The organism is Flagellimonas sp. (genome assembly GCF_965233845.1).
Taxonomy (GTDB): domain Bacteria; phylum Bacteroidota; class Bacteroidia; order Flavobacteriales; family Flavobacteriaceae; genus Flagellimonas.
Genome location: NZ_OZ247584.1, coordinates 2540345 through 2655687 on the forward strand (window position 1 = coordinate 2540345; position 115343 = coordinate 2655687).

107 protein-coding genes, 1 tRNA gene and 1 other RNA gene (2 of these 109 running past the window's edge) are annotated in these 115343 nt (G+C 42.1%); 76 read left to right on the forward strand and 33 right to left on the reverse strand.

Features of this window, described 5'->3' with window-relative positions:
• The 5 genes from ACO6S0_RS11140 to ACO6S0_RS11160 all read right to left on the reverse strand — a co-directional run.
• Positions 1-1899: the 5' portion of a TonB-dependent receptor gene (locus tag ACO6S0_RS11140; protein WP_422348456.1), read on the reverse strand. 327 nt of this gene lie to the left of the window's left edge; the window shows 1899 of its 2226 coding nt (coding positions 1-1899); it begins with the start codon at positions 1897-1899; the stop codon falls past the left edge of the window.
• A gap of 51 nt (positions 1900-1950) precedes the next feature.
• Positions 1951-3228, reverse strand: coding sequence for a tetratricopeptide repeat protein (locus ACO6S0_RS11145; RefSeq protein ID WP_422348457.1), 1278 nt, complete (start codon positions 3226-3228; stop codon positions 1951-1953).
• 91 nt (positions 3229-3319) lie between these two features.
• Positions 3320-4096, reverse strand: coding sequence for a hypothetical protein (locus tag ACO6S0_RS11150; RefSeq protein WP_422348458.1), 777 nt, complete (start codon positions 4094-4096; stop codon positions 3320-3322).
• 21 nt (positions 4097-4117) lie between these two features.
• Positions 4118-4810, reverse strand: coding sequence for a DUF4331 family protein (locus tag ACO6S0_RS11155; protein WP_422348459.1), 693 nt, complete (start codon positions 4808-4810; stop codon positions 4118-4120).
• Positions 4811-5008: 198 nt separating this feature from the next.
• Positions 5009-5977: a DUF4382 domain-containing protein gene (locus ACO6S0_RS11160; protein WP_422348460.1), complete on the reverse strand. Its 969-nt coding sequence runs from the start codon at positions 5975-5977 to the stop codon at positions 5009-5011.
• A gap of 243 nt (positions 5978-6220) precedes the next feature.
• On the opposite strand from ACO6S0_RS11160, the gene ACO6S0_RS11165 reads away from it, so the two are divergent.
• Positions 6221-6661: a hypothetical protein gene (locus ACO6S0_RS11165; RefSeq protein ID WP_422348461.1), complete on the forward strand. Its 441-nt coding sequence runs from the start codon at positions 6221-6223 to the stop codon at positions 6659-6661.
• Between the two features lie 409 nt (positions 6662-7070).
• Here the strand turns inward: ACO6S0_RS11165 and ACO6S0_RS11170 are convergent.
• Positions 7071-7144 (reverse strand) — tRNA-Pro (locus tag ACO6S0_RS11170).
• A gap of 244 nt (positions 7145-7388) precedes the next feature.
• On the opposite strand from ACO6S0_RS11170, the gene ACO6S0_RS11175 reads away from it, so the two are divergent.
• Both ACO6S0_RS11175 and ACO6S0_RS11180 read left to right on the forward strand, forming a co-directional pair.
• On the forward strand, positions 7389-10133 hold the full coding sequence (locus ACO6S0_RS11175; RefSeq protein ID WP_422348462.1) for a T9SS type B sorting domain-containing protein: 2745 nt from the start codon (positions 7389-7391) through the stop codon (positions 10131-10133).
• 207 nt (positions 10134-10340) lie between these two features.
• Entirely contained in the window at positions 10341-13085 is a 2745-nt protein-coding gene (locus tag ACO6S0_RS11180) for a T9SS type B sorting domain-containing protein (protein ID WP_422348463.1), read from the forward strand.
• An 11-nt stretch (positions 13086-13096) separates the two neighbouring features.
• On the opposite strand, the gene ACO6S0_RS11185 is transcribed toward ACO6S0_RS11180, so the two are convergent.
• Together ACO6S0_RS11185 and ACO6S0_RS11190 are read right to left on the reverse strand one after the other, a co-directional pair.
• Positions 13097-13396 carry a hypothetical protein gene (locus ACO6S0_RS11185; RefSeq protein WP_422348464.1) on the reverse strand — a complete coding sequence of 100 codons (300 nt, stop codon included), beginning with the start codon at positions 13394-13396 and terminating at the stop codon, positions 13097-13099.
• Positions 13397-13584: 188 nt separating this feature from the next.
• Positions 13585-21903 carry a T9SS type B sorting domain-containing protein gene (locus ACO6S0_RS11190; RefSeq protein ID WP_422348465.1) on the reverse strand — a complete coding sequence of 2773 codons (8319 nt, stop codon included), beginning with the start codon at positions 21901-21903 and terminating at the stop codon, positions 13585-13587.
• A 146-nt stretch (positions 21904-22049) separates the two neighbouring features.
• Here ACO6S0_RS11190 and ACO6S0_RS11195 point away from each other — a divergent pair, with 146 nt between their 5' ends.
• Positions 22050-23168: a PQQ-dependent sugar dehydrogenase gene (locus ACO6S0_RS11195; RefSeq protein WP_422348466.1), complete on the forward strand. Its 1119-nt coding sequence runs from the start codon at positions 22050-22052 to the stop codon at positions 23166-23168.
• A gap of 6 nt (positions 23169-23174) precedes the next feature.
• Here the strand turns inward: ACO6S0_RS11195 and murQ are convergent, their stop codons facing one another.
• A complete protein-coding gene (murQ, locus tag ACO6S0_RS11200; RefSeq protein WP_422348467.1) occupies positions 23175-23987 on the reverse strand; it encodes an N-acetylmuramic acid 6-phosphate etherase in 813 nt (270 codons plus the stop codon).
• A 1-nt stretch (position 23988) separates the two neighbouring features.
• Entirely contained in the window at positions 23989-24738 is a 750-nt protein-coding gene (locus ACO6S0_RS11205; RefSeq protein ID WP_422348468.1) for a DeoR/GlpR family DNA-binding transcription regulator, read from the reverse strand.
• A gap of 204 nt (positions 24739-24942) precedes the next feature.
• On the opposite strand from ACO6S0_RS11205, the gene nagB reads away from it, so the two are divergent.
• The 5 genes from nagB to ACO6S0_RS11230 are packed head-to-tail and all read left to right on the forward strand — an operon-like array spanning position 24943 to position 32434.
• Positions 24943-26877, forward strand: coding sequence for a glucosamine-6-phosphate deaminase (gene nagB / locus ACO6S0_RS11210; RefSeq protein ID WP_422348469.1), 1935 nt, complete (start codon positions 24943-24945; stop codon positions 26875-26877).
• 51 nt (positions 26878-26928) lie between these two features.
• Positions 26929-28425, forward strand: a complete 1497-nt coding sequence (locus ACO6S0_RS11215; protein WP_422348470.1) for a glycoside hydrolase family 10 protein — start codon at positions 26929-26931, stop codon at positions 28423-28425.
• Between the two features lie 27 nt (positions 28426-28452).
• On the forward strand, positions 28453-29733 hold the full coding sequence (locus ACO6S0_RS11220) for an MFS transporter (protein WP_422348471.1): 1281 nt from the start codon (positions 28453-28455) through the stop codon (positions 29731-29733).
• Positions 29726-31339, forward strand: coding sequence for a glycoside hydrolase family 3 protein (locus ACO6S0_RS11225; RefSeq protein ID WP_422348472.1), 1614 nt, complete (start codon positions 29726-29728; stop codon positions 31337-31339). Before ACO6S0_RS11220 ends, ACO6S0_RS11225 begins: the two co-directional genes overlap by 8 nt.
• Positions 31340-31354: 15 nt before the next feature.
• Positions 31355-32434 (forward strand): anhydro-N-acetylmuramic acid kinase, encoded by a 1080-nt coding sequence (locus tag ACO6S0_RS11230; protein ID WP_422348473.1) that lies wholly within the window; start codon positions 31355-31357, stop codon positions 32432-32434.
• Here the strand turns inward: ACO6S0_RS11230 and ACO6S0_RS11235 are convergent.
• Positions 32431-33642, reverse strand: coding sequence for a multidrug effflux MFS transporter (locus ACO6S0_RS11235; protein WP_422348474.1), 1212 nt, complete (start codon positions 33640-33642; stop codon positions 32431-32433). The genes ACO6S0_RS11230 and ACO6S0_RS11235 overlap by 4 nt on opposite strands.
• A gap of 212 nt (positions 33643-33854) precedes the next feature.
• Between ACO6S0_RS11235 and ACO6S0_RS11240 the strand changes: the two genes are divergently transcribed.
• From ACO6S0_RS11240 to ACO6S0_RS11250, 3 genes are all read left to right on the forward strand, one after another.
• A complete protein-coding gene (locus ACO6S0_RS11240) occupies positions 33855-34175 on the forward strand; it encodes a GIY-YIG nuclease family protein (protein WP_422348475.1) in 321 nt (106 codons plus the stop codon).
• A gap of 79 nt (positions 34176-34254) precedes the next feature.
• Positions 34255-35316, forward strand: coding sequence for a Gfo/Idh/MocA family protein (locus tag ACO6S0_RS11245; RefSeq protein ID WP_422348476.1), 1062 nt, complete (start codon positions 34255-34257; stop codon positions 35314-35316).
• Between the two features lie 52 nt (positions 35317-35368).
• On the forward strand, positions 35369-35689 hold the full coding sequence (locus ACO6S0_RS11250; protein WP_422348477.1) for a GIY-YIG nuclease family protein: 321 nt from the start codon (positions 35369-35371) through the stop codon (positions 35687-35689).
• Between the two features lie 91 nt (positions 35690-35780).
• Here the strand turns inward: ACO6S0_RS11250 and ACO6S0_RS11255 are convergent, their stop codons facing one another.
• Genes ACO6S0_RS11255 through ACO6S0_RS11265 form a run of 3 tightly spaced genes read right to left on the reverse strand, consistent with a single transcriptional unit; the run spans position 35781 to position 39279 of the window.
• A complete protein-coding gene (locus ACO6S0_RS11255) occupies positions 35781-37322 on the reverse strand; it encodes an acyl-CoA carboxylase subunit beta (RefSeq protein WP_422348478.1) in 1542 nt (513 codons plus the stop codon).
• A 5-nt stretch (positions 37323-37327) separates the two neighbouring features.
• The gene (gene accC, locus ACO6S0_RS11260; protein WP_422348479.1) at positions 37328-38770 is read right to left on the reverse strand and encodes an acetyl-CoA carboxylase biotin carboxylase subunit; all 1443 of its coding nucleotides are present in this window, start codon (positions 38768-38770) and stop codon (positions 37328-37330) included.
• Between the two features lie 8 nt (positions 38771-38778).
• Positions 38779-39279 (reverse strand): acetyl-CoA carboxylase biotin carboxyl carrier protein subunit, encoded by a 501-nt coding sequence (locus tag ACO6S0_RS11265; RefSeq protein WP_422348480.1) that lies wholly within the window; start codon positions 39277-39279, stop codon positions 38779-38781.
• A 178-nt stretch (positions 39280-39457) separates the two neighbouring features.
• On the opposite strand from ACO6S0_RS11265, the gene udk reads away from it, so the two are divergent.
• The 11 genes from udk (at position 39458) to ACO6S0_RS11320 (ending at position 49828) form a co-directional block, all read left to right on the forward strand.
• Positions 39458-40066 (forward strand): uridine kinase, encoded by a 609-nt coding sequence (gene udk / locus ACO6S0_RS11270; protein WP_420400230.1) that lies wholly within the window; start codon positions 39458-39460, stop codon positions 40064-40066.
• Positions 40050-40400 carry an FtsB family cell division protein gene (locus tag ACO6S0_RS11275; RefSeq protein ID WP_422348481.1) on the forward strand — a complete coding sequence of 117 codons (351 nt, stop codon included), beginning with the start codon at positions 40050-40052 and terminating at the stop codon, positions 40398-40400. The genes udk and ACO6S0_RS11275 overlap by 17 nt, the downstream gene beginning before the upstream one ends.
• The gene (locus tag ACO6S0_RS11280) at positions 40393-41790 is read left to right on the forward strand and encodes a methylmalonyl-CoA mutase subunit beta (RefSeq protein ID WP_422348482.1); all 1398 of its coding nucleotides are present in this window, start codon (positions 40393-40395) and stop codon (positions 41788-41790) included. The genes ACO6S0_RS11275 and ACO6S0_RS11280 overlap by 8 nt, the downstream gene beginning before the upstream one ends.
• Entirely contained in the window at positions 41783-43858 is a 2076-nt protein-coding gene (gene scpA / locus ACO6S0_RS11285) for a methylmalonyl-CoA mutase (RefSeq protein WP_422348483.1), read from the forward strand. Before ACO6S0_RS11280 ends, scpA begins: the two co-directional genes overlap by 8 nt.
• Before the next feature lie 135 nt (positions 43859-43993).
• A complete protein-coding gene (locus ACO6S0_RS11290) occupies positions 43994-44767 on the forward strand; it encodes a ParA family protein (RefSeq protein ID WP_422348484.1) in 774 nt (257 codons plus the stop codon).
• Positions 44768-45679: a ParB/RepB/Spo0J family partition protein gene (locus tag ACO6S0_RS11295; RefSeq protein WP_422348485.1), complete on the forward strand. Its 912-nt coding sequence runs from the start codon at positions 44768-44770 to the stop codon at positions 45677-45679.
• On the forward strand, positions 45672-46310 hold the full coding sequence (locus tag ACO6S0_RS11300) for a DUF5683 domain-containing protein (protein WP_422348486.1): 639 nt from the start codon (positions 45672-45674) through the stop codon (positions 46308-46310). The genes ACO6S0_RS11295 and ACO6S0_RS11300 overlap by 8 nt, the downstream gene beginning before the upstream one ends.
• A 3-nt stretch (positions 46311-46313) precedes the next feature.
• The gene (dapB, locus tag ACO6S0_RS11305) at positions 46314-47015 is read left to right on the forward strand and encodes a 4-hydroxy-tetrahydrodipicolinate reductase (RefSeq protein ID WP_422348487.1); all 702 of its coding nucleotides are present in this window, start codon (positions 46314-46316) and stop codon (positions 47013-47015) included.
• A 47-nt stretch (positions 47016-47062) separates the two neighbouring features.
• Complete coding sequence (lepB, locus tag ACO6S0_RS11310; RefSeq protein WP_422348488.1) at positions 47063-48805, forward strand: signal peptidase I; 1743 nt, start codon at positions 47063-47065, stop codon at positions 48803-48805.
• Between the two features lie 71 nt (positions 48806-48876).
• A complete protein-coding gene (locus ACO6S0_RS11315; protein WP_422348489.1) occupies positions 48877-49515 on the forward strand; it encodes a WbqC family protein in 639 nt (212 codons plus the stop codon).
• Positions 49508-49828: a DUF6122 family protein gene (locus tag ACO6S0_RS11320; RefSeq protein ID WP_422348490.1), complete on the forward strand. Its 321-nt coding sequence runs from the start codon at positions 49508-49510 to the stop codon at positions 49826-49828. Before ACO6S0_RS11315 ends, ACO6S0_RS11320 begins: the two co-directional genes overlap by 8 nt.
• Here ACO6S0_RS11320 and ACO6S0_RS11325 read toward each other — a convergent pair.
• The 7 genes from ACO6S0_RS11325 to ACO6S0_RS11355 all read right to left on the reverse strand — a co-directional run bounded on the left by ACO6S0_RS11325 (position 49805) and on the right by ACO6S0_RS11355 (position 56282).
• Positions 49805-50839 carry an endonuclease/exonuclease/phosphatase family protein gene (locus ACO6S0_RS11325; RefSeq protein WP_422348491.1) on the reverse strand — a complete coding sequence of 345 codons (1035 nt, stop codon included), beginning with the start codon at positions 50837-50839 and terminating at the stop codon, positions 49805-49807. The genes ACO6S0_RS11320 and ACO6S0_RS11325 overlap by 24 nt on opposite strands.
• 6 nt (positions 50840-50845) lie before the next feature.
• A complete protein-coding gene (locus ACO6S0_RS11330) occupies positions 50846-51721 on the reverse strand; it encodes a rhomboid family intramembrane serine protease (protein ID WP_422348492.1) in 876 nt (291 codons plus the stop codon).
• 3 nt (positions 51722-51724) lie between these two features.
• Positions 51725-52480 carry a rhomboid family intramembrane serine protease gene (locus ACO6S0_RS11335; protein WP_422348493.1) on the reverse strand — a complete coding sequence of 252 codons (756 nt, stop codon included), beginning with the start codon at positions 52478-52480 and terminating at the stop codon, positions 51725-51727.
• On the reverse strand, positions 52481-54325 hold the full coding sequence (mutL, locus tag ACO6S0_RS11340) for a DNA mismatch repair endonuclease MutL (protein WP_422348494.1): 1845 nt from the start codon (positions 54323-54325) through the stop codon (positions 52481-52483).
• The gene (locus ACO6S0_RS11345) at positions 54325-54609 is read right to left on the reverse strand and encodes a riboflavin synthase subunit beta (protein WP_422348495.1); all 285 of its coding nucleotides are present in this window, start codon (positions 54607-54609) and stop codon (positions 54325-54327) included. Before ACO6S0_RS11345 ends, mutL begins: the two co-directional genes overlap by 1 nt.
• 427 nt (positions 54610-55036) lie before the next feature.
• Positions 55037-55519: a 6,7-dimethyl-8-ribityllumazine synthase gene (gene ribH / locus ACO6S0_RS11350; protein WP_422348496.1), complete on the reverse strand. Its 483-nt coding sequence runs from the start codon at positions 55517-55519 to the stop codon at positions 55037-55039.
• Between the two features lie 4 nt (positions 55520-55523).
• Positions 55524-56282, reverse strand: coding sequence for a tetratricopeptide repeat protein (locus tag ACO6S0_RS11355; protein ID WP_422348497.1), 759 nt, complete (start codon positions 56280-56282; stop codon positions 55524-55526).
• A 126-nt stretch (positions 56283-56408) separates the two neighbouring features.
• Between ACO6S0_RS11355 and recF the strand changes: the two genes are divergently transcribed.
• From recF to ACO6S0_RS11375, 4 genes are read left to right on the forward strand one after another with little or no spacing between them, the layout of a single operon-like run.
• A complete protein-coding gene (gene recF / locus ACO6S0_RS11360; protein WP_422348498.1) occupies positions 56409-57488 on the forward strand; it encodes a DNA replication/repair protein RecF in 1080 nt (359 codons plus the stop codon).
• A 1-nt stretch (position 57489) separates the two neighbouring features.
• Positions 57490-57912: a hypothetical protein gene (locus tag ACO6S0_RS11365; RefSeq protein WP_422348499.1), complete on the forward strand. Its 423-nt coding sequence runs from the start codon at positions 57490-57492 to the stop codon at positions 57910-57912.
• Entirely contained in the window at positions 57912-58208 is a 297-nt protein-coding gene (locus ACO6S0_RS11370) for a DUF721 domain-containing protein (RefSeq protein ID WP_422348500.1), read from the forward strand. The genes ACO6S0_RS11365 and ACO6S0_RS11370 overlap by 1 nt, the downstream gene beginning before the upstream one ends.
• A 21-nt stretch (positions 58209-58229) precedes the next feature.
• Positions 58230-58736: a GNAT family N-acetyltransferase gene (locus ACO6S0_RS11375; RefSeq protein WP_422348501.1), complete on the forward strand. Its 507-nt coding sequence runs from the start codon at positions 58230-58232 to the stop codon at positions 58734-58736.
• A gap of 48 nt (positions 58737-58784) precedes the next feature.
• On the opposite strand, the gene ACO6S0_RS11380 is transcribed toward ACO6S0_RS11375, so the two are convergent.
• Entirely contained in the window at positions 58785-59204 is a 420-nt protein-coding gene (locus ACO6S0_RS11380; RefSeq protein ID WP_420402240.1) for a nucleoside-diphosphate kinase, read from the reverse strand.
• A 49-nt stretch (positions 59205-59253) separates the two neighbouring features.
• Entirely contained in the window at positions 59254-60297 is a 1044-nt protein-coding gene (locus ACO6S0_RS11385) for an alkaline phosphatase D family protein (protein WP_422348502.1), read from the reverse strand.
• Positions 60298-60372: 75 nt separating this feature from the next.
• On the opposite strand from ACO6S0_RS11385, the gene ACO6S0_RS11390 reads away from it, so the two are divergent.
• The 4 genes from ACO6S0_RS11390 to ACO6S0_RS11405 all read left to right on the forward strand — a co-directional run bounded on the left by ACO6S0_RS11390 (position 60373) and on the right by ACO6S0_RS11405 (position 64269).
• Positions 60373-61389 (forward strand): DHH family phosphoesterase, encoded by a 1017-nt coding sequence (locus ACO6S0_RS11390; RefSeq protein ID WP_422348503.1) that lies wholly within the window; start codon positions 60373-60375, stop codon positions 61387-61389.
• Complete coding sequence (gene gldI / locus ACO6S0_RS11395) at positions 61386-61943, forward strand: gliding motility-associated peptidyl-prolyl isomerase GldI (protein WP_422348504.1); 558 nt, start codon at positions 61386-61388, stop codon at positions 61941-61943. Before ACO6S0_RS11390 ends, gldI begins: the two co-directional genes overlap by 4 nt.
• Before the next feature lie 4 nt (positions 61944-61947).
• Positions 61948-63057 (forward strand): peptidylprolyl isomerase, encoded by a 1110-nt coding sequence (locus tag ACO6S0_RS11400; RefSeq protein ID WP_422348505.1) that lies wholly within the window; start codon positions 61948-61950, stop codon positions 63055-63057.
• Positions 63058-63201: 144 nt separating this feature from the next.
• The gene (locus ACO6S0_RS11405) at positions 63202-64269 is read left to right on the forward strand and encodes a DUF3810 domain-containing protein (RefSeq protein ID WP_422348506.1); all 1068 of its coding nucleotides are present in this window, start codon (positions 63202-63204) and stop codon (positions 64267-64269) included.
• An 11-nt stretch (positions 64270-64280) separates the two neighbouring features.
• Here the strand turns inward: ACO6S0_RS11405 and ACO6S0_RS11410 are convergent, their stop codons facing one another.
• A complete protein-coding gene (locus ACO6S0_RS11410; protein WP_422348507.1) occupies positions 64281-65087 on the reverse strand; it encodes a DUF6503 family protein in 807 nt (268 codons plus the stop codon).
• Between the two features lie 59 nt (positions 65088-65146).
• On the opposite strand from ACO6S0_RS11410, the gene ACO6S0_RS11415 reads away from it, so the two are divergent.
• From ACO6S0_RS11415 to ACO6S0_RS11445, 7 genes are all read left to right on the forward strand, one after another.
• A complete protein-coding gene (locus ACO6S0_RS11415; RefSeq protein WP_422348508.1) occupies positions 65147-65965 on the forward strand; it encodes a TrmH family RNA methyltransferase in 819 nt (272 codons plus the stop codon).
• 3 nt (positions 65966-65968) lie between these two features.
• The gene (locus ACO6S0_RS11420) at positions 65969-67201 is read left to right on the forward strand and encodes a M48 family metallopeptidase (RefSeq protein WP_422348509.1); all 1233 of its coding nucleotides are present in this window, start codon (positions 65969-65971) and stop codon (positions 67199-67201) included.
• A gap of 44 nt (positions 67202-67245) precedes the next feature.
• Complete coding sequence (locus ACO6S0_RS11425; RefSeq protein ID WP_422348510.1) at positions 67246-69450, forward strand: RelA/SpoT family protein; 2205 nt, start codon at positions 67246-67248, stop codon at positions 69448-69450.
• Positions 69451-69491: 41 nt separating this feature from the next.
• Positions 69492-69947 carry a Fur family transcriptional regulator gene (locus tag ACO6S0_RS11430; RefSeq protein WP_420400260.1) on the forward strand — a complete coding sequence of 152 codons (456 nt, stop codon included), beginning with the start codon at positions 69492-69494 and terminating at the stop codon, positions 69945-69947.
• 12 nt (positions 69948-69959) lie between these two features.
• Entirely contained in the window at positions 69960-71228 is a 1269-nt protein-coding gene (locus ACO6S0_RS11435) for an adenylosuccinate synthase (RefSeq protein WP_422348511.1), read from the forward strand.
• A gap of 226 nt (positions 71229-71454) precedes the next feature.
• Entirely contained in the window at positions 71455-71775 is a 321-nt protein-coding gene (locus tag ACO6S0_RS11440; protein WP_422348512.1) for a helix-turn-helix domain-containing protein, read from the forward strand.
• A complete protein-coding gene (locus ACO6S0_RS11445; RefSeq protein ID WP_422348513.1) occupies positions 71769-73070 on the forward strand; it encodes a type II toxin-antitoxin system HipA family toxin in 1302 nt (433 codons plus the stop codon). The genes ACO6S0_RS11440 and ACO6S0_RS11445 overlap by 7 nt, the downstream gene beginning before the upstream one ends.
• Before the next feature lie 114 nt (positions 73071-73184).
• Here ACO6S0_RS11445 and ACO6S0_RS11450 read toward each other — a convergent pair whose 3' ends face one another.
• On the reverse strand, positions 73185-73406 hold the full coding sequence (locus ACO6S0_RS11450) for a hypothetical protein (RefSeq protein ID WP_422348514.1): 222 nt from the start codon (positions 73404-73406) through the stop codon (positions 73185-73187).
• Positions 73407-73476: 70 nt separating this feature from the next.
• On the opposite strand from ACO6S0_RS11450, the gene ACO6S0_RS11455 reads away from it, so the two are divergent.
• Complete coding sequence (locus ACO6S0_RS11455; RefSeq protein WP_422348515.1) at positions 73477-73716, forward strand: helix-turn-helix domain-containing protein; 240 nt, start codon at positions 73477-73479, stop codon at positions 73714-73716.
• Here the strand turns inward: ACO6S0_RS11455 and ACO6S0_RS11460 are convergent.
• On the reverse strand, positions 73706-74548 hold the full coding sequence (locus ACO6S0_RS11460; protein ID WP_422348516.1) for a tyrosine-type recombinase/integrase: 843 nt from the start codon (positions 74546-74548) through the stop codon (positions 73706-73708). The two genes, ACO6S0_RS11455 and ACO6S0_RS11460, sit on opposite strands and share 11 nt — an antisense overlap.
• A gap of 133 nt (positions 74549-74681) precedes the next feature.
• Between ACO6S0_RS11460 and ACO6S0_RS11465 the strand changes: the two genes are divergently transcribed.
• The 6 genes from ACO6S0_RS11465 to ACO6S0_RS11490 all read left to right on the forward strand — a co-directional run bounded on the left by ACO6S0_RS11465 (position 74682) and on the right by ACO6S0_RS11490 (position 78333).
• A complete protein-coding gene (locus tag ACO6S0_RS11465) occupies positions 74682-75122 on the forward strand; it encodes a hypothetical protein (protein ID WP_422348517.1) in 441 nt (146 codons plus the stop codon).
• Positions 75123-75151: 29 nt separating this feature from the next.
• Positions 75152-75667: a hypothetical protein gene (locus ACO6S0_RS11470; protein WP_422348518.1), complete on the forward strand. Its 516-nt coding sequence runs from the start codon at positions 75152-75154 to the stop codon at positions 75665-75667.
• Positions 75668-75991 carry a hypothetical protein gene (locus ACO6S0_RS11475; RefSeq protein ID WP_422348519.1) on the forward strand — a complete coding sequence of 108 codons (324 nt, stop codon included), beginning with the start codon at positions 75668-75670 and terminating at the stop codon, positions 75989-75991.
• A 163-nt stretch (positions 75992-76154) separates the two neighbouring features.
• A complete protein-coding gene (locus ACO6S0_RS11480) occupies positions 76155-76799 on the forward strand; it encodes a hypothetical protein (RefSeq protein ID WP_422348520.1) in 645 nt (214 codons plus the stop codon).
• 139 nt (positions 76800-76938) lie between these two features.
• Positions 76939-77451 (forward strand): hypothetical protein, encoded by a 513-nt coding sequence (locus tag ACO6S0_RS11485; RefSeq protein WP_422348521.1) that lies wholly within the window; start codon positions 76939-76941, stop codon positions 77449-77451.
• Between the two features lie 312 nt (positions 77452-77763).
• A complete protein-coding gene (locus ACO6S0_RS11490) occupies positions 77764-78333 on the forward strand; it encodes a Crp/Fnr family transcriptional regulator (RefSeq protein WP_422348522.1) in 570 nt (189 codons plus the stop codon).
• Between the two features lie 32 nt (positions 78334-78365).
• Here ACO6S0_RS11490 and ACO6S0_RS11495 read toward each other — a convergent pair whose 3' ends face one another.
• Positions 78366-78614, reverse strand: a complete 249-nt coding sequence (locus ACO6S0_RS11495; RefSeq protein WP_422348523.1) for a hypothetical protein — start codon at positions 78612-78614, stop codon at positions 78366-78368.
• A 687-nt stretch (positions 78615-79301) separates the two neighbouring features.
• Between ACO6S0_RS11495 and ACO6S0_RS11500 the strand changes: the two genes are divergently transcribed.
• From ACO6S0_RS11500 to ACO6S0_RS11625, 26 genes are all read left to right on the forward strand, one after another.
• On the forward strand, positions 79302-79718 hold the full coding sequence (locus tag ACO6S0_RS11500) for a hypothetical protein (RefSeq protein WP_422348524.1): 417 nt from the start codon (positions 79302-79304) through the stop codon (positions 79716-79718).
• Positions 79719-79791: 73 nt separating this feature from the next.
• A complete protein-coding gene (locus tag ACO6S0_RS11505; RefSeq protein ID WP_422348525.1) occupies positions 79792-80472 on the forward strand; it encodes a type 1 glutamine amidotransferase domain-containing protein in 681 nt (226 codons plus the stop codon).
• A 235-nt stretch (positions 80473-80707) separates the two neighbouring features.
• A complete protein-coding gene (locus ACO6S0_RS11510) occupies positions 80708-81940 on the forward strand; it encodes a S41 family peptidase (protein ID WP_422348526.1) in 1233 nt (410 codons plus the stop codon).
• Between the two features lie 579 nt (positions 81941-82519).
• A complete protein-coding gene (locus ACO6S0_RS11515; RefSeq protein WP_422348527.1) occupies positions 82520-83008 on the forward strand; it encodes a pyridoxamine 5'-phosphate oxidase family protein in 489 nt (162 codons plus the stop codon).
• A 96-nt stretch (positions 83009-83104) separates the two neighbouring features.
• Positions 83105-83917: an AraC family transcriptional regulator gene (locus ACO6S0_RS11520; protein WP_422348528.1), complete on the forward strand. Its 813-nt coding sequence runs from the start codon at positions 83105-83107 to the stop codon at positions 83915-83917.
• A gap of 137 nt (positions 83918-84054) precedes the next feature.
• Positions 84055-84435 carry a VOC family protein gene (locus ACO6S0_RS11525; RefSeq protein WP_422351820.1) on the forward strand — a complete coding sequence of 127 codons (381 nt, stop codon included), beginning with the start codon at positions 84055-84057 and terminating at the stop codon, positions 84433-84435.
• Between the two features lie 173 nt (positions 84436-84608).
• Positions 84609-85181 (forward strand): cupin domain-containing protein, encoded by a 573-nt coding sequence (locus ACO6S0_RS11530; protein ID WP_422348529.1) that lies wholly within the window; start codon positions 84609-84611, stop codon positions 85179-85181.
• A 175-nt stretch (positions 85182-85356) separates the two neighbouring features.
• Positions 85357-85989, forward strand: coding sequence for a hypothetical protein (locus tag ACO6S0_RS11535; protein WP_422348530.1), 633 nt, complete (start codon positions 85357-85359; stop codon positions 85987-85989).
• 306 nt (positions 85990-86295) lie between these two features.
• Positions 86296-86814, forward strand: a complete 519-nt coding sequence (locus tag ACO6S0_RS11540; RefSeq protein WP_422348531.1) for a hypothetical protein — start codon at positions 86296-86298, stop codon at positions 86812-86814.
• Positions 86815-86860: 46 nt separating this feature from the next.
• The gene (locus ACO6S0_RS11545; protein WP_422348532.1) at positions 86861-87157 is read left to right on the forward strand and encodes an antibiotic biosynthesis monooxygenase family protein; all 297 of its coding nucleotides are present in this window, start codon (positions 86861-86863) and stop codon (positions 87155-87157) included.
• Between the two features lie 108 nt (positions 87158-87265).
• The gene (locus ACO6S0_RS11550; RefSeq protein ID WP_422348533.1) at positions 87266-87859 is read left to right on the forward strand and encodes a hypothetical protein; all 594 of its coding nucleotides are present in this window, start codon (positions 87266-87268) and stop codon (positions 87857-87859) included.
• 39 nt (positions 87860-87898) lie between these two features.
• Positions 87899-88450 (forward strand): GNAT family N-acetyltransferase, encoded by a 552-nt coding sequence (locus ACO6S0_RS11555; RefSeq protein ID WP_422348534.1) that lies wholly within the window; start codon positions 87899-87901, stop codon positions 88448-88450.
• 17 nt (positions 88451-88467) lie between these two features.
• A complete protein-coding gene (locus tag ACO6S0_RS11560; protein WP_422348535.1) occupies positions 88468-89283 on the forward strand; it encodes an AraC family transcriptional regulator in 816 nt (271 codons plus the stop codon).
• A gap of 75 nt (positions 89284-89358) precedes the next feature.
• Positions 89359-89856, forward strand: coding sequence for a VOC family protein (locus ACO6S0_RS11565; protein ID WP_422348536.1), 498 nt, complete (start codon positions 89359-89361; stop codon positions 89854-89856).
• 194 nt (positions 89857-90050) lie between these two features.
• Positions 90051-90623, forward strand: coding sequence for a sugar O-acetyltransferase (locus ACO6S0_RS11570; protein WP_422348537.1), 573 nt, complete (start codon positions 90051-90053; stop codon positions 90621-90623).
• A 186-nt stretch (positions 90624-90809) separates the two neighbouring features.
• On the forward strand, positions 90810-91295 hold the full coding sequence (locus ACO6S0_RS11575; protein ID WP_422348538.1) for a DUF7000 family protein: 486 nt from the start codon (positions 90810-90812) through the stop codon (positions 91293-91295).
• 79 nt (positions 91296-91374) lie between these two features.
• On the forward strand, positions 91375-92823 hold the full coding sequence (locus tag ACO6S0_RS11580; RefSeq protein WP_422348539.1) for a sulfatase: 1449 nt from the start codon (positions 91375-91377) through the stop codon (positions 92821-92823).
• A gap of 64 nt (positions 92824-92887) precedes the next feature.
• The gene (locus ACO6S0_RS11585) at positions 92888-94393 is read left to right on the forward strand and encodes a sulfatase (protein ID WP_422348540.1); all 1506 of its coding nucleotides are present in this window, start codon (positions 92888-92890) and stop codon (positions 94391-94393) included.
• A gap of 72 nt (positions 94394-94465) precedes the next feature.
• A complete protein-coding gene (locus ACO6S0_RS11590; protein WP_422348541.1) occupies positions 94466-94960 on the forward strand; it encodes a GNAT family N-acetyltransferase in 495 nt (164 codons plus the stop codon).
• A 144-nt stretch (positions 94961-95104) separates the two neighbouring features.
• Positions 95105-96766: an OstA-like protein gene (locus ACO6S0_RS11595; protein WP_422351821.1), complete on the forward strand. Its 1662-nt coding sequence runs from the start codon at positions 95105-95107 to the stop codon at positions 96764-96766.
• A gap of 55 nt (positions 96767-96821) precedes the next feature.
• Positions 96822-98015 carry an aspartate aminotransferase family protein gene (locus ACO6S0_RS11600; protein ID WP_422351822.1) on the forward strand — a complete coding sequence of 398 codons (1194 nt, stop codon included), beginning with the start codon at positions 96822-96824 and terminating at the stop codon, positions 98013-98015.
• Between the two features lie 86 nt (positions 98016-98101).
• Complete coding sequence (locus ACO6S0_RS11605) at positions 98102-99502, forward strand: tetratricopeptide repeat protein (protein ID WP_422348542.1); 1401 nt, start codon at positions 98102-98104, stop codon at positions 99500-99502.
• A 29-nt stretch (positions 99503-99531) separates the two neighbouring features.
• Positions 99532-100449, forward strand: coding sequence for a DUF368 domain-containing protein (locus ACO6S0_RS11610; RefSeq protein WP_422348543.1), 918 nt, complete (start codon positions 99532-99534; stop codon positions 100447-100449).
• Between the two features lie 17 nt (positions 100450-100466).
• Positions 100467-101504 (forward strand): DUF368 domain-containing protein, encoded by a 1038-nt coding sequence (locus tag ACO6S0_RS11615; protein WP_422348544.1) that lies wholly within the window; start codon positions 100467-100469, stop codon positions 101502-101504.
• On the forward strand, positions 101458-102210 hold the full coding sequence (locus ACO6S0_RS11620) for a shikimate dehydrogenase family protein (protein WP_422348545.1): 753 nt from the start codon (positions 101458-101460) through the stop codon (positions 102208-102210). Before ACO6S0_RS11615 ends, ACO6S0_RS11620 begins: the two co-directional genes overlap by 47 nt.
• 141 nt (positions 102211-102351) lie before the next feature.
• Positions 102352-104412, forward strand: a complete 2061-nt coding sequence (locus ACO6S0_RS11625) for a DUF349 domain-containing protein (RefSeq protein WP_422348546.1) — start codon at positions 102352-102354, stop codon at positions 104410-104412.
• Between the two features lie 15 nt (positions 104413-104427).
• Here ACO6S0_RS11625 and ACO6S0_RS11630 read toward each other — a convergent pair whose 3' ends face one another.
• A complete protein-coding gene (locus ACO6S0_RS11630; protein ID WP_422348547.1) occupies positions 104428-104847 on the reverse strand; it encodes a CBS domain-containing protein in 420 nt (139 codons plus the stop codon).
• 127 nt (positions 104848-104974) lie between these two features.
• On the opposite strand from ACO6S0_RS11630, the gene ACO6S0_RS11635 reads away from it, so the two are divergent.
• Positions 104975-106450 (forward strand): arylsulfatase, encoded by a 1476-nt coding sequence (locus ACO6S0_RS11635; RefSeq protein ID WP_422348548.1) that lies wholly within the window; start codon positions 104975-104977, stop codon positions 106448-106450.
• Between the two features lie 178 nt (positions 106451-106628).
• Here ACO6S0_RS11635 and rny read toward each other — a convergent pair whose 3' ends face one another.
• From rny to ACO6S0_RS11655, 4 genes are all read right to left on the reverse strand, one after another.
• Positions 106629-108200, reverse strand: a complete 1572-nt coding sequence (gene rny, locus ACO6S0_RS11640) for a ribonuclease Y (protein WP_422348549.1) — start codon at positions 108198-108200, stop codon at positions 106629-106631.
• Between the two features lie 51 nt (positions 108201-108251).
• Positions 108252-108361, reverse strand: a non-coding RNA gene (ssrS, locus tag ACO6S0_RS11645) — 6S RNA.
• A 61-nt stretch (positions 108362-108422) separates the two neighbouring features.
• Positions 108423-108716 (reverse strand): cell division protein ZapA, encoded by a 294-nt coding sequence (locus ACO6S0_RS11650; RefSeq protein WP_422348550.1) that lies wholly within the window; start codon positions 108714-108716, stop codon positions 108423-108425.
• A 14-nt stretch (positions 108717-108730) separates the two neighbouring features.
• Positions 108731-109021 (reverse strand): hypothetical protein, encoded by a 291-nt coding sequence (locus tag ACO6S0_RS11655; protein WP_138834334.1) that lies wholly within the window; start codon positions 109019-109021, stop codon positions 108731-108733.
• A gap of 168 nt (positions 109022-109189) precedes the next feature.
• Here ACO6S0_RS11655 and ACO6S0_RS11660 point away from each other — a divergent pair, with 168 nt between their 5' ends.
• From ACO6S0_RS11660 to ACO6S0_RS11670, 3 genes are all read left to right on the forward strand, one after another.
• Positions 109190-110881, forward strand: coding sequence for a M23 family metallopeptidase (locus ACO6S0_RS11660; RefSeq protein ID WP_422348551.1), 1692 nt, complete (start codon positions 109190-109192; stop codon positions 110879-110881).
• A gap of 77 nt (positions 110882-110958) precedes the next feature.
• Positions 110959-113352 (forward strand): TonB-dependent receptor, encoded by a 2394-nt coding sequence (locus ACO6S0_RS11665; protein WP_422348552.1) that lies wholly within the window; start codon positions 110959-110961, stop codon positions 113350-113352.
• Between the two features lie 9 nt (positions 113353-113361).
• On the forward strand, positions 113362-114015 hold the full coding sequence (locus tag ACO6S0_RS11670) for a hypothetical protein (RefSeq protein ID WP_420400309.1): 654 nt from the start codon (positions 113362-113364) through the stop codon (positions 114013-114015).
• On the opposite strand, the gene ACO6S0_RS11675 is transcribed toward ACO6S0_RS11670, so the two are convergent.
• Positions 114012-115160 (reverse strand): cysteine desulfurase family protein, encoded by a 1149-nt coding sequence (locus ACO6S0_RS11675; RefSeq protein ID WP_422348553.1) that lies wholly within the window; start codon positions 115158-115160, stop codon positions 114012-114014. The genes ACO6S0_RS11670 and ACO6S0_RS11675 overlap by 4 nt on opposite strands.
• Before the next feature lie 111 nt (positions 115161-115271).
• Here ACO6S0_RS11675 and ACO6S0_RS11680 point away from each other — a divergent pair, with 111 nt between their 5' ends.
• Positions 115272-115343: the 5' portion of a hypothetical protein gene (locus ACO6S0_RS11680; protein WP_422348554.1), read on the forward strand. Its footprint extends 447 nt past the window's final position; the window shows 72 of its 519 coding nt (coding positions 1-72); its start codon is at positions 115272-115274; its stop codon lies beyond the right edge, outside the window.

Here is a 115343-nt window from a genome sequence, read left to right on the forward strand (position 1 = left end):
ATCGGGTGCAAGGGGAATATAATCACTTCCGCTGGGCTCGTCCACACTTCTAGCTTTAGTATAGGTAAGATCGGAATTTAGGTAAAGCCAATTGTTAATTTGATAGCGAAGGCCAAAATCCATACCGTAGCGTTCCGTACGTCCGCTGGGCTCCACAATCCCAGCATCGCCGACATAAACAAATTCCTGATCTAGGTAGAGGTACCAAAGTGCCATATTGGCAAACCATTTTGGGCTGGGCCTAAAAATAGTACCTAAATCCAGTCCATAAGCGGCGGGAAGTACTTCTTTTCCATTTTGGGCCACCGAAACCCTACTGTCATTGGAATGAAAGCCAATACCGGATTTTAAAAAGAACTGTAGATTATCATTATGATCAAAAAGTAGGTTCAATTTTGGGGAGAGTCTTGTTTTTTTGACCCGTTGGTTCAGGTAATTCTCCTGAAGAGCATCAACATAGCCAAACTCAAAACGGTCCAACCGAACTCCTGGAACCAATGTAAACTTGCCAAACTCATAATTTGCTTCAAAAAAACTATATAGGTTGGTTTCCGTTACATCTCCCAATTGGATGTTTTCCAGCACTGTTCTTCTGTTGAGTGTATGCGAAAGTTCGTTTCCTTCAACAAAATCATAACGAAACCCTGCCCCGATCCGCAATGCCAAATTGGTGTTGCCCAATTCCATATTTCTGTTGATTACTGTGTTGAGGCCAAACAAGTTCCGGGATTCCTTTTGCTCAATCTGGTCACCATTTTCCCCATCCTCCAGAAAAAAGGTAAAGTTGGAAAATAGATTGAAATCATACTTGCCCAGGTAAGCGTTTGCCTTAAAAAAGCTATCCTTGTCCAACTGTTTTTGAAATTCAACATTGATATTGGCCCGGGAAGTGGTGCCTCCCTCGGTATCATCAATGGCACCGAACCTTGTAATAAGTCCGGCATCGACAGCGCGTTGGGGAATTTGACCTGATGCGTCCCAGGTACTTGTAAAATAGGAAATGGAAGTGGAGAGCGTGGTATTTTCCTTAAAACGGGCCGTATATTTTCCAAATAGGTTGATGCGGGAAAAGTTTTGGCTGCTTTCAAAAGGGCCATCAAAGCGCAAAAGCTCTGCCGCCACATAGGCATTCTCTTTTTTCTCCGAAATCAAATTGAACATGCCCAGACTGCGGTTCCACCCAAAATCACCATATTCAAAACGCACTGTATTTTTCTCCAATAGATTTTTTGTTTTAAAATCGACATGGCCCGCCGTGGCAAAATTTCCCTTTCCCGTATTGTATGGTCCTTTGTCAAAATCTATATGTTCAACGGTCTCAGGAATCACAAAATGGAGGTCGGAATAGCCTTGTCCATGTGCATGAGATACCATGTTCACGGGCATGCCGTCCACTGTGAGTGCAATATCGGTTCCATGATCTATATCGAACCCGCGTAAAAATAACTGCTCCGCCTTGCCTCCCCCCGCGTGTTGCCCAATGATGAGGCCAGGTACTTTTTGAAGGATTTCCTGGGAAGATCCCACGGGCTGCACCATCAAATCTATCTTGCTCAAGACGGACAGGGCATTGGTTTTTGGACTAATGACAACTTCACCAAGTTCCAAAGCGGTTTCTTGAAGCACAAGGTTCAGGCTTTTTCCAAAATCCTGTTCCCTTAAGGGAACACTTATCTTTTTAAAGCCCAATGCACCTATTTTTAAACTATCCCCTGGGCTTGTTTCTTTTATCTTGAACATACCCATTTCATTGGTATGGGCATGGGATTCAGAGTTCATGTTAAAAATGTAAGCACCTTCAATGGGCCTGTTGTACTCATCTATCAATTTTCCATAAATCTCTTGAGCCGTCATTTTGCCAAAAAGCAAAAAACAGCATAGCATACCAACATATTTCATCTTATAAGTTGTTTTGCATTTTACATTTGGGTGATTGCGGACAGGTTGGGGTTAAAGTGCGGCAATCCTGTCTTTGGATAGTGGCCCCAATTCGAATATGGCTCCCGTCAATTCTTCCTTTAGCGCGGCAACTTGGTCCACCATTCCCGAAGCTTTGTAAATCTCTGAAGCACGAAGAAGTACTGCGGGTTCAAAGGTTTTTCCCGTTACATATTCCTGAACAATTAGTAGGGCTTTTTTGGTATTGCCGATTTTCAAATGGGCGTAGGCCAATAAACTATAGGTTTCGGGTGTTGCCCTATTTTCCACTTCTTTTTGTGCCAAGTCAAGGGCCTTTTTGTAGGTTTTCATTTGCTCAATGTAGAATTCAATATTATGGGCATTGTACATGTCGCCATAGGATTCATTTTGTATCATTTTGTAATAGCTGTCAAAATTACGGGAAACGGCATAGGTGTCATTCATGAATTGGGCAATTTCAGCCTTCAACAAATAATAATCGGGAGAAATATGGTATTTGTTCACTGCATCCAGAATACGTAGTGCTTCCTCACCATTTTTTTCATGGGAAAACACGATCCATGCGATGCCCTTTTTTGCATAGGCATTGTCCGGATCCAACTCCAAAGTTTTTAGATAATATTTATAGGAATCTTCTATTCTTCCCGCGTGTCCATAATAATCTGCAAGGTTTGAATAGGTCCAAATCAGTAAGGGTTTGTTTTTTGCAGATGCTGCTTTTTGCATTGCCTTTTGCATAAAGGTGATGGTTGTGTCCAAATCCCCCCTATGATCGTTCCACTTGGCCACACGTATCAGATAACCAAAATCTGACATGTTTTTAATACTATCCAAATATTTGTGGGCCGTTTTATAATTGCCCAGCTCCATATGCACATCGAACAGCAAGCTTTGCGATTCGTTTAGACCACTTCCCAATTTTCTCGCAGATTTGGCCATTTTAAGAGCTTCCTTGAATCGGTGTTGGGAAATATAATTTCTGGCCAGGGCCCTGTAATACCCTGATTTATTGATTGCGGCAATTTCAACGGCTTTAGTTAGCGCCTTTTCCGCCTTTTTTAAAAATTTAATATCCCCCGTGTTTTTAAAGTATCTGTTGTACTCACTGGCCACATTACCAAAACTTAATAGCTGGGTGCTATCCGGGGTAATTTTGGAATTCCAAAGTTCAAAGTATTTGGATGTGGTCTTTGGCGCTTCCGTAATCAAATATTTTTTGTAGTCGTTTGGGTTGGTAGCAAATTCCTGCTCTTTGGTAGTGCATGAAATCACCATAAAAATTGTAACTAAAGTCAATACTAGTCTCATCTCCCTATTTTAATTATTTTGAACATTCCTTTTTACAAAAGGGAGAGAACATTAAGCTCTCTCCCTTTCTCCTCTTCATAGCCCCCATAAGCTATTCAGGGTTGCTTATATATGGGAAATCCGTTAGGACTTCCCCAGTAAATCCAACTCCGTCCGAAGTTAAACGGGGTAGATCTGCAGTCCCGTCCATGTTGGTGTCTTGACCGCTAAAGCGATCACCTTCGGCTCCTCCAAAAAAGAGGATCAAGGAAACATCAATGACATCATCCGTAAGTTTTCTTCCTGTCAACGCTATTTCATCTCCATCTGGCACTAGTATGCTACCATCATTGTCGTTATCGGTTCCGGGATCAAAATATGTAGTGGGCAAATCCGGGGCCACTTCCAAAATATCCGCAGCCAAAACCGTGGTCAAGGTTGCGGCATCCAACCCTAAAATATTGGCTTCATAATCCACATCTGCTGGATCAAGACCCAATTTTCCTGCGTAGACATCATGGTATTGTTCCAATCTTGCCTGAAAACCAGTTTGAAATGCAGCTACCATTTCAGATGGTATAGCCACATTATGGGCATCTTTGACACTCGGCTGCCCATCCATATCAAAGCTCAAAGTAGTGTTGATTCCAGGTCGTCCCATAAAATCCACTTGGGTATAAGTTCCGCTAAAATCTGGATCCATTGACATGGTCTCGCACGGTGTACAAGAGCCTCCGCAATCAATACCTGTCTCGTCGCCGTTGATAATGCCATCATCGCAAGTCGCATTAGGCACCATAGCCTGCATATCGTCATCGTTACTGCAGGAAGAAAAAGCGGCAACCAATACCAATGACCAAATCAGTTGTTTTATATTATCGTATTTCATTTTTGTCTTTTTTGGAATTAATTATTGTTTTCTATTTGATGTTACCCAAGTGTTGTACACTGTAAGTCCCAAAGCATTTGTAGCTGTTGGTGTGCCCAAAAGACTATTGGGGACTTCCACTACAATGGACATGGTGTTGGCACCGTCAAAAGTGTCTGCTGCATCTTCGGGAGCGGAAAACCCTCCCGGTGCTGAATCTGTGGCTGGATCAATGACGGCGTTGAACTGGAAAAAATCGAAAAAGAAAGGGTCTTGTCGTGGGCCGGCAAACAATGAAACTCCGTTTGAAGTAGTTTCCACAATTGCTGTTGTTCCGGAGATTTCAACATCTCCCAATGGCGAATCCGTTAATACCCCACTGTTCAGACCAGTCTGGTTTGGAGCTGCAGGTCCAAAAAAGTACATTCTTCCATCTCGTGGTATGGCTTGGACGACCATATCTTCCACTAAATCATCATCCAAATCAATGTTGATTTCCAATAGGACATCTTCATCAAAGGTGCCATAAGCAAGTTCTGGCAGGACGTTAGACTGTACGTCTACCACAAAAACTGTGTTGTCGGAACCTTCGGAAGGTTCAAAAGCATAGAAATCTGCTATGTCTGCCGTAGTACCCATAGATGAGGGCGCATCGATATGATCTGCAGCGAGAAGAATTAATCCGGTCACTACCAGCGTTCCCATCCCGATCAATAGCTTAGTTGTTTTTTTCATTTTGATTTTGTTTAAATTTTTACTCTTTGCCTTACCTACGGAGTATGGATGGGGAGGTTCTGTTTTATATGTTAAAATTTTGTTAATAAGAAATGAGGTCGTTACTTATCTTTATGAAATAAAAAAACCGCTGACAATGTCAGCGGTTTGGAGAATAACTACATCAAAATCATTGATGTGAGAACACTTTCTTCCGTATTATAGACTTCCTGTAATCAATATATTGGCTGTAAGTTCCACATTTGCATCTACCTGAAGGTTCAATAGGTTCAAGGATGCCACTGATTCAGCTGAGAGCATTGATGTGAACTCAAGTTTTCCATCGTCATCCTCATCATTGTAAGAAGCAAAATGCAGTTCATATTCGCCTTCTTCCAAAAAGCTTAACTGGTAGGACCCATTTGTTGAATTGACCACTGTACTGGTCACTGCATTTGCAAAACGTACATTGGACGAACCTTGTCCGTTGGCTTCTGTTTCCGCATTAAAAGATCCACGTTCATAAGCATAGACCACAATTTTTTCTGAAGTATTTTGGGAATCTGTTGCCGTACCCGAAATTGTTCCCGTTTTAAGGCGGTTTACAAGTCGTAGACTATTTTTAAGCTCGGCATTGGTCACAAAATCGAACTGATCCGATGAAGAACCTTCGCTAGCTATTATACTTTTTCTAAGGTCAAAATCAATTACCAATTGATTGGATATTCCTTGGACCACTTCAAAGGAATCATTGATATTGATTTCCTCCGAACTTGAAACCAATGCATGTTTTACATCATCAGCGGTTAGAATATAACATCCAGGGGAGTTGCCATCCACATCATTGGCGTAATCCAACACCAAACTGACGTTGGAATAGGTTCTGCTCTCCAAGTCAATGTTCCCCAAAATGGTAGTGTTACCGTTCTGAAGCGCTGAAACGTCTAATGTAGTTGCATTGAATCCTTCCACAGATTGACCATCCACACGTACATCGGTAATGGTCACAAATGCACCACTAACGTTGGCATTATCTATTGGGGCATCAGTAATTGACACCTGTGTACTATAGGTATCCTGTGAACTTCCATCATTATCCTTGGAGCAAGAACTTAATGCGATTAGGGAAAATACTCCTAATAGTAAACTGAGTTGATTCTTTTTCTTAAACAAATTAAAAGTTTTCATTATTACCAATTTTATGGGGTTTAAATCAGAAATATCTACGTAAGGATTTTCAAAAGGGTTCATTTTTTTTGATTTTTTTTCTCAAAAATTAACTCGATATATGTAGGTTGCCAACCATTAGTCTGTTATGGATTTTTGGATAATATTATTGGAGCAAAACTGTTATCAGAGCCCACCAATTCACACATTTACCTAACTATTACCCAATACGTGAAGGCTCTACGATTCTTATTTCGTGTTTTATTGTTCCTTGTAATTTTTGCTTGTTCCAGTGATTCTGATTCATCGGACACCGCTATCACAGAGGATAAAAATGTAGAGCCCGCTACTGTGGATATATCGGCTAACAGAAAATCTACTGGCGAATCTGCCAATGAACTACGATCCAGTGCGGTTTTTGATAAGCTTGCCGTGGAAATTATTTATGCAGCGGGTCTGGCTCTAAGCAATGATGCCCTGGACAACCTGAAAACCTTTCTTGAAGAACTTTTAAACAAGCCCGAAGGGATAGAAATAGTTCAAAAGCAAATTGATTCGCACGGTAAATCTGAATATTCCATTGCTAAAATCAGAAGTTTGGAAGACGACGTGCGAAAAGCGTATAATGTCGGTAAGAACATAGCTGTGAGTGGAATCTTTTTGGATGGTGAATACAATAAGAACACAGACAATGGAGGAAAATAAAAAGACTTAAGAAATTCCATTTAGGGAATATGGAATTCCAAGGTTTTGAAACAGTATTTTTAATCGCCAACCCTCCTCAGAGCAATTGAAAATACTCCAGAGGTATCATTTATGAAATTGGAGTCTCCTTTTCCCCAAATGATCTATTTTAAGTGTCTTGGTATGATAGACTGAACATATTCTGGGATAATGTAAAACAGTTTTAGATAAATGCAGCGTCGCATCTTCCCTCGAACCTAGTCTCGAAAGGCCCATAAACATTGGATTACCAAAAACATTTAAAAATTAGGTAACCTTTGAAGGTCATTTTAACACAAATTCAGTTCTTTTTTATGGGAATCTAAAAACAAAAAAAAACTCTGATAATCAGATGATTACCAGAGTTTAATTGTTAACAAAGTGTTAGAAGTCGGGATGACTGGATTCGAACCAGCGACCACACGCACCCCATGCGTGTACGCTACCAGACTGCGCCACATCCCGGTATTGACCTTCGGTCAACAATTTTCAATAAACAATACCCAATTTCCAAGTTTTACTGAACAAATTGGGAGTGCAAATATACAATTTGAACAGATTTATCAAACTATTCATTTCATCCATTTTTTTGGACATCCAACTGTTTTTGTCACCCAATTTCAATCCAGTAGTACGAATTCATTATATTTATTTTTGATAGCTACTCAAATTCAAGGATTTATGCTCCCTGTAGTTATCCAAATTGACCATGAAAAGAGCACTACTAATACTTATGGCATTTTGGACCGGTCTGGCTTTTTCCCAAGATAGGGAAGCTGCGATTTGGCACTTTGGACAGTTTGCAGGCTTGGATTTCAATAGTTTGGCCCCTCGTTCATTGGCAGGATCAGCCACAGATACTTTTGAGGGCACAACGACCATTTCTACCGAGGAAGGACGCTTGATATTTTATGCTGATGGAGAAAGTGCGCATAACAGCTCCCACAGGCTTATTTCAGGTAGTAGGTTCTTAGTAGGTAGTACCCGAAGTACCCAATCTGCGATTATAGTCCCGGACCCTTCCAATCCCACCAATTATTTTTTGTTTACCACGGACGATTACGAAACTGTGGACACTGTTGTATATACCGGCTCAGGACTGAACTATTATCATGTGGGAATGGCCGGTCCAGGTTCCATTAAGGACGAAGTCAACCATCTGGTAACCTATGATCCCAGCAACCGATTTGAAAGGGCACTAAAGTGCTCGCAAAAACTTACAGCTATCAAAGATCCATGTGAAGAGATTTATTGGCTTGTCACGCATTTTAAAAATTCATTTTATGCCTTTAAGATTGATGAAAATGGAGTGAACGAAACACCCGTGGTTTCTCAGGTGGGACCGGCCGTGGAACTCGGTCGACCCTTTATGAACTTTAAAGGGCAGATTAAAATGTCTCCGGATGGAACCCGTTTGGCCATGGCTAATTTTCAGAATGGGGTGGATAAGGAAAGTCACGCACCGGGTAGCCTATACGTTTTTGATTTTAACGTACTTACAGGAGTGGTCTCCAATGAGCAAAAATTAATGGATGACGATTTTGTGTTTGCTTATGGAGTGGAGTTTTCGCCAGATTCCAAAAAACTGTATGCCACTGTAAGCAGTTTTAACAACGGAAATGTGCCACCGAGTGGTTTTTTTAACAATGGGAGCATGTTGGTCCAAGTGGATTTAGAGGACAACAACAATTATCGGAAAATAGCCGATTCTCCTGTAGACCCCACGGACCTCCAACTGGCAATTGATGGCAAAATCTACCAGGCCCATATTCAAAGACGCTATCTTGGAGTTATCAATAATCCCAAGGAAATTGGAGCCGCATGCAACTATGTTGAAGATGGCCTTTCAATGGGTAGGGCAAGTCAAAAAGGGCTTCCAGCTTTTGTGCAATCTTTTTTCCAGGTGAGGGTTGAATACGAAGAAGCTTGTGTTGGGGACAATACAAAGCTCTCCACCAACTATCTCCCAGACCCTGATAATATTGAATGGGATTTTGGTGATGGCTCACCTGTATTGAATACTTTGGACAAATCACCTGAACACGTATATACCAGTGCAGGCACTTACCTGGTCTCTGCCACCATTACCAAAGGTGCGGAGGTGGAAACGTATACCAAAGAAGTGGAAGTAACCTCTTTACCCTTTGCTAACCCTGCTGAGTTGGTACAGTGTGACCCAGATGGCGATGGATTCTCAGAATTCAACCTATTTGAGGCAGCTTCTCTAATAAATGCTACAGTAGGACTCACCTACAGTTTTCATGAAACCGAGAGGGGGGCCAGGGCAAGTACCAGCGTAATTGCTAATCCAGAAACGTATTCCAATGCATTGGGCAATCAACTTTTTGTAAGGGTTGAGAATGACCTTGGATGTTTTGATGTCACCACATTGGACCTAAGAGTTGTCAGTACTGCCATACCAAGTGATTTTCAATTGGAGGTTAGGGCCTGTGACGATGGGGTGGACAACAATTATGCCGACGGCATTGGCACCTTTGACTTTAGTAGTGCAACAGGGGCCATAATGGCCCTGTTTCCTGCCAATAGCAATTTTGAAGTTAGCTATTATGTTTCTTCAGAAGATGCACTTTCAGAAACCAATCCGTTAGACCCAACACAATACCGCAATGTAGGGTCGCCTAACAGACAGGATATTTGGGTGCGGGTGGATGGAACCGATCAGAATGCCTGCATTGGATTGGGACAGCATGTAACTTTGGCTATTGATGAGGGACCCATTTTTGATTTAGAACCCTCCATTGAGGTTTGCCTAAACCAATTACCCTATCCCATAAGTGCCCGAAACCCGCTGGACAACTATACCTACGAATGGACGGACACAGAGGGAACTATCCTTGGCACCAATCAAAGTTTTGATATTCCAAGTGCTGGAACATATACACTTAAGGCAACCATGACAGATGGTACGGGATGTGAAGCCTTCAGTACAATAGAAGTCACAACCATAGATCCTCCGGAAATATTGGATGTAAAGGTGGATGGATTGGTCAGCTTACAAACCTCAGCCACCGTGGAACTTGCAAGCTTTGAAAATTTCGAATTCTCTTTGGACGACCCGCTTGGTCCTTTCCAAAGTAGCAACGTATTCCAAAATGTTCCTCCAGGAGTGCACATGGCCTATGCCAGGGATATTAATGGCTGCGAGGTGGTGGAATTCCAGTTTTCTGTTATTGGGCATCCTGCTTTCTTTACACCAAACAATGACAGTGTAAATGATTATTGGCAGATAGAGGGAATAAGCGCGGATATCCAATCCCAATCCATGGTCTACATTTATGACAGATATGGCAATTTCCTTGCACAAGTGGACGCAGCTTCCGAGGGTTGGGATGGCAGTTGGAACGGTAAGCCACTCCCAGCTTCAGACTATTGGTTCACGGTTTTCTTGGAAGATGGTAGGTCCTTCAAGGGCCATTTTACCCTCAAACGGTAAATCCCTTCCATTAATTTTACCTAAGTAGGCCTACAGAAGAGTTTTAAAACAATTTGCTTCTTAATCTAATCTGTTCATCCATAAAAATCGGATGAAAACCCATTTTTGTGCACCTCTTTATGCCCAAAACACTGAAATCATTATATTTAGAGTTGATAGCTATTTACTTTCATCACTATACGAAAGGAATAATACTCCGATTTCGCTATGAAAAGAACACTTACATTGCTCATGGCATGTTGGTTTGGATTGGTGTGTGCTCAAGATAGGGAGGCGGCCATATGGCATTTTGGCCAATTTGCAGGTCTGGACTTCAATAGCCTTGTTCCGCAATCCTTGGTCGGTAGCAGCATGGACACCTATGAAGGTTCTGCAACCATAGCTACCGAAGAAGGGAATCTTCTTTTTTACACTGATGCAGAAGTAGCCTACAATAGATTGCATAGGCGCATGCCTGGAAGTAGGGCGCTATCAGGGAGCAATTTCAGTACACAGTCCTCCATTATTGTTCCCAAACCAGGATTTCCAAATTTCTATTATCTTTTTATTACAGACGACTACGAAACGGTTGACACTATAGTTTGGAATGGCGATGGACTCAATTTTTTTGAGGTTAACATGACGGGGCCAGGAACCATCAGTAGCCGCGGGGCCCATTTGATTACCTATGACCCGGATAACCGATTTGAAAGGGCTTTGAAATGCTCCCAGAAACTTACGGCTATCAAGGATCCTTGTGAAGACATTTATTGGGTTATAGCACATTTTCATGACAAATTCTATTCATTTAAAGTGGATGAAAATGGGGTTAACGAAACACCCGTTGTATCACAGGTAGGTCCATTAATGTACTTAGGAGCCTATTCGGGAAATGCCAAGGGACAGATAAAGATGTCCCCTGACGGAACCAAACTGGCCATGGCCAACTTTATGAACAACGTGGATCCCAGCGGACACTCTCCGGGCAGCCTTTACCTCTTCAATTTTGATATTTTGACAGGTGTAATTTCCAATGCCCAACAGTTAATGGATGATGATTTTGTTTTTGCCTACGGAGTGGAGTTTTCTCCGGATTCCAAAAAATTGTATGCCACGGTAAGTAGTTTCAATAATGGTGATGTTCCCCCTAGCGGGCATGATAATGACGGCAGTATTTTGGTCCAGATAGATTTGGAGAGAAACAACGATTATCAAAAGATTGCAGAATCTCCAGTGGACCCCACAGCCCTACAGTTGGCCATAGACGGAAAAATCTATGAAGCGAATGTTCAAAGACGTCACCTAGGGGTAATCAACAATCCAAAAGAGCTTGGAGCGGCCTGCAATTATGTGGAAGACGGTTTACCAATTGGCAATAGCAGTTGGAAAGGACTTCCCTCCTTTGTCCAATCCTATTTTCAAGTTCGGGTTGAATATGAGGAAGCCTGTGTTGGCGACTTTACCAAACTCTCCACTAACTTTTTACCTGACCCAGATAACATTGCCTGGGACTTTGGAGACGGATCTCCCATTTTGAACACGATCGATAAATCTCCAGAGCATGTTTATTCCGTTCCTGGCACCTATCTTGTTACGGCCACCATTACCAAAGGCGCAGAAGTGGAATCCTATACCAAAGAAGTTGAAGTAACGGCTCTGCCCTTGGCAAATCCGGCCCAATTGGTGCAGTGCGATCCCGATGGGGACGGGTTTTCAGAATTTAATCTGTTTGAAGCGGGTTCCCTGATCAATGCGGCTGATGGACTCACTTTTAGCTTTCATGATAGTGAGCGAGGGGCAAGAGGTGGTTCCAGTCCTGTTGCCAATCCAGAGGCCTATTCCAATGCCTTGGGCTCCCAACTTTTTGTGAGAGTGGAAAATGAATTGGGCTGTTTTGGTGTTACTACACTGGATTTAAGTGTTGTAAGTACGGCCATTCCCAGTGATTTTAACATAGAGGTCACGGCATGCGATGATGGTGTCAATGACAACTATACGGATGGAGTAGGAACCTTTGAATTTAGCAGTGCTACCAACACTATTCTTGCCTTGTTCCCTCCGGGCAGTAATTTTGAAGTCAGCTATTATGCATCTGCGGAAGATGCCTTGTCAGAGTTGGAAGCCATAGACCCAATGCGCTATAGAAATGTACTATCTCCTGGTCAGCAGGATTTATGGGTGAGAGTAGACAGCGAAGATCAAAATGCCTGTATTGGACTTGGACAGCATATAACACTGGTTGTGGATGAAGGACCAATTTTTGATTTGGATTCTAATCTAGAGGTCTGTCAAAATCAGCTACCGTATTCCTTTGGTCCAACGAATGTCCAAGATGTTTATACCTATGAATGGATGGATGCCGATGGAAACATTTTAAGTACAAACCAAACTTTTGGCATTCCAGCCGAAGGAACCTATACCTTAAAGGCGACCATGACCGATGGCACTGGATGCGAAGCTTTCAAAACCGTGGAGGTCGCAACGATAGAACCCCCAGAGATTTTAACCGTGAATGTTGACGGATTGGTAAGCTTACAAACCACGGCAACAGTGGAATTGGCAGAATTTGGAGATTTTGAGTTCTCGGTAGATGCGCCTTTTGGACCCTTCCAAAGAAGTCACGTATTTGAAAATGTGGCTCCAGGGATCCATAAAGCCTATGCTAGGGATATTAATGGCTGTGAGGTGGTGGAATTCCAGTTCTCCGTTATTGGACATCCTGCTTTCTTTACTCCGAATAACGACAATGTGAACGACTATTGGCAAATCCAAGGTATCAGTGCAGATATCCAGTCCGGCTCCATTGTCTATATTTTTGATAGATACGGAAATTTCCTAGCTCAAGTCGATCCCGCTTCCCCGGGTTGGGATGGCAGCTGGAACGGCCAGCCCTTACCTGCTTCGGATTATTGGTTCAGTGTTTCTTTGGAAGACGGTAGGTCTTTCAAGGGTCATTTTACACTAAAGCGATAGCTTGAAAGGAATTAATTTCCTGATAAAAATTCCCTGATTTCTATGTAAAAAGCCTCCCGAGCCTCAGCGGAATCATCATTAGGGTGCAACAAAAAGTAGCTCAATGTTTGATTTTGGCAGAACTCGTCTAAATTCTTCTTTCCCCAAAAGTGATAGCTCAACAACAAGGTGTGATAGTCAATTTGGTAGGGCTTGTGTTTTGACCCATACCCGTTAAGATATAGATTCAAAAGAAAAAGGGAATATTCCAAGGTGTTGGTTTCGATAGGCAAAAAAGAGGGTAGTTGCAGGTCAAATTTGTTTGAATCCATTGTGGTCCCGATTTTAAGATTTGGATTAGCATTCAAGACCCCAAATATCATTAAGCCAACAATTTTTCTGGCCAACAACTATTTTGTGCACATATATTGAATAAAAAGAGGCGAGGTTATAACTCCAATCAAACTAATTCTGCAAACAGAGTCTTGGATGAGTAAATATAACAAAATTTGGATTACACTTACCTGTATAAGGTGAAATGTCCTACGTATTGTTGTTTTTCCCTATCATTGGCGTAGACCACGTACCAATAATCCCCTGTAGGAAGCGGATGTCCTTCATAGGTGCCGTCCCATTTCTTGACCTGATCAAGTCTGGCTATCACCCTACCGTAACGGTCGTAAATAATCACATCAATATTAGGGAAGAACTCTCTGTTTCTAGGATACCAATTATCATTCATACCATCACCATCAGGTGTAAAGAACGGAGGCATTTCCGGCATTCCCTCAAAATCAAAAGCCATCATAAAGTTGGCCTCACAACCATTACGGTCACGTACCATAACATTGACATTTGCATCTTGATTAATGGTAAAGGTATTGGTTTCCCCAAAGGATTCACCCTGGAAGAAATATTCATACCCTCCGAAACCTCCGGTTGCAATAGCCTTAATTTCTGTGGGGCCCGTTTTGAGCACTTCCAAAGTCAAAGGCTCATAAACCTCTATTTCAAACTCAACAAAAGTTACACAACCATTTTGATGGTAGATGAAAACCGTATGCTCGCCTTCCGGAAGATCACCAAAAGTTCTTTGCTCCGTGGCCAAACTGATATCGTCTACATCCAATGAAAAGAGCAGGTCGTTGAGCATGGAATCATCGGCAATGGAAACCGTGGCGGTACTATAAGGAAAGATTCCCTCACAACCATACTCCACAATAGGTTCAGCCATCAATTCAATACCAAGCCCAATATCTGCAGTAACGTTGGTTTGACAACCATTGGAATCCCTTACAAAGACCACGTAAGTTTCACCCCCCTGAAGGTTATCAAAGAACAAGCTGTCGTTTTGCTCAAAGTCAGCATCATCTGCAGAATTTACACTGGTAAAATAGGGTGCTGTACCGCCTGTTACCTCCAAGGTCATGGTACCATCCATATCTCCCAAACAAACTTCAGGCGTTGTTGAGGCTACCGCTGCGATCAATTCCATCGGCTGGGTTATTTCTACGGTTCGAGTAATGGTACAACCCAAATCATCTTGGATGATTACATCATAGGTTCTGGGCGAAAGATCATCAAATGTTTTTCTATTTGGATTGGCCGGATCATCTCCTTCAAAGAACTCACTCAACGTATCAGAAATGGAATAACGGATGGCTCCGGTTCCTCCACTGGCTTCAATAATAATCTGTCCATTGGTATCACCATAACAGGCTACGGGAACGGCTTCCAGGTACTCCAATACCAAGGGCGGTTTTGGTTCTATTACGATGGGGTCAGATATGGCCTCACATCCCCCACTCTGCGCATATACATAGTAGGTGCCAGGTAATAAATCCCTAAAAATCCCTGAACTTTGCGCAGACCTTACCGTTGTTGCAGGGGTAGGTACTGGAGGTGTGTTCGAATTCAAAAGGGTATAGATATAGCTTCCAATACCTCCAAATGCTTCCGAACGAATAATACCCGTTGCCTCCCCAGCACAATTGATTGTTGCGTTGGTCAGATCAAGAGCAATAACCAATGGCGCAGCTGGATCCAAGGAAATCTGGTTGGATTTCTCAAACGGACAACCGTTGGAATTCTGAACGTCATATTGGAAAGGTCCGGGATCAATGGTAATGTCTGCGGCAATTTCAACACTGCTCAAGCCGGCTCCAAAAGGTGTAAATGGGTCTGTTGTTCCGGCTCTTCGATAGAAATAGTCCACTCCTACTTCTGGATTGGTGACGGTCAATTGCATCCTACCCAAATCCCCACAGCCTGGAGGCTGCAGCTCCACCAATTCTGCCACTACAATTTCAGGATCTTGAACGGTTATCGGAACCGTGGTGAAACTACAATTCCAACCATCAAATATGGTAATGGTATAGTCCCCAGCAGACAAGTTGGCAAATGTTGGAATGGTCTGAAGTCCACTATTGGTCCCATCCGTTATCCTGTTCAATTGATACAGATAGTTCCCTGGACCTTGTCCTCCCGCCATATTGTAGGCTTCAATGATTCCATCATTGTCATTGTTACAACGCAAGGGTTGAACCACCTGAATATCTGCTGAAATTGGCACTGGCAATGGCAGGTTAATGGTTGTGCTTTCCTCACAGCCTCTAAAATCACGGATGTTTACTGTATAGGTTCCCGTTGACAAATCTTGGAAGATGGGGTTGGTATTGGGATAATCTACCAACACGGTAACCCCATCCGGAGCAATCAATTGGTACTCATAGGTTCCCCAACCGCCGTCGCCAGTGGCCGTAATTTCCCCAAATCCAGGAACATTACAAGTCACCTCGGTGGTTTGCACCGCTGTTACGGTAAGTGGTCGGTCTGGAGATCTAACGGTAACCACATTGCTAACCACATCACAATATGGATCATCCAAAGCTTCAATATGAACTACCAGGTTTCCAGCTGGCAGTCCTGAAATAATCTCTGGGCTATTGATCGGGGCATTGGTATCAAAACTACCCGTTACTCCAGTAGTGGTTTCCACTCCTGAATTATCCCTCGAGAAGACTTCATAATTATAAGTACCGCTATAATTGTTGATTGCCAAACTGATTTCACCATCGTTTCCATTGAAACAGGTTACCGGTCGTACCTCAGCTATGTCAGCCTCAATGTTATTGTATTCTGGCATGTTGATGGTAGCGGTCAAATACGAACAACCTCCGCTTCCTATATCTGTTACTGCAAAGATGTAATCCCCTGGCGTGGAAATATCCCAGCTTACCCTATCCGTTCCAGATGAACTTCTGGCTGGTTCGGAACCTAGTGGTAAAATCTCAACTTCATAGTTTCCTGGCCCTTCATTGACAATGATTTCGATAAATCCAGGATTAACTCCGCTTCCAGAGGCATCACAGGATATGGGTCCAACATTATAACTAAAAGTGATATCTGTTGGGGTATTGATATTGACCGTGGTAGTCTCTTCACACCCACTCTGGTCCCTAGCGGTTAAAATGAAGGTTTGGTTTGTACCGTTGTCAATTACTTCAAAAACATTACTGGTCTGGAAGTTGGTGCCATCAAACTGAGGCGTACCGTCGTTTAAGCTATAGGTATAAGGTCCCGTTCCTGTAGTTGTCCCAGTTCCATCCCCGTTGGTATCCGTATAAACGGTTATGGTGGCCGTACTAAACTGATTGCTGGACGGATTACAGCTAAATTCCGTGTTAGTAGCATCCACTTGCAGCAAAGTGGGCTCCGCTATAATGATGTCTCCTGAACGATCCGTACAACCTCTATCCGAAACCACTTCCACTTGGTAGGTATCTGGCGTAAGATTATCAAAGACAGGTGATGGCTGTGGACCGGCGATCACAGTAGTGCTAGCTCCATCATACAAAATATAACTCAACGGAGTATCTGTATCCGAGCCGGGTTGAAGTTCTACCGAAATGGTACCATCATCAGCTCCGTTACAGGAGATGTCCGTACTTGGTGTTGCCGTAATTACGGGAGTGTTCACCGTTGAAACATTCACAATGGCCTCATCAGAACACAACGGGGCAGTATTAGAGCTTAAATCCGTTACCAAAACGTTATAATCCCCAGGCATTACGTTGGTGAACACATTAGAACTTTGGGCCGGACCTACATTCGCTAAGGTCCCTGCATCCCGCAATTGGAATTCAAAATTTCCACTACCCCCTGTGGTATTCACGGTAATCTCTCCATCACCTGCATTACAGGTAGGGAATGAAGTAGCATCCGCAGTAATGGCAAAGAAATCGAACACATCTGCATTTACTGTGTTGGTACATCCATTACCATCCCTTACCGTAATCACGTAGCTTCCCGGGTTGGGAACCACAAAATTGACGCTGGTCTGGCATCCGCTACCAATATCATACATAAAGGTTTCATGTGGCAGTCCAGAACCTGTTGAAATAGGAGAAAGTACCTCAATCTGATATCCACTGGTTGCCGTACATTGATTTGTGACATCAATAGTTGGGTTGGGCACCCCTGCCTCTTGGCTCACGGTAGCCGTTGTCATGGCCGTACAGCCGTTGGCATCTTGCACATAAAAATCATAGTTGGTCGGATATGGCCCTGGTATTTCAAAAGTTGTATCGGTGTTGAATACGGTTGGAGCAGGGTCTCCTGATGGTACATAGGCATATCCGAAGGGAGTTCCTGAACCAATACCTCTAACAGTTACAAAGGCTCCAGCATTACAGGTTGCCTGTACATTACTATCAATAACGATGGATGGGGAACTAAAATCAATAAAGACCAAGGTACTTCCCGTACAACCTGTATTGTTATCTGTTACCAAAATCTGATAGTTCCCCGGTGCCAAACCAGTGAATGAATCATTGAATGGAATGGCCACATTATTATGTGACGTTGGGCCTGCAATAGTGGCTCCCGTATCTGTATTTTGAAGGGTAATGGTCAAATCAGCGGGGCTTGCAATTCCTGTCACTTCATAATCAATTGCACCACTTCCCGCAACATTACAGGAGGCTGTTGTAGCTGTAGCCGTTACCGTAACTGGACTTGGAGCCGTAATAGGGTCTATTTCCTCAATGTACGTACATCCCAAGGCATCCCTTACTTCAACAAAATAGGTCACTCCAAAGGTCACCACTGCGGAGAAATCATGGATATCAACACCATTAACGTTGGCTGGAACAAAAGTAGGGTCTCCCACCAATCTAAATTCATAGGGCGCCGTACCTCCGGTAGCCTGTACTCGATAAGAAATGAAGGGATCGGTACAAAGGGCCGGTGGCGGATCTAAAGGAATCAAATCCAGAGTATTTTGGTCAATGACCACTGGGTCCCTATCCTCACATCCTGTGGAATCCGTGGTCACCACGGTATAGTTTCCAGCAGGAAGATTTGGGAAATTGACCGTTGTACTGGCAGTTCCCATGGAAGATGCCACTAAATTTCCTGCAACATCAAGTAACACATAGTCAAAGGGAGCAACACCATTATTGATGGTGGTTGAGATTGAACCCAATACCGATCCAGCCGAGCAGACTGCAGGAGACGGCGTAGCCGTGGCATCCAAAGCAGCGCTTCCACCAATGGTGACATCATAAGCTGGACTAACACAGCCTCGGCTATCCCGAATAACAAACCCCCCGTGTGTTCCAGGTCCATAACCAGAGAAAATGTTTTGCGTTCCAAAAGTCGCTCCATTATCATTACTGAATTCGTATGGTGGTATTCCCTGGGAAGTATCGGGAATCAGTTCCACAATACCACTATTGGGGTCACCACATTGTGTGTCCGTTCCTACCACCGAACCAGCAATGGTCTCCGGTGGGGTTATGGTAACCACGTTGGATTCTGTGGTACATCCCTGGGCATCGGTAATCATAAACTGATAGGTGGTATCCGAGATGATAGAACCATCATTGGGAACACTGTATACAAAGGAGGTTCCAGTAATATTGTTGTTGTCAGAGGTATAAGGTGCTCCATTGATACTGACTTCGTAAATGTCATAGTCTCCCCCAGAAGTGTATCCATTGGAAATATTCACTTGAATCTGTCCTGGAGGTCCTGCACAATCCAACTCCTGAATGGTAACCGCGGTAGCCATTACTTGAGGTTCAATGGTCGCGGAAACGGTGTCTCTACAATCATTGGCATCCACCACTTCTATGGTGTAGTTGCCCGGGGTAAGACCAGAAAATGAATTACTGGCCCCCAAAGCACCCCCATTAATACGATATTGGTAAGGTGCAGCACCCAATGTGGCATTGACCACTAAGGTTGCTGCGTTAAAGTTATCATAGCAAAAGTCCGAAGCACCTAAATCCAATGTCAAGGTAGGGGCTTGCAATGAGGTCAATGTAAAACTATCCGTAACGGTACAACCATTGGCATCGGTGACACTGACTTGATACAAGCCATCTTGGGAAAGATTGGAAAAAACCCTTCCATTTTTTGGACCACGGGTGGATCCATCAGGCTGGGTCAAGGTATACCTATTACCTCCCCAACCACCAACAGTGTTGATTCGTACGGAGCCAATGTTTCCATTCTGGCAACTCATATCGGTGACATCCAAACTGGAAATGGCGAAAGCTGTAGAGGGCTCTTCAATGGTAAGGGTAGCCATATCCGTACAATTGGTATCCTCGTCTGTTACGGAGATCACATAATTACCTGCCGCCAGTCCTGTAAGAGGAATTATCCCCCCATTTTGGCCGGTAAATAGTGGACCTCCATCAATACTATAACTGTAGGTAGTATTAAATCCATCAACCAAATATCTCCCTTCTCCATCAGAATCGCCCACACAGGTAACCACTTTGGTCTGTTGGGCTTGAACCCCAATGGAACTGATATCGGTTATGGCATAATTTTCATCGTAGGAACAGCCCTCATTATCGGTAACCCTAAAGGTATAGGTTCCCAATCCCAGTCCAATAAAGGTATCATTGTTTCCATTATTAACGGCGCTTGCAGCCGGGGCAATAATTTCGTAGGTATAAGGCCCTGTTCCGCCTGTTACCACAAGACCAACACTAGCAGTTATGGATATACAATCCAAACTGGAAATGGTAAAGGCTATATCGGTAGGTTTATTCAGGGTGTTGAATACAATATCCGGTAGGGGTTGCACACAGCCATTGGCATCCCTCACCAATGGTGTATAGGTTCCGACCCCCAAATTGGTAAATACATTTCCAGAGCCAAATCCGGCACCAACGCTATACTCATAGGGTGGTGTGCCCCCCGAAACACCCGAAATAGTGATTTGGCCTCCATTTTCGTTCAAGCAGCTTGGGGACGAATCCGGTGTAGCCGTGGCATTAATGGTTGAAGGCGTACCTACCGTTGCAGTTTGCGGTGTTGTGGTACACGAAAAGGAATCTTGTTCATATCTCAATACGATATCATAGGTGCCAGGAGCCAAGTTGGAAAACACATTACTAATCTGATAGTTGGTACCGTTATCAATACTGTACTCTATCTCGTATCCGAATCCATTGGTCACATTTATGGTTATCCTTCCATCATTTGCTCCACCACAGTTGGCGTCCTCTTCGGTTAAGTTGAACAAAGGCGGCGGAATGTCTTGTACATCTACAGAGGCTGTTCTTTGACATCCGTTGGCATCTTCCACCAAAATGTTATAGGTAGCAGCTGATGTAACCGAAAAAGTAGTAGAACCTGAATAGGTTGAACTGAATGGACCTCCATCCACACTAAAGCGGTAAGGGGCAGTACCTCCTGAAGTGTTTAAATTGACATCTACCGAAGTGGCTCCACAGCCAAAACTATCGGAAGCTGTTGCAGAAACATCCAATGGACTAATACCATTACCTATTTCGATAGGCCCTCCACCAGTAACCGTTGTTATAGTCTCGGAACAGTCATTGGTATCCACTCGAATGGAATAGGTTCCTGGACCAACATTGGCAAAGGAATAGCTGTCGGAGGCATTGGGTCCAAAGGTATCAACCGTAATCCCATTTTTTATCAGCCTGTAGGTAAAGAATCCCGGAACACCGGAAACCTGTACATCCACACTTCCCAATTCTCCACTACATAGAATGTCGTTGGCCGTGACATCCACTGTAATATCCAAATCTTGAACATTAACAGTATTGGATGGGAAAATACAGGCACTGGCCGAAACATTTTTCAAACGTACCCACACCCTATAATTCCCAGCAGTGGTAACATCAAAGAAAGGATCATCCTGATAAGGACCTGCTGCACCACTAATACTATATTCGTAACCCGCAGGTACATTGGTTACTTCTACCCTACCCGGATTACCACAGATGATATCTTCGTGAATCAATTGGGGATCCAACGGGTTCAAGGTGGATTTGAAATAAAAATACTGACCTGAACCTACTCGTACCCTAAATTCCCCAGCAGATGACAAACTATAGGTAGCTCCTGTCCCTACGGTATTCCAAGTACATGCTGCATTAATGGTCGGACAATCATCTACAACAGTTGGGGCACAAGTGTTGGTATCCAATTGTTGCCATTCATAACTGCCTCCGGATTGACTAAGGGTTAAAGTTCTGATGTCACTGGTTCCACATAAGAAGAATTTGGCCAGTGTACTACCATCATTGGGGCATACCACCTCCTCGTTGGCTCCCTGAATAATTGTCATGAACATGGGAGCAGAAGCGGTAATCGCATCGTGTGCTTGAACCTTGGAGGACTGTACCTCCATTGATTCAGTTTTTTTGGCTTTACTAGTTCCAGAGACGGCATCTACCACCATGGCAAATACTTTATTCACCTCTGTTTTTGCAAGTACTGTGGAACAAAAAATTGATATAAACACCAACAGCACGGCATATAGCAAATGCCTTGTTTTCTGTGGGAGCATAGGTTAAGTCTTGTTATGGTAGAATACGTTAGATTTGGGGTCTTAATATTCTAGATTGTAATTGTCTAAACTTATATTTTCTCGTTATCTTTCGACTACAGAAAGTCGCAGTTCATCTATAAAATCTATTATTTCAACGTTAAATTATGAAAAAAAGTGCCATTCTTCCTTATTTATTCGTTGTAATGCTTAATACGTCTTGTGCCCAAAATTCAGATAAGGGCATAAATCTTCCCGAAAGCATTGATTTTACTACACATTTGGTAATTAAGGATATTCAAAACCCTTGGGGTATGGCATTTTTGCCAAATGGGGAAATTCTTGTTACCGAAAAATCAGGGAAATTATTCCATCATAAGGACGGAAATACCACTCAAATTTCAAACATTCCGAACGTTTATGTCCGCGGGCAAGGTGGGTTTTTGGATATTGAACTGCACCCCAATTTTCAGGAAAACGGATGGATTTATTTTTCCTATGCCTCTTCAGAAGGAAATGGCAAAGGCGGCAATACTGCCATTTCGAGAGCGAAGCTTTCAGGCAATCAACTTACAGAACACCAAATGCTTTATAAAGCCGAACCCAATACCACCAAAGGACAGCATTTTGGTTCCCGATTGGAATTTGACCGGGAGGGATACCTCTACTTTTCGGTAGGAGATCGCGGAAATAGGGATGTTAATCCGCAAAGCATTCAAAGGGATGGTGGAAAAATCTATCGCATCCATGATGATGGTAGCATTCCGAACGACAATCCTTTTGTAGATCGGTCAGGGGCGAAAACTGCCATCTACAGCTATGGCCATCGAAATCCGCAAGGTTTGACACTTCATCCCAATACCGGTAAATTATGGGAGCACGAGCATGGTCCCCGGGGAGGTGACGAAATCAACTTGGTTCAAAAAGGAAAAAACTATGGCTGGCCGGTAATTACCTACGGCATTAACTATAGTGGTACAAAAATCACCGATGAAACCTCTAGGCCAGGCATGGAACAACCTGTATATCAATGGACGCCTTCCATCGGTCCCAGTGGAATGACTTTTGTTTCTTCCGATAAATACCCTAAATGGAGCGGAAATCTTCTGGTAGGTTCCCTGGCCTTTCAGTATCTGGAGCGTTTGGTCATTGAAAACGACAAAGTAGTCTACCGAGAGAAATTACTGGACGGCATGGGCCGTGTTCGAAATGTAAGACAAGCCCCGGACGGTTTTATTTATGTTGGGATAGAAGGCAAAGGAATCTATCGTTTGGATCCCAAATAGTGTCTACTATTTCAATGCCTCAATAGCATTCTTTACCGAGCCATGCTCTTTCAAAGCCTTTTGCGCTTCGTCATAATCCAATCCAAGAGCTTCTACTAGGTATCGGGTACCACGATCCACCAATTTATTGTTGCTCAGTTGCATATTTACCATTTTGTTCCCTTTCACCCTACCAGCGCGAATCATCAAAGCTGTGGAAATCATGTTCAGTGCCAGTTTTTGACTGGTACCACTTTTCATTCGGGTACTCCCCGTCAAAAATTCCGGTCCCACATTTATTTCGATGGGAACGTCTGCCAATTGAGCCAAAGGTGACCCTGGGTTGTTGGTAATCCCGCCTGTAAGAATCCCATGTTTTTTGGCATCTTCAATTCCTCCTAAAACATATGGGGTCGTTCCCGAAGCGGCAATACCCACTAAAGAATCATTGGCGTTGATATCATATTCCATTAAATCTTTCCATGCCTGTTGCGTATCATCCTCTGCATGTTCCACAGATTTACGAATGGCAACATCGCCTCCGGCCATTAGACCTATGACCCGATCATGCGGCATCCCAAAGGTGGGTGGTATTTCCGAAGCATCCAGAATTCCCAACCTACCACTGGTACCTGCACCAATATAAAACAGGCGCCCGCCTTTCTCAAAACGTTCCACAATACCATCAATAAGCTGGGCCAATTGAGGTAACACTTGCTCAACAGCCTCTGCAACCCTCTTATCTTCTTGGTTGATTCCTTCCAAAATTTCATTGGTGGTCATCTTTTCCAAATGATCATGGTTGGAAGAACGCTCGGTAATTTTGATATAATCTGTCATATTATAATAGGTATAGGTCTTGATTTTTAAAACTTTCCAACAACGGATGCTCCGGGTCCAATTCGGTGATCATGGTATCGATCATATTTAAATCACAGGTTTTGAACCGGTGTTGCGAATTCAATTTTTCCGAAATGCACAAAAGCACAGTTTTTTTGGAAGCCTGGATTACCGCTTTCTTGGTTTGGACAATATCCCAGTCAAATTCCGTTAACCCAAAAGCTGAGTCCACATAGCCCGTGCCAATAAAACTGTAATCTACCTTTACTTGGGATAGATTATGAATGGCATTGGAGCCGATGGCTATTTGAGAATCCTTGGACAACATCCCCCCAATGAAAATGGTCTCCACATTGGGTTTTCCCAAAAGTTCCATAGCTACCGGAAGACTAAGGGTAAAACAAGTCAAGTTGATGTTGGTTGGCAGCAATCTTGCCAATTCCAGGCAGGTTGTGCCCCCATCAATTAGAATAACACTGTTCTCTTTTAAAAAGGAAGTGGCCTTTTGGGCAATCAAAATTTTCTCCTCTAGGGCATAAACATTGTTCCTCGCAGGGCTATGGTTTGCAAATCCCGTAGAAACTGCCCCACCATGAACCTTCACCAGCTTGTTCTCTCCATCCAACTCCTTGACATCCCTTCGAACCGTGTCTACGGAAACATCGAGCTTTTCCGCCAAATCGGTGAGCAGAACCCGGTTATGAAGCTCCACTTCATTCAAGATGGTATGCTGTCTTTCCTCTTTAAGCATGTAAGCGTGTTAATTCAAGGTCAAATGTAAAGAAAACAATCCCATTTTATGCTGTTTAATTCGAATTTAATGTTACTAAATGATTAAAAAAAGCAAAACATTGCAAAATACTTGCAAAAAACAGCAGTTTTTGATTTTATTTTCTATTTTTGCAGTTCAAAACCAGCAAATAATAGTAACCAAGCACATCGAAATTCAAGTTTCATGGAAACAGCAACAGTAAAAAAAGGAAAAGTGGATATCTCATATAAGCCCGCGGGGCAATTTGAGGAAACCCGTTTTGAAAAAATTCACAACATCATTTTTGAAAATTCTGCGGATGGCTCCGTCGTCGTAGCCAAGGAAATTGCGGACTTGATCCAAAAAAAGCAGGCAAAAGGCAAACCATGTGTACTTGGCTTGGCCACTGGCTCATCTCCTATTCGCGTTTACCGGGAATTGGTACGAATGCACAAGGATGAAGGGCTAAGTTTTTCCAATGTCATTTCCTTTAACCTGGATGAGTACCTACCCATGGAAAAGGACAATAGGCAGAGTTACCACTACTTTATGCATGAACACTTGTTCAATCATATCGATATAGACCCCAAAAACGTGCATATCCCAAATGGTACGGTTAGTGGTGATGCCATTATTGAGCATTGTTTGGACTATGAACGAAAAATTAAGGAAGCCGGCGGACTGGATTTTCAGCTTTTGGGAATTGGACGAACAGGTCATATTGGATTTAACGAGCCTGGTTCCCACCACAACTCGGCAACACGGGTTATTACCCTAGATCATATTACCCGGGTAGATGCGGCACCCGCATTCTTAGGCATAGACAACGTCCCAAGAAGGGCCATTACCATGGGAATCGCCTCGGTAATGAGTGCCAGAAGAATTGTTTTGCTGGGATGGGGGCCAAACAAGGCAGATATCATCAAGAAAACTGTGGAAGGCGAGATTTCCTCCCAGGTTCCTGCCACCTACCTTCAAGAACATACCAACTGCACCTTTGTATTGGATACCGGAGCGGCCAGTGAACTTACGCGTCATAAAACCCCATGGCTGGTGGATGAATCCCTCACATGGAACGAGCAATTGACCGCCAAAGCCATAGTTTGGTTGTGCAGACAAACGGGAAAATCCATCTTGAGTTTGACCGATAAGGATTATAACGATAACGGGATGTCAGGTCTTCTAACCTCCCAAGATTCATATGACCTAAACATTAAAATGTTCAACCGACTACAGCATACCATTACGGGATGGCCTGGAGGCAAACCCAATGCTGATGACACCAATAGACCTGAAAGGGCGCTACCGGAAAGTAAACGGGTCATCATTTTTAGCCCCCACCCTGATGATGATGTCATTTCCATGGGAGGTACTTTTGATCGATTGGTTCAGCAGGGCCATGAGGTTCATGTGGCCTATCAAACTTCTGGGAATATTGCGGTTTCCGATACCGAAGCTTTGAAATTTGCAGAAATTGCCAAATCGATCAACCCTTCAGAGGAAGCCCAAACCATTATCGATTCCATAAAAGCAAAAAAAGAAGCTGACTTTGACCCAATTGAGGTAAGAAAACTGAAAGGAAACATTAGGCGTGGTGAGTCTTTTGCAGCCACCCGTTACTTTGGATTGGATGATGCCAATGTGCACTTTTTGGATCTTCCCTTTTATGAAACCGGGGCCATCAAGAAAAACGATCTTTCGGATGCCGATGTGAAAATCATGGTAGACCTTATCAAAAGCATTAAACCGCATCAAATTTACGCTGCAGGTGATTTGGCTGATCCGCACGGTACGCACAAAACTTGCTTGGATGCCTTGTTTGCTGCCTTGGAAGAATTAAAGGAGGAATCCTACATGGATGATTGCTGGGTATGGCTGTACAGAGGTGCTTGGCATGAATGGGATACCCATGAAATTGAAATGGCGGTCCCTATGAGCCCAGACCAGGTGCTCCGCAAAAGATTGGCCATATTCTGTCACCAGTCACAAAAAGACGGGGTCATGTTCCAAGGTGATGATTCCAGGGAGTTCTGGATGAGAGCCGAAGAGCGTAATAAGGATACAGCAAGAAAATATAACCAATTGGGAATGGCAGAGTACGAAGCCATGGAAGGATTTGTACGGTACAATTTCAAATAATCCATATAAAAAGGCCTACTTTTATTGAAGAGTAGGCCTTTTTCTTTATCCATGCGCAACATTGCATATTTAATCTTCCCAGTTCTTTTCTTCTCCTGTTCTGTATTCAGAACCACCACAACCGCCCCCAAAACCGAATTTAGAGGCGTTTGGATCGCTACGGTGGCCAACATTGATTGGCCCAAAAACCCCAATGACAATACAGCCAAAAAGAAAGCGGATTTTATCCGCATTTTGGATTTCTACGAAGACCTTAACTTCAATGCCGCCATTGTTCAGATTCGGGCGGCAGGAGATGCTTTATATCCCTCCCAATTTTCCCCATGGTCCAAATATTTGACAGGGGAACAGGGCAAACCTCCAACGGAGTTTGAAACCCCACTGAAATGGATGATCCAGGAAACGCACAAACGTGGAATGGAATTCCATGCCTGGTTGAATCCCTATCGTGCAACCATTGATTTGGACACCCTTTCACTTTCAGATCAGCACGATTTTTACCAACATCAGGATTGGATGGTAAAGTATGGCAAGAAGTATTACTACAATCCTGGTCTACCCGAAGTAAGGGAGAAGTTCAATGCAATTATTGCCGAGTTGGTTCAAAATTATCAGGTTGATGCCATTCATTTTGACGACTATTTCTATCCCTACAAAATCAAAGGAGAGGTCTTCAATGATTCCATCACCTACAAAAAATTTGGACTGCCCAATCAATCTTTGGAAGACTGGAGGCGAAGCAATGTGGATTCCCTGGTTAAGAATGTCCACAGTACCATAAAAAAGCACAAACCCTGGGTACAATTTGGAATTAGTCCCTTTGGCGTTTGGAAAAACAGGGATACAGACCCCAAGGGTTCGGACACCAAAGCAGGACAGACTACTTATGAAGATCTTTATGCCGACCCACTTCTTTGGACTGAGAAGGGCTGGCTGGATTATCTAGCCCCCCAAGTGTATTGGAGTATGGAATACCCCCCTGCATCACATCGGATTATTACCCAGTGGTGGGCCAACAACTCAAAGGGCTCCCATCTGTATGTTGGAAATGGCACCTACAAAATCAAAAACAATCCGGATAAAGCTTGGAAACGAAGAAACGAAATCCCCAAACAACTTAATCTGGCCAGAAATCAGGATAAAATTGATGGCAACATTTTTTTCAGCGCCAAATCTTTAATGGGCAAACATGATAGGGTTGTAAACACCCTAAAGCGTAAATTTTATCGGTTGCCTTCCCACAATCCGGTTGGGTTGGTTAAAACCAAAAGGGAGATTTTGCAACCATCCCTGGCATCCTATAAACGACACAACAAGACCTTGGAACTTTGCATTTCCCACAATGACTCCGTACCAAGATTCCTTAATCTCTATCGGTCAAAGAGTGGTTTTGAAAGGGAGGATGCCATCTTGAGCCAGAAAAAGTATTTATCCGAAGGCGAACAAAGTATATGTTTGGAAGCAAACAACATTAAAAGTCCTATGGGCATTACCATATCCGATGCCTATGGAAGCGAAAGTGAGGTATTATTGATCCAAACACCATAAAATCAAAATCCAATGAAGCTAACTTAGATGAGCATCGCAAAGAAAGACAAAAGAGCTTGGGTCTGGGTACCCATTCTTTATTTTACGCAGGGTATTCCCTATATCCTCATTGTAACGGTTTCGGTAATCATGTACAAGCGTTTGGGCGTTGGCAATGCAGAAATTGGACTGTACACCAGCTGGCTCTATTTGCCATGGGTATTGAAACCCATTTGGAGTCCCTTTGTGGATTTAAACGGCACTAAACGAAAATGGTTTTTGGCCATGCAACTACTGGTTTCACTGGCCTTTCTGGGCATAGGACTTTCACTACCCACCAATGCATTCTTTGTAGTTTCCCTTGCATTTTTCTGGATGGCCGCCTTTGCCTCGGCGACCAACGATATTGCCTCGGACGGATACTATATGATAGGTCTCACCCAAAAAAAACAGTCCTTTTTTATCGGGATGCGAAGTACCTTTTATCGTTTGGCCATGGTGACAGGGCAAGGACTTCTGGTCATTTTTGCAGGCTTTCTGGAAAACCAGTATGGGGACAACACCAAAGCGTGGTCGCTCACCATGATCTGTGCAGCCGTTCTCATGCTTGTTCTCACCATTTCCAATTTCTTTGCTGCACCCAAGTTTGAAACCGCTCCCAATCAAAACTCGGACAAGCCCAACAATTTTTGGGAAGTATTTGCTTCGTTCTTCAGAAAAAAACAGATTGGCATTGCCTTGTTGTTTATACTAACCTATCGGTTGGGAGAATCGCAATTGGTAAAAATGGCCTCCCCTTTTCTTTTGGATGAAAAAGAAGTGGGCGGATTGGCTTATTCCACGGAGGCAGTAGGAACCATTTATGGAACCGTGGGAGTAATCATGCTTTCCTTGGGTGGCATTATTGGGGGAATATTAATTTCTAGAGATGGACTTAAAAAATGGATGCTCCCCATGCTATTATCACTAAACCTGCCCAATATCCTCTATGCCATGCTGGCGATTACCAAAACCTCCAGTCTGGTTGCTGTGGTGGGAACTGTAGTGGTAGAGCAATTTGGTTATGGATTTGGGTTCGCTGCTTTTTTGATCTATCTCATCTATATTGCAGAAGGAGCTTCCAAAACCTCCCACTATGCCATAGCAACAGGTTTTATGGCCTTGGGAATGATGCTTCCTGGAATGTTGAGCGGTTACATCCAAGAATGGCTGGGTTATGATGGATTCTTTGTTTGGGTCGTCATTGCCGCCTTACCCGCATTTTTGTTACTCAAATTTTTAAAGTACCCTGCCGATTACGGAAAGAAAAGTGCCATTACCCATGAATGATCTACTATCCAAATACGAAGAAGCCAAAAACCAACTCACCTTAAAGCAAAAAGTGGGTCAATTGTTTATGCCCGCAGCATTCATCAATGATTCCGAAGAGGAGGTTCAAAAATTGGAGTATTTGATTAATACATTGAACATTGGTGCCATATGTTTCTTCCATAGCAGAGCCAGTGCTGCCACAAATTTTGAAGGCAAAAAGAAAGTAGTCCACAACGAGAAGAGCTACGATCGTTTGTTACAACTGATAGAACGGTATCAAAAAGCAGCCAACATTCCTTTGCTTATCGCCATTGACGCCGAATGGGGACTGGCCATGCGTATTGAAAACACGCCACAATATCCGTATGCCATTACCCTGGGAGCCATTCAGGAACAACATAATTTATTGTTTGATGTTGGAAAGCATATTGGTTTGGACTGTCTGAACGCAGGCGTGCATTGGAACCTCTCCCCCGTTGTCGACATCAACAGCAATCCAGAAAATCCTGTCATAGGATATCGGTCCTTTGGTGATGAAAAGGACAGTGTCACTTCCAAATCTTTAGCATATATCCAAGGAATGTCCAGTGTAGGGGTTCTAAATTCCGTTAAACATTTTCCAGGGCACGGGGATACGGCAACGGATTCCCATTTGGGACTACCTGTTATTGACAAATCCAAGGAAGTCCTAATGGAAAACGAACTTTTCCCTTTTATAAAGCACATTCAAGAAGGCGTTGATTCAGTTATGGTGGGACACTTGTCAATACCATCACTGGACAAATCAGGGAATCCCTCCACCACCTCCTATCCCATAATCACAGAACTTCTCAGAAACGAATTGGGCTTTGATGGCGTGATTATTTCTGATGCCCTGAACATGCATGCCGTTTCCAAACAATACACCGTAAAAGGTACTTTGGAATCTGCTGCATTCAAGGCTGGAATGGATATGATGTGTTTTACCGAATATCCAACAGAGGGCATAGCCGAAATATTGAAATCTGCTACTGCGGAACGCATAGAAGAAAGCTTCAGAAGGGTATGGCAGCTAAAGGAAAAAGCTTTTTTGGAGCATTCTTCCAAGCAAGCATCAAATCCCATGGTGCCCGAGGAGTTAAATCGGAAGTTAGCCCGTTTCGCGTTGACGGAATGCTATGGAGATACTAATACGGTCCAAACGCTAAAAGCTGGTCAATTTCTCAACCTTTCCATAGGTAGCCCTGCTGAAAATTTGTTTTCCAAATCCATTGAAAACGCTTTTGGCAGACAGCACCTTCATGTGAAATCTGAAAACTTATCAGAAATCAAGCAATTGGTTGCTTCCAATGAAAATGTGGTTTTGGCATTGTTTCCTCCCGCTGTTAAACCCAAGGGAGCATTTGGATTTGAAGCTTCAATATTGGAATTTATCCGTGAATTGATTTCCCAGAAAAATGTCCTGATCTATCTGTTCGGAAATCCTTATGTGAGCAACATCCTTGGATTGGAAGTAAATTCAAACCTAGTGATTGTCTATCAAGATTTTAAAGTGTTCCAAGAAGAGGCCTTTGAGCATTTCCAAGGTAAATTTGAAGCCAAAGGAAAGCTTCCTATTCAGGTGAAATCCGCTTCTCAACACTAATCAAAAAACATCCCTATGAAGAAGTATCAGGTTTTAGGATTAATGTCGGGCACTTCCCTAGATGGGTTGGACTTGGCCTTTTGCCAATTATGGGAAGGTGCTAAGGGATGGGAATTTTCACTGGAAAAAACAAAGGGTGTTTCCTATGATCCTCATTTAAGAGACCAACTAAAGGATGCCATACACCTTCCTGAACAAGATCACGAACAACTGCACCGAGATTACGGCATTTGGCTGGGGAAGCAGGCCTTAGCGTTCATAAAAGAGCAGGATTTGGATGTTGATTTTATAGCCAGTCATGGGCATACCTCACACCATAGACCGGATGAAGGTTTTACCTTTCAGTTGGGAGATGGGCAGTTACTCGCCGATAATTCAAAAAAGAAGGTCATCTGTGATTTCAGAACCAAAGATGTTTCCCTGGGTGGTCAGGGCGCACCCCTGGTACCCATAGGAGACCGATTGCTGTTTCACCAATATGACTTTTGCCTGAATCTGGGAGGAATCAGCAATATGTCTTTTGAAAAAGATGGTGAAAGAATTGCCTATGATATTGGTCTGGCCAACATGCCCTTGAACTATATCACCACCAAGTTGGGAATGGCCTATGATGAAGATGGAAAGATGGCCCGATCGGGAAATTTGGATAATCCGCTATTGGAGCAATTGAACGCATTGTCCTATTACCAGCTTCCCCATCCAAAATCCACCGGCTATGAATGGTTCACTGAGGAAATCGTTCCCTTAATTGAATCCTCGAAGGCAAGCCATGCCGATTTGTTGCACACCTTCATCCATCACAACTGCGAACAAATTGCTTTGGAAGCACAGAAACATGCGTCTGGACCAAACCAAAAAATGCTAGTCACTGGTGGGGGAGCCTTAAATGGTTTCTTTAAGGAAACGCTGCAAGAAACGTTGGGGCCAACCATTGAAGTCAATGCACCTTCCCACACACTCATTGCTTATAAAGAAGCACTCGTATTCGCCTTAATGGGTGTTCTTAAAGAACAGGGCAAAACCAATGTGTTAAGTTCCGTTACTGGAGCAACGAAAGACTCCTGCAGTGGTGAAATTTTCTACCCGAAAGCCTAGTTGGTCAATGCCACCCGTCTGCGTTTTCTGGTAGAAATGACAAGGAGCAAAGATGCAATCCCACAAATGGCCAACCCTGCGAAAAGGGGCCAAACACTATCAGCAATGAAATCCCCAATGAAAGTTGCAATTGGAATGGCCAACAGCGTGGACACAAAACCATTGATGGCAGCGCCAATCCCAGCAATGTGCCCAATGGGTTCCATGGCGATGGAACGATAATTTCCCCACATAAAACCAAGGCAGAAAAACTGAATGGAAAGGAATCCCACCAAAATGTAGATATTGGGATTGGGGGTTCCCCAAAACAGCAATACATAAAGAATGGCTATCCCACAAAACACCGCAAGGGCCAAGACAGACAGTTTTCGCATGCCATAGCGCATGACCAACGTACCGTTCATAAAGGTGGACAAGCCAATGGAAATAGCCAAACCAGCAAATATGTATGGAAAGGCCTCCTTGAGGTCGTATTGATTCTCAAAAATGTGTTGGGAAGAACTTAAATACACCAAAAACGCTCCTGTGACCAAGCCTGAAATAAAGGTAAAGATAACGGTATCCCTATATTTAAAGAATTCACGAACCCCGTCCACAAATACGTGACGCGTAAATGGAATTTTGTATTCCGGTTTCAGCGTTTCCGGTTGCCTTTTCCAAAACCACAGGGCCACCACAAGGGCAAAAAAGAGCTGGATGTAAAAAATGGCTTCCCATCCAAAAGCGTCCAAAATGAGTTTTCCTATAGCCGGTGCGATCACCGGAATCAGAATAAAAAAAGCGACTACAAATGACATAACCTTGGCCATGTAATCCCCTTTATACGTATCCCTAATAATTGAAATAGCCAAAGTTCTGGGCGCCGATAGTCCAATACCTTGTAAAATTCTACCCAAAACCATCACCTCCAAAGAAGGGGCCCAAACACAGATTACACTGGCTATGGCAAACAAAATAAATCCCAAGTAAACCACAGGTTTTCTGCCATAACAATCCGAAAGGGGGCCAAAAATCAGCTGTCCCACACCAAGTCCCAAAAAAATCATGGTCACCAACAGTTGGTTATCTGTTGAACTGTAGCTATTAATAGCCTCACCGATATTTGAGATCGCTGGTAAAAGGGCATCAATGGCCAAGGCCACAATGGACATCAATGCGGCCATCATGGCTATGAATTCGAAGTTAGGTTTTTGGGTCTCTTTTTGCATTTCGCAAAATTAGGCATCCCCAAGAAACCAATGAAGTATTTATGATAGTATTAATGTTATCGTTGATAGTCAAAAGTTATAATACAATTAAGTCTTTCAAATCCTTTCTGAACTCCTTCGAGTTTTTTCTTTGGCCCCGAAAACCTAGTCCCAAATATCCCACTAATGCCTATATTTAGCGTCAGGTCGAGCGCAGTCGAGACCTAACGCCCATGAAATCTTATTACGTTTACATCTTACTTTGTGCTGATGGACTTACCTATACAGGTATAACCTGTAATTTGGCCAGAAGATTGGAGGAACATCAACATGGATTGAATAAGGACAGTTTTACATATAAACGAAGACCTGTCAAGTTGATATTTCAACAACAGTTCAATGATGTACTACAAGCTATTTATTTCGAGAAGAAAATCAAAAAATGGAGCGCCCAAAAGAAGTTGGCTTTGGCTCGTGGAAATTTTGACCTGCTCCAAATTCTAACTGAATGCAGGAATGCATCACATTACAAGTATAAGCCAGAATGCGAATAAGGTCTCGACTGCGCTCGACCCGACATTCTTAATGAATTTTAATGGTCTGAATGCCTATATTTGATTAAACTTCAGGGTGATGAATACATTGAAAACATTGGTAGTGGGCTGTGGCAATATGGGAACCTCCCATGCCCGTGCCTATCATAAATTGGAAGGATTTGAAATTGTTGGACTGGTAAGCAGAGGAGCCAAAAGTAGGGAACGTCTTTCCAAGGAATTGAATGGAATCCCCACATTTTCCGATTATGATCATGCCCTAGAACAGACAAAACCCGATGTAGTCTCCATCAATACGTATCCCGATACTCATTTTGATTACGTGAAGAAAGCGTTGCAAGCCGACGCCCATGTATTTGTGGAAAAGCCCCTTGCCCTTACCGTGAAAGAGGCCCAAGGTTTGGTAGAACTGGCCCAAAAGCAAAAGAAGAAAATGGTAGTAGGGTACATTCTTCGTGTTCATCCTACCTGGACCCAATTTGTCCAAATGGCGCAAACCTTGGGAAAACCGTTGGTGATGCGAATGAACCTAAATCAGCAAAGTGCGGGGGAGCAATGGTACACCCACAAACAATTGATGCAATCCATGTCTCCCATTGTGGACTGCGGTGTGCATTATGTGGATATCATGTGTTCCATGACCCGATCCAATCCCGTAAGTGTTTCCGCTATTGGTGCTCGTCTGTCTGGTGAGGTTGATGACCAAATGTACAATTACGGACAATTGCAAGTACGTTTTGAAGATGGCTCCGTAGGATGGTACGAAGCAGGTTGGGGACCAATGATGAGCGAGAATGCCTTTTTTATCAAGGATGTGATCGGGCCAAAGGGTTGTGTTTCCATCAGTGATGCAGACAAGGGAGCCTCCGAAGATATTGAGGGGCATACAAAAACTGGAAGTTTAAAACTACATCACAGTACTTTGGACGCGGATGGTCACTTTGCCAAAAAAGACGAGATAATAAACACCACGGATGAACCTGACCATGACCAACTTTGTCTTTTGGAACAAGAGTACCTGTTGGACGCCATCGCTAACGACCGTGACCTTACCGACCATTTGAATGATGCGATCAACAGTTTAAAAATTGTTTTGGCCGCTGATGAATCCGTAAAAACGGGTAAAACCGTTTTATTGTGATAATTCCAAATTGTTCCCGTGTCAGGTCGAGCGCAGTCGAGACCTAAAACCCATGAATTCCTACTACGTTTACATCCTACTCTGTGCCGACGGAATTACATATACTGGCATCACCTGTGACATATCCCGTAGACTTACAGAACACCAAAATGGCTTGAACAAACGTAGTTTCACCTACAGAAGAAGACCCGTCAGGCTGATATTTCAACAACAGTTCAATGATGTATTACAAGCCATTTACTTTGAGAAGAAAATCCAAAAATGGAGTGCCCAAAAGAAACTGGCTCTGGCTCGTGGAGATTTTGATTTACTACAGATTCTAGCGGAATGTAGAAATGCCACTTATTATGACTATGACCCAAATAAAGATTGAGGTCTCGACTGCGCTCGACCAGACAATCCCACCAAAATTTATATCAAAAAAGGACAGCTTTTTTTACAAAATCAATAGAAAAGTCTTTGACTTACAATGGAATATTACCATGCTTCTTTTTTGGGGCAGTCACCTCCTTTTTTTCAAGCATTGCATAAGCCTTCAACAATTTTCTTCTGGTGTTTTTGGGCAGGATTATTTCATCAATGAATCCTCGGCGTGCCGCTCTGTAAGGGTTCGCAAACTTCTCCGCATATTCCGCTTCTTTCTCCTTTAATTTTGCCTCAGGGTCATCAGCTGCAGCTATTTCCCTCCTAAAGATTATCTCACTGGCCCCCTTGGCACCCATTACCGCAATTTCGGCAGTAGGCCATGCAAAGTTAAAATCAGCTCCGATGTGTTTGGAGTTCATCACATCATAGGCACCGCCGTAGGCCTTACGGGTAATTACGGTAACCCGAGGTACGGTAGCCTCGCTCAACGCATAAAGAAGCTTGGCACCGTGCATGATAATTCCCGACCATTCCTGATCCGTCCCCGGTAAAAATCCAGGAACATCCACTAAAACCAGCAATGGAATATTGAAAGCATCACAAAAACGGGTAAACCGAGCAGCCTTCCGAGAGCTTTTTACACCAAGAACCCCTGCCAAAAACATAGGTTGATTGGCAATAATTCCAATACTCCTGCCCCCTAATCTGGCAAAACCAACAATCATATTCTCCGCATAATCCTTATGGATTTCATAGAACGAATCGTGGTCAATAATACCATGGATCACATCGTGCATATCATAAGGCTTGTTGGGGTTGTCCGGAACAATGTTCGAAAGTTCTTCCCGTACTTCTTCTCCCAACTCATAATCCAACTTCCTTGTGGTTTCCTTATTGTTTTGGGGCAGATACTCCAACAGTTTCCGGATATCATCCAAGCAGGAAGCATCATTGGACGATGTTTTATGTGCCACCCCCGATTTAACCGCATGGGTAGTGGCACCTCCCAATTCTTCCGAGGTTACCTCTTCATTGGTCACGGTTTTGACCACGTTTGGCCCAGTTACAAACATATAGCTGGTTTCTTCCACCATCACAATGAAATCCGTCATGGCGGGAGAATACACTGCACCTCCCGCACAAGGACCCATCACAGCCGAAATTTGGGGGATAACCCCAGAAGCCTGAACATTTCTGTAGAAAATATCCGCATAGCCTCCCAACGACCGAACCCCTTCCTGGATTCTTGCACCCCCTGAATCGTTCAACCCGATAATGGGTGCACCTACCTTCATTGCCAAATCCATCACCTTACAGATTTTCTCCGCATGGGTCTCCGATAAGGCCCCACCAAAAACCGTAAAATCCTGGGCATATACATAGACCAGTCTGCCATGAATGGTTCCATAGCCAGTAACTACCCCATCGCCATAATATTGCTCCTTGTCCATGCCAAAATCTGTGGTCCGATGCGTCACCAAAATGCCCATCTCCTCAAAAGAGCCTTCGTCAAGTAAGTAGTGGATACGTTCCCTAGCGGTTAGTTTTTTCTTTTGATGTTGTTTTTCGATACGTTTTTCCCCACCGCCTAAATGGGCTTCGGCCAGCTTTTCGTTTAGCGTTTTTATTTTGGAATCCATATGCTTTAGTTTGTAGGTAGTTGAACAATTTTTTGATCATCTAGAAATTGGCGTAAAGCCATTATCGCAGCCATTTCTGCTTCTTTGGATTTTCGTTCCAAAATCAGTTTGGGCGAATAATGATCCTTTACAAAATGGGTGTCAAAATTCCCAGAACGGAACGCCTCATGCTCCATAACAAAGGCTCCAAAAGGTAAGGTGGTTTGCACTCCTTTGACTTTGTAGTCCCGTATGGCCTCCAACATTAGTTCAATGGACTCCTCCCTGGTTTTACCGTAGGTAATCAACTTGGAAAGCATGGGGTCGTAGTAAATGGGAATGTCCATACCTTCCTCAAAACCGTTGTCTACCCGAATGCCCTCACCAACCGGTAATTGATAGGTTTCCAAGGTTCCCACACTGGGTAAGAAATCGTTTAGGGGGTCTTCGGCATAAACCCTTAGTTCCATAGCATGCCCCTGAATTTTCAAATCCTCCTGTTTCATTGGCAATGCTTCTCCCCTAGCTACTTTTATCTGCAACTCTACAAGGTCAACTCCCGAAATAAGCTCCGTAACGGGATGCTCCACTTGCAATCGGGTGTTCATTTCCAGGAAATAGAAATTAAGGTCGGCATCCATTAAAAACTCTACGGTACCGGCGCCAACATAATCGCAAGCTTTAGCCACTTTGGTAGCCGCCACGCCCATGGCTTCCCGAAGTTCTTGGGTTAAAATGGACGAAGGGGCCTCTTCTACCACCTTTTGGTGTCGCCTTTGAATACTACATTCCCGTTCAAAAAAATGCAGTACATTCCCCTGGGTATCCGCCATCACCTGAATTTCGATATGGCGCGGGGAAGTAACATATTTCTCCACAAAAACAGAACCGTCGCCAAAAGCAGACGTAGCCTCACTAATGGCCCTTTCCATTCCCGATTTCAAATCTTCTTCCTTTTCTATGATACGCATTCCTTTACCTCCCCCACCTGCAGAAGCCTTGATCAGAACGGGGTATCCAATTTCATTGGCAATTTCCTGGGCCTTTGCCACATCTGTAATGGCTTCATCAATGCCTGGAACCATAGGAATATTGTAAGCCTTGACTGCTTCCTTGGCCGCTAGTTTGCTTCCCATGATGCGTATAGCCTTCGATTTAGGGCCGATAAACGTAATTCCGTTTTGTTCCACAGTCTCTGCAAAATCCGCATTTTCACTTAGGAATCCGTATCCAGGGTGTATGCCATCCACACCGCGCTCTTTGGCCATAGCAATGATTTTATCCCCCAACAAATAGGATTGGTTGGAAGGTGCTTCCCCAATGCAGACGGCCTCATCAGCAAACCTCACATGGGGCGCATTTCTATCGACTGTAGAAAAGACGGCCACGGTGCGTATTCCCATTTTTTTGGCGGTTCGCATTACCCTAAGGGCAATCTCGCCCCTATTGGCAACTAGTATTTTTTTCATATCAAGACTTATTCAAATTCTACAAGCAATTGTTGTTTCTCTACAGCATCCCCAACTTCAACGGCAATTTTTTTGATGACCCCTTTTCGTGGTGAAGTAATAATGTTTTCCATTTTCATGGCTTCCAAAACTATCAACTGGTCATCTTCAGCCACTTCCTGGCCTTCTTCAATCGAAATATCCAAAATCAATCCAGGCATGGGAGCAGCTATGGAGTTGATACTTTTGGCACCGTTGGAAGCAAATCCCATTTTTTGGATAAGCTTGTCCAGCGGGGTCTGAATTTCCGCTTGATACTCGGTACCGTTCACCTTGACGGTATACAGTCGCTGATTCCCATTGGCCTTGGGAATCTCAATATGATAAGAGATGCCATCCTTCAAAATATGAAAAGCGCCATCCCCCGTTTTTAGGGAATCCATAGAAGAAATTTCATCTTTGGATAACTGAAATTCAAGGTCTCCATCGACCTTGACTGTAAAGGAATTGTCCATAAAGAATGTGCTCATGGGTTGTCAATATAAATATAAGGTTAAAGCAGTATTCCAGGGCAAAGCTATGGTTAATTCCTTTCTGGAATCATGACAATAATCATTCATGGAATGGCAAAAAGAACCTAACTATGCAGTTGCAATGGCGGCTTGAAAAATGTATCAAATGCTTACTTTTGGGGTTAAAATTATCATTATGCTGATCTTGGGAATTGCCGGGGGCACCGGTTGTGGTAAAACCACAGTGGTCAATCAAATAGTTGAGGAACTACCCGATAATGAAGTGGGTGTTATTTCGCAGGATTCCTATTATAATGACCTCTCCCATTTAACCAAGAAAGAACGCGGTCAAATCAACTTTGACCATCCCAACTCCATAGATTTTGAATTGTTGATTTCCCACTTGCAGCAACTAAGAGAAGGTAAATCCATCCATAAGCCCATTTATTCGTTTGTGGAGGAAACCCGTTTGGAAGATACCATTTTAACCCATCCCAGAAAGGTGATGATCGTGGAAGGTATTTTGGTATTGAGCAATCCGTTGTTGCGTGAAATGTTTGACATCAAAATATACGTGCATGCCGATTCCGATGAGCGTCTGATTCGAAGGTTACAACGAGATATTAGGGAACGAGGTCATGATCTGGACAAGGTTCTGACCCGTTACCAGACGGCTGTAAAACCCATGCACCAACAGTTTATAGAACCTTCGAAGGAGTTTGCGGATATCATCATCCCCAATAACCACTATAATACGGTAGCGGTAGATATGGTTCGTACCATTATTAATGAAAGATTGGGCTGATATGCTGATTCGTGATCTGTTCAACAAGAAGTGGTTCAAATTTATGCGGAACATTTATGTTCTGGTCCTGACAGCATTTGCCATCTGGATGATTTTCTTTGATGCCAATTCCTTGCTCATTCATCGGGAATTGAACCAGGAAATAAAAAAGTTGGAAAAACAAAAGGAGTTTTTGGAAGGGGAAATTGAACATGACAAGCTCATTCTAGACAAACTTTCCGACCAAGAAGAACTAGAGAAATTTGCTCGTGAAAAATATTATATGAAGAAGGAAAACGAGGAGATTTTTCTTATTGAATACGAGGATAGTCTTAAGACCAAAAAAAATGAATAACCCAAGTTTATTTGATGAATTCCCTCAGGTGTCTTCCAAACAATGGAAGCAAAAAATCCAGTATGACCTAAAGGGAGCAGATTATAATGAAACTTTGGTTTGGGAATCTTTGGAGGGTATCAAGGTTAAACCTTATTACCATTCTGAAGATGTAGAAAGTCTAAAATCATTTCAGCAAAAAGGGTCTTCGGAATGGAAGGTTGGGCAGCCCATATATGCTGGAAATTTTTCCCTGGCCAACACAAAAGCGATAGACAGCCTGGAACGTGGCGCCGAAAGCCTGGTTTTCACCATTCCAGATCAGGATTTGGATATAGCCACTTTGTTTCAAGGCATTGATTTATCAAAATATCCGCTGCACTTAAACTTTGAAACCCTTGATAAAAATATCATACAAGAGTTCCTGGAATTTCTGAAGGGCAAATCCACCTCGGTCTTCTTCCACTTAGATCTCATTGGCCATTTGGGAAAAACTGGAAATTGGTACCAAAACTTGGAAAAGGACCACCAACTACTGGAAGAGGTCTGTGCAATGGTATCCTCCTTTGACAACTTTAGTGTTTTAAGTGTAGACATTTCCCATTATCAAAATTCTGGGGCAAACATGGTGCAGCAATTGGCCTATGGTCTTGCCCATGCCAACGAGTATCTCAATCATTTTTTCAATAGCGCTTCAACGTCATCGAAGGAGACATTTCCCATCACTTTTAAAGCTTCAGTAGGAAGCAACTACTTCTTCGAAATTGCCAAGCTTAGAGCCCTCCGTTGGTTGTGGCGGACGCTGGCCAAAACCTACGACATAACATCGGATTGCCATATTTTGGCATTTCCCACCCAACGTAATAAAACCCTATACGATTACAATGTAAATATGCTTCGTAGCACATCCGAATGCATGTCTGCTGTCTTGGGTGGCGCAGATACCGTACATAACCAAGCTTACGATGTCATTTATCATAAGGACAATGAATTTGGGGACAGAATAGCTAGGAACCAACTCTTGCTTTTAAAGGATGAAAGCTATTTTGGTAATGGGGCCAAAGCAGCAAGCGGCTCCTATTATGTTGAGTCGCTTACCCAACAGTTGGCAGAAAAAGCCTTGGTATTGTTTAAACAACTAGAAAGTGCTGGGGGATTTTTAAGCGAACTAAAAAAGGGCAACATACAGCGAAAGATCAAGGAAAGTGCCGAGAAGGAACAAGGCTTGTTCAACGACGGGAACATCGTGCTTTTGGGAACCAATAAATTCCAAAATCCCCAAGACCGAATGAAGGATGATATGGAGCTCTACCCCTTTGTAAAAACCCATGCCCGAAAGACGTTGATTGAGCCAATCATAGCAAGGCGGCTAGCGGAACAGATGGAAATAAAACGATTGGACGATGAGTAGAAAGGACGTTTCACAACTTGAATTGGTGGATGTAGGACATCCAAATACCAATATCACTGCCCAACAGCATTTTAATTTTGCCGCAGGCATCCCTCCCTTTCTTCGGGGGCCGTATTCTACCATGTACGTACGTAGACCATGGACCATTCGCCAATACGCTGGATTCTCCACAGCTGAGGAAAGTAACGCGTTTTATAGAAGGAATTTGGAAGCAGGTCAGAAAGGGCTTTCGGTTGCGTTTGACCTCCCCACCCACCGCGGTTACGATAGCGATAACGAGCGTGTGGTAGGCGATGTGGGCAAAGCAGGAGTTGCCATTGACAGCGTTGAGGATATGAAGGTGCTTTTTGATGGAATTCCCTTGGATAAAATGTCGGTATCCATGACCATGAACGGAGCGGTTATTCCAATTATGGCATTTTATATTGTCGCTGCATTGGAACAGGGGGTATCCATGGAGCAGCTTTCCGGGACCATACAAAATGACATCCTCAAGGAGTTCATGGTGCGGAACACTTATATCTACCCTCCTGCTCCATCCATGCAATTGGTGGCCGATATTTTTGAGTTCACCAGTCAAAACATGCCCCGATTTAACAGTATTAGTATTTCCGGGTACCATATGCACGAGGCGGGAGCACCCGCAGCCATGGAGTTGGCGTACACCTTGTCCGATGGTATTGAGTATATCAGAACCGGAATAAAGGCTGGGTTAAAAATCGATGATTTTGCCCCGCGACTGTCTTTTTTCTGGGGGATTGGGATGAACCATTTCACGGAAATCGCCAAAATGCGGGCAGGACGCATGCTCTGGGCCAAACTGGTCAAGGATTTCAATCCGAAAAATGAAAAATCCTTGATGCTTCGAACCCATAGTCAGACCAGTGGCTGGAGTTTGACCGAGCAAGATCCCTTCAACAATGTGGCACGCACCACCATTGAGGGCATGGCGGCAGCGTTTGGAGGCACACAAAGCCTACATACCAATGCCCTGGATGAAGCCATAGCATTACCCACGGATTTTTCGGCAAGGATTGCCAGAAATACCCAGATATATCTGCAGCAGGAAACACATATCACCAAAACCGTAGATCCCTGGGCCGGAAGTCATGTGGTTGAAAACCTGACCAGTGAAATAGCAAACGAAGCTTGGGAACTGATACAGGAAGTGGAAAAATTAGGCGGAATGACCAAGGCTATAGAAGCAGGGATACCCAAAATGCGGATCGAGGAAGCAGCTGCCAAAAAACAAGCCCGAATAGATAGCGGACAGGATGTCATCATCGGAGTGAACAAATATCAGCTCGAGAATGAGGATGACCTCCAAATTTTGGAAGTGGACAATGATAAGGTAAGAAAACAACAGCTTGCCCAATTGGATCAACTAAGGTCAACACGTAAAGAAGAAGAGGTAAAACTGGCTCTAGAGCGTATTTCTATGGCATCGGAAAAAGCCATGCAAAATGAAAGTGATCGTGAAAATTTGCTAGCTTTAGCCGTAGAAGCTGCCAAAGCAAGGGCCACCTTGGGAGAAATTAGTGATGCCATGGAAAAGGCCTTTGGGCGATATCGAGCAAAAATCCAATCCTTTACCGGAGTGTATTCCAAAGAAATCAAAAACGACGAAAGCTTTGAGCGGGCCAAGCAAATGGCCGATGACTTTGCCTTGGAAGAAGGTCGTAGACCTAGAATTATGGTGGCCAAAATGGGGCAGGATGGCCATGATCGTGGAGCCAAAGTGGTGGCAACAGGTTATGCAGACCTTGGCTTTGATGTGGATATTGGACCCCTCTTCCAAACACCCGCCGAAGTTGCCAAACAGGCCGTTGAAAATGATGTCCATGTACTAGGGATTTCCTCCTTGGCAGGAGGCCATAAGACCTTGGTGCCTGAGGTGGTCAAAGAACTTAAAAATCATGGTAGGGAAGACATTATGGTCATCGTGGGTGGTGTTATCCCCAAACAAGATTACGACCACCTAATGAAACATGGGGCCGTAGCCGTGTTTGGACCCGGTACCAAAATCAGCGATGCCGCTATTGAAATCCTAAAGATTTTAATAGGATAATACCCCTTAACTTATTAGCAATTAAAACTTTAACTTTCTTTAACGCAAGATGTTAAGGTTATTCACCCTCTGTTAACAAAATACATTTTTTAGCGTCTTAAATAATCGTATTTTTAGCACCTAACTTACTATGAAATGGGCAAGATAATTGCTATTGCAAATCAGAAGGGCGGTGTTGGAAAAACAACCACTACAGTAAACCTTGCAGCCTCACTTGGTGTACTGGAAAAAAAGGTGTTGTTGATTGATGCAGACCCTCAGGCCAATGCCACCTCAGGCTTGGGAATTGATGTTGATGGGGTTGAACAGGGAACATATCAGTTATTGGAGCACACCCTTGGTGTGGATGATGTAATTGTCCAAACGGATTCCCCAAATGTGGACTTGATTCCAGCACACATAGACCTTGTGGCCATCGAAATTGAATTGGTGGACAAGGACAATAGGGAGTATATGTTGAAGGAAGCCCTTCAAGGTTTGGGTGACCGATACGATTTTGTACTCATAGACTGCGCTCCATCTTTGGGATTGTTAACGCTTAATGCACTTACGGCAGCTGATTCCGTAATGATTCCCATCCAATGTGAATATTTTGCCTTGGAAGGACTTGGAAAGCTATTGAACACGGTAAAAAGCGTACAAAAAATACACAACAACGACTTGGATATAGAGGGCATGCTCCTAACCATGTATGACTCTCGATTAAGACTTTCCAACCAAGTAGTTGAGGAAGTAAAGAAACACTTTGCGGATATGGTTTTTGACACCATTATCCAAAGAAACGTTAGGCTAAGTGAAGCCCCAAGCTATGGTGAAAGCATCATCAAATACGATGCGAGTAGCAAGGGTGCAACCAATTACTTGAACTTGGCCAATGAGATATTGAAGAAAAACAAGGAGAAAGTTTAAATGGCGAAAGCAACCAAAAAGCAGGCTTTGGGAAGAGGCCTGTCCGCTCTATTGAAGGATCCGGAGAATGACATTCAATCCGTTTCCGATAAAAATGCGGACAAGGTTATTGGTAATGTAGTTGAACTGGAAATTGAATCCATAGAGGTTAATCCCTTTCAGCCGCGTTCCAACTTCAATGATGAGACCCTAAAAGAATTGGCCAGTTCCATACGGGAATTGGGAATTATACAACCTATTACGGTCCGTAAGTTGGATTTCAATAAATTCCAACTGGTTTCAGGGGAGCGTCGTTTCCGCGCCTCCAAAATGGTGGGCTTGGAGACCATTCCGGCCTATATTCGGATTGCCAATGACCAGGAATCCTTGGAAATGGCCTTGGTGGAGAATATCCAACGCCAAGATTTGGACCCTATCGAGATTGCACTATCCTACCAACGCTTAATCGACGAAATCCAGGTGACCCAGGAAAAGTTGAGTGATCGGGTCGGGAAAAAACGTTCTACCATTACCAATTACCTTCGGCTACTAAAATTACATCCCATCATTCAAACCGGCATGCGGGATGGGTTTGTGAGCATGGGTCACGGAAGGGCACTGATCAATATTGACAAGAAAAAGGACCAAATCAATATTTACGAAAAAATCGTGTCCGATGGTTTATCCGTTCGGGAAACAGAGCGTTTGGTCAAATCCTATAAGGAATCCAAAGATGGAGGCGATTCTGGGAAGAAAACCAGCAGTTCACAAGAAGTTCCCAATTATGTAACCAAAGGAATTGATGCCTTGAAATCCCACCTTTCTACCAAAGTGGACATCAGTACCTCGGCCAATGGAAAAGGGAAAATTGTAATTCCTTTCCATTCCAAAGAAGAATTCCAGCGTTTAAAAAAATTATTGATTGGTGATTAAAAACCTGCTTTTTTTTGGCACTTGCCTGTTTTTTGTCAGCTTTTCTTTTGCCCAAGATGATCAGCCCCAAGAGCATCCCTCGGAAATTGATTCCTTGGCACAAGACCTTGAAGGTAAAGGTATTACCATAGAGGAGGTGACCTATGAAAAGAGAAAAATAAATCCATTGGCGCCCAGTAAGGCTGCCTTTTTTTCTGCCATAGTACCTGGTTTGGGCCAGATTTACAACAAACGATATTGGAAAGCTCCTATAGTGTGGGGAGCCATTGGTACTGGAATTTATGTGTATTCCTTTAACAATACAGAATACAATCGCGCGCGAGATGCTTTTAAAAGAAGACGTGTGGGCTTGGAAGACGAGTTTTTTGACATCACCGGGGATGGGGAAGGACCCGATTTCTCCTTGGAAGCCCTGCAGGATGCCCAAGAACGTGCACAACGAGATCGGGATCTGGCCTTGTTGATCACCATTGCCATGTATGCCTTAAACATTATTGATGCCAATGTAGATGCCCATTTGAAGCAGTATAATGTGGACGAGAACTTGGCTATCGACTTTAAACCTTACTTGGATCTTAACCCCCTGACCAACGACCCCAATTATGGCATGGCTCTGGTCATAAAATTCTGATATATGAAGATTGGATTGTTCGGCTACGGTAAAATGGGCAAGATGATAGAGCAAATAGCTCAAGGTAGAGGGCATACCATTGTTGCCCGAGTAGATGTGGATACCACAGACATCCCTTTTAAAAAAATGGATGTTGCCATTGATTTTAGTACTCCAGATGCCGCTTTTGGCAATATTACCAGCTGTTTTGAACATGAGGTTCCCGTGATATCAGGGACTACCGGTTGGTTGGATCGGTTTGACCAAGCCGTGGCTCAATGTGAAACAAACAGAAGTGCTTTCATCTATGCTTCCAATTTCAGTCTGGGCGTAAATGTATTTTTTGAATTGAATGCATATCTGGCCAAAATGATGAAGGGTCTAGATCAGTACAAAGTTTCGATGGAGGAAATTCACCATACGCAAAAATTGGATGCTCCGAGTGGAACGGCCATAACCTTGGCTGAAGGAATCATTGGTAATACAGATTATACGGATTGGAAATTGGAGGAGGATGGCGAACATATCGTTCCCATAACCTCCAAAAGGGAAGGCAAAGTTCCAGGCACACATACCATTTCATACAACAGCCCAGTAGATGATATTGAAATAAAGCATACCGCCCACAACCGGGAGGGATTTGCTTTGGGAGCTGTAATTGCGGCAGAATGGATTCAGGGAAAAACCGGTATCTTTTCTATGAAAGATGTGTTAAATCTCACTTAACAAAGTAACAACTAGCAAGACTTTAAGTCTCACAAATAAACTTTTTTATGGACGGAACACAGTGGATCATCTTTATTCTGATCATTCAGGTCATCCATTTTTTGGGCACTTGGAAACTCTATGTAAAAGCAGGACGCAAAGCCTGGGAAGCGGCAATACCCATTTATAATGGCGTAGTGCTCATGAAAATCATAAATAGGCCTTGGTGGTGGGTGCCCTTGCTTTTCATTCCCATCATTAATTTATTGATGTTCCCTGTGGTTTGGGTAGAAACAATCCGAAGCTTTGGAAAAAACAAGCTGTTGGACACCTGGGCCGTTATTCTTACCCTTGGATTCTATATCTATTACATCAACTATGCAGAGGATGTAAGCTATATTGAAAATCGAAGCTTAAAACCCAGAACAGGTTTGGGTGAGTGGGTAAGTTCCATTGTCTTTGCTATTGTAGCGGCCACCTTTGTGCACACCTATTTTATCCAGCCTTATGTGATTCCTACGGGGTCTTTGGAACGAACCCTTCGGATCGGGGATTTCCTTTTTGTGAGCAAATTTCATTATGGAGCCCGTGTTCCCATGACGACCCTTGCAGCACCTATGGTCCATGATACGCTTCCTGTGGTAAGAAAGCGATCCTATCTGGCAGATGTAAATCCCGAGACCTACAAAACCTCATGGATCAACAAGCTGCAATTGCCGTACATGCGTTTACCAGGTTTCAATACGGTGAAGAAGAACGATATTGTAGTGTTTAGCCTGCCCTCGGATACGCTATATCAGTTTTTTAAAGCGGAAAAAGCGGTAAAAAAACCCATTGATAAGAAATCAAACTACGTAAAAAGATGTGTGGGAACCCCAGGTGATTCCTTGGCAGTGATTGATGGTTTTGTACATGTCAACGGCACCAAACTAAAGCTTTCAGACCGAGCCAAAGTAATGTACTTCTATACCATCTATTCCAAAAAAGGTGTTTCCACAAGGGCGTTGGAAGCCGTAGATGCAGCTGATTATACCAGAAAGTACTTTGCGAATTCCCTGAGTGAGGCCCAAGCCAATGGCCTGTCTCCTTATATTCGGGGAGCCTACAAAAATCCACAAGGCCAAATTGAAATCATCACGGATGAGAAGGGAATTCCAACAGAGGTAATAAGACAATTGAGATTATCACTTTCCGAGGAAAGGCCTTTATCCCGACTGGCCAACATGACCGATGAAATGGTGGCCCAACTCCGCAGTAACCAAGAAATAGATTCGGTGGTCAGGACCAATGAGCCCAAAGGAAAATATGGTGGTTCGTTTCCTCAAAAACCCAATCTATATCCTTGGAACAATGATAATTTTGGCCCCATTTACCTTCCAGAAGCTGGGTCCACTGTGGAAATCAACCATCGCACCATTCCCCTTTACAAAAAGATAATCAGGGATTACGAAAACAATGATGTCAAGGTAACTGGGCAGAAAGTATTTATCAATGGCCAAGAAGCCAATTCCTACACCTTTAAGCAGGATTACTATTGGATGATGGGAGATAACAGGGACAGCTCGGAGGACAGTCGTTCCTGGGGTTATGTTCCTGCCAACCATATAGTGGGCAAACCCGTGTTTCTATGGATGAGTTTTGACAATTTCAAAGACGGATTTTTTAACTGGCGTCCGCGGTGGGAAAGGGTTTTTACAACCGTAGGTGGAAGTGGGGAGCCAGTTTCGTACCGCTGGTATTTTGTGGCAGTGGTGTTGGGATTATTTGTGCTCGACTTTGTCAACAAACGAAGAAAAAAGAAATCCGATTAAGACGTTAGACGTTAGACGTTAGACGTTAGACGTTAGAAATATGCTAATTTGATATAGGGCAACAGCGCATTATGTCCAAGTCTCTCATACATCCCTCTTATTTTCCAAGCATAGCCACCTTTGCGGTATTGGCCCAGAAAGATATTGTTTGGGAAGCGCATGATAACTTTCAAAAGCAAACCTATAGAAACCGTTGCTACATCTGCACCGACCAAGGCAAGCATATGCTCAATATTCCCATAAAACATGTGGGAGGGAATGAAGGAAGACAAAAGTACCGGGAAGTGCAACTGGACCATTCTTCCAATTGGTTGAAACAACATTGGCGCACCCTGGAAACTGCATATAGAACCTCTCCTTTTTTTGAGTTTTATGAAGACGATTTGAAACCCCTGTTTGAAACGCAGACACAGTCTTTATTTGAGTTTAACTTAAACACGATTCAGGTCGTTTCCGATTGTTTGGGCATTGAATTCACCAGTATGCAAACCTCAAATTTCGAAATGTCCCCCAATGAGTTTCAAGACGTGCGTTTTCTAGTGAATGCCAAAAAACCCATTATTTCGAATCCATTTCCTGAATACACCCAAGTGTTTGGTGAACGTCACGGCTTCCTGTCCAATCTGAGCATTCTGGATTTGCTTTTCAACGAAGGCACCAACGCTACTCCTTACTTGCAGAACCTATCATTGGATTTTTTGGATGCTTAGGTTTATCATCCATTACGGCGTGCATTTCGCGGTTCCCCTTCTCATAGGTTTCCTGTGTTTTAAAAAGGACAGACTAAAAATCTCACTTATTCTTTTGGCAGGAATTGCGATAGACATTGACCATTTATGGGCCAACCCCATATTTGATCCAAACCGATGCAGTATCAATTTTCACCTATTGCATTCGTATTGGGCCATTCTCGTGTATTGCATGCTACCCTTCTTTAGGCCCACTAGGCTTATTGGCCTGGCCTTGATCATTCATATTATTGCAGATATGTTGGACTGCCTAATGATCTTTCTGGAGTCGTAGAGTGGCCACAACGGGATAATGATCGGACAGTTTTTCGTCAAAGTTTTTATGGGATAACACCTCAAAAGAAGCATCCGCTAGGATGTAATCAATACGCAAGGGAAAACCCAACAAATTATACGTTCTCCCAAAACCGTTCCCCTTTTCCAAAAAGGTATCGCTCATATCGCCTTTGATTGTTCGGTAGACGTTGGAAAACTGCGTGTTGTTGAAATCCCCACAGACCAAAGACTTATAAGGACTTTTCGCTTTGTGTTCATTGAAAAACTTTACTTGGTCCAATTGTTTACCTACCGTCCTAACCAATCTTTTGTAATTTCTTTCGGATTTCTCCTCGGAAAAAGCATCCGATGACGGAACAATGCTGAACGATTGCAAGTGCACATTGTATACCCGAATCGTATCCTGGTTACGCTCAATATCAGCATAAATAATATTATTTGCTGTACCCGGCAAATCCAGGGATCCGCTTCCAACTATTGGGAACACAGAGAAAATGGCTTGAGTGGCTCTACCCTCCACGGAATATGGTGTCTCGGTTCTGTAAGGATATCGGCCCAATTTCTTTCGCCATACGCGAGTGTGCTCCTGGATGCACAAAACATCTGGTTTTTCTTTATTGATCAACTCAATAATGCTGTCTCCAATATTGGGTTTCTTAATCCATCCATTCTTGTTCCATCGCCAGACATTGAATGTCATCACCCTAAGCTCTTCTCCAGAGTTGACGACCTCCCCACTTCCCAGCTTGTAAAAACTGCCAAACGTAAAAAAGCTAACAATGAGAGCGACCAAGGAAACCCACATCTTTTTCTTTCGCTTGAAGAGCCAGTAAACCAAAAACAAAACATTGATTAGGAAAAGAACTGGAACCGCAATACTCAATATGGCAAAGGGGGTCCAAATTTTTGAAGAAGAAAGTGAAATCAAGCTGGAAAACAGCAGCATGAATGCCAAGAACATATTGAAAACGAAAAAGAGCTTTCCAAAGATTTTAGCGATTTTGCCCATAGCTTATCAGTCCTCTTTACCTGCTTTGAACAAAAAATCCTTTTCGGCCTTGGACAAACTCTCGTAGCCAGATTTACTTATTTTATCCAAGATGTCGTCTATCTTCTTTTGATGTGCCGCCTTATCATAGTCAACCTTGGACTTGTTTTTTGCAGCCTTCTTTTTATAAACTGTTTTTAGCGGACCCTTCTTTTCCCTTGGTTTAAAAAGTTGGGCTATCCCATTCCAGAGTTTGGTAAATCCGGAACCGATATCGTTTCCCTTTAAAAGTTGAGTGGCGTACACATAACCCAGCAGAATGCCTCCAAAGTGTGCAAGCATCCCACCAACATTGCTGCCCATGGACAGGGAGATAACATCTTTCAATACCACAAAAACGGCCAATTGCCATAGTTTAATATTGAAAAATATGATCCGTACTTCACGCGAAGGAATGTATGCGCAAACAAAAATCAAAACGGCAGAGACCCCGGCGGAAGCCCCTATTAAAATGGCATTGGTTGACAGCAACATAGGGAATACGTTGTACCCCAGCATAAACAGCAAGCCCCCAAAGATGACCCCAAGAAAGTACACGTTGAGAAACCTTTGGTTGTCAAAAAGGTTCAAAAAAATCTTTCCAAAAAAATAGAGCAGCAACATATTCCAAAAAATATGTCCCAAACTTCCATGGAAAAAGGAGTAAGTAACCAAGGTCCAAGGCTTGGTGATAAACTCGTTGATGTCTTCAGGGAGTTCGAACCAATTGAGTACAGCGTCCTTGGGAACGCCAAAAAGCACGGCCAACAAACCGGAAGCAATAAACACAAGCACATTGATCCCAATCAGTTTTTCTGCTATGTTAAGCCGAGCCATATAATATTTTAGTCCCCCACTAGCCATGTTTTAATCCCATCGGTTTTGGTTGAACTGATTCTTTTTCCAGTACCACATTACCAAAAAACCTACAACCGCTCCTCCAACGTGTGCCATGTAGGCTGTATTACTTGGACTAAAAAAGGATTGTCCTGTTATTGCAGATATTATGTCCAATATGATTATTCCAGGAATAAAATATTTCGCTTTTATTGGTATCGGTAAGAAAATAAGCATAAGCCTTGCTTCAGGGTTCATCATGCCAAATGCTGCCAAAATTCCCATGATACATCCTGAAGCACCAACCATACTAGCGAAGTAAATCTCCCTGTAAGAAGTAAAGGCGGATCTTAGTGCAACAATCTGTGTTTCAGTAAGTCCATCAGTGATTGTGTTAGATACCATTATCTTGGCTATTTCTTGACTTGATAGTCCTGTATTTACAAGACTTTCTTGTATAGGGAGGAAATTGAAATAGTAATATGCAAGTTGAAACAGAACAGCTCCTAAACCAGCGGAAAAATAGACAAACAAAAATCTATTTTTTCCCAAAACCTGTTCTACCGGTGAACCAAACATCCAAAGAGCAAACATATTAAAACCGATATGCATAAAGTTCCCATGCATAAACATATGGGAGATAATCTGCCAAAATTGAAAATTTTCATTTCTAGGAAACCATAGCGCTAGCAGTCTATACATCTGTTCCCCATACAATTGGGTTGCCAAAAACAAAATCAAATTAATGATTAGCAAGTGTTTTACTACCCCCGTTAATCTATACATTTAGTTCAATTTTTTATCTATATCCCCTTCGGAGATGATGGTATATATTTGTTTTTGTCTAGGACTCAATGCGGGTTCCTTACATCCAAAAAGATTGTTTACCAAGGCCAACTGCGATTCATGGTCCAATACTTCTCCTGTCTTTACCGCCAAATTTCGGGAAAGTGCCTCGGCAAGCAACTCGGCCTGGGAAATGGAACCTTCCTGGTACCCCTCCTTGTAATCCGCAATTAAGCGATCCAATACCGTGCCAATTCCACTTTCGGACACCATTATGGGTACTCCTGTCACTTTTACAGTTTCCTGGTCCAAATCCTCAAAGGCAAATCCAACATTATATAAACTTTCCTGTACCTCTTTCAATACCGCTAAATCCTGTTTGGAAAATGAAAGTTCCAAAGGAAATAGCAACTGCTGACTTACCCCTTCCTTTACGGTAATCTCGCCTAAGAATTTTTCAAAAAGGATACGTTCATGAGCCCGATTCTGATGAACCACCAACAGACCGGATTTAATGGTACTTACCACATATTTCCGCTGCAATTGGAAGGTTGTTCCCGCCTGGGTCTCCATCTCATCTTCGGAATACATGACCCCTTGGACTACCGTATCTGTTTCGATTTCAACACTGCTGAATCCACCCGTCTCCTCCATGTCCAATCCTTGGTACAAATTCTCCCAGCCCTTGGTGCTTTGCTTTTGGAAAGCGGGTTTGCCGGAAGTAGTCTTTACCCTATCCTGAAAAGGGTTGAAATCCGCATCCACGGTCACTTTGGGCAATACTGCTCCCTTTTCTTTGTAGGCGTAAGGCGTATCCAAATTGGGATCGTGCTCAAAATCCAGAACCGGGGCCACATTAAACTGACCCAAACTATGTTTTACTGTGGAGCGGAGCATGGCGTACAAGGCATGCTCATCATCAAATTTCACTTCTGTTTTGGTGGGATGTATATTGATATCGATGGACTTGGGATCCACTTCCAAATAAATAAAGTAGCCTGGAAAAGCATCGGGCTTGATCAGTCCCTCAAAAGCAGAGACCACCGCATGATGTAAATACGGACTTTTTATAAATCGATTGTTGGCAAAGAAAAACTGCTCCCCCCTGCTCTTTTTGGCAAATTCGGGTTTGCAGATAAAGCCTGAGATATTCACCACCTCGGTCTCTTCTTCCACAGGAACCAATCGCTCTGTCATCCTGCTTCCAAAAACATGGGCTATCCGCTGTCTGTGATTGACTATGGGAAGATTAAAAATCTCGGAACCGTTGTTGTAAAAATGAAACTCGATATTGGGATGCACCAAAGCCACTCTATGGAATTCATCCGTAATATGTCTTAATTCTACTTGATTCGATTTCAAGAAATTGCGTCGGGCCGGAATGTTGAAAAAGAGGTTTTTAACGGAAATGGAAGTTCCTTTTGGCGTAGCTACCACTTCTTGGGACACCACTTTGCTGCCTTCTATTTTAATATGGGTTCCCACGTCCATGGCATCAATACGGGTCAGCATATCCACATGGGCAATAGCAGCGATGGAAGCCAAGGCCTCGCCCCTAAACCCTTTGGTCTGAAGGTTAAACAGATCTTGGGCAGAGGAAATCTTGGAGGTGGCATGACGTTCAAAAGAAAGCCTTGCATCCGTTTCGCTCATTCCTTTGCCATTGTCCACCACTTGCAAAAGTGCTTTGCCCCCATCCTTTACGATCAACTTGATCAAGGTAGCTCCTGCATCAATGGCATTTTCCAACAATTCCTTGACCACTGAAGCTGGGCGTTGAACCACTTCCCCTGCTGCAATTTGATTGGCAACATGGTCTGGTAAAAGTTTAATGATGTCCGCCATTAGGGATTCAGGAATATGGATAAATCAAAGTCGATGATGTAGAGAAACAACAATATTAATACGGCTACAATAATTAGGAATCGGATTCTTAGGTTTCTGTCCCCTTCCGTCTTCAAATCATCCATTGCGGAAGTCACCTTGTTTTTTATTCCTCTTTGTGTATGGGCCGTACTTCTGAATTTATCAAGTTTATGTTCAATTTTATAAGGACTGCCTTCTCCCTTGTAATAACGCGGCGAGTAGTCAAACGTCTTGTTTTTTCTAAGTTTTAGAAAATTTCGCATGGCATCCTTTTCGGTGTAACCTCAAAGGTACTTAAAATCGAAAAACATGGCTTGGAGCGTATGCCAAAAAATGTTAACAAGGGAAAAGATCACTGGTAAGTTCAAAATCAAAGTTCAAGTTCAAACTCAAGAATCAAGTTCGGGGCCAACGGGATTGTTGGATTGTTGGAATTTGGAGTTTGGAGTTTGGGGTTTAGAATTTGATGTCGTTCTCGACTGCCTGCCTGTCGGCAGACACGGCGCTCGAACTGACAGTTGGATTCTGAGTTTTGATGCTTGGTGCTTGGTGCTTGGTGCTTGGTGTTTGGTGTTTGGTGTTTGGTGTTTGGTGCTTAAACTAAAATGGAAAATTGAAAGTGAAAAATTGATAATTGAAGTTTGGAGTTTGGGACAGAGTCTTGATTCTAGAAATCTTGACTCTTGGTTCTTACCCTCCCAGCACTGCCATCTGAATAGCCGCTATGGCCGCCTCTGTACCCTTGTTGCCATGCTTTCCGCCACTTCGGTCCTGCGCCTGTTGTAGCGTATCGTCTGTTAGCACACAAAAGATAACCGGAACATCGTATGCTATATTGAGGTCTTTGATTCCCTGTGCCGTGGCACTACAAACAAAATCGAAATGGCTGGTTTCTCCCCTAATGACACTTCCGATAGCAATTACGGCATCTACTTGTTCCGTAGTGAGCATTTTTTTACAGCCAAAAGTCAATTCAAAACTTCCTGGAACGCTCCAACGCAGAATGTTCTCTTGCTGCGCACCACAATCGATTAAGGCATCATAAGCGCCTTGAAAGAGGGCTTCGGTAATGGCTTCGTTCCATTCCGAAACAACAATCCCAAACCGAAGTGACTTCGCATTTGGGATTTTGGATTTATCGTAAACTGAAAGGTTTTTGTTTTCAGTAGCCATGCTGTTAGTTTTGGGCCAACCCAATTAGCACGTCAATGCCGTTGGCTTCTTGCGAATCTTCAAACTCCTCCTTGATTCGTTCAAAGAAACCTATGGCCTTATCTTTTTGGCCAAGATTCAAGGCCAATACACCCGCTTTGTACAAAAATCTAGGTGTGGTATACTCATTGGTACTGTGTGAAATGGCTTTCTCATAGTAATCCAAGGCATCTTCCTTCTGGTTCAATTGGGAAAAAGCATCCCCAATTCCACCCTTGGCCATGGCACCCAGAACAGCATCATCAGAAGAAAAATCCTCCAATTGGGTTATGGCATCGTCATATTGTTGTAGGTTCAAATAGGTCATTCCCGCAGAATATTTGGCCAAGTTTGCGGCTTTGGTCCCCTTATACTCCTGAATGATATCCAAAAATCCATATTTTCCTTCCGCGCCGTTCAAGGCCAATCCAAACAAAGAATCCTTGGCAGTTTCATTGGCCAATGCTTGATCAAAATATTGCTGCGGATAAAAAAGCTCATTGGCAGCAGAGGCTTCCTTAGGCTTTTGGATAAACTCGTTGTATCCCAAATACCCCAACACTCCTATGGCAATGACTCCAATGGCCCCCAAGATGAAATTTTGGTTTTTCTGTACCCAAGCCTCGGTTTTGGAAGCACTTTGGTCCAAGGTGCTAAACACCTCTGCCGTTGTGCTGTTTTCGTCTATGGATACTTCTTCAGCCTTATTTTTGGGTTTAAAGCCTCGCTTCTTGTATGTTGCCATTCTTCATTAAATTAATCGCGCAAAAATAAAGTTTTTATCCAAAACCAAAAGGCAATTTATTCGTTATTTTTGGAATCTTTTATGGGTTCCATTAAGGCCCCAAACACATTATTGTACTAGCTTTTCATGTTTTTAAAGCATTTATCCTTAGTCAATTACAAGAATTTCGATTCCAAAATCATGGAATTCGACCCCGTAATCAATTGTTTGGTAGGCGATAACGGGGTTGGAAAGACCAACATTCTGGACGCCATTTATCATCTTGCTTTTGGCAAGAGTTATTTTAACCCGGTATCCACCCAAAACATTAAACACGCCACTGATTTTTTTGTGATTGAAGGAGAATTTGAGAAGGATGAACGTCCAGAAAAAATCATCTGCAGCTTTAAACGGGGAATGAAAAAGGTTATAAAACGCAATGGGAAAGCCTATGAGAAATTTTCGGAACACATTGGGTTTTTACCCTTGGTAATCATCTCGCCTTCGGACCGGGATTTAATCATAGAGGGTAGCGATACCCGACGGAAATTCATGGATGGGGTCATATCGCAATCGGACAAGCAATATCTGCAAGACCTGATCAAATACAACAAGGTTTTGGTGCAGCGGAATTCCTTGCTCAAGTATTTTGTGGCCAACAACACCTTTGATCCCGACACCTTATCCATCTACAACGGTCAACTTAACGAGTTGGGAACCAACATCCATGAAAAAAGATTGGCCTTTATTACATCATTTCTACCCATTTTTAAGGAACAGTATGCCCATATTTCAGAAAAGGACGAACAAATCAATTTGTCCTATGAAAGCCAATTGAGTGATAAAAGTCTTCTGGAATTGCTGGAAGGAGCGGTAGAGAAAGACCGGGTTTTGCAATACACCAGTGTGGGCATTCATAAAGACGACCTACAGTTCACCATTGCGGGGCATCCGATCAAGAAATTTGGGAGCCAAGGTCAGCAAAAATCCTTCCTCATTGCCTTAAAACTGGCTCAATTCCATTTTATAAAGGAGCAAGCTGGAACGACACCTATTCTGCTTTTGGATGACATTTTTGACAAGTTGGACGAACATCGGGTTTCCCAAATAGTTTCTCTGGTAGATAAGGAGAGTTTTGGACAATTGTTCATTAGTGATACGCATGCACAACGAACTGAAAATGTAGTTAAAAACATTCGGCAGAGCTATAAAATTTTTACCTTGTAACATGAGGTGGCCAATCCTGTTTTTATTGGGTTTGATTTGCTTGGGATGCGCTGAATCAGCAATTACCAAGGAAGAACTTCTGCATTTGAATGGCTATTGGGAAATCAACAGTGTGATGTTTCCAGATGGTGAACAGAAGGATTACGGAATCAATCCTACCATTGATTTCATTCAATTGGAGGGCACCCAAGGCTATCGAAAAAAAATGCAGCCCAAGTTTGATGGAAGTTACCAAACATCCAATCAAACGGAAGCTTTTGAAGTCATCCAAAGTCAGGAGTATTTTGTCCTCAGTTATAAACATGATCTGGATGAAAGACAGGAAACCCTAATCCAATTGGATTCGCTCTCGTTTACCGTCCGTGACGAGGAGGGCGTACAATATGCGTATAAGCGATTTCAACCCATATCCATTCCCAAATAATGGCTAAAAGACAAAACTCACATTTGCCCCTTCGGGATGCCTTGAGCGAATTTATCAAGGAAAACAGGCTTCAAAAAGGCATGGACAAAGTGGATGCCAGGGATGCCTGGGCAAAGCTCATGGGCAATGGGGTGAACAATTACACCACTGCTGTAGAACTAAGAAACGAAACCCTTTATGTTTCCTTGTCCTCCTCCGTGTTGCGGGAAGAACTGAGCTTGGGAAAATCCAAGATCATTACAATGCTCAATGAGGAGCTGGGCAAAGAATTGGTCAAAAAATTGGTGCTGCGTTAAATAGCAATCATTGCCTAATCCATGATAACAATTGTAGAATCGGAAAGATTGCGAATTCAGGAAGCAGAACCAGCGGATTCCGAATTCATCCTGCAACTGCTCAACAGTCCCAACTGGTTGGAGTTTATTGGGGACAGAGGGGTAAAGACCGAAAAACAGGCCATAAACTATATAGAAATGAGTTTACGGCACTCTTACAACCATCACGGTTTTGGGCTTTACGTAGTAATTTTGAAGGAATCCTTGATTCCTATTGGTCTCTGTGGGTTCTTGCAACGTGATTATTTAGACCATCCGGATATTGGGTTTGCCACCCTGCCAGCTTTTGAAGGATTTGGATACACTTTTGAAGCTTGCGCAGCCTTGATGGAACATGCCAAGCAAAATCTAAAGTTGAAATCTATTCTAGGTATCACCACCCCATCCAATATTAAATCCAGAAATCTTCTTCTTAAAATTGGACTTATGGAAGTAGGTACGGTGATGCCCCCGGGAAAAAAGGAGGAACTTCTTCTTTTTTCCAACTAAAAAAGCCACCCAAAAAGAGTGGCTTTCCATGTATAATCGTTCTGCTATTTAGAATACTTCTCTTCCTGAAAAGTGAAAAGCGCCTTCAATAGCTGCATTTTCATCACTATCCGAACCATGAACGGCATTTTCACCAATACTGGTTGCATACAATTTACGGATAGTTCCCTCTGCAGCTTCTGCCGGATTGGTCGCCCCAATCAACGCACGAAAATCATCCACAGCATTATCCTTTTCCAAAATTGCGGCAACAATTGGCCCGCGAGTCATGAATTCCACCAATTCTCCAAAGAAAGGTCGTTCTTTATGGATTGCGTAAAATTCTTGCGCATCTCTTTTGCTCAACTGGGTGTATTTCATGGCCACAATTTTGAAGCCAGCCCCGGTAATCTTTTCCAATATAGCACCAATATGCCCATTTTCAACGGCATCTGGCTTGATCATGGTAAACGTTCTATTTCCCATTATTTTCTAAAATTTTGCGCAAACTTACGCTTTTTCAACCAACGGGCAAGATTTAATACTGCTGTTTTATTTCTTGATGTACCAAACCATTTTCACCCATTATTCTAAGCTTGGCCTCCCGGGTCACTAGGTTTAACTCAATTATCCCAAAACTGGGCACCGACGTTACCGAACCCACACGAAAACGGTTGGGCTCTGATTCAAAATTGGAATAGGAATGGGTAAGACCACTACTCGTAAAGTCAATCAACGGATACGACATGCTTTCCAACTGGGTTTTGGAAAACTCGGATATATGTCGATCACCAGACAAAATCATAACTCCTTTGGCCTTGGAATTGGATATGAGTTGGTTCATCTTTTCAATTTCCTTTGGAAAATTGCCCCAACCTTCAAATCCATGTTCCCTGGATAAAAATTGAATGCTGGTAACAATCAAATTGAAATCTGCATCTGTTGATTGCAATTCGTTTTGAAGCCATTTCCATTGGGCATCCCCCAAAATGGTAGCATCATCCTTTATATTGGGCATATATCTTCTTTCAGGATTTGGATCTTTCTCCAGCCTACTTCTAAAATAGCGGGTGTCCAAAACCATTACTTTTACTTTACCAGCAGGAATTTCATAGGTATGCGCAGCATAGATTCCCTTCCTTGTCCGTCTTCCACTATCTGGAGCCACCTCCATAAAGTCTAAAAACTGTTCTTGGCTTCCATCTTTCATGGTAAACTCCTCCCCTCCATCATTTAGGCCATAATCATGATCGTCCCAGGTTCCAATCACAGGAATTTTGGACTTCAATAAAGCATATCCCTCAACCTGGTTTTGTTTATCATACATCAATTTCAAAAGTCCCATATCGTCAGTATCCGCATAAATATTATCTCCGCCCCAAATCCAAAGTTGGGGGTCTAAGTCCAAGATATCGCCCCAAAAAGGGTTGTCCATATCTTGTTTGTTACAGGAACCAAAAGCAATTCTAAAAATGGGGTTGGCATTTGCATCAGGACTTTCTGAGCTTGGTGTGGATTCTTGCTTTGATTTGCATGCGATGAGGGCGATTGAGCACAAAAAAAACGAAAGGAAGCGGATCATACTATTAATTTGAACTGGGACAAAAATAAAGCATCATAGCATACCTCTATATTATATTATTGTATCTTTGGGCGCATGAATTTAGAGGATATCACGACCGTTAAGTCGATTCTTTCCCAGCCCCAAAACATCGCAATTATACCCCATAAAAATCCTGATGGAGATGCCATTGGCTCCTGTTTGGCCCTTTGTTTTTTTCTGAAGGACAAAGGTCATAAGGCCACAGTGGTGGCACCCAACGATTTTCCTAAATTTCTAAAATGGATGCCCGGTTGTGACAGCATTTTAAATTATGAAAGGGAAAACAGTCAGGCCAAAAAGGTTCTTGAAGAGGCTACGGTAGTCTTTACTTTGGATTTTAACGATTTATCCCGTACTGGGCAGTTGGAAACTCCTTTAAAGGAAAAGAATGCTGATTTCATAATGATCGATCACCATCAACAACCCAATGGCTACGCTAAGGTTACTTATTCGGATGTGAACATGAGTTCCACTTGTGAGATGGTGTATAATTTTATAGAATTTTTGGGAGCATTGGACAGCATTACGCCAGAAATTGCGACCAATTTGTATACTGGAATCATGACAGACACCGGTTCGTTTAAGTATCGCACCACCTCCAGTAGAACGCACAGGGTGGTGGCAGATCTTATGGACAAAGGGGCGTCCAATATGGAGATCCACCAGAAGGTTTTTGATACCAACTCCCCCTCCCGCTTACATTTGTTGGGCGCGGCCTTGCGTAATATGGTCATTCTCCCGGAATTAAAAACCGCCTATATCACCCTTAGCCAGGAAGAGTTGGATCAATACGATTTCAAAAAAGGGGACACTGAGGGGTTCGTGAACTACGGGCTTACCCTTGAAGGAATCAATTTTGCCGCCATCTTTATCGAAAACAAGGAAGAGGGTATCATCAAAATCTCGTTCCGATCTATAGGGGATTTCTCCGTGAACCAATTTGCCCGAGAGCATTTTCACGGAGGAGGGCATGACAATGCAGCCGGAGGGCGCAGTGAGCTAAGTATGGAGGAAACCATTGATAAATTCAACTTGATTCTAAAGACTTACCGAAAGGAATTAAACCCATGAAAGCAATTTGGTCTTCCATATTGATTTTAGTTTTAATGAGCTGTGGTGGTCCAGAACCGCGAAAGCCCGTTAAAGTAAAATCCGGTAGTTTTTTTAAGGAATCTGTGGAGCGGAACAAGACCCTTTTGGCCCAAGAAGAAACCATCATCCAGAAAATTATTGAAAGGGATTCGCTGCATGAGTATATGGCTAGCCCCAGTGGGTTTTGGTACTATTTTGATGCCAAAAATGACAGCTCGCGATATTTGCCCAAAACCAATGACCAGATTCTGTTTTCGTATGATTTGCGTAGTTTGGACAACGATACGATTTATACGGCCCAGGAAATTGGACCAACATCTTACGTAGTGGACAAAGAACAATTGTTCACTGGACTTCAAAATGCGGTGAAACTGCTCAAAATCAATGAAAAGGCGACCTTCATATTTCCATCCCTGCAGGCCTATGGCTATCATGGCGATGGTGACAGAATAGGCCCAAGAACCCCCTTGAAGTCGACCATAGAATTACATACAATCATTATTAATCAAGATAGTCTAAATCTAAAACCATAATACCATGAAACGATCCCTAGTATTAATGACGCTATTTTCCATGGTTTTGCTTGCCTGCAAATCCAGCAAGTATACCGATTTGGGAGATGGCATTTTTGCTGATATCCAAACCAACAAAGGAGATATCATTGTAAAATTGGAGCATGAGAAGACCCCTGTTACCGTGGCCAATTTTGTTTCTTTGGCAGAAGGAAATAGTCCCTTTGTGTCCGATAGTCTAAAAAACAAAAAATTCTATGATGGCTTGATTTTCCATAGGGTCATGAAAGATTTTATGATTCAGGGCGGTGACCCCATGGGAACCGGTCGGGGTAATCCTGGATACAAGTTCAAGGATGAATTCAACGACTCTCTTAAGCATTCTAAAAAGGGAATTCTGTCCATGGCCAACTCAGGCCCAAAGACCAACGGGAGTCAGTTTTTTATAACGCATAAAGAAACCCCGTGGCTGGATGGCAGACATACCGTATTTGGTGAGGTGGTAAGTGGAATTGACGTGGTGGATACCATAGCCAATGTGGCCGTGGCTCCGCAAAGCAACAAACCCAATGACGATGTAGTGATGAACAAGGTGGAAATTGTACGCAATGGCAAGGAAGCCAAAAACTTCGATGCTGTTCAAATCATGACGGATTATTTTGCCGAGGAAGAAGCTGCAGTAGCCGCTTTTGAAAAAATGAAGGCTGATTACGCCGCTGAATTTGAAAGTCAAAAAGCGCAAGCCGAGGAACTGCCTTCGGGACTTAAAATTCTGTCCTTGACCCAAGGGGACGGAGAGCAACCTAAAGTTGGACAAAAGGTGTTGGTGATGTATGCGGGATGGTTACCCAGCGGACTTTTGTTTGATAGCAATTATGAAGAAATAGCCACCAAATTCAACAAGTTTGACTTAAGAAGGAAGCAAGGTGGTGGTTATTTCCCAACTCCTATGGATTATAGCCCTGAAGCCAGACTAATTCCAGGATTCAAAGAAGGGTTGCAGACTATGAAAGTGGGTGATAAAATACGTGTGTTTATCCCACCACATTTAGGATATGGCGCCCAAGGCGGTGGTCCCATCCCACCTAATTCCGATTTGATTTTTGACTTGGAGATTACCGGAATCCAGGAATAATAGCTTTAATACTATTGAACCAAGCCGAACCTATGTTCGGCTTTTTTTGTTTTTGCACAAAGCTTTGTTAAGACTCCTCCCCTCAATATAAATTCTAAAAATTTAGAAGTAGTTTAGAGGCCTTGTTTCTCGTATCCGAACGCTATGCGACCCAAAGTCAAAACTTTTATTGCCCTTGCCCTACCCCTTCAAATTATTTTGGTCAAGTGGATTGGAAGTTATCCCAATTGGGTTGAGCGCTATTATAGCGAGGGTATTTATCCACCTATTTCCAGGTTCCTACGACTACTATTTGGTTGGATTCCTTTCTCTTTTGGTGACCTCCTGTATCTGACCCTCATTGTTCTGGTCATAAGATATCTCTACCGAAATTGGAAGAACATTAGGCAGAAGCCCCTGCTTTTCCTAAAGGATATCGTAGTGGTTCTATCCATAGTATATTTTGTATTTCATCTGCTTTGGGGAATGAATTACTACAGACAACCTATTACTTGGAAACTGGGCATTGAAAGGGAATACACCCAAGACCAGTTGGTGGACTTCACGCAGTATCTGATTGACCAATCCAACCACTTTCAAGAACAGATTACAGGGGATAGCATAACCGCTGTAAAAGTTCCCTATGACCGCAAGGAAGTGTTTGATATGACCCAAAAAGGTTATGACCAATTAAAGAACGAGTACCCCTATCTTGAATATAAAAGCAAAAGCATCAAATCTTCCATATTCAGTATTCCGCTAAGTTATATGGGCTATGGGGGTTACCTCAATCCTTTTTCCAACGAGGCGCAGGTGAATGGGATCACTCCCATATATCGAATGCCAACGGTAAGTGGACATGAGATAGGTCATCAATTGGGATATTCAGCCGAGGATGCCACCAATTTCATTGGTTTTTTGGTTTCGGCTAAAAACGAAGATTCCTATTTTAAGTATACGGCATATTCGCATGCCTTGGGCTATTGTCTATCCGATTTGGCCCGAAAAGATGAGGACACTTTCAAGCAATTGGCATCAGGATTAAATCCTGGAGTCAAAAAAAATTACAAAGAAGTCCGTGAGTTTTGGGAGCGCTATGAAAATCCCCTGGAACCCGTTTTCAAATCTATCTTCAACACCTTCCTCAAAGTCAATAATCAAGAGGAGGGAATTGAGAGCTATAATTCCGTGGTAGGCTTACTGATCAGCTACCATAGCAAATACGGATTTTAAGTCTAAGCTTGCTAGTCATACTTCTTGGGTTCCACAACAACGGACTGCTCCGGTTTCGCATAAAAGTCGTTGGGTTTTGCCTCTTTAGCCAAGCTCACGTTTTCAAAATTAACCGTACTTCGGGCATCGAGAATTTTGGGGCCCTCATAGTTATACCATGTAATGGATTTAGGAAGGACCAGCCCTTCTACGTTCTGCCAATCATCATATCGAATCCACTTAACGTTTTCTGATATTTCCCCCGTTCTATAAGTCACGGTATACCCCAACCAAGCCATTTGACCAGTATCAGGGTCCATATGGATAAAATATTCATCCTTGGGCGAGGTTCCCACACCTGAATTATAGGCAATACGGATTCCAGGGTAACTTTTTTGTTCATACACCAAATCATCCGTTTCATGATAAACTATACCGTCATCCGCCAAAACAAAAGGCATGGCATAGAAGTAAAACATAAGATTGTGGTAAAACACGGGATCCCCCTCGTAGCTTTTATCAGGATCTAACAGCCAAACCTGGCTGCCATCAGAACCCATGGATAAGTTCGGGGTATCCACACGATCTTTGCGCGACCATAAATCTACGGTATGCGTTTCACTTGATTCGCTTTTGGGCATTTCAAAGGTCAATGTGCGTTGGGCTTTCCATGTCTTTAAGCCACCATGGGCAGTAAAAACAGCATCAAGTATTTTAGGGTACTTCGAAGTAGTAACTTCAGTTTCAACATGCACATTTTCAACACTTTTTTCTTCTTTTGAAGTCGGTTTACAGGAGGCAACAATTAGAATCATTGCCAAGAGAACTATTCTTTTCATTTTCTATTTTTGGTCAATTTCATGCTTGGTCGGAAGCTATCCGATGAGATTACAAGAATATGTATTTTTGTGGGGTGAACGAAGTCAAATCCATCAGTAGTACCCAAAATCCTTTGATAAAGAAGGTACTGCTCCTAAAGGAAAAATCCCGGGAACGAAAGAAAACAGGCCTTTTTGTAGTGGAGGGAGTTCGCGAAATTGAGCTGGCCCAAAAGGGTGGTTATACGATAAAAACACTACTGTACAACCCCGAAATTGCTTCCGATTTTTCTAGCCATCCGATATCCAGAAATCCAACCATCGAATACATCCAACTTTCCAAATCAGTTTACGAAAAACTGGCCCATAGAGGGACAACCGAGGGGGTTTTAGCGGTTGTTGAGAGTAAGGGGCATCTACTGGAAAATCTGCAGTTTAAAAACTCAAGGCCTTTGGTTTTAGTTGCTGAAGCTCCCGAAAAACCAGGGAACATTGGTGCCTTGTTGCGTACTGCGGATGCAGCGAATATCGATGCTGTATTGATTGCCAATCCCCGCTCCGACCTTTATAATCCCAACATTATCCGATCCAGCGTAGGATGCGTGTTTACCACCCAAATTGGCTTGGGGAACTCCACGGAAATTCTGGAGTTTTTGAAGAAGAAGAACATTTCCATTTTCTGTGCAGCACTTACGGCCTCCAAGAACTATGTGGAATGTAATTTTGAGGATGCGTCGGCCATTGTGGTTGGAACCGAGGCTACCGGTTTGTCCGATACATGGCTCCAGCATTCGGACCAAAACATTATAATTCCCATGCAAGGCGAAATTGACTCCATGAACGTTTCCGTGTCCGCGGCAATACTTATATTTGAAGCCAAGCGGCAACGCGGATACTAGCCTATGGAAAAAACTACACTGTTTTATGTCATCATCTTCATTTTGGTGGTGCAATACCTTATCCATCAACTTTTGGAATACTTGAATGCCAAGAGATTTGAATCTGAAGTTCCAGAAGAACTCCAAGATGTTTTTGATGGGGAGGAGTACCAAAAATCCCAGCAATATAAGCGAACCAATTATAGATTTGGCAGTTTATCAGACGGGTTTTCCTTATTGGTGACCTTGGTTTTTTTATTGTTGAACGGATTTGAGTGGTTGGACCAACTAACACGTTCCATATCGGACAATCCCATTGTCATGGCCTTGGTGTTCTTTGGTCTGATTGTAGTGGGGAGCAGCATTCTAAGTGCGCCATTTTCTTACTATCAAACTTTTGTGATCGAAGAGCAGTATGGTTTTAATAAAACCACCAAAAAGCTCTTTTTCCTGGACAAGCTTAAAGCCGGGGCGCTCACAGCTATTTTTGGAGGGGGCATCCTATCCCTGTTCATTTTGTTTTATCAGTGGACAGGCCCCAATTTTTGGTTGTACACATGGATTATGGCTGCTGTGGTCATTCTGTTCATGAACTTGTTCTATAGCAAACTAATTGTGCCTTTGTTCAATAAACAGACCCCACTCTCGGAAGGAAGTCTAAAAGAAGCCATAGAACGCTATGCCAAGCATGTGGGGTTTGAACTTCAAAACATTTTTGTGATCGATGGTTCCAAACGGTCAACCAAGGCGAATGCCTATTTTAGCGGATTTGGGCGGGAAAAGCGGATTACCTTGTTCGACACCTTGATCAATGATTTGAGCGAGGAAGAGATCGTGGCCGTGTTGGCCCATGAGGTCGGTCATTACAAACGCAAGCACGTTATTTTCAATTTGGTGGTTTCCTTGTTATTGACCGGTTTGACCTTGTTCATTTTATCCCTTTTCATCAATAACCCTCAAATTTCATTGGCCATTGGGGTGTCAACCCCAAGTTTTCATGCTGGCTTGATCGGCTTTGTGCTGCTCTATAGCCCCATCTCGGAAATTACAGGATTGGCTATGAACTATTTGTCCAGAAAGTTTGAGTTTCAGGCAGATAACTATGCCAAAATGACATTTGCAGCTACACCGCTGGTCACCTCCTTAAAAAAGCTTTCCAAAAACAATTTAAGCAACCTCACGCCCCATCCAGCGTACGTGTTTGTGCATTATTCCCACCCTCCTCTAATTGAACGGATTAGAAACTTAAAGGCATAATTTTTGTTGGTTAGCTATTAAGATTGTGCTAACTTTAATTTAATATGACGGAGGCTGCTATAGAAAAAGAGAACAAGGAGATCGCGAAGCAGTACAAGGAATTGCTTCGTATCAGTTATCAAACCTTGACCGCTGCGGACAAGAAATTGATACGCTCCGCTTTTGACGTTGCCGTGGACGCCCACAAAGATCAACGTAGAAAGTCGGGAGAGGCCTATATTTTCCATCCTATAGCCGTAGCCAAAATTGTAGCTTCCAAAATTGGGCTGGACGCAGTTTCCATTGCTTCTGCCCTTTTACATGATGTGGTAGAAGATACGCCCTATACCTTGGACGACATTGAACGTATGTTCGGGGAAACCGTCGCCCGTATCGTGGATGGACTGACCAAGATAGCACACCTCAAGAAGGACAAAGACATCAGTCAGCAAGCAGAAAACTTTAGAAAAATGCTGCTGACCCTGCATGATGATGTCCGTGTGATTATCATCAAAATTGCAGACCGGTACCACAATATGCTCACCATGGACTCCATGCCCGAGCACAAACAGGTTAAAATTGCCTCGGAGACCCTGTACATTTACGCTCCCCTGGCCCACAGGATTGGGCTCTATAACATAAAGACCCATCTGGAAGACCTCAGTTTAAAATATACCGAACCTGAGGTCTACAACGATATTCAAGCCAAGATTGAGGACACAGAGGAAGAGCAGCAGGCCTATATTGATGATTTTACAAACGTTATCAGAAACTCCCTGGATAAGGAAGGTTTGAACTATGATGTGAAGGGGCGGATGAAGTCCATCTTCTCCATTCGGAGAAAGATGAAGGCCCAAAACGTATCTTTTGATGAGGTCTACGACAAGTTTGCCATTCGGATCATCTATAAATCCGACCGAAAAAATGAAAAGTTCCTGGCTTGGAAAATTTATTCCATTGTTACGGACCACTTCACACCCAACCCCATTCGTTTGCGCGATTGGATCACTTCTCCAAAATCAACTGGTTATGAAGCCTTGCACATTACGGTGATGGGGCCCAAAGGAAAATGGGTAGAGGTCCAGATCAGAAGTGAACGCATGCACGAGATTGCCGAAAAAGGGTACGCGGCCCACTTTAAGTACAAGCATGGGGAACAAAAAGAACAAGGTATTGAGGATTGGCTCAACCGCTTACAGAAAGCGCTTGAAGGCTCGAATGGAAATGCTGTGGATTTTGTGGAGGAATTCAAGCTTAATCTGTATTCCAAGGAGATTTTTGTATTTACCCCAAAAGGGGATTTAAAATCCATGCCCAAGGGTTCCACCCCTTTGGATTTTGCCTTCCACATCCATACGGAAATAGGGATGAAGACCCGAGGTGCCCGGGTGAATGGGAAATTGGTTCCCCTGGGATCTACGCTTCAAAGTGGGGATCAGGTGGAAATCATAACCTCTGAAAGCGCCAAACCTAACCAAAGTTGGTTGGATTATGCCCAAACGGCCCGTGCGCGATCCAAGATCAAATCGTCCTTAAGTGAGGAAAAGAAGAGCATTGCGGCAGATGGGAAAGAAGTGCTTAGACGAAAGCTAAAATCCCAAAAAATCAACTTGAACGAGGACACCGTGAACAAATTGGTGACCTATTTTAAGCTAAAAACCAGTCTAGACCTTTTTTATCGCGTAGGAATTGGGGTCATAGACAATGAGCGCATCAAGGACTTTGCATCTTCCTATCACAACGCTTTTTTGAATTTCTTCAAAAACAAAATCCGAAGGAGCCCTACTCCCAAGGATGTGAACAAGGATGAAATAACCACCAAGTACGATATGCTCGTATTTGGCAAGGAAGAGGAAAAATTGCCCTACAAACTGTCACAATGCTGTAATCCCATTCCGGGAGATGACGTTTTTGGATTTTTAAGCGTAAACGATGGCATAAAAGTGCACACCAAAAGCTGTCCCAATGCCATTTCGCTTCAATCCAATTATGCGTACCGGATCATGTCGGCCAAATGGATAGATTCCTCGCAAGAAGAGTTTACGGCTGACATCCGAATCACGGGGATTGACAATCTGGGATTGGTAAACGAGATTACCAACATCATCTCGGATAACCTGCACGTGAATATGCGCAACCTGAACTTTAGTGCTGATGGCGGTACTTTTACGGGTCAGATTACCTTGGTCGTGAAAAACAACAACATCCTTAAAAAATTGGTCAACCACCTGAAACAGGTGGAGGGGATAGACAAAGTATCCAGAATTTAATTTTTAGCTGTACCTTTGTCATTTAGCATTGGTGAGACGCTATGGGCAACGATAAAAACCAGGAAATTGTAAAAAATGTGTTCACTTCCTTTTTGGAGGAAAAAGGGCATCGAAAAACACCTGAGCGCTACGCAATACTTCAGGAAATCTATGATAGTGACGATCATTTTGATGTGGAATCCCTCTACATTAAAATGAAGACCAAAAACTATCGGGTAAGTCGAGCTACCCTTTACAACACCATTGAGTTGCTATTGGACTGCAAATTGGTACGCAAGCATCAGTTTGGGAAAAACCAGGCCCAATACGAAAAGTCCTATTTTGATCGCCAGCACGACCATGTTATTTTAACAGATACAGGGGAAGTTGTTGAATTTTGTGACCCGCGAATCCAATCCATCAAAAAAACCATTGAGGAGGTTTTTGACATCAAGATCAACAACCATTCTCTATATTTCTACGGAACCAGAAACAAAGAAGAAAACCTAACTGACTAACCCACCTATTTCATGGTAGATTTATTGCTTGGACTCCAATGGGGAGACGAGGGAAAAGGAAAGATTGTTGATGTTCTTACCAAGGATTATGATATTATAGCTCGTTTTCAAGGCGGTCCAAATGCAGGACATACCTTGGAGTTTGATGGTATAAAACATGTGCTGCACACCATTCCATCGGGAATTTTCCATAAAAATGCGGTGAACGTTGTTGGGAACGGGGTGGTCATTGATCCAGTAATCTTTAAAAAGGAGCTGGACAATCTGGAAAAGTTCAATCTTGATATTATCTCCAAGCTTCTGATTTCAAGAAAAGCCCATTTGATTTTACCTACCCACCGTTTGTTGGATGCGGCTTCCGAAACCGCTAAAGGCAAGGCCAAAATTGGATCTACCCTTAAGGGTATTGGTCCTACCTATATGGACAAAACCGGACGTAACGGGATGCGTGTCGGGGATTTGGAATTTGATACCTGGAAAACGAAATACCGTACCCTTGCAGACAAGCACGAGGCCATGATCGGGTTCTACAATGTGGATATCCAATACGATTTGGCCGAATTGGAAGCTGAGTTTTTTGAAGCGGTGGATACGCTTAAAAAGCTCACTTTTATAGACAGCGAGGAGTTTATCTTCAAAGCGCAGGCCGAGGGCAAGAAAATATTGGCCGAAGGTGCCCAAGGCTCCCTTTTGGATATTGATTTTGGAACCTATCCCTTTGTGACCTCCAGTAATACCACGGCTGCCGGAGCTTGTACCGGATTGGGGGTGGCCCCCAATAAGATTGGTCGTGTTTTGGGTATTTTTAAGGCGTACACCACCCGTGTGGGCAGTGGCCCCTTCCCTACCGAGCTTTTTGACGAGGACGGAGAGACCATGGGCCGTGTGGGCAACGAATTTGGTGCTACCACAGGAAGACCAAGACGTTGTGGTTGGTTGGATTTAGTAGCGTTAAAATACGCGGTTCAAATCAACGGGGTTACCGAGTTGATGATGATGAAAGCGGATGTTTTGAGTGGTTTTAAAACACTAAAGGTCTGTACAGCGTATACATATAATGGCGAAGAAATCCAGCACCTGCCCTACAATATTGAAAGTGAAAACGTAACACCCGTTTATTCCGAAATGAAAGGTTGGGCCAAGGATTTAACCCAGTTGACCCAAGCGGAAGACCTTCCTCCTGCCCTAAACGCGTATATCGACTTTCTGGAAAAAGAATTGAACGTTCCGATCAAAATTGTTTCCGTAGGGCCGGACCGGATACAGACCATTCACAGGTAAACAACTTCTTCTTTACCGCTTTGATTTTATTTCATCAAATCGCATTTTCACTTACTATGTGTTGGTAAAACCCATCATTAAATCTATTTTAGACCTATATTGATAGTATTTACCAACATCTTGATTTGAAAATTTATGTATAATTTTGTATCTTTGTTGGGAAATACAAACATTAAAGCGGTTTTTTTACATAAGGATGGAAAATACCAACATAAATTGGACTCACATGACAGACGCTGCCATAGTGGAACAACTAGGGCTTTATATAAGGCGTTTACGGTTGCAGCAAGATACCTCACAGGCCCAATTGGCAGATAAAGCTGGGCTCAATCGATGGACCATCAGTAAAATAGAGAATGGTGAGCCTGTTACCTTAATGAGCCTCATCCAAATTCTAAGGGCCCTAAACAGTCTTTATGTTCTGGATACCTTTCAAGTTTCAGAAGAAATAAGCCCTCTGGCGTATGCCAAACTCAAAAAACAGCAAAGACAAAGGGCCAGTGGTAAATCCAGTCCTAAACCCAACAAAGAAGATTTAGGATGGTAGATGTGGCCGAGGTTAAAATATGGAACGAGCTGGTGGGTGCCATTCGCTGGGACGAATCCCAACAACTGGGGTACTTCCAGTACGATCCCCAGTTTCTCCAAAAAGGTTGGGACCTATCTCCCATAAAAATGCCTTTGGATCAAGGCTCCCGAATCCACAGTTTTCCAGAATTGCGGAAAGCCCGCGGCGAAACTGAAGACGCTTTTAAGGGATTGCCAGGCCTACTATCCGACGCCCTGCCGGACAAATACGGAAACAAGCTGATCAATATCTGGCTTGCGCAGCAAGGGCGGCCCGAAAACAGCATGAACCCTGTGGAAAAGCTATGCTTTATAGGCACAAGGGGCATGGGTGCGCTAGAGTTTGAGCCTACTCGAATTAAAACCGGGGCCTACACCTACGCCCTGGAACTGGACAGCCTAGTGGAGGTGGCCCAAAAAATGCTGAACGAACGCGAAACCTTTTTGACCCAACTGAACAAGGATGACGAAAAGGCCATGATGGATATCCTAAAAATAGGGACCTCAGCCGGGGGTGCCCGCCCCAAGGCGGTAATTGCCTATAACCCAAAAACTGGGGAGGTACGGTCCGGACAGGGCAATGTGCCCAAAGGTTTTGAACATTGGTTGCTTAAACTGGATGGAGTAAGCGGAGACCAGTTTGGCGAAAGCTCGGGTTGGGGGCGCGTGGAATACGCCTATTATCTTATGGCCCAGGATTGCGGTATTGAAATGAGCGAATGCCAATTGCTGCAAGAAAACGGAAGGGCGCATTTTATGACCCAGCGTTTTGATCGTGAGGGCAACACCCGACACCATATCCAATCGCTGTGCGGGGTACAACACTACGATTTTAACGATATGTACGGCTACAGCTATGAACAGCTGTTCCAAACTATGCGCATATTGCGGTTGACCTACCCAGAGGCGGAGCAAATGTTCCGAAGAATGGCCTTTAACGTTTTGGCCACCAACTATGATGATCACACCAAGAATTTTTCCTTTATCTTAAAAAAAGATGGGGAATGGCGACTGGCCCCGGCCTACGATCTTTGCTTTTCCTTTGACCCCACCAACCACTGGGTAAACAAACAGACCCTGAGTGTAAATGGAAAGCGTTTGGACATCACCAAGGAAGACCTCTTGACCATTGCCAAGGATAACAACCTTAAAAGGGGAAAAAGTATCCTGGAGGAAATCAATGCGGTTGTAAAATCCTGGAAAACCTATGCGCAGCAAGCGGGGGTGCGCAAGGATTTGGAAGAGCGGATCTATGGCAATCTTAATGTTTTCTAGGCCATTTGTGATGGGCGAATACCAAATTGCAAGAGCCAAGAGCCAAGCTCCAAATACCAAATTCCATTGTTGAAGTTCAAGTGCAAACTCAAACTCAAGTTCAATTTTGCATTTTCAATTTTCAATTTCCCGCATTCTAAGGATGGTTACAATGCCCCTTAGCGCCGAGACCACACTTTGTACTTCGCGCGGGGTAAATACTTCTTCCTCTATATAAAAGAGCATTTCCAGGTTACGGTCCAGTACCTTGGCAAACTCCTGTGGGGAGCCATAGCCTTCTTTAATAAAATGGGAGAGCTGTTTCTTTTGGGATTTGGTTAATGGTTTGTATTTCATAAAACTTGTCATATATGGCATTAACTACAGCTAATATAAAGCTTTTCTTGACTTGTCAAATATGACAAGTATGGAAAAATCCGAAATGCTGAAAATTATTGGTGGAAATGTAAAACGGATTCGACAAGAAAAAGGCTGGACGCAAGTAGACTTGGTGGGAAAAATTGAAGCTCAAATTGATACAACGAACATCTCCCGAATTGAAAAAGGAAGAACCAACGCCACCATACATACGCTCTTTAGAATAAGCCAAGCTTTGGAAGTGCCCTTATCCCATATTTGTGATCTTCCATATCCTGTTAAAGGATAAGATTTTCAAGTGGACTTTTGATGGATTTGATGTGCGAATTACTTACATGGGTATAGATCATGGTTGTCTTAATTGAATTATGCCCCAAAAGGGCTTGAATAATTCGAATATCTGTACCATTTTCCATTAAATGGGTAGCAAAACTATGCCGTAAAGTGTGTACAGTGACCTTTTTGTTTATCCCGGCTTTTTTAGCGGCTAATTTTACCACGCTCAACAAACTACTTGCTGTATATTGATTTCCATTTTGACCTTCAAAAAGATAGGTTCTGGGCCTGAACTCAATATAGTACTGTCGCAACAGTTTTTTAAGCGATACAGGAAACATAACCTGCCTGTCCTTTTTACCCTTTGCGTTGAACAGGGTGATTGTATTGCGCTCACCATCCAGATGATAAATTTTGAGGTTCAAAAGCTCTCCACTCCTTAACCCCAGTCCATATAAAACAGAGAGCATTGCCTTATGCTTTAAATTGACCGTTCTTTTTAACATTTGCTGAACCTCGTTTTGCGAAAGAACCACTGGCAGTTTATATGCTTTCCTTGTAGGCCTAAGATTATCCAAAGGTATTTCCCTGTCAAACATTGTTCTATAGAAAAGGCGCAAACTTCCAAGCATTTGCTTTTGTGAGGCATAGGACATTTTCTTTTTTACAAAAAACCCGAAACAAGCATTGATGATGTCCTTATTGGACAATGAATTCCAATACTTAACCTTGGTTTGGACACGAAAGAGCTTTAAAGATGAAACGTAGGCTGAAATGGTATTGGGGCTATAGCCCTTTAGCTCCATTATTGTGCTAAACTTGTTAAGTTGCGGATAACCTTCCATTATGGGCTAAAATTTGGGATAGTGAAAATACATTTTTTTCGATGAAAAGTAGGTTATATCCCTCCAAAAGGAAAGGTTATGCGTATAAATTGGGCTAAATTGCGGATATAAACGAGTTGTGTGCAATTAAAAAATGAACCTAATTAAGACAATTGGAATAATATTAATATTCATTCTCGGACTGTTGATTCAGCCTATTCTTTGGTTTGTTTCGTTATTTGTACCTGATGATAAGACTAGCTATTATCACAACACTCGTTCATTTGTCCGACATAATTCTATTTGCGACAAGTATTGGCACGACCTTTTTCATTCTGAGATGGAGTTTCAAGAGTTCGAAACCAAAATGACCTCTGAATTTGTGCCAATTGGAGCTACTTCACATTATGAACCAAAGCCAAAAGTGAAATTCCTATTTTATCAGTATGGCGCACAGGAATGGGAAGGAGGTTTCATTTATAAATGTAAATCTGACGGAAAGCTTTGGGAACTGTCTGTGCCTGAAAACGCATACAGAGGATATTTCAAAGGAATCGATTTGAATGAAAAAGAGATAGAAGAATACTTAAAATGAAAAACTGCACACAACAAAACCTATACGCAATGCGGGCTGAGGAGTTAGGTGATAGTTCGGTGCTTTTAGCCCGCCAAAGCTCCGCTTTCAAACTCCGCACTGCGCATAGCCAAACCGTTGTGTGTCATTTTGAGAAAAATATGAACGAACCAATAATAATAGAGGAATTAGGCAAAATTTGGGGAAGGGATGCAATCTTTTTGGACGGAATTGAATTTGACGGAACTAATTCTGTAAAACTGATTGGAGATTTTAATGGTTCGCTCTGTGAAAATGTTAAAAGCGAAAAATGGATTTCATACGAGTTAACATTCAAAGGAATTTTGGAATTTAAAATAACAGAATTAGACTTTTTTTCAAACACAGAATATAGTTCCAGTTTTGAAAAGGTTATTGACTCTGACAAATTAAATGGATTCGTAAAAAGCTCACAGAATTTTAAATTAAAAGATTCACACGAACATTATATTTTCCACACTTATGACGATGTGATTGAATTAGTCGCAAACGAATTTGAATTAAAACTCAAACCAAAAAAAGAATAAATGTTTAAATCAATAAAAAAAATAAGCATTCTATTTTTAATTGGAATTGGATTGAGTTCTTGTACAGGAAACAACTATGTTGAATATAAACCTCATTATTTGAGTGGGAATAATGAACATAAATATTTTGGAGAACCTGAATTGGATTCTATCGAATTTAAAAATACAATTCAAGTACTTGAATTTTATGGAAATAAGTACAAAACAAAAAATGGGAATGTGATTTTGATAACTAAAGAATTGAATCAAGATTGGACACTTTTATGGAATTATACCACGAAAGCAAATGATAATGAATGGTTAAAAACTCATAAACCTGAATAAAAAACGAACACACAACATTGGCTATAATTCATTGTGGTTTTGTGCCACACCAAAATAAAAGTATAAATCAACGGCTGATTTCTAAGCGGAATAATCCTGCGGATGATTCCACAACGAAATCATAGCCGAGACCTTTAGCTACAATGCCGAACAAAGTTCATAGATGATTTTATTATTTCTGTTCTTAACCCTAATTATAGTTCTTTCTTATCCTGTTTTGGCGTGGAAAATGTTCAAAGCACTTAAGACAAAAGACAAACCAAAACTTTATCGACTTTCATTAATACTTTTAATTCTAATTTTGATTCCAGGCTTTTATTGGAAACTACTACCAGGCTCATATCTATTTTGGAATCCAATCGAAAAAGCTGAAGAACGGAGCTATAATATCGAATTAACTGGATTTGAATTTAACGCCGGAGACCTGATTTATGAATACGAAACGGAAAGAGCGTTTAATGGAGATGGATATTCGATTTGGATTTATAAAATTGACGACAAAACAGCAAAATATTTTAAAAACCCAAAAGAGGAATTCTTTACCAAACACCCACGAACGGAATTAAGGAATCACTGGGAACCTGAATTTTGGAAAGAAACACCATTTGACAAACAAGAGCAAAAGTTTTTGGACTTTGCTCACAGCACCCTTGACGAGTTGGAATTTGAATTAGAGGACTTACTCAATGAAAAAGGGAACTATTATGCGTATGAATATTATATGCACAGTTACGGAGTCGGAAATATTGACTTTTACATACTTTGTCCGAATAGAAAATTAATAGTGAAAATAAATCATAACACTTAAAAGCACAGTAGCTAACAATGGCTATAGCCCATGCCTATAGCTTGGCCATTTTTTCCTAACTTCAATTAACTAAAAACTGACTGGCGCTGGCCACGAGGCCATAGCCGAGACCGTTGGCAGTCATTTAAACTCACTCTAAATGTACGATAGAGAAAAAGTAGAAAATTTTCAAATCCGAATGGAAGAAATAATTGAAAAGCACGATACTAAAGATGCTTTTGAATTAATCACTTCCGAACTGAACGAATGTGAGAATCGATACTTGACTGAATTTATGGCACCACTTAATTTTCTCAAATATGAACCCGTTTTAGATTGGGTGGAACAAAACGTGGATAGAGTGAAAAATGTGACACAAGATTGGGGACATTTATCTGCTAGCTCGAATTTCACTTGGGAAAGAGCTGAAAAGTGGCTTGAAATGGGACGACCCTGGAGTTTGGTTGCTCTTGATGCTACGATGTTCTGTACAACTCTAGGCGAAAGATTAAATCAGTCACCTTGGATGAGAGAATTAAGACCACAACTTATGGACAATCCAAAACTGGACAGAATTGCAAACGGACTGAAAAAATATCTGGAAACCGACAGTGTGCCAAGAACAAAGAATACAGTCAACCGAATTATTAATGACATATTTGAAATTGGATAAAAAAAACGAACTGCCAACAATGTATAACCGCAATTACGGCGGATTCGACTATACTTCGACTTTGCTCAGCACAGGCTTGAATCCACCCCGCCCGTACCGAACGGCACATTCGGGCGCGGTCGGAATTGCTAACGCCAGTTTTAAACCGAAAATTAACGCATATAAACCCGTAACTGACGGTTGTGCGAGACCGTCGTAAGCCGTCACAAATTAAAAGTGCAAAATCTCTAAATAAGGTTGTCATATAACAACTTTTACTCAATCAACAAAGGTTACATTTGAAATCCAAATTCATAAAAACATAGTTGTACAGTGTATCAACAATTAGAAAAATTCGTGAAAAGTCATGGAAAAATTGGAGAAAAGGAGTTACAAGAAGTAGTCAAAGCTTTTAAACCTATAAATACAGTCAGAAATGAGATGTTGTGTAATATTGGACAGGTATGCAAACATTTTTACTTTATTAACAAAGGATGTTTAAGGCTTTATGAAATAGATTCGAATGGAAATGAGATTACCGGATACTTTGCTTTAGAGGATAGTATCATATCTGCTAACACCAGCTTCATCTTACAAAGACCTTCTCGAGATTGTTTGGTCTCTTTAGAACCTTCTGAATTGCTCGTAATCCAAAGAAAGGAGTTTTATAAGTTAGCGGCTACTATTACCCAATTTGCAACTGTCTATAATAAATTTATTGAGTTTGCATTTATTCATTCCCAAATGCGTATTTATAGCTTTTTAGGAATGAATGGAATGGACAAACTTAGATGGGTTATGGAACACGAACCAAAACTACTATCTCGTGTTTCTAGTAAGGCTGTCGCTTCATACTTGGGAATGACCAACTCTACACTAAGCAAATTAAGGGCAAAATTATAGATTACTTTTTGTGAGAGCTCCCTCTTATTTAATTATTGCCACTTTTGTTTTAGGGTTAAATTTCCATCTTGCACAAATAATATGGAAGGAAGCCATTTTATGGAAGCAGGATTTTGGCGTTTCTTTTTTGGAGTTCTAACATTGATTATTTTAGGATGTAAGGATCTACCGACACTTAAGTTAATTCGAAAAAACCTTGATGGTATTTCACTTTCCGGTTTTATTGGTCTTTTTGGGTTCAACGTTTTTTTCTTTTTAGGCTTATTATACACATCAGCCATAACTGCCGCACTTATTATAGGCTAAAACCCTATTCTGACAATTATTTTTTCGCGCAAAATATTAAGGACCACCATAAGTAAAATCCAAATAATAGGCATTATCATCTCCTTCTTGGAATTGACCTATCTTATCTTAAAAGGGAACATGACCAATCTTTATAACGTTCGTTTTAATAATGGGGATATCCTCATATTGATAGCCAATGTATTTTTTGCATTGCATCATGTTTGGGTAAAAAAATAGTAGCGCAATTTCGAATCTAAATTTTACACTTTTAACAAGTCTATGCTGTTTGGTAGGGTGCTCTGTTTTGTTGCCAGCAAGTGGTATGGATTTGATCACATCTCGCACACCAAACTTGTAGGTGGTAGCACCTGGTATTGGTTGTTTAGGTACGGCTTTGGCTTATTTTCTGTGACAAAAAGGAGTACAAATGATAGGTGCCGATAAAGCTGGCATATATGAATGTTATACCTCACAGCATTGCTTGCCATATTTTTCAATGAGAATTTATACAACAATCACTTTATAGGTGGAATAACCATTGTCATCGGTTTGCTTATTAGCAAAAGCGCTACCTCGAAATCCTCAAAAGCATTGTCATATGACAACTTTTAAATTTTAGCTTCTAGCAATCTTTACACTGTTGAAGGGCAACGAAGCTCTCGATTTAAAATTATTTAATTATGCCAATTACAGTAACATTAACAGAGGGTGTAATCCCCAGAGAAAAAGAAGGAAAAGTGGTAAAAGAAATTACTAATGCATTTTTAGAGCATCATGGTTTGGGTGGAAATAAGGTGATGACACCCAATGCAACAGCTCAATTGCATATTCAACCAAAAAGAGAAACTTTTTCTGGTGGTGATCCCGTATCTGGCGCCTGGGTTGAGATTAAAGTACCTGGTTTTGGTCTTGCCAGCAGAGAAGTTCAAAAAGGTTTTTTTGCTGAAGCTACTGAAATAATACATAGACATTCTGATGGGAAGCTTCCCAGAAAAAATATATGGACCAATGCTCTTCATACCGTTGATGGCACATGGAACATGGACGGTGTAGCAATGACAAATGAAGAATTAGGGGTAGAAATTGCCAAAGGATAAACATCACCCATTATTCAAAGAAAATAGCCCTGGCAAATTATAGTCAGGGTTGTTTAATAAAAAAACATGTAAAATGAAACATATATTATTTATTGTAACAAGCACCAACAAAACAGGTGCTGGACAACATAAAGCAGGTTACGAGTTTTCAGAAATTGCAGACCCATACTATGAATTTGTTAATCACGGATATGCAATTGATTTTGCCAGTATCAAGGGAGGGGAACCACCGTATGTAGGATATGATTCCGAGAAAAAAGCAAGCAAAGATTTCTTAAAAAGTAATGGATTTAAACGACTAAATTTTAGTCATAGATTAAATAATGTAGATATGGATGCATATGATGCAATTTTCTTTCCAGGAGGTTTAGGACTGATGACCGATATGGTAGATAATCCATTGGTTAAAGAGATGATTAAAGAGGCATACGAAAATAATAAGGTTATTGGTGCCGTTTGTCACGGTCCAACAGCATTGCTCAATGTTAAATTGACAAATGGCGACAATTTACTAAAAGGTAAAAAAATCAACTCTTTTACAAAAGAAGAAGAGCGTATGGATAATCATATACTGGGAGATATCATTCCATTTATGTTAGAGGAAGAGCTAATAAAACAAGGAGCTGTTTTTTCACATACTTTTCCTTTTGAATCATATGTTGTAAATGATGGAAATATTGTAACGGGACAGAATCCCGCATCTGCATCGGGAGTTGCATTAAAAATGATAGATTTACTCGAGACAAAATCTTGAGAAGCAAAAAACCGACATACAACACGGTATATAGCAAATAGGGCGTTAGGTGATTTACGAAAGTTCAGTGTAAATTACCAAAACCGCCAAATCGTTGATTTGGTTTTAAAGTGAATAAGATAAAAACAAAATTCAACGTTTTGCCTCAGTGCGAACTTGATACTTTATCTGTATCTTGTCTCCTACTTGCCATATACCAGAACGTTACCACACATTTAAAAAACATCGTACTTCAATGAAAAACCTGATTTTAATTTTAATGATTATACTGAATTTCTCTTGTGTGCAATCCCAAGAAAATCAAATCGACAGAACAAAAATCAAGGAAGATTTGAACGAGATTTTGACAGATATTTCCCAAAACTATATTTATCTCGATGAGAAAAATGTGGATTTGGATTGTATCCGAGAACATTATGAAAGCCAAATCGAAAAGCTAAATACAGAAGAAGAAACAGTACTTTTTTTTGAGTATTTATTAGATGAGTTTTACGATAGTCATTTGATTTTAAATACAAACCGTAACTCATCATTTCGTTTGTATTCGCCAATCTACATTAAAATTGAGAACGGAAAAGCAGTAATCTCAAATATTTGGCAAACTCAAATCCAATATATTGACCAAAATCTAATTGGAGCAGAAGTCCAAAAAATCAATGGATTGACTTTCGACAAAGCAATTGAGCAATTTCCAACGCATTGTAATGACAAAAAATCCAAAATAGTTCGAGAATGGATTGCGAACAAAATTTTGGCAGGTCGTTATAATGAACCAAGAGTTTTGAGCCTAAAATTGTCCGATAATAAAACTATCGAATTTGATTTGGATAAAGTTAAAATCAAGAAAGATGACGGACTTTTAAACACAATGACAAAAAACGAAATTGGAATTATTAAAATAAACAATTCATTAGGGAATAATGCACTAATTAGTGAGTTTGATAAATCTCTCAACCAGTTGCGAAACACAAAAGGACTGATAATAGATTTGAGAAATACCGTGGATGGTGGCAACTCATATGTTGCTCGTGGCATTTTAAGTAGATTTATCAAAGAACAAAAACCATATCAAAAACATTGGACAATCGAGCAATATGACGGAAGTACGAAAGTCGAAAGAAGTTGGGTTGAGTATGTAAGTCCTAGAGAAAGCCAATATAAGAAGCCAGTTGTTATTTTGGTTGGTCGTTGGACTGGAAGTATGGGCGAAGGACTTGCAATCGGATTTGAAGGAATGGAAAGAGCCGAAACCGTAGGTACAGAAATGGAAAGATTAGCTGGCGAAATGAACGGATTTTCCTTTATAAATCAAAAATTTGGTTACCGCCTTTCAACAGCTAAACTATTTCACTTGAATGGAACTCCAAGAGAAAAGTACGTTCCTACCAATTATGTGAAACAAACGACAATACAAAAAGATGAAACCCTTGAAAAAGGAATTGAAATAATTAACAACTATGCAGAATAAAAACTGCGTAGAACAATATGTATAAAAAATAGGCGAAAGAGTAATAAAATCAAGGCTTTTGTTTCGTATCAAACTTTATATTCATCCAAAAGTTTCGTGTTTATAAATCGCCTACTTTTCATATACTAAACGTTATATGCAAACAAAAAAACAAAACAGCAAGAATTGAAATGAATGTATATTTTTTAATTGCAGGAATCTTGTGTTTTGTATTGGGACTGATTCACTCAATTCTTGGTGAATTTCTGATTTTTAAAAGCAAAAGGAATAAAGGAAGTATAGTCCCTTCAAAAAAAATTCCCGGATTGAAAGAAAGACATTTAAGAATAATCTGGGCAACTTGGCACTTGGCATCGTTTTTTGGTTGGTGCATAGGGATAATACTTGTAAAAATCTCATTAACCCAAAATGACCTGAACCCAAAATTTATCCAAATGGTGGTTCAATCAATGATTTGTACCATGCTTTTGGGTTCACTATTGGTTCTGATCGGAACTAAAGGGAAACATCCTGGTTGGATCGTTCTTTTGGTCATTGGAGTGTTGTTGCTCATTGGAAATTAATAAAGTACCAGAATCAATGGATATAAAGGAGAATTGGAAAGTGATAAGAAATCATTTTAACAAGAGTTTTTCCTCGAATTTTCATATTTCAATTGCATCGGTTGATTCTGAAAACAACCCCACTGTCACTCCAATAGGTTCCTTGTTTTTGAACGATAATCAAACAGGGTTTTATTTCGAAAAATTTCCGTCTAAACTACCAAAGCATGCAAGAAAGAACCCTAATGTATGTCTGTTGGGAGTAAATAGCGGAAGAATGTTTTGGATAAAAGCATTGTTTAAAAACAAGTTTTCCGATTATCCTGCGATCAAACTTTATGGCAAACTTGGTGAAAAAAGGGAAGCAACTGAAAAAGAAATTAAACGACTGAATAGAAGAATGAAGGTTACAAAAGGACTCAAAGGGAACGCTACTTTGTGGGGAGACATGCAATTTGTAAGGGAAATTAAACTCACAAGAGCCGAAAAAGTCAATCTTGGAAAAATGACCGATAAATTGAAATGAAACCTGCACACAACATGGCCTAAAAAAGTTCATGGCCCGTAAAAGTGTGGCACTCCATTTAGGCTAAGCAATTGTGCATCATACGAAAAAAAACCAGTGAGCGAACTGAAAACCATAAGAGCATATTACAAACCAATTCAACCTGCAGTTTCGGCCAAGGATAACCAACCGAGTTATCAAGAAATCCGACCGAATAAGGAAATTGAGAATTTTGTGTACTGCTTTTGGCAACTTAAAACGCAACGTCCGCTAAAGCAAGATTACAACTACCGTGTTGTTTCGGATGGTTGTATAGACATTTTTTTTAACCACAAACGACCGACGGAAAATTTTGTGATGGGATTTTCCCAAAAGTATGTACAGTTCGCAATTGGAAAAGAATTTGATTATATCGGTATTCGATTTTTGCCTGCCGCTTTTCCGCACCTGTTCGCCGTGAACGCCAAAACTTTAAGCAATCAATCCCAAGAACTCAACAATGTCCTGCCCAATTTTTCCGAGTGGATCAATTCCGAAATCAAAGCTGTGGATTCATTCGAAACCATCATAAAAAAGCTCAATGAAAAAATTAATGGGTGTTTAAAAAAACAAGCTGTTTATTACGACCACCGTTTTTTGGATGCCCTGAACCTGATTTTTCAAAAAAATGGATATCTGGACACCGAGAAAGATCTTGATACCGGTTTAAGCCCAAGACAACTTCGCAGAATTTTCAACTTTTATATAGGAACAACGGCCAAATCGTTTAGCAATGTTGTGCGCTTTCAGCATATTTTAAATGCAAAACCTTCAGCACAAAGCCTAAAGGAAAATAAACTGTACTTTGATGTTGGATTTTTTGACCAGGCCCATTTCATCAAAAACTTCAAAACATTTTACGGAGTAACACCTTCAGAGGCCTTCAGATAAGTTTGTCCGATTTTTACAATGCCCCGGTTTCCTGGCCATCTAGATTTGTAGCAACAAAATCTTTGACAATGAAAGCATTAGTAGTAACAGCATTTGTTCTGACAGTTGGTTGGACCCATGCACAAACAACAAACAAGATGAAACTTAACGCAGGAATAATTACCGAAAAATTGCAGGAAACCAAGAACTTCTACACAGAAATTTTGGACTTTGGAATACGTTTTGAAAACGAATTTTATCTATTGCTTCACACACCCAACCATTCTGGGGAAATCAGTTTTTTACAACCCGATCACCCAAGCCAAAAACCGATTTTCCAATCGGCATTCAATGGAAAAGGTGTTTATTTAACCATCGAAGTTGAAGAGGTGGATGAAGTATACCAACAACTCAAAAACAAAGGTGTTCCAATTGAAATTGAAATCCGTGACGAACCCTGGGGCGACAGACATTTTGCAATAAAAGACCCAAACGGAATTGGCATTGATATTGTGACCTATACAAAGCCCGAAGAATAAAGCACTATGCACAACATTGTGTATAAGCAATAGCGGTTTAAGTCCAAACTTGAACCGTTTTTGTGTTTAATTAAGTATTTTGCTTTCTGAAAATTTAGTGCATATAAATCCGCTACTGCTCATACACGAGACCGTCGGCAACCATAAAGACTAACCAATAAAAACTCAATATTATGGAACGCAATCATTTTCTAAAAACGTCAGCAATCGGAATTGGGGCATTATCCCTTATACCCATGATCAATGCTTGTAAAACGGAATCAACAAAGGAGACTGTGAATGAGTCCGCAAAGCCTGAAGTTCAAGACTTACAAAAACCCAAAATCGTTACGAAGACTGAGGGTAACAAATTGAACGTTCTGGGGGATAATCAAAACATTAAGTTGACAGGTGAAGACACCAATGGACAGTACACTTTAATTGAGCAGAACAATGAACCAGGAGTGGGTATTCCACCACATGTTCATGAAAATGAGGATGAAGTTTTTCACGTATTGTCGGGTCAAGTAGAAATGAGCGTTGGTGATAAAACTACCACTTTACAGGAAGGCGACTTGATTTTCTGTCCCAAAGGAGTTCCCCATTCTTGGAGAGTTGTTGGTGAAGAAAAAGCTCGGGCAATGTTGAGCATTTTTCCCGCTGGCTTGGAGGGTATGTTTGCGGAATTGGCAGAATTGCCCCCCGGACCACCTAATATGGAAAAAGTTACCGCTATTTGCGGAAAGTATAATTTGAAATTTGTTTAAATAAAATGCTGCCACCAGTCGTGATTGCAATTCGTTCCGCAAACAAAGGCCGGGTAAAATCATAGCGAAAATAACGTGGTAAGCGGAATAAAACCTGCAAAATTGGCTTTGCCTAAGCAGGTTTTTAAACATTGTCAGGGCTGCGAAATGATATCTGAAAAACCCAACCAGAAATATGGAAAACAACTCAAAGGTCATAAATAAGTTGGCCTCCTCCCTTAACCGAAGGGATGAAGTCCCAAATCAGGAACTGGCCAAAGAAATTGTACTTGCCCAAGACAAGAAGGCCGTAAAAGAACTGGTTGCCCATTTGTCCAATACAAAAGCCATCCAAAACGATTGCATAAAAGTACTTTACGAAATTGGCAACCAAGATCCAAAGCTTATTGCCAATTACATTGACGAATTTGTTTTGCATTTAAAAAGTAAAAACAATCGACTACAGTGGGGAGCAATGACGGCACTGGGCACCATAACGAGTGAAAAACCGAAAGAAATCTACAACCATTTACCTGCAATTTTAGAAGCATCGGACAAGGGTTCTGTGATTACCAAAGACCATGCTGTAGGTATTTTGATAAAATTATGCGCTCTTGAAAACTATGCGGAAAACACCTTTCCGTTGCTGTTGGAACACCTTTTAAAAAGTGCTCCAAACCAGCTTCCCATGTATGCCGAAAGGGCAATCCCCATAATTAATGACAAAAACAAAGGGCTGTTTGTAAAAACATTAACGTCAAGACTCAACGATTTAGAGAAAGAATCCAAAAGAAAACGGGTGGAAAAAGTGATCAAAAAATACCAATGATATAAAATAGCGGTACAATTAATCATGCATGGACTCCTTTTGCTGGTAGCTACTATTGTTTAAATTTTAAACTTGTCTGGCATTCAAAAAGAAAGTTTCCATAGAACGGGATAGCTGCTCCGCCACAACCTAAAATCTTAAACTGACAGTAAAATGATTATAGCTATGACAAGAGCGGTTTAAGGGCTTACCTAAACCGTTTCTTGACTAAATTAGAGTATATTGTAGCTTGTAAAGAGTTGTTAAGTAGTCCTCACCCGTGACTTCTTATAATTAAGGGTTCCACTCTCAAAAAAATGTAATTTAATGTTTAAAATGTTACCCAGAATTACTTTGCTTCTTTTCCTAACCGCAATAGCTTGTAAAGAGACCGCAGCACCCAAAACTGAAGATAAATCAAGTTTGACTACTGAATTGGAGCAGGAAAAACAAGCCATTCTAACCACCTTGAACAACGAAACCAAAGCGGCGTTTCAACGGGATTACCCAACATGGACAACCTTTTGGATTCATGATAACAATATTACCAAAACCTACCTTGATTTTGCAGAAAATACCTTTTCTGAGTCTGTTGGATGGGATGAAATAAGCCAATTTGTCAAAACTTTTATAGAAGAACATCCTGAACCGGAACCTATTCCTAAATTATTGGATCAAATTGATGTACGCCTGTATGGCACGGGAGCTTGGGTCATATATGAGCAGCAGGACTCCTTACGTGGACTGAAGCGGGAAGCCAGGCTCATGGAAAAAGTGGATGGGAAATGGAAAATTGCAGGTATGCAAACCACTATATACGGTTTTGAAAACGAAGGTAACAAATAACAAAATTACCTTTACGGATTCCAATCACCCATTCAAAAGATTAGATATGATACGAATCATTTATAGCTGGAAAGTAGCACCGGAAAACTTGGAAGCATTTATAAAAACCTGGAAAAGAACCACAAACAAAATTCATGAGGAAGTCAAAGGGGCGCAAGGTAGTTTCATGCTTCAAGGAGAAGCTGATGACAGCCAAATAAAAACCATCGCCAAATGGGATTCGCTTGAGGATTGGCAACAGTTTTGGAACGATAGCAAGCCAACCCAAATGCAGTCCATGCATGATTTAGGTGAGCGGATTTCCGTAGAAATTTTCAAGGAAGTAGACGACTTTACAAAGTAACCCATGTACAAAATTGAAGATGCTGCAAGCAATGGCCATTCAAACCCAGTTTTGTTGATTTCGCCACAATCTAAAATCCTTTGTAACACAATTACCTTATCTTAGAGCATGAGCAATTTGGCCGGTAAGATTTGGAGTATTTTGGGGATTGCACTATCTGCCTCTTCCATAGCTAGCCTAATGCAAATCGGATTTGACTTCAAACTGGCGCTAAGCCCTTCCGAAATCCTGAACTTTTACAGAGATTTGGTGCATCCCATTTTTCAGTTATTGTATCAACCCATCCAATGGGTTTTGGGGGCTATAAAAATCCCAAACTGGGTCATCGATGCACAGACCCTTTCCATTATAGTGAGCAGTATCTATGTAAGGGCTAAAAATGCCAAAAGGGTAAACGGCGAGGTGGTTCATTATAAAAGCCTAGTAAGCAAGTTGGTGGCTATTTTCATGTTAGGTTTGACGATGTTGGGTTTGCTTTTTCTTCCTGTCATCCTACTAGGCATGATCATGCTGCCTGTTTATTATATCAATCAAGTACGTTGGCAACCGCAACTCAAATGGTACCAGTATAAAAAGGTGCTAAAATCTGTATATCTAGCAGCGGGAAATGAGGGAGCTTTGTTCAACACCTCGGCCATCTATGCCTATATCGCGCTAGTAGTGGTTTTTGCCTTTTATCTATGGAATTCGATGATTCTGTAATGCAATATGATAGCTTGAAAATTCCCTTAAAGACATCTTGTGAAAATTAAACTTGAAACCGAAAGATTATTGATATCCCCTATTTCCCTACTGGATCTAGAGAAAATCCACGAATTGCATTCCCTGCCTGAAACAGACCAGTTCAACACCCTTGGAATTCCCAAAAACATAGAAGAAACTGAGCAAATTGTCAACGATTGGATTGCAAAAAACAACAATGGGGAAAGCAGACATTTCACGCTAAAAATAGAATCAGCCGCAAACGGAAAATTCATAGGTTTGATTGCCATGAACTTAGGCCCTCCGAAGTTTAGAATTGCCGAAGTATGGTATAAACTTCATTCCAATTTCTGGAAGCAGGGTTATGCCACGGAATCGTTGCACAAACTATTGGAATTTGGTTTTAACGAACTCCATTTGCATCGTATTGAGGCCGGATGTGCCGTTGAGAACCAGGGCAGCATACGCGTATTGGAAAAAGTGGGAATGACCAGGGAGGGTAGAAAGCGACAGGTTTTACCCTTAAAACAAGGCTGGTCCGATAATTTTCATTACGCCATTTTGGCTGCCGATTTTAAAACCAAATACTAGGAAATACAAACGGATCAATGAATTATCAGACCTATCAACCACGCCCTGAATTGGCGGCCTTGATCAACTTTTATTGGACCCTGGAGGTCCCCTTTGACGCCAATAACCCAAAGCAAAAGATTATTCCTGATGGCTTTGTTGAAATGACCTTCAATTTTGGGGATCCCATCAAACGGTACATTTCCGATAGCGAATTTGTCCTACACCCCTGCGCCATGGTTATGGGGCAAAGAACCAAGTCATATTACATTGAACCGGTCGGTGATGTTGACACTTTTGCCATCTGCTTCTACCCCTATGGTTTTGCAAACTTTGTCAATACTCCCCTTAAAAGTTTGGTAGACAAGGAAACCCCACAGGAAAATCTTTTTGGTCTAAAACCTGCCAGGGAACTGGAACAAAAAATGGTTCAGGCCACAAACACCCAACAAAGGATAGCCATTATTGAAGCGTTTCTGTTAAAGAAACTTAGCAATCCATCCACCATAGATCAAATCGTCAGAACAACCATAGATGTTCTTTTGGAATCAAAGGGAAGTCCTTCCATACGCAAAATCCTAAAAGGCGATTTATCCAAACGAAGGCAATTGGAAAGGAAATTTGCTAAACAAGTAGGTATCTCTCCCAAACAACTGGGTAAGGTAATCCGATTGCAAAGTGCCCTTAAGATGTTATTGAACAAGGAAAAAGACAAATTAACCACCATTGCTTACGAAAATGCCTACTTTGACCAAGCCCACTTTATCAAGGATTTTAAAGAATTCACGGGAACTAATCCTTCGGAATTCTTGGGGAACGAGAACATGGCCCTTTCCACCCTTTTCTACAAATAAATCCAGCTGTCGCATTTTTACAATTTCCGCTTTTACTGACGATTTAGTTTAGTCCGGACAAATGTATCGCATAACATGAAAAAAACTAGTATTAAGCTCTCCATGGCACTATTGGCGTTGGTCATTGCCGCTTGTAACGGAAAAACCAAACCAGAATTGGAAAAACAACAAACAGATGCAACCCAAAACCAAAATGCAAACCATATGAAAAGTTATGTTTCAATTTTTGAGATTCCAGCCACAGACATTACCAGAGCCATCAATTTTTATGAGCATATTTTAGATTTAAAAATTGAAAAATTCGAGATGCCGGACATGGAAATGGGCATTTTGCCCTATGAAGAACAACTGGTCACTGGGGTAATTACCAAAGGAGAAGGGTTTCAACCATCAGCGGATGGAACAACGATCTACCTCAACGGGGGCGATAACCTTCAAACCATTCTTGATAAGGTTGAGGAAAACGGGGGGCAAATCATGGTTCCCAAAACACCACATGCGGATGAGATGGGGTTTTTTGCCTTGTTTATTGACTCAGAAGGCAATAAAATGGGACTACATTCTCCAAACTAAGTCCGGCAAAATACTTCTATAACTAGGAAAAAAATCCTAACGGTTCGGGTTCAAATCCGAGCCGTTTTTGCATTTAAAAAGGTATATTGCTGTGAAAAAGTTAGGTGATTTTTTCTCCGCAATGGTTTGCACCTGCCTATAGTAGTGGAGCTACAGACAGATGATATTGCCTAAGCCAACATAACAACTATTCCATGACCGAAAAAGAGAAAATGCTGGCTGGTGATTACTACAATTCCAGGGATTTGGAATTGATCCAAATGCACCACAGGGCGCGAAAGCTCTTGAAACAATACAATAACCTAGATTCGGAACGGATAGAAGAAAGAGAGCAAATTTTAGATGAGTTATTTGGATATAAAGGAAAAGGCGTTTGGATAGAGTCACCATTTTTTTGCGATTATGGGGAAAATATTTCCATTGGGGAGAATACTTTTGTGAACACCAACTGCATGTTTTTGGACAATAATAAAATTGCCATTGGTAAAAACGGATTGATAGCACCCTACGTTCAAATCTATACCGCTAATCATCCCTTAAAAGCTTCGGATCGCATTGTAGGTGAAGGACAATCATCACGTTACCTTACTTCTACTGAACCTGTGACCATTGGGGACAACGTTTGGATTGGAGGTAATACAGTAATTTTTCCCGGCGTGACCATTGGCAACAACGTGACCATTGGTGCAGGGAGTGTGGTGACCAAAAACGTTCCAGATAATGTTTTGGCGTTTGGGAATCCATGCAAGATAAAGAAACAACTCTAACAGCTTTAGGGTACAGTCCAATTCAAAGCCAATAATTTTGGACTAACCCTATATCCTATTTTAATGGCTACACCTTTCAAAAAGGGCTGTTTTGGGCCATTTTTAAGATAGGATGAAGAACAATTATTATCAAACTAAAGAATCGTTGAAAAGTAACTATTGTAAAACACCCAAGAACAGAAACACATGGACAATTTAGTAGGGGAACACATTAAGGAATACGCCGTACAAAGTAAATTGGGCAATGTTGCCAAAGGGTATAAAGCATTAATGGACTTTCTAATGGGACTAAGAACCCATTTTATAAACCAGCAGGACACTAAGTTTATAGTGGGGAACTTCTACCAAGGGTATATGGATATGAGCTATTTTCCCCTTACCCCCAAAAGCTTGAAAAGTAAAAAGTTAAAAATTGGCGTGGTGTTTAATCATGAAAAAATGCAATTTGAAATTTGGTTGGTAGGTCAAAACAAGCAAATCCAAAAGAAATTTTGGGAGCAGTTTCAAAGTAGCAATTGGAATAAATACCCCATTTCCAAAAATGCCCACAGTTCAATAATTGAGTATGTTTTGGTCAAAAACCCTAACTTCAACCATTTAGATACTTTAACGGGAAAAATTGAAAAAGGGGTCCTAACATTCCAAAAGGATATCATGGAAGTTCTTGCTTAGACAAAGCCAATGACTGTGGAAATGGGGTACTTTTGAGCTAGTTGAAGATTCCTACGGGTATGTAAAACATTATGAGACCATGAGAAAATTGAAACTATTGGTTTGGGCCGCTCTTGGTACTTTTTTGTTGAATAATTGCAGCAACAAACAACAGCACCCAAAAAAACCGAACATCCTTTTGATTTGTGTTGATGATCTTCGACCTGACCTGAAAAGTTTTGGGGCGGACCATATCATTTCTCCCAACATGGATCAATTGGCGCAAAGCGGAATGTCCTTTTACAGGCATTATGTCAACGCTCCAAGTTGCGGGCCATCACGATACACCCTCTTAACCGGTCAATACGGAAGAGCAGATAACTATGCGCTTTTCCATCGAGCCGAAAACTGGGCAAAGGACAATAAAAGTGTTGCTCCCAGCATGCCAGAATGGTTCAGAACCAACGGCTACACAACGGTTTCAGTTGGCAAAGTTTCCCATCATCCCGGTGGTAGGGGCGGAAAAGACTGGAACGATTCTTCCCAGGTGGAAATGCCCAATGCATGGGATAAACATTTGATGCCCGCCTCGGAATGGATGCATCCCAGAGGTGCCATGCATGGCTTGGCCTATGGGGAAATCCGAAAAAATACAGCGGAGATGGATGTATTTCAAAGTGGAGAGGGCAATGATGATATCTATCCCGATGGTGCCATTGCCAATGAAGCTTTGAAACAATTACAACAACTCTCCAGTTCAAATGAAAAGCCATTTTTTCTTGCTGTCGGATTTCTTAAGCCCCACCTCCCTTTTGGAGCACCAAAATCTTATTTGGAGCTTTATGACAGTATCAAACTACCACGGCCGGAACATTCGCATAAACCAGTGGGAAAAACTACATGGCACAGTTCCGGTGAATTCATGAAGTACAATCGCTGGGATAAAGATCCAAACAAGGATGAAACCTTTGCCGAGGAAGTACGAAAACACTATGCGGCTTGTATCAGCTACGTGGATGCCCAAATCGGTAAAGTATTGCGAGAATTAAAACGAACCGGAGCGGACAAGAATACCGTTGTGGTGCTTTGGGGAGATCACGGTTGGCATTTGGGCGAACATGCCATCTGGGGAAAACACAGCCTGTTTGAAGAATCGCTACGTGCCCCTTTGATCGTTCATTATCCAGGAATGGAAAACGCCAATACCAATACCAAAGCCATCGTAGAGACCATCGATATTTTTCCCACACTTTGTGAATTAACTGGCGTTGAAACACCCTCATTTGTACAAGGAATCTCCTTAAAACCTATTTTGGAGGATTCCAAGATTCCAGGGCACCCTGCTTTTGCATATACCAACAATGCCATGACACTCAGGACCAACACCCACCGCTTAATTCTCCATAATGATGGTTTTACCGAACTGTATGATCATAATTCCAAAGCTGCCGAATCCCAAAATAGAGCCCTGGAAAATCCAGAAATGGTGGAAGAATTGAAAAAAGTCTTGGAAGCAAGACTTCCAGAAAAATACAAACTCGTACAATGAACCAGGGATATCCGAGATTCAAAACCTGGCAATAGGTCGGCCAATCCCTTGAAAAGGCATTCATATGAAAAACTTTAGAAGAATATGGGTTACACCACTGCTATGGATCATGGTACTTTGTTTTGTTCCAAATCTTTCGCAAAGTCAAGAGAAACAAAGTCAACGTCCCAATATTGTATTTTGCCTTGCCGACGATTGGGGATGGCCTCATGCGGGAGCCTATGGTGATACAGCGGTTAAAACACCGAGTTTCGACCGAATCGCGAAAGAGGGAATTCTTTTCAACAATGCCTATGTCACCAGTCCTTCCTGTACCCCAAGTAGAAATGCTTTCATAACCGGAAAGTATCATTGGGAACTTGGACCAGGGGCAAATCTTTGGAGCACATTGCCAGCTGAACACCAAAGTTTTATACACCTATTGGCAAACAATGGATACACCACTGGGCGAACCAAGGCGAAAACTTGGGGTCCCGGAAATCTGGAGGAATGGATTTCCCACCACAAATCCCATCCAGCCAACCAGGCTTACGAAACCTTCGGGGACTTTCTGAAAACCACCTCAAAAGAAACCCCATTCTTCTTTTGGTTGGGCACTTCTGACCCCCACAGAGACTATAAAAAAGGTTCAGGGAAGGAAAGTGGTATTGATGTTTCAAAAGTTCATCTCTTTGAGCATTATCCCAAATCGGATGTGGTCCGCAACGATGTGGCCGACTACTATTTTGAGGTTCAGCGATGGGATAGCCTGGTAGGTTCTGTCATATCCCAACTGGAAGAACAAGGTCTGTTGGAAAATACCATTATCATTATGACTGGCGACCACGGAATGCCGTTCCCGCGATGCAAGGGCAATCTTTACGATTCAGGGGTCCGTGTTCCCTTTGCAGTTCGCTGGGGGAATGAAATCAAAGCCAATAGATGGGTTGACGATTTTGTTTCCTTCGCAGACATAGCCCCCACCCTGCTTGAAATTACCGGTGTGGATATTCCCAAGGAAATGACGGGCAAAAGCTTTGTGGATCTTCTGAAGTCCACAAAGTCCGGAACCATTGATGTTTCCAACCGGACTGATATTGTCTTTGGTCGGGAAAGACATGTACCAGCCCAAGAAAAACCCAATATGGCCGGTTATCCCTCTCGGGGGTACAGAAGTGACAGCTTCCTATACATTCGCAATTATCAGAAAGATTGGTGGCCTGCGGGAACCGGAGAATTGGGAAACACCAACTTACCCAACCAATGGTATGCAGATTGTGATGGCGGCCCCACCAAAGATTACATTATTGAAAACAAGAACAAGGATGAAGCACACCGAAAGGCCTACGAGCTTTGTTTTGCCAAAAGGCCGGAAGAAGAACTCTATGATTTGAAGAATGATCCCGATCAGGTCAACAATATTGCTGCTAAAACAGAATATGCCGACGTTTTAAAGCAAATGAGGTTGAAACTTCAAGAAAAATTGACTTCCCTTAATGATCCAAGGGCTAAAAACCCCAATTTTGATGGCTTTGACGACTATCCCTATTTGGGCGGAGGTGGCGGTAAAAAACCAACTAAATCAAAATAAAACAAAGTCCTTTATTTGATTGTAAAAACCATGTTTGATACATTGCCATAAACTTGTCAAGCTTTCAAGAATATGACTACCATACTTCCCGCTGCATCAAAAAAAGATTTCAATGCCATTGCCCGTTTGGCCCATATCATCTGGACTGAACATTATACCCCAATAATTGGGGAAGAGCAAGTCAGTTACATGCTGGATAAATTCCAGTCAGCCCAAGCTATGGAAGACCAAGTAAAAGAGGGTTATCATTACTATCTATTGCAGCATGAAAATACTCCAGTGGGCTACTTTTCCTTCAACCCAAAAGATAGCTCCCTATTCTTAAGTAAATTATATGTTTTGAGTTCGGAACGAGGGAAGGGTATTGGTCGAAAGGCGATTGAATTCATAGAGCATCAAGCCAAGAAATTGGGAAAAAGTAAAATACGATTGACCGTGAACAGGTACAATAGCAATTCCATTGCAGCCTATAAAAAAATAGGTTTTGTCAATATTGATTCCATTGTCCAAGATATTGGCAATGGTTTTGTCATGGATGATTATATACTGGAGAAAGTTCTGAAATGAATATATGTTGGGAACAACTAAAAAACAAACATTGGAAAATTATCCCAAAGCTTTCTAAATCCTGCCCCCTACTTTTCCCAAAAAGCCTACTTTTGGACAAAATTTGTGGTATTGAGGCAACTAGTTTTTTTCATTTTGATCCTGATGGCATTCCCTGTTTTGGGTCAGGAGCAACCTGAACAGGCCGAAGGAAGGCAGATCAATATTGTTTACGGAGCCAATTTCACCAAGGACGAGGAAAATTTCCCTGGAGCATCCATTTTTAGCAAGGATGACGAAAGACAGGTACAGTTTGAGCACCAAGGTGCGGACCTTTGGTGTGATGTAGCCATTTTTTACAACCAGGAAAACCGTTTAAAAGCCATAGGAAATATCCGTTTACAACAAGGCGACTCCATTGAAATGAACAGTGGAAAAATGGACTATGATGGCAATACCAAACTCGCAAAGGCCTGGCAAAATGTGGATCTTACCGATGGTAAAATGACCTTGACCACTGACACACTATATTTTGATAGGGAAAACCAGCTCTCCTACTATCGCTCTGGAGGCAAGGTGGTGGATTCGGTAAATGTGCTCACCAGTATCATCGGAAATTACTTCATGAAACTCAAGAAGGTGCAGTTCCGTAAAAATGTACACATAGACAATCCAGAATACATTATTGATTCCGAACAACTGGATTACTACCGCCTCTCAAAAAATGCCTATATGTACGGCCCGTCAACTATTGTTGGTGAAGAATATAAAATCTACTGTGAGCGGGGATTTTACGACACCACTATTGAGCGGGGATACGGTGTAAAAAACACAAGAATAGATTACAACAACCGTATCATTGAAGGTGATAGTGTCTATTTTGACAAAATAAGCTCCTTTGCTTCCGCCACAAACAACATTAAAGTTACGGATACGGTGAACAACGGGGTTATAAAAGCCCATTATGCCGAAGTTTTCAAAGAAAAAGATTCTGTCTTTGCCACCAAGCGGGCAGTGGCCATTAATTTGGTTCAGCAAGACTCATTGTATATCCATGGTGATACCCTCATGGTAACCGGCAAGCCAGAGTCCCGCATTGTTCGTGCCTTTAGAAACGCCAAATTTTACAAAACGGATTTAAGCGGAAAATGCGATTCCATCCATTCCGAGGAAAAAACAGGCATTACCCAGTTGATTACCAATCCCATTCTTTGGAACCTGGAAAACCAAATTACGGGGGACAGTATCCACCTAATTTCTGATTTGGAAACGGAGAAACTGGATTCACTAAAGGTGCTTGAAAATGCCTTTATCATTTCCGCGGACACCATAGGAAAAAAAGGGTACAATCAGGCAAAGGGCAAAAACCTCTTTGGCAAGTTCATTGAAAATGAACTCAAAATCATCGACTTGATACAAAATACCGAGGTCATCTACTATATGTACAATGACGACGATGAACTCATCGGAATTGACAAGACCATCTGTAGCAAAATTAGATTGCTCATGGCCAACAGCGACATTGAGGATATTACCTTTTTTGTAAACCCTGATGGGGATATTTTTCCAGAGAAGGATCTACCCGAGGAAAGTAGAAAATTAAAAGGTTTTGTTTGGCGGGGCGATGAACGCATTCTTTCCAAAGATGACATTTTTGACGAAGACGACAATAACATTGAATTGGTTAAAATAAGGGGTATTGACAATCCCGTGGACATTGATACCGAGGAACAGGAACGAAGCGGTAACCTACCTTTGGACACGGACCAAAAACCCAATGCTGCCGCAACCAAGCCCAAAAAGACCAAAGTCCCCAACAGTAATTAAACATTGCTCATTGTCAATTGCTAATTGCTTACTGTTAATTGACCATTGGAATAAGGTGAAAGAAGACTTTTTGAAATATCAAGCGCAGACCACTCCCCATCCGTTAGGATTGCAGGTTTCGCATGCCAAAGGCAGTTATATCTATGACCAGGAAGGTTTGGCTCATTTGGATTTTGTGGCGGGAGTTTCAGCTTGCAGTTTGGGGCATTGCCATCCCAAGGTGGTGGACGCAATAAAAAACCAGACGGAAAAATACATGCACGTCATGGTTTATGGCGAATTTATGCAACAGCCAGCCGTAGATTATACCAAACTTTTAGCTTCCCTTCTACCCAAAAATTTGGAAACCACCTATCTGGTAAATTCGGGAACCGAAGCCATGGAGGGTGCCATTAAGTTGGCACGAAGGTTTACGGGAAGAACCCAGATTATTTCAGCCAATAAAGCCTATCACGGCAATACCATGGGCAGTTTGAGCTTGATGGGTTACGAAGAACGAAAAAGTGCATTTAGACCCCTGATTCCAGATGTTTCCTTTATCCAGTTCAACGAGCCCAAGGATTTGGAAAAAATCACCAAAAAAACCGCTGCGGTAGTTTTGGAAACCATTCAAGGAGGAGCAGGCTTCATCATGCCTCAAAACGACTATTTGTCCAAGGTTCGGAAGCGGTGTAATGAAGTTGGTACCTTGCTGATTCTGGACGAGATCCAACCAGGATTCGGAAGAACGGGAAAACTCTTCGCTTTTGAACATTTTGATTGTGTTCCAGATATTTTGGTCATTGGTAAGGGAATGGCATCTGGTCTCCCTGTAGGCGCCTTTGTTTCCTCCAAAAAGGTCATGGATTCCCTTCAAGAGAGTCCAAAATTGGGGCATATCACCACTTTTGGCGGAAACCCAGTCATAGCAGCTGCCAGCTTGGCAACCTTAAAGGAAATCACTGAAAGTCAGCTTATTGAACAAGCGCTCCAGAAAGAAAAGCTCTTTCGGTCCCGTTTGGTACATCCTTTGATTAATGAAATACGGGGAAAGGGTTTAATGCTCGCCCTGGTATTAAAAAACAAGGAAATTGCTAATTATCTGGTGCTGACGGCGGCCAAACAGAGATTGATTCTGTTCTGGTTGCTCTTTGAGCCCAAAGCGGTCAGGATATCACCACCACTCACCATTTCGGAAGATGAAATTGTTGAAGGATGCGACCAAATCATTAGCATTTTAGACGCTTTTAAGCCTACTGCTGTTAACTAATTTGTTGATAACATACCCCAAAATCGGACTTTTTGATAGCTCCAAAGGGCTAATTTTAAGTCCATAGTTAAACCAAATACGTTACTATGGCGTTAGATTCTAACGAATTTCCAGAAAAATCCATCACCAAATTTGAGTCCATGCTCAAAACCGATGATGTGTATTTTTTTGATGCAGAGGACTTCGAGGAAATCATTCACCATTACTTGAACAACGGCAAAGTATCCCTAGGAAAAAAAGCTATCCAAATAGGTTTGGAGCAGCATCCCAACTCATTGGAACTTAAATTGCTTCGGGTAGAGGTATTGGTTTTTGAGGACAAGTATGAGGTAGCGGAACGCTTGTTGGACGAACTTCAGACCATAGATGCCCATAACGAAGAAATCTATATTCAACGGGCCAATATTCAATCCAAACAGGACAATCATCAAGAAGCGGTAAATCTGCTCTTGGAAGCCCTGCACCTTACCGAGGAAAACTTTGACATCCATTCCCTCCTGGGTATGGAGTACCTTTTCATGGACGATTATGAGAAGGCCAAGCGAAGCTTTATGAAATGTGTGGAATTTGATGACGCGGATTATTCATCGCTTTACAATGTGGTGTACTGCTATGAGTTTTTGGAAGATTTTGACGGGGCTATTCAATTTCTCAACCAGTATTTGGAGCGGAATCCCTATAGTGAAGTAGCTTGGCACCAGCTGGGGAAAATCTACTATAGCAAGGAAATGTACAACGAGGCCTTGACCTCCTTTGACTTTGCCATCATTTCTGATGATTCTTTCATTGGTGCCTATTTTGAAAAAGCCAAAGTGCTTGAAAAGTTGGGCAGGTACAATGAGGCCATTGAAAATTACGAAACCACCATTTCCATTGAAGATCCAACTTCTCATGCCTATTTGCGCATAGGGCGTTGCCATGAAAAATTGGGGAACAACGATTTGGCCAAATACTACTATTATAACACCGTACATGAAGACCCCCTGTTGGATAAGGGTTGGTTGGCCATCACGGATTTTCACACCAAATTGGAAAATTACGAACGGGCATTGTATTACATCAACAAGGCCATTAATATTGATGGGGAAAATCCGATTTATTGGAAAAAAAGTGCAAAGATCTATCTAGCGCTCAACAATTTTGACGAAGCTGATTTTGCTTATAAACAAGCCGTTGATTTAGGAAACTACGAGTTGGACACTTGGTTAAATTGGGCAGAAGTACTCAGAAAAGTTGGGGATTTTGGATCTTCCATCCAAGTATTGGTTCAAGGTTTGGAATTTTATCCCGAAAATGCCGAATTGGTTTACAAACTGGCCGGTGTCTACCTAAAAAACAAAGAGGTGCTGAACGCCAAGGAAAAATTGGCCCAAGCCATGCACATGGACATTGAAAAATTACAACTTTTTGAAGAGGAATTCCCAGAGTTCCAGAAAGTGGCCTGGCTGCGTAACTTGGTTTCCGAGATTAAAAAAACATCCACCTAAACTAGGGCATTCCCCTATTCCGTCATTTCATGAAAGCACGCAAATTAATTGATTATGTGTTGATTACACTAAAGGGCATGGCCATGGGTGCCGCTGATGCGGTTCCCGGAGTTTCTGGTGGAACCATTGCCCTGGTCTCTGGAATTTACGAGGAGCTTGTACAGACCATTGGCAACATCAATCTTGGATTGATCAAACTCCTATTTCAAGGTAAATTCAAGGAATTCTGGTCCAAGGCCAATGGGAATTTTGTCTTGGCACTGGGGGCTGGGGTACTGATCAGCTATGTCTCCTTTATGAAGTTGGCCAAATACCTGCTTGAATATCATCCCATCTTGATTTGGTCATTTTTCCTAGGATTGATTGTTGCGAGTATTTGGTATTTGGGCAAACAGATTCCCAAATGGGATTTGGCAATGATTGTATTTCTTATTTTGGGAATTGGCTTAGGCTATTACTTGACCACATTGCCAAGCGCAGAGGTGAATGACAACCAAGCATACTTTTTTGTTTGCGCTGCCATAGCCATATGCGCCATGATTCTGCCAGGTATTTCCGGGACTTTTATACTGATCCTTTTGGGTGCCTACAGTACCTTAAGTACTGCCATTGCCGATGTGGATGTCAAAAAGTTGTTGGTTTTTGTTTCAGGGGCGGTTATTGGCCTCCTTAGTTTCTCCAAAGTGCTAAAATGGCTGTTGCGCAAGTACAAGTTCCAGACATTTGCCGTGCTTACCGGTTTAATTGTTGGTTCCATAAACCAGGTTTGGCCTTGGAAAAAGGTATTGGAGACCAAGACTTTTGGTGACAAAACCGTTGTTGTTGACGACGTAAATGTTTGGCCATCAGCCTTTGAAGGTGACAGCCAGCTATTACCAGCCATTATCCTCGCCATTGTTGGTTTTTCGCTTATTTTTATCCTGGAAAGAACAGCTTCCAAAAAATAAGATAAACGCCATCCGAGATGCATCAGCCAAGAACATTTCTTGACAATTTCTTTTTGGTCATAAAAGGCCTCTGTATGGGGGCTGCCAATAAAGTTCCAGGGGTTTCAGGGGGTATTGTGGCGTTCGTGGGCGGCTTCTATGAGGAGTTTATCTATTCCCTCCAAAAGGTCAACGGTAAAGCTTTTAAACTCTTGGTCAACGGACGTTTCAAAAGTTTTTACCGCTATACAAACGGCCAGTTTTTACTACTTCTGATTGCTGGAATGCTTATCAGTTACTTTAGTGTGTCCCGGGTGTTGGATTTCTTTTTGGAACAAAAGGAACTCTATGTTTGGGCCGGTTTTTTCGGAATGATCCTAGGTTCCATTTACTACATAGGGAAAGATTTTGACCATTGGAACAAGCGCACGGTTACTTCTGGTATCATTGGGCTAATTGTTGGGATTTCGATCAGTTTTTTAAGCCCTGCAACGCAAAACGACAATTTGATTTTCATTTTCTTCTGTGGGATTATCAGTGTTTCTGGAATGACCTTACCCGGACTTTCAGGTTCGTTCATTCTTATCCTACTGGGAAATTACGTGTTGCTACTTGTGGATTCTGTCAATGCGCTTTACGATACTATTTCGGAAATGTTTAGTTGCGATTTTGGTTTTATTCAAAATCCCAAAAGAATGCAAACGCTAAAAATTTTGGCCGTGTTTACCTTGGGCTCAGCTACGGGATTGGTCACCTTTTCCCATTTGCTTAGTTATGTGCTGAAACATTACAAGAAAATATCCACCGCAGTTATTTTGGGATTTATCACAGGTTCTTTAGGGGTATTATGGCCCTGGAAACGCACCATGTTCAAAATGGACGCCCAAGGAAATCCCCTTTTGGATAGCAATGGGGATAAGGTGGTTCTCAACTACGAACGTTATCTTCCCAATATGGCCGATATGGAAACGTGGTGGGCCATCGTATTTGTAATCTTGGGTATTTTGGTTTTATTGGCATTGGATTGGTATGGAAAAAACAGAAAAGAAAGAAAACAGGTTCGGGCTACTCGGTAAGAATATAAGCTATTCCTTTTCCCAAGGATATTTCACAAAGAAATTTCAAGAATTGGGATTTGATGACCATAGCTATGAAAATTTTGATATCCCCCGGATTTCAGACTTTGAAGCACTGATTACCCAAAACACCCTAAGAGGAATGAATGTCACCATTCCCTATAAGGAACAAGTGATTCCCTTTCTCTCAAAGATGGATGAGACCGCCAGTGCAATTGGCGCTGTCAACGTGATAAAGTTTGGGTCACAAGGCTTAACAGGATTCAACACCGACTTTTATGGCTTTCAGAAATCCTTGGAGCCTTTTTTACAAGCCCATCATACCAAAGCCCTAATTTTGGGCACAGGTGGTGCATCAAAGGCGATACGTTTTGTATTGGATGAATTGGAAATTGCGCACCGGTTTGTTTCCCGCAGTAAAAAAGAGGAGCAATTCTCCTACGAGGAATTGGATCGGGAAATTATGGAAGACTATTCGGTAATCATAAACTGCACTCCACTGGGCACGTATCCCAACCTTAACGAAAAACCCGATATTCCCTACTCTTTTATCTCGGAAAAACACCTTTTGTTCGATTTGATCTACAATCCTGCAAAAACAGCATTTCTTGCTTCAGGAGAGGCCCAAGGTGCAGCTATTTGCAATGGGCAGAAAATGTTGGAATTTCAGGCCGAAAAAGCTTGGGAGATTTGGAACATGCCCTAAATGGTAATTTCTCACCCGTAATTTTCCTCAAAGAAGGCTAAAACCCTGAACAAAAGAAGAATCACTACTTTTGTTATTGGACAATATAGTTGTTAACTTGGCTATAATAATCATTGATCCAAAAAGGAAAACAAACTACGAATGCTCGACAACGAACAAGAACTTCAGGAAACTGAAGGTGGTGGTACTGAACAAAGTGCGGATACTGAAAAAACGATTACAGAAGAATCCCCCATTTCTGAGCCAAGCTCATCCGACACTGCAGTACAAGACAAGGATGAAGAAGAAACCAAGGTGACGCCGGATGGTGAAGCTGTGGAAGAATCCGTTACATCCAAATCTGAAGAAGACGATAAGGTCATTGAGGAAATCGAAGAATCGAACGCTGAAGATGCTGAAGATGTGGAGAATGAAAAGCGACATCATATTCCCTTTCTGGACTACCATTCCATGTCCATGGAAAATCTGGTGGGTGAACTACAGCGTTTGGTAAAGAACGAGAAAGTACAGGCCATCAGTAAGCATGTAAGCTCCATTAAATACGAGTTCGACCAAAAATTCCAGGAATTTATAGAGCAAAAAAAAGAGGAATTTGTAGCCAATGGCGGCAATGAAATCGATTTCAGATATAACTCCGTTGCCAAAAGACAGTTCAATGAGGTTTTTTCCGAATTCAGGGAAAAACGAGATCAATACTACAAGAATCTCGAGCAAACCTTAAAAAGTAACCTCCAAAGAAGACTTGAAATCATTGAAGAACTTAAAAGCCTTGTAAACGTTGAAGAAGACATCAATACCACTTACAAGAATTTTAAGGACTTACAGGAAAACTGGCGAAATGCAGGTCCTGTTCCCAGAAACAGCTATAATGATGTGTGGCGGACCTATCACCATCATATGGAGATATTCTACGACTTTTTGCACCTTAACCGTGAATTACGAGATCTTGACTTCAAACACAATTTGGAGGAAAAACTCAAGCTGGTGGAAAAAGCAGAAGCACTGGCCAACGAACCTGATTTGGGCAAAGCATTCCGGGAGCTTCAAACCCTTCACAAAATTTGGAAAGAAGACATTGGACCTGTTGCCAAGGAACAACGGGAAGAAGTTTGGGAGCGTTTTAGCCAGGCCACAAAGGCCATGCACCAGCGAAGACAGGAGCACTACCATGAACTGGAAAAAGTTTATGAAAAGAACCTGGAGAAGAAACAGGAAATTATTGCTTCCATCACTGAAATTGCGAATAACGTAACCCATAACCATCGGGCGTTACAGCAGCAAATAAAGGAAATTGAAGCTCTAAGGGAGTCCTTTTTTAAGGCTGGAAAAGTGCCTCAAAAGGTGAACGAGCAAACCTGGAGTGCCTTTAAGGAAGCTGTAAGAACCTTCAACCGAAATAAAAACGCCTTTTACAAGAGCCAGAAAAAAGAACAACTGGAGAACTTGGAAAAGAAAAGGGCATTGTTGGGTCTGGCCCTAGCTCTAAAAGATAGCGACGACCGGGAAATGGCAACTCCTGAAATGAAGCGCATCCAGAGCGAATGGAAAAAGATTGGGCATGTCCCTCGAAAGTACTCCGATAAGATTTGGAATGAATTCAAGGATGCATGCAATCATTATTTTAACCGCTTGCACGCCGAGAAAAACGAATCCCAAAAGGAAGAATACGAGAACTACAACCAGAAAAATGCTTGTTTGGACCGTCTCAAAGCTTTCCAGTTAACAGGGGACAACGACAAGGATTTGGAAACGCTCAAGGCTTTTATTGATGAGTGGAAATCGTATGGCCGTATTCCTTACAACAAAAAGCACATCAACGGCAAGTTCAACAAAATTGTGGATGCCCTTTTTAGAAAGTTAGGGGTAAGCAAACATGAGTCGGAGTTATTAAGATACGGGGACAAGATGCAGGAATTGGTCAAAGCGGATGACGATAGAGCCATAAGCAATGAACGTACCTTTATCCGTAGGAAAATTGATGAGAGCAAGGCGGAAATCCGACAATTGGAAAACAATCTTCAGTTTTTCTCCAATGCCTCAGAAGACAATCCACTGGTAAAAGATGTCATCAAGAATATAGACCAGCACAAAGCCGCTTTGGAAACCTGGAAAGCCAAGCTCAAAAAACTCAATATCCTTAAGCATAACCGCACTAAGGAAGCTGAAGCAACCGACTCCGAAGGCTCAGGGGAAGAGGAATAGTTCCCTAACCCTACATCAGTACTGCTCCAATAGGTAATTGATAAGATCTGTGGTTGTCACGATACCCACTAATTTCCCTTCGTCGACTACAGGTAGTGCATGAAATTCCTTGGAAGCCAAAAACTGGGCCACCTCTTTGATTGTAGTATTGGAAGAGACACTTACTACATCCCTCACCATCACCTGTGAAATGGTAAACATATTGTAAACCATGGTATCCACACTTTCTTCGTGTTCATCCACAGCATCTGCAAAACTAATTCGCAGTAAATCTGTATAACTGAGCATTCCTACAATTTCTCTTCCAGAAACCACAGGGATATGCCGTATACGGTGTTTCTTAAAAAGTTCTTCGGCGCTAACCAAATCGCTATTCGTGGTTACAGTAACCAAATTTCGGGTCATTATCTCGGAAACAGGAACTCTCTTTTTCATGATATCTGATATTTATTTATCATGAAATTAGTTTGAATTCTGTTGCCAAAGCATGATAAATATCAGGAGCTGTTTTACCTTCTTATATAAATCTTTACTTTAGTAACCACACCATATTTAATCAACCATGTCCAATAAACCCTTCTCCCAACTAGTGCTAATCGGTACAGTTGTAGCACTATCCCTAACATTTGTACTCTGCAAGCCATCCAAAAAATCCGAGGAAGTCCAGGAAACTTTAAAAACACCCAATATCATCTACATTTTGGCCGATGACTTGGGATATGGCGACCTTAGTTTTACAGGGCAACAACATTTTAATACCCCAAATATTGATAAACTGGCCCGGGATGGCATGTTTTTTACCCAGCATTACTCAGGGTCTACGGTATGCGCCCCTTCCCGTTCAGCACTTATGACCGGGCAGCATACAGGACATACTTTTATTCGTGGAAATAAAGAGGTAAGGCCGGAGGGTCAACACCCTCTGGAATCAGAGACAATTACCGTGGCAGAATTGTTACAGCAACACGGTTATGCTACTGGTGCCTTTGGGAAATGGGGATTAGGCTATCCTGGTTCTGAAGGCGATCCCAATAATCAAGGTTTTGATGAATTCTACGGATATAATTGCCAACGAATTGGCCATAACTATTATCCGTACCACATGTGGCACAATCAGGAAAAGCAATTGCTGGAGGGAAACAAAAATTCAGACACCAACACTTACGGCCCCGAGATTATCCATGAAAGAGCCTTGGCTTTTTTGGAAGCCAACAAAGACCGCAACTTCTTCATGTATTATCCATCCGTTATTCCTCACGCAGAACTTGCAGCTCCGGAATCTTATATGTCCAAGTTCCGGGAAAAATTTGCTCCGGAAAACGAATACAAGGGCATAGATGACGGGGAACATTATAAAAATGGAGGGTATGGTTCACAAAAAGAACCGCACGCCGCTTTTGCGGCCATGGTAAACCTTTTGGACTACCAGGTGGGAGAAATTCGGGAAAAAGTGGAAGCCTTGGGCATAGCGGAGAATACCATTATCATCTTCACCTCAGATAACGGCCCGCATATGGAAGGTGGTGCCGATCCTGATTTTTTTGACAGCAACGCGCATTTAAAAGGTTACAAAAGGGATTTGTACGAAGGTGGGATTCGTGTACCAATGATTGCTTATTGGCCCAACAAAATTAAAGCTGGTACCACTTCAACCCATATTTCCGCCTTCTGGGACTTTCTACCTACGGTACATGAGCTGTTACAACTAGACTCAACTGAACATACGGATGGTATTTCATTTCTTCCAGAACTTCTGGGGAAGGAACAGCCCAAGCATGATCACTTATATTGGGAATTTCTTGAAAGAGGTGGAAGACAAGCGGTTCGTCTTGACCAATGGAAAGGTGTACGCTACAATATGAGCCAAAACCCAGATGCCCCCGTGGAGTTGTACAATCTGACAACCGACGAAGGGGAAACCCAAGATGTATCAGCCGAACATCCTGAAATTGTTCAAAAAATAGTGGAAATCATGAGAGCGGAACACAACCCATCCGGCGTCTTTCCTTTTGAATATGAAAAGTTGACGGAAGAATAATTAAGATTGCCCGTTGTGAATTTTGAGGTATCAATTCTTCTGTTCGAGTCCATTTTCACAACAATATGGAGAAAATGGGTATCGAGAATAGAAATCTTCCTTCAAAAACCGAATTCTCGATATAAAATTTTTACCAAATTTCACTCGAATTGACGGTTTTTGGGCTAATGCTGATTTCCTATTTGGCCACGTTCACTGATCGTGTCTCCCTAATAACCGTAACCTTTACCTGACCTGGATAGGTCATATCGGTTTGGATCTTCTGCGAGATTTCAAAGGATAGCTCGGCAGCTTTGTCATCACTGACTTTTTCGCTTTCCACAATCACTCGAAGTTCCCTACCCGCCTGAATAGCGTAGGCCTTTTGGACTCCATTGAATCCAAAGGCAATATCTTCCAAGTCCTTTAATCGCTGAATGTAAGAATCCAGCACTTGTCTTCTAGCTCCAGGACGTGCACCACTAATGGCATCACAAACCTGAACGATGGGAGAAATCAAGGTGTTCATTTCAATTTCATCGTGGTGGGCTCCAATAGCGTTGCAAACCTCCTTCTTCTCCCCATATTTCTGGGCCCATTGCATTCCTAAAATGGCGTGGGGAGTTTCCACCTCAACCTCCGTATTGGGAACTTTACCGATATCATGCAGTAATCCAGCTCTTTTGGCAATTTTGGGATTCAAGCCCAACTCTGCAGCCATAACCCCACAAAGTTTGGCCACTTCCCTAGAGTGTTGCAATAAGTTTTGTCCGTAAGAGGAACGGTATTTCATTCTACCCACTGCTTTGATCAATTCCGGATGAAGGCCATGGATTCCAAGGTCGATTACGGTACGTTTACCAATTTCTGCAATCTCCTCATTGATTTGCTTCTCGGTCTTCTTTACGATTTCCTCAATTCGGGCTGGGTGAATTCTTCCGTCTGTTACCAAGCGATGTAGTGAAAGACGTGCCACTTCCCTGCGAACAGAATCGAAACAGGACAGAATAATGGCCTCAGGGGTATCATCCACAATGATCTCGACTCCTGTGGCAGCTTCAAGTGCACGAATATTTCTTCCTTCTCGACCAATAATACGTCCTTTTACATCATCAGATTCCAGGTTAAAAACAGAAACACAGTTTTCAACCGCTTCCTCTGTCCCAATCCGCTGTATGGTGTTGATTACGATTTTTCGGGCCTCTTGTTGAGCGGTAAGTTTGGCCTCTTCCAATGTACTTTGAAGATAAGCCATGGCATCTGTCTTGGCCGTTTCCTTTAGGGATTCGAGCAATTGGCTTTTGGCGTCTTCCGCAGACAGACCGGAAATGACTTCCAACTGCTGTACTTGACTTTTGTGCAATTTATCAGCCTCGGATTGCTTTTTGTCCAAGATCTCACTTTTGTAAGACACCTCTTTAATCCTCGACTCCAGCTTTTCGTTTAACTTTTTGTTTTTGGAAAGCTCGTTGCTTATTTGGGACTCCTTGTCTCGGGTCCTTTTCTCTGCTTCTGCAATTTTTTTGTCCTTGTTAATAATGACCTTCTCATGCTCTGCCTTGAGTTCCAAGAATTTTTCCTTGGCTTGGAATATTTTATCCTTTTTTATGTTTTCACCCTCTTTCTGGGCTTCCTTTACAATATCTGCAGCTTCCCTTTTAGCTGCAGAAATGGTCTTGGCCGCTTTCCCCTTCTCCAGCATTTTGGCAATAGCAAATCCTACTACCAATCCTACTACTGCGGCTACAACCAAAATTATAGTGTTATCCATGTTGTTTATGTTTGGTTATAAAAAAAGCCCACATTGGGCGAAGTCTTGTACAAACTCCAAATTACAGGTTTAGGGCTAACAAGCTGCTCAAGGATCCCTATACAGGTAGGGCCTGCTTTTACAACCTAAACTCACCCTTTTTAATTATAATAGTGTTGAGTTTGTCAAAATTTAATTACCAATGTGGGCAGTAACAAATGTTTTATTTAAAAGAACTTATTTTTATTCCCCAAGTTTGGAATGTACCAAATCGTCCAGTGCTTTTAGGCGCTCATAAGCCGCTTTGGTGTTTTCCGAACTATCTATTCCACCTTGCTCAATTTTCGAGGCAAATTGCAGGGCACACATGGCAAGAACATCCTGTTTGTCGCGTACTGCATAATTCTGCTCAAATTTTTTGGCCAAACTTTCAATGTTCTTGGCCGCTTTCCGCAATCCTTCCTCTTGTTTAGGGTCTATGGTCAATGGATACACCCTATCTGCAATGGAAAGCTTTATTTTGAGCTTCTCCTCCATAATATTGGTACAAACTAATCTGCAAGCTTGGCTATGCAAACATCCAGTTCGCGTATCAATGTATTTATCTTGAGCTTGGCTTCTGTTTTATTCGTATTACTACCCAGCATCGAGTTTGCCATTTTTAGGGAATTGTACTTCTCTTCCCAATCATTAACGGCTTCCTGTTGAGCTTTGGTCTCTTCTTTTGCGAGGTCGAGTTCTTTTTTCAACTTGGCATTGGCCTTGTGCAACAATTCCATTTTGTGCAACAATTTGCTCACCTTGTTTTCCAAAGAATCAACAATTTCAACAAGTTCGCCCATATGCAAACATCAAATGCGTATCACACAAAGTTAACCAACCTAGCCAAACCGTACAATACTTTTTGGTATTATTCTTTAGGGAATACCCTACAAGCCCCTAAACCAAAGGGAAAGCCTTTTACCTAATCAAAATATGGGTTACATTCGTATGTATTTATAAATTACACTATGCGGTTTTACTTTCTGGGAGTACTTTTGCTTTTGTCCCCCTTTCTTCCGGCTCAGGAAAAATACCCTCAAGATACCTTTCAATCCCCTTTGGACATCCCATTGGTGCTAGCTGGCACTTTTGGTGAATTGCGTTCCAACCACTTTCATTCTGGAATTGACATCAAGACCCAGCGCAGACAGGGACTCCCGGTTCTGGCCATCGCCGATGGCACGGTTACCCGAATCAAAGTCTCCTTATGGGGTTATGGTAAAGCCCTGTACGTAGCCCACCCTAACGGGTATACATCAGTGTATGCCCATCTTCAAAAATTTGGCCCTGAAATCGAATCCTATATCAAGGACATTCAATACAAGAAACAGTCCTTTGAAGTGGAAGTATTTCCGGATTACGGCGAACTGAAGGTCAAAAAAGGCAGCACTATTGCCTATTCCGGGAACACCGGGGGATCATCCGGGCCCCATCTTCATTTTGAAATTCGCAGCAGTGTCACTGAAAAACCTACCAACCCCCTACTCTATGGTTATGAGGTAAGGGATGCCACCAATCCTACCCTATTGGGTCTTTATGGTTATCCACTATCAGAGGATGCTGTGATCAATCAAAGTGCTCAAAAAATTCAGTTGAACTTTACCAAACAACCCGATGGTTCTTTCTTGGCAGATAAGATCAACGCTATTGGAAATATTGGTTTCGGCTTTAACGGTTTTGATCGCCAAGATATGGCGGCAAATAAAAATGGGGTCTATGCCGTTAAACAGACCGTTAATGGAAAAGTGTATTCAGAATATAATTTTGAGACCTTCTCCTTCGGAGAAACCCGCTATATCAACACCCTCATTGATTATGCACATTATGGCAAATTCCAACAGCGCATCCAAAAGTGTTTTAAGGAATCCCATAACCGACTAGGCATTTACAAGACGCTACATAACAACGGGGAAATAACCGTAAAGGAAGGCATGTCCTATACGGTGGAACTCCTTATTTCTGATTTTAAAAGGAACCAAACCAAGGTAGTCATTCCAGTAGAAGGAAAAAGGGAGGTACCCAAAATCCCTAGGAATGATTCAAAAACAGAGCATTTTATCATTGCCAATAAACCCAACAACTTTGATTTGGGAGCGGCCAAAGTCTATTTCCCAGCCAATACCTTTTACAAGGATTTTTATATTGAATTGGAAAAGGGCCAGGATACGGTTGTCATCCATAATGAGGAAGTGGCGGCCCACAGAAACTTCACCATTAGTTTTGATGCCTCCAAATATTCAGGCGCGGACAAAAAACAACTGTTCATTGCCCGACTCGATGACCGTCAAAAGCCTCGGTATTCAAAAACCTTTAAGCGAGATGGTTCGTTTACCACTCGAACCCGCACCTTGGGAACCTATACTTTGGCAAGAGATACCGTAGCCCCAGAAATCAAACCAAGAAACTTTAAAGAAAAACAGTGGTTGAGCAACTATAGTTATTTGAGCCTAAAAATATCGGATGATCTCAGCGGTGTCAACTCTTACAATGCAACACTGAACGGGGAATGGATTTTAATGGAATATGAGCCCAAGACCCAGACCCTGACCTACAATTTTGATGATAAAATCTTGGATAAGACACAATGCGACCTAAAGGTGGTCGTTACAGATAATGTAGGCAACTCCAGTACTTTTAAGAGTACTTTTTTCAGAAAATAGTGTTACCCCGATCCAAAGCCCTCCTAGTCCTGTTGTCCATTTTTTGGACTGTGACCTTCCATGGTCAAACCGCGACAGTGGCGGGTACAGTCCTGGATGAGAACAGCCAACCCATTTCCAATGTCAATATTTCAGCTGGGACAGCGGGTACTACTACAGATTCCAACGGGTATTATCTGTTGTTATTGATTGCGGAAACCAAGCTCACTCTTACTTTCTCACACCTGAGTCATGAAGACGTGGTTTTGGAAGACTTGATATTGTCCACAAACGAAACCTTTGAGTTCAATCCCGTGATGAAGACCAAAATCACCCAAGTAGCCGGGGTAGAAGTATCTCCCACGGGCGAAAAAAGTGTTGAAGGCATTACCACTGTTAATCCCGAGATCGTTCGTAAAATCCCTGGTGCCAATGCTGGGGTGGAAAATATTTTGAAACTGTTACCTGGTGTTTCCTTCAACAATGAGCTTAGCACCCAATACAATGTCCGGGGAGGCAATTTTGATGAAAACCTTGTTTATGTCAATGGCATTCAGGTGTATCGGCCGTTTTTGGTACGCTCGGCCCAGCAAGAGGGATTAAGTTTTGTGAACAGCGATATGATCACTTCCTTGGAATTCTCATCAGGTGGTTTCCAAGCCAAGTATGGTGACAAGTTATCGTCTGTCTTGGACATCACTTACAAAACACCCATTGAGTTTGGTTTAAAACTGGAAGGTAGCCTTTTGGGTGCATCAGCCACAGTGGAATCCATCTCGAAAAATAATAAGTTTAGCAGCATTACAGGTCTGCGTTATCGGAACAACAGTCTATTGGTAAATAGCCAACAGACCGAAAGCAATTTCAATCCTACCTTTGTGGATGTGCAAAGTCTTCTTACTTATCGGTTTTCTGATAAGTTTCATCTCAATTTCTTAGGGACGTATTCCGTCAACGATTACAAAAACGAACCCTTGACCCGGCAGACCAACTTTGGAACCCTAAACGACCCAAGGGCTTTGTTGATTTTCTATGAAGGTCGTGAGAATAGCAGATATGAAAGTGGACTTGCAGCGGTGAAATCCGATAATCTAATCAATGATAACATCAAAATTTCGCTAACAGCTTCGCTGTACCATACTCAAGAAGAGGAGTTTTCAGACATCATTGCTTCTTATGAATTGGCCGAGTTGGACACCAATTTAGGAAGTGAAAATTTAGGAGAAGTGGTGAGCTCCAGAGGGGTGGGTTCACAATTGAACAGGGCCCGAAACCAATTGGACGCCCTGATTTTTAATTTTGGCCACAACGGAATTTATAAAAAAGGAAATACCTCCTTGGAATGGGGAACCAAGTTTACCCATGAAGACATTCGGGATCAGTTACGGGAATCGGAATTTATTGACTCCGCAGGGTTCTTTATCCGACCTTTTGAACCGGCATTTGTCAATAATCAGCCGGAGGAACCATTTGCTGGTGATCTTATAGCCTATGAAAGTGTGCAGGCTACCAACTTTGTAAAAACTAGCAGGATTTCAGCCTATGCACAATATAGCGAGCAGTCAAAACTGGGTGCACATGATGTGTATGTCAACCTTGGTTTAAGGGCTCAGTATTGGAGGTTAAGTGGAGAAGGGTTTGAGGCAAATGCCCAAAGCTTGATAAGCCCTCGGGCACAATTCTCCCTAAAACCGGATTGGGAAAAGGATATGTTGTTCCGATTTTCGGTGGGTAGTTACCAACAACCTCCATTTTATCGTGAACTACGGGATATATCGGGCAATATAAATCCCGAGGTGGAAGCTCAAAAATCCGTTCACTATGTTTTGGGAAGCGAACTCAGCTTTAACCTATGGAACCGTCCTTTTACCTTAATCAGTGAAGCGTACTATAAGGATCTGACCCATGTCAACACCTATACCGTGGAAGACGTTAGGGTACGCTATACTGCCAATAACATTGCGGATGCCTACGCCTATGGATTTGATTTTCGACTAACCGGGGCTTTTGTTCCTGGGACACAATCCTGGGTGAGTCTTGGATACCTTCAAACCGAGGAAAACTCCAATCAAAGAGGTTATATTTCCAGACCAACTGACCAACGTTTTAAGTTTGCAGTGCTCTTTCAAGATTATATCCCGAATATTCCCAATCTCAAACTTTATCTCAATCTAGTTTACAACACAGGAGTGCCTGGAGGTTCTCCCAACAATGCCGATCCCTACGATTTTCAGAATAGATTAAGAGATTACAGAAGGGCCGATATGGGAATTTCGTATATTTTTGCGGACAGAAAAAACCAGTACCCGGAAGGACATTGGTTACATAAATTCAAGGAATTCAATGTTGGATTTGAAATTTTCAATATGTTCAACAATCAGAATTCCATAACAAATACATGGGTTAGGGATGTGGACACGCAACAGCAATTTGCCGTTCCCAATTTTCTTACCGGCCGTATTCTCAATTTTAAATTTGGAATGCGTTTTTAAAGCATATGAATGAAAAAAATTATTCTTCTTTTGTCGTTTTTGATGGTAGCTGTTGGCAGTGCGCAAAAGAACATTTACGAGAACCGAAGGTTTGATGAGCTAAGCGAGAATCACGAGACTTTGGCCATCATTCCCTTTATTGCCAATTTGGATTTAAAGCGCAACGTAGATCGAAATGAATTGTTGGATTTGGCCAAAAAGGAGGGGTACGCCGTACAAAACGCATTGGAAACCTACTTTTCCAAACGGAAGAAAAGGAAAAAGTTCAATGTTGACTTCCAGAACATCGAGGACACCAACGCCATTTTAGCACAAAATGGCATTACCTACGAAAATTTGGACATACACACCATCAAGCAACTTTGCAAAATTTTGGAAGTTGATGGCATTATAAGTGGAAACCTCAACCTTAATATATTATTATCCAAGGGTGTTCCCACCAACTTTAGCCTGTTGGACTATTTCAGCGGGGATGCCAATTACGGCAGGATTGGGGTAAAAGTGAGTGATGGTGGCTCTGGTAAACTGCTCTGGAAATATGAAAAAGCCATCACCAAAAAAACAGGAAAGAACACCACCGAGCTTATTGATCGCATGATGAAATTGGCTTCCCGTAAATTCCCGTATGACAAGGAAAAGAAACAGCGGAAGAACAAGAATTAGCTCGCCGCAAATTCCTTAAGCACTTCTATAGTATAATCCAATTCGTCTTTGGTGTTGTATTTGGAAAATGAAAACCGTAAAGAGGGCTTTTCCAATTCCTCGGGAGCCAGGATTTGGGTAAGCACATGCGACCCCATATTACTGCCTGACTGACACGCACTACCCTTGGAGCAGGCAATGCCTTTTATATCCAAATGAAACAGCAGCATCAACGCCTTTTGTTTATCAAAGGGCAAACGTACATTGGCCAAGGTGTAGGTGCTTTTATCAAGGTCTCCGGAATGTCCATTGAATTCAACTTCGGGGATAGCCTCCTTGATCCGCTCCACAAAGTGCTTTTTCAATCCCTTCACGTATTGGATTTCTTCCTCCAAATTGTCATAAGATTGGATAAAGGCCTCTTCCAAACCTACAATGTTGTGGAAAGGTTCTGTCCCTGCTCTGTAACCACGTTCTTGGGAACCACCAAAAATCATAGGTTTCAAACCTGAGTTTTTCCTAATAAAGGCGAATCCAACGCCCTTTGGACCATGGAATTTATGGGCAGCGGCGGTGAAGAAGTCAACCGGAGTGTTTTCAACATCCCAGGGATAATGCCCAACAGACTGTACCGTATCCGAATGAAAAAGCGCATCATGCTCTTTACACAGCGTTCCAATGGCATGAATATCCACGATATTCCCTATTTCATTGTTCACATGCATTAAACTGACCAGTTTTTTGCTATCGTCTTGGACCAAAAGTGATTTTAGGTGATCCATGACCGGATTACCATAGGTATCCAAATCCACAAATTGCAGCGAGATGCCATATTCTTTTTCCAACTCTTCAGCGGTATGTAGCACCGCATGGTGTTCAATTTTGGAAGTGATAATGGTCTTTACCCCCAAGTCACGGACTGCACAACGAAGAATCATATTATCAGCTTCTGTTCCTCCTGAAGTGAATATGATTTCGGCAGGTTTGGCATTCAAGGTCTTTGCAATGGTTTTACGGGCCTGCTCAACCGCAGTTTTGGCCGATCTTCCATAACTATGGGTAGAAGATGGGTTCCCGTAAAAATCAGAAAGTGCCACTTGCATTTTTGCAATTACCTCAGGTCTTACCTGCGTTGTGGCAGCATTGTCCAGATAAACTTTTTGCATGGGTTAGCTATCAATTTTCGAATCATCAAAAATAGGTGAAATAAAGTTAATTTCTTTTAAAGATGATGCCTTCCTTAGGGTAATAAATTGGAATTCCTTTAAATTTGGTGCATGAGAAAATTATGCTTCCCAATGCTGCTTGTGCTCATCTTGTTTTCTTGCAGTGATGGTGACCTACAGATT

Coding starts and splice junctions, on each gene's coding strand:
- ACO6S0_RS11145 (WP_422348457.1), bottom strand. CDS start 3,228: ATGAGACTAGTATTGACTTTAGTTACAATTTTTATGGTGATTTCATGC.
- ACO6S0_RS11150 (WP_422348458.1), bottom strand. CDS start 4,096: ATGAAATACGATAATATAAAACAACTGATTTGGTCATTGGTATTGGTT.
- ACO6S0_RS11155 (WP_422348459.1), bottom strand. CDS start 4,810: ATGAAAAAAACAACTAAGCTATTGATCGGGATGGGAACGCTGGTAGTG.
- ACO6S0_RS11160 (WP_422348460.1), bottom strand. CDS start 5,977: ATGAAAACTTTTAATTTGTTTAAGAAAAAGAATCAACTCAGTTTACTA.
- ACO6S0_RS11175 (WP_422348462.1), top strand. CDS start 7,389: ATGAAAAGAGCACTACTAATACTTATGGCATTTTGGACCGGTCTGGCT.
- ACO6S0_RS11180 (WP_422348463.1), top strand. CDS start 10,341: ATGAAAAGAACACTTACATTGCTCATGGCATGTTGGTTTGGATTGGTG.
- ACO6S0_RS11185 (WP_422348464.1), bottom strand. CDS start 13,396: ATGGATTCAAACAAATTTGACCTGCAACTACCCTCTTTTTTGCCTATC.
- ACO6S0_RS11190 (WP_422348465.1), bottom strand. CDS start 21,903: ATGCTCCCACAGAAAACAAGGCATTTGCTATATGCCGTGCTGTTGGTG.
- ACO6S0_RS11195 (WP_422348466.1), top strand. CDS start 22,050: ATGAAAAAAAGTGCCATTCTTCCTTATTTATTCGTTGTAATGCTTAAT.
- murQ (WP_422348467.1), bottom strand. CDS start 23,987: ATGACAGATTATATCAAAATTACCGAGCGTTCTTCCAACCATGATCAT.
- ACO6S0_RS11205 (WP_422348468.1), bottom strand. CDS start 24,738: ATGCTTAAAGAGGAAAGACAGCATACCATCTTGAATGAAGTGGAGCTT.
- nagB (WP_422348469.1), top strand. CDS start 24,943: ATGGAAACAGCAACAGTAAAAAAAGGAAAAGTGGATATCTCATATAAG.
- ACO6S0_RS11215 (WP_422348470.1), top strand. CDS start 26,929: ATGCGCAACATTGCATATTTAATCTTCCCAGTTCTTTTCTTCTCCTGT.
- ACO6S0_RS11220 (WP_422348471.1), top strand. CDS start 28,453: ATGAGCATCGCAAAGAAAGACAAAAGAGCTTGGGTCTGGGTACCCATT.
- ACO6S0_RS11225 (WP_422348472.1), top strand. CDS start 29,726: ATGAATGATCTACTATCCAAATACGAAGAAGCCAAAAACCAACTCACC.
- ACO6S0_RS11230 (WP_422348473.1), top strand. CDS start 31,355: ATGAAGAAGTATCAGGTTTTAGGATTAATGTCGGGCACTTCCCTAGAT.
- ACO6S0_RS11235 (WP_422348474.1), bottom strand. CDS start 33,642: ATGCAAAAAGAGACCCAAAAACCTAACTTCGAATTCATAGCCATGATG.
- ACO6S0_RS11240 (WP_422348475.1), top strand. CDS start 33,855: ATGAAATCTTATTACGTTTACATCTTACTTTGTGCTGATGGACTTACC.
- ACO6S0_RS11245 (WP_422348476.1), top strand. CDS start 34,255: ATGAATACATTGAAAACATTGGTAGTGGGCTGTGGCAATATGGGAACC.
- ACO6S0_RS11250 (WP_422348477.1), top strand. CDS start 35,369: ATGAATTCCTACTACGTTTACATCCTACTCTGTGCCGACGGAATTACA.
- ACO6S0_RS11255 (WP_422348478.1), bottom strand. CDS start 37,322: ATGGATTCCAAAATAAAAACGCTAAACGAAAAGCTGGCCGAAGCCCAT.
- accC (WP_422348479.1), bottom strand. CDS start 38,770: ATGAAAAAAATACTAGTTGCCAATAGGGGCGAGATTGCCCTTAGGGTA.
- ACO6S0_RS11265 (WP_422348480.1), bottom strand. CDS start 39,279: ATGAGCACATTCTTTATGGACAATTCCTTTACAGTCAAGGTCGATGGA.
- udk (WP_420400230.1), top strand. CDS start 39,458: ATGCTGATCTTGGGAATTGCCGGGGGCACCGGTTGTGGTAAAACCACA.
- ACO6S0_RS11275 (WP_422348481.1), top strand. CDS start 40,050: ATGAAAGATTGGGCTGATATGCTGATTCGTGATCTGTTCAACAAGAAG.
- ACO6S0_RS11280 (WP_422348482.1), top strand. CDS start 40,393: ATGAATAACCCAAGTTTATTTGATGAATTCCCTCAGGTGTCTTCCAAA.
- scpA (WP_422348483.1), top strand. CDS start 41,783: ATGAGTAGAAAGGACGTTTCACAACTTGAATTGGTGGATGTAGGACAT.
- ACO6S0_RS11290 (WP_422348484.1), top strand. CDS start 43,994: ATGGGCAAGATAATTGCTATTGCAAATCAGAAGGGCGGTGTTGGAAAA.
- ACO6S0_RS11295 (WP_422348485.1), top strand. CDS start 44,768: ATGGCGAAAGCAACCAAAAAGCAGGCTTTGGGAAGAGGCCTGTCCGCT.
- dapB (WP_422348487.1), top strand. CDS start 46,314: ATGAAGATTGGATTGTTCGGCTACGGTAAAATGGGCAAGATGATAGAG.
- lepB (WP_422348488.1), top strand. CDS start 47,063: ATGGACGGAACACAGTGGATCATCTTTATTCTGATCATTCAGGTCATC.
- ACO6S0_RS11315 (WP_422348489.1), top strand. CDS start 48,877: ATGTCCAAGTCTCTCATACATCCCTCTTATTTTCCAAGCATAGCCACC.
- ACO6S0_RS11320 (WP_422348490.1), top strand. CDS start 49,508: ATGCTTAGGTTTATCATCCATTACGGCGTGCATTTCGCGGTTCCCCTT.
- ACO6S0_RS11325 (WP_422348491.1), bottom strand. CDS start 50,839: ATGGGCAAAATCGCTAAAATCTTTGGAAAGCTCTTTTTCGTTTTCAAT.
- ACO6S0_RS11330 (WP_422348492.1), bottom strand. CDS start 51,721: ATGGCTAGTGGGGGACTAAAATATTATATGGCTCGGCTTAACATAGCA.
- ACO6S0_RS11335 (WP_422348493.1), bottom strand. CDS start 52,480: ATGTATAGATTAACGGGGGTAGTAAAACACTTGCTAATCATTAATTTG.
- mutL (WP_422348494.1), bottom strand. CDS start 54,325: ATGGCGGACATCATTAAACTTTTACCAGACCATGTTGCCAATCAAATT.
- ACO6S0_RS11345 (WP_422348495.1), bottom strand. CDS start 54,609: ATGCGAAATTTTCTAAAACTTAGAAAAAACAAGACGTTTGACTACTCG.
- ribH (WP_422348496.1), bottom strand. CDS start 55,519: ATGGCTACTGAAAACAAAAACCTTTCAGTTTACGATAAATCCAAAATC.
- ACO6S0_RS11355 (WP_422348497.1), bottom strand. CDS start 56,282: ATGGCAACATACAAGAAGCGAGGCTTTAAACCCAAAAATAAGGCTGAA.
- recF (WP_422348498.1), top strand. CDS start 56,409: ATGTTTTTAAAGCATTTATCCTTAGTCAATTACAAGAATTTCGATTCC.
- ACO6S0_RS11365 (WP_422348499.1), top strand. CDS start 57,490: ATGAGGTGGCCAATCCTGTTTTTATTGGGTTTGATTTGCTTGGGATGC.
- ACO6S0_RS11370 (WP_422348500.1), top strand. CDS start 57,912: ATGGCTAAAAGACAAAACTCACATTTGCCCCTTCGGGATGCCTTGAGC.
- ACO6S0_RS11375 (WP_422348501.1), top strand. CDS start 58,230: ATGATAACAATTGTAGAATCGGAAAGATTGCGAATTCAGGAAGCAGAA.
- ACO6S0_RS11385 (WP_422348502.1), bottom strand. CDS start 60,297: ATGATCCGCTTCCTTTCGTTTTTTTTGTGCTCAATCGCCCTCATCGCA.
- ACO6S0_RS11390 (WP_422348503.1), top strand. CDS start 60,373: ATGAATTTAGAGGATATCACGACCGTTAAGTCGATTCTTTCCCAGCCC.
- gldI (WP_422348504.1), top strand. CDS start 61,386: ATGAAAGCAATTTGGTCTTCCATATTGATTTTAGTTTTAATGAGCTGT.
- ACO6S0_RS11400 (WP_422348505.1), top strand. CDS start 61,948: ATGAAACGATCCCTAGTATTAATGACGCTATTTTCCATGGTTTTGCTT.
- ACO6S0_RS11405 (WP_422348506.1), top strand. CDS start 63,202: ATGCGACCCAAAGTCAAAACTTTTATTGCCCTTGCCCTACCCCTTCAA.
- ACO6S0_RS11410 (WP_422348507.1), bottom strand. CDS start 65,087: ATGAAAAGAATAGTTCTCTTGGCAATGATTCTAATTGTTGCCTCCTGT.
- ACO6S0_RS11415 (WP_422348508.1), top strand. CDS start 65,147: ATGTATTTTTGTGGGGTGAACGAAGTCAAATCCATCAGTAGTACCCAA.
- ACO6S0_RS11420 (WP_422348509.1), top strand. CDS start 65,969: ATGGAAAAAACTACACTGTTTTATGTCATCATCTTCATTTTGGTGGTG.
- ACO6S0_RS11425 (WP_422348510.1), top strand. CDS start 67,246: ATGACGGAGGCTGCTATAGAAAAAGAGAACAAGGAGATCGCGAAGCAG.
- ACO6S0_RS11430 (WP_420400260.1), top strand. CDS start 69,492: ATGGGCAACGATAAAAACCAGGAAATTGTAAAAAATGTGTTCACTTCC.
- ACO6S0_RS11435 (WP_422348511.1), top strand. CDS start 69,960: ATGGTAGATTTATTGCTTGGACTCCAATGGGGAGACGAGGGAAAAGGA.
- ACO6S0_RS11440 (WP_422348512.1), top strand. CDS start 71,455: ATGACAGACGCTGCCATAGTGGAACAACTAGGGCTTTATATAAGGCGT.
- ACO6S0_RS11445 (WP_422348513.1), top strand. CDS start 71,769: ATGGTAGATGTGGCCGAGGTTAAAATATGGAACGAGCTGGTGGGTGCC.
- ACO6S0_RS11450 (WP_422348514.1), bottom strand. CDS start 73,406: ATGAAATACAAACCATTAACCAAATCCCAAAAGAAACAGCTCTCCCAT.
- ACO6S0_RS11455 (WP_422348515.1), top strand. CDS start 73,477: ATGGAAAAATCCGAAATGCTGAAAATTATTGGTGGAAATGTAAAACGG.
- ACO6S0_RS11460 (WP_422348516.1), bottom strand. CDS start 74,548: ATGGAAGGTTATCCGCAACTTAACAAGTTTAGCACAATAATGGAGCTA.
- ACO6S0_RS11465 (WP_422348517.1), top strand. CDS start 74,682: ATGAACCTAATTAAGACAATTGGAATAATATTAATATTCATTCTCGGA.
- ACO6S0_RS11470 (WP_422348518.1), top strand. CDS start 75,152: ATGCGGGCTGAGGAGTTAGGTGATAGTTCGGTGCTTTTAGCCCGCCAA.
- ACO6S0_RS11475 (WP_422348519.1), top strand. CDS start 75,668: ATGTTTAAATCAATAAAAAAAATAAGCATTCTATTTTTAATTGGAATT.
- ACO6S0_RS11480 (WP_422348520.1), top strand. CDS start 76,155: ATGATTTTATTATTTCTGTTCTTAACCCTAATTATAGTTCTTTCTTAT.
- ACO6S0_RS11485 (WP_422348521.1), top strand. CDS start 76,939: ATGTACGATAGAGAAAAAGTAGAAAATTTTCAAATCCGAATGGAAGAA.
- ACO6S0_RS11495 (WP_422348523.1), bottom strand. CDS start 78,614: ATGGCTGATGTGTATAATAAGCCTAAAAAGAAAAAAACGTTGAACCCA.
- ACO6S0_RS11500 (WP_422348524.1), top strand. CDS start 79,302: ATGCCAATTACAGTAACATTAACAGAGGGTGTAATCCCCAGAGAAAAA.
- ACO6S0_RS11505 (WP_422348525.1), top strand. CDS start 79,792: ATGAAACATATATTATTTATTGTAACAAGCACCAACAAAACAGGTGCT.
- ACO6S0_RS11510 (WP_422348526.1), top strand. CDS start 80,708: ATGAAAAACCTGATTTTAATTTTAATGATTATACTGAATTTCTCTTGT.
- ACO6S0_RS11515 (WP_422348527.1), top strand. CDS start 82,520: ATGGATATAAAGGAGAATTGGAAAGTGATAAGAAATCATTTTAACAAG.
- ACO6S0_RS11525 (WP_422351820.1), top strand. CDS start 84,055: ATGAAACTTAACGCAGGAATAATTACCGAAAAATTGCAGGAAACCAAG.
- ACO6S0_RS11530 (WP_422348529.1), top strand. CDS start 84,609: ATGGAACGCAATCATTTTCTAAAAACGTCAGCAATCGGAATTGGGGCA.
- ACO6S0_RS11535 (WP_422348530.1), top strand. CDS start 85,357: ATGGAAAACAACTCAAAGGTCATAAATAAGTTGGCCTCCTCCCTTAAC.
- ACO6S0_RS11540 (WP_422348531.1), top strand. CDS start 86,296: ATGTTTAAAATGTTACCCAGAATTACTTTGCTTCTTTTCCTAACCGCA.
- ACO6S0_RS11545 (WP_422348532.1), top strand. CDS start 86,861: ATGATACGAATCATTTATAGCTGGAAAGTAGCACCGGAAAACTTGGAA.
- ACO6S0_RS11550 (WP_422348533.1), top strand. CDS start 87,266: ATGAGCAATTTGGCCGGTAAGATTTGGAGTATTTTGGGGATTGCACTA.
- ACO6S0_RS11560 (WP_422348535.1), top strand. CDS start 88,468: ATGAATTATCAGACCTATCAACCACGCCCTGAATTGGCGGCCTTGATC.
- ACO6S0_RS11565 (WP_422348536.1), top strand. CDS start 89,359: ATGAAAAAAACTAGTATTAAGCTCTCCATGGCACTATTGGCGTTGGTC.
- ACO6S0_RS11570 (WP_422348537.1), top strand. CDS start 90,051: ATGACCGAAAAAGAGAAAATGCTGGCTGGTGATTACTACAATTCCAGG.
- ACO6S0_RS11575 (WP_422348538.1), top strand. CDS start 90,810: ATGGACAATTTAGTAGGGGAACACATTAAGGAATACGCCGTACAAAGT.
- ACO6S0_RS11580 (WP_422348539.1), top strand. CDS start 91,375: ATGAGAAAATTGAAACTATTGGTTTGGGCCGCTCTTGGTACTTTTTTG.
- ACO6S0_RS11585 (WP_422348540.1), top strand. CDS start 92,888: ATGAAAAACTTTAGAAGAATATGGGTTACACCACTGCTATGGATCATG.
- ACO6S0_RS11590 (WP_422348541.1), top strand. CDS start 94,466: ATGACTACCATACTTCCCGCTGCATCAAAAAAAGATTTCAATGCCATT.
- ACO6S0_RS11595 (WP_422351821.1), top strand. CDS start 95,105: ATGGCATTCCCTGTTTTGGGTCAGGAGCAACCTGAACAGGCCGAAGGA.
- ACO6S0_RS11605 (WP_422348542.1), top strand. CDS start 98,102: ATGGCGTTAGATTCTAACGAATTTCCAGAAAAATCCATCACCAAATTT.
- ACO6S0_RS11610 (WP_422348543.1), top strand. CDS start 99,532: ATGAAAGCACGCAAATTAATTGATTATGTGTTGATTACACTAAAGGGC.
- ACO6S0_RS11615 (WP_422348544.1), top strand. CDS start 100,467: ATGCATCAGCCAAGAACATTTCTTGACAATTTCTTTTTGGTCATAAAA.
- ACO6S0_RS11620 (WP_422348545.1), top strand. CDS start 101,458: ATGGAAAAAACAGAAAAGAAAGAAAACAGGTTCGGGCTACTCGGTAAG.
- ACO6S0_RS11625 (WP_422348546.1), top strand. CDS start 102,352: ATGCTCGACAACGAACAAGAACTTCAGGAAACTGAAGGTGGTGGTACT.
- ACO6S0_RS11630 (WP_422348547.1), bottom strand. CDS start 104,847: ATGAAAAAGAGAGTTCCTGTTTCCGAGATAATGACCCGAAATTTGGTT.
- ACO6S0_RS11635 (WP_422348548.1), top strand. CDS start 104,975: ATGTCCAATAAACCCTTCTCCCAACTAGTGCTAATCGGTACAGTTGTA.
- rny (WP_422348549.1), bottom strand. CDS start 108,200: ATGGATAACACTATAATTTTGGTTGTAGCCGCAGTAGTAGGATTGGTA.
- ACO6S0_RS11650 (WP_422348550.1), bottom strand. CDS start 108,716: ATGGAGGAGAAGCTCAAAATAAAGCTTTCCATTGCAGATAGGGTGTAT.
- ACO6S0_RS11655 (WP_138834334.1), bottom strand. CDS start 109,021: ATGGGCGAACTTGTTGAAATTGTTGATTCTTTGGAAAACAAGGTGAGC.
- ACO6S0_RS11660 (WP_422348551.1), top strand. CDS start 109,190: ATGCGGTTTTACTTTCTGGGAGTACTTTTGCTTTTGTCCCCCTTTCTT.
- ACO6S0_RS11670 (WP_420400309.1), top strand. CDS start 113,362: ATGAAAAAAATTATTCTTCTTTTGTCGTTTTTGATGGTAGCTGTTGGC.
- ACO6S0_RS11675 (WP_422348553.1), bottom strand. CDS start 115,160: ATGCAAAAAGTTTATCTGGACAATGCTGCCACAACGCAGGTAAGACCT.